The 115,343-nt window shown below is 62.0% G+C and carries 99 protein-coding genes, 1 tRNA gene and 1 pseudogene (1 of these 101 running past the window's edge); 50 read left to right on the top strand and 51 right to left on the bottom strand.

The features are described 5' to 3' along the window. From O3301_RS22305 to O3301_RS22290, 4 genes are all read left to right on the top strand, one after another. Window positions 1–195: the 3' portion of an integration host factor subunit alpha gene (locus O3301_RS22305; protein WP_010399205.1), read on the top strand. Its footprint begins 153 nt before the window's first position; only the last 195 of its 348 coding nucleotides appear in the window; its start codon lies beyond the left edge, outside the window; the stop codon is at window positions 193–195. Between the two features lie 10 nt (window positions 196–205). After that, a complete protein-coding gene (locus tag O3301_RS22300) occupies window positions 206–610 on the top strand; it encodes a MerR family transcriptional regulator (RefSeq protein WP_099667408.1) in 405 nt (134 codons plus the stop codon). Between the two features lie 210 nt (window positions 611–820). Next, entirely contained in the window at window positions 821–1,453 is a 633-nt protein-coding gene (locus tag O3301_RS22295; protein ID WP_034783185.1) for a response regulator transcription factor, read from the top strand. Between the two features lie 144 nt (window positions 1,454–1,597). After that, entirely contained in the window at window positions 1,598–3,013 is a 1,416-nt protein-coding gene (locus O3301_RS22290; RefSeq protein ID WP_077406205.1) for a CHASE3 domain-containing protein, read from the top strand. 96 nt (window positions 3,014–3,109) lie between these two features. Here the strand turns inward: O3301_RS22290 and O3301_RS22285 are convergent, their stop codons facing one another. Together O3301_RS22285 and O3301_RS22280 are read right to left on the bottom strand one after the other, a co-directional pair. Then, window positions 3,110–3,919, bottom strand: coding sequence for a Crp/Fnr family transcriptional regulator (locus O3301_RS22285; RefSeq protein WP_034783188.1), 810 nt, complete (start codon window positions 3,917–3,919; stop codon window positions 3,110–3,112). 226 nt (window positions 3,920–4,145) lie between these two features. Further along, window positions 4,146–6,203, bottom strand: coding sequence for a methyl-accepting chemotaxis protein (locus tag O3301_RS22280; RefSeq protein WP_305057526.1), 2,058 nt, complete (start codon window positions 6,201–6,203; stop codon window positions 4,146–4,148). Window positions 6,204–6,377: 174 nt separating this feature from the next. Here O3301_RS22280 and O3301_RS22275 point away from each other — a divergent pair, with 174 nt between their 5' ends. Continuing rightward, the gene (locus O3301_RS22275; protein ID WP_369811518.1) at window positions 6,378–8,066 is read left to right on the top strand and encodes a peptide chain release factor 3; all 1,689 of its coding nucleotides are present in this window, start codon (window positions 6,378–6,380) and stop codon (window positions 8,064–8,066) included. 48 nt (window positions 8,067–8,114) lie between these two features. Here the strand turns inward: O3301_RS22275 and O3301_RS22270 are convergent, their stop codons facing one another. Beyond that, window positions 8,115–10,007, bottom strand: coding sequence for a bifunctional diguanylate cyclase/phosphodiesterase (locus tag O3301_RS22270; RefSeq protein ID WP_289914231.1), 1,893 nt, complete (start codon window positions 10,005–10,007; stop codon window positions 8,115–8,117). A 739-nt stretch (window positions 10,008–10,746) separates the two neighbouring features. Between O3301_RS22270 and rnk the strand changes: the two genes are divergently transcribed. Beyond that, complete coding sequence (gene rnk, locus O3301_RS22265) at window positions 10,747–11,154, top strand: nucleoside diphosphate kinase regulator (RefSeq protein ID WP_162835757.1); 408 nt, start codon at window positions 10,747–10,749, stop codon at window positions 11,152–11,154. A gap of 65 nt (window positions 11,155–11,219) precedes the next feature. Here rnk and O3301_RS22260 read toward each other — a convergent pair whose 3' ends face one another. The 3 genes from O3301_RS22260 to O3301_RS22250 all read right to left on the bottom strand — a co-directional run bounded on the left by O3301_RS22260 (window position 11,220) and on the right by O3301_RS22250 (window position 13,509). Further along, complete coding sequence (locus O3301_RS22260) at window positions 11,220–12,248, bottom strand: transporter (protein ID WP_175444840.1); 1,029 nt, start codon at window positions 12,246–12,248, stop codon at window positions 11,220–11,222. 126 nt (window positions 12,249–12,374) lie between these two features. Further along, a complete protein-coding gene (locus tag O3301_RS22255; RefSeq protein WP_251348214.1) occupies window positions 12,375–13,073 on the bottom strand; it encodes a YXWGXW repeat-containing protein in 699 nt (232 codons plus the stop codon). A gap of 199 nt (window positions 13,074–13,272) precedes the next feature. Then, window positions 13,273–13,509, bottom strand: coding sequence for a hypothetical protein (locus O3301_RS22250; RefSeq protein WP_099667411.1), 237 nt, complete (start codon window positions 13,507–13,509; stop codon window positions 13,273–13,275). Between the two features lie 322 nt (window positions 13,510–13,831). On the opposite strand from O3301_RS22250, the gene O3301_RS22245 reads away from it, so the two are divergent. The 5 genes from O3301_RS22245 to O3301_RS22225 all read left to right on the top strand — a co-directional run bounded on the left by O3301_RS22245 (window position 13,832) and on the right by O3301_RS22225 (window position 20,661). Then, window positions 13,832–16,153 carry a hypothetical protein gene (locus O3301_RS22245; protein ID WP_305057525.1) on the top strand — a complete coding sequence of 774 codons (2,322 nt, stop codon included), beginning with the start codon at window positions 13,832–13,834 and terminating at the stop codon, window positions 16,151–16,153. A 19-nt stretch (window positions 16,154–16,172) separates the two neighbouring features. Further along, complete coding sequence (locus O3301_RS22240) at window positions 16,173–18,500, top strand: SUMF1/EgtB/PvdO family nonheme iron enzyme (protein WP_305057524.1); 2,328 nt, start codon at window positions 16,173–16,175, stop codon at window positions 18,498–18,500. Window positions 18,501–18,565: 65 nt separating this feature from the next. After that, window positions 18,566–19,285, top strand: a complete 720-nt coding sequence (locus O3301_RS22235; protein ID WP_289910575.1) for an SIMPL domain-containing protein — start codon at window positions 18,566–18,568, stop codon at window positions 19,283–19,285. A 78-nt stretch (window positions 19,286–19,363) separates the two neighbouring features. Further along, window positions 19,364–19,762 (top strand): OsmC family protein, encoded by a 399-nt coding sequence (locus tag O3301_RS22230; RefSeq protein ID WP_034783198.1) that lies wholly within the window; start codon window positions 19,364–19,366, stop codon window positions 19,760–19,762. Continuing rightward, window positions 19,759–20,661 (top strand): pirin family protein, encoded by a 903-nt coding sequence (locus O3301_RS22225; protein WP_305057523.1) that lies wholly within the window; start codon window positions 19,759–19,761, stop codon window positions 20,659–20,661. The genes O3301_RS22230 and O3301_RS22225 overlap by 4 nt, the downstream gene beginning before the upstream one ends. A gap of 7 nt (window positions 20,662–20,668) precedes the next feature. Here the strand turns inward: O3301_RS22225 and O3301_RS22220 are convergent, their stop codons facing one another. The 5 genes from O3301_RS22220 to O3301_RS22200 all read right to left on the bottom strand — a co-directional run bounded on the left by O3301_RS22220 (window position 20,669) and on the right by O3301_RS22200 (window position 27,537). After that, window positions 20,669–23,146, bottom strand: a complete 2,478-nt coding sequence (locus O3301_RS22220) for a TonB-dependent receptor (RefSeq protein WP_305057522.1) — start codon at window positions 23,144–23,146, stop codon at window positions 20,669–20,671. A gap of 115 nt (window positions 23,147–23,261) precedes the next feature. Further along, on the bottom strand, window positions 23,262–24,230 hold the full coding sequence (locus tag O3301_RS22215) for a FecR domain-containing protein (RefSeq protein ID WP_305057521.1): 969 nt from the start codon (window positions 24,228–24,230) through the stop codon (window positions 23,262–23,264). Next, window positions 24,230–24,748, bottom strand: a complete 519-nt coding sequence (locus tag O3301_RS22210) for a sigma-70 family RNA polymerase sigma factor (RefSeq protein WP_305057520.1) — start codon at window positions 24,746–24,748, stop codon at window positions 24,230–24,232. The genes O3301_RS22215 and O3301_RS22210 overlap by 1 nt, the downstream gene beginning before the upstream one ends. A 105-nt stretch (window positions 24,749–24,853) precedes the next feature. Next, a complete protein-coding gene (locus O3301_RS22205) occupies window positions 24,854–25,456 on the bottom strand; it encodes a metal-dependent hydrolase (protein ID WP_305057519.1) in 603 nt (200 codons plus the stop codon). Window positions 25,457–25,941: 485 nt separating this feature from the next. Beyond that, a complete protein-coding gene (locus O3301_RS22200; RefSeq protein WP_305057518.1) occupies window positions 25,942–27,537 on the bottom strand; it encodes an FHA domain-containing protein in 1,596 nt (531 codons plus the stop codon). A gap of 345 nt (window positions 27,538–27,882) precedes the next feature. On the opposite strand from O3301_RS22200, the gene O3301_RS22195 reads away from it, so the two are divergent. Beyond that, window positions 27,883–28,302 (top strand): DUF2177 family protein, encoded by a 420-nt coding sequence (locus O3301_RS22195; RefSeq protein ID WP_305057517.1) that lies wholly within the window; start codon window positions 27,883–27,885, stop codon window positions 28,300–28,302. Here O3301_RS22195 and O3301_RS22190 read toward each other — a convergent pair. From O3301_RS22190 to O3301_RS22180, 3 genes are all read right to left on the bottom strand, one after another. Next, entirely contained in the window at window positions 28,283–29,233 is a 951-nt protein-coding gene (locus O3301_RS22190; RefSeq protein WP_305057516.1) for a PP2C family serine/threonine-protein phosphatase, read from the bottom strand. The genes O3301_RS22195 and O3301_RS22190 overlap by 20 nt on opposite strands. Window positions 29,234–29,383: 150 nt before the next feature. Further along, on the bottom strand, window positions 29,384–29,836 hold the full coding sequence (locus O3301_RS22185; protein ID WP_099667421.1) for a glycine zipper domain-containing protein: 453 nt from the start codon (window positions 29,834–29,836) through the stop codon (window positions 29,384–29,386). A gap of 120 nt (window positions 29,837–29,956) precedes the next feature. Further along, entirely contained in the window at window positions 29,957–30,487 is a 531-nt protein-coding gene (locus O3301_RS22180) for a GNAT family N-acetyltransferase (RefSeq protein ID WP_305057515.1), read from the bottom strand. 173 nt (window positions 30,488–30,660) lie between these two features. Between O3301_RS22180 and O3301_RS22175 the strand changes: the two genes are divergently transcribed. Both O3301_RS22175 and O3301_RS22170 read left to right on the top strand, forming a co-directional pair. Next, window positions 30,661–32,109 (top strand): M20/M25/M40 family metallo-hydrolase, encoded by a 1,449-nt coding sequence (locus O3301_RS22175; protein WP_305057514.1) that lies wholly within the window; start codon window positions 30,661–30,663, stop codon window positions 32,107–32,109. Between the two features lie 58 nt (window positions 32,110–32,167). Then, window positions 32,168–33,073 (top strand): LysR family transcriptional regulator, encoded by a 906-nt coding sequence (locus O3301_RS22170; RefSeq protein ID WP_305057513.1) that lies wholly within the window; start codon window positions 32,168–32,170, stop codon window positions 33,071–33,073. A gap of 110 nt (window positions 33,074–33,183) precedes the next feature. Here the strand turns inward: O3301_RS22170 and O3301_RS22165 are convergent, their stop codons facing one another. The 4 genes from O3301_RS22165 to O3301_RS22150 form a co-directional block, all read right to left on the bottom strand. Continuing rightward, window positions 33,184–34,629, bottom strand: coding sequence for an MFS transporter (locus O3301_RS22165; protein WP_305057512.1), 1,446 nt, complete (start codon window positions 34,627–34,629; stop codon window positions 33,184–33,186). A 160-nt stretch (window positions 34,630–34,789) separates the two neighbouring features. Beyond that, a complete protein-coding gene (locus O3301_RS22160; RefSeq protein ID WP_305057511.1) occupies window positions 34,790–36,118 on the bottom strand; it encodes a virulence factor in 1,329 nt (442 codons plus the stop codon). Window positions 36,119–36,248: 130 nt separating this feature from the next. Beyond that, on the bottom strand, window positions 36,249–38,378 hold the full coding sequence (locus O3301_RS22155) for a DUF3274 domain-containing protein (protein WP_305057510.1): 2,130 nt from the start codon (window positions 38,376–38,378) through the stop codon (window positions 36,249–36,251). 139 nt (window positions 38,379–38,517) lie between these two features. Further along, window positions 38,518–39,375: an MBL fold metallo-hydrolase gene (locus O3301_RS22150; RefSeq protein WP_305057509.1), complete on the bottom strand. Its 858-nt coding sequence runs from the start codon at window positions 39,373–39,375 to the stop codon at window positions 38,518–38,520. Between the two features lie 177 nt (window positions 39,376–39,552). Between O3301_RS22150 and O3301_RS22145 the strand changes: the two genes are divergently transcribed. The 7 genes from O3301_RS22145 to O3301_RS22115 all read left to right on the top strand — a co-directional run bounded on the left by O3301_RS22145 (window position 39,553) and on the right by O3301_RS22115 (window position 48,551). After that, complete coding sequence (locus O3301_RS22145) at window positions 39,553–39,789, top strand: hypothetical protein (protein ID WP_099667425.1); 237 nt, start codon at window positions 39,553–39,555, stop codon at window positions 39,787–39,789. A gap of 122 nt (window positions 39,790–39,911) precedes the next feature. Then, window positions 39,912–40,160, top strand: coding sequence for a hypothetical protein (locus tag O3301_RS22140; RefSeq protein ID WP_034783948.1), 249 nt, complete (start codon window positions 39,912–39,914; stop codon window positions 40,158–40,160). Between the two features lie 365 nt (window positions 40,161–40,525). Next, on the top strand, window positions 40,526–41,413 hold the full coding sequence (gene prpB, locus O3301_RS22135; RefSeq protein WP_034783951.1) for a methylisocitrate lyase: 888 nt from the start codon (window positions 40,526–40,528) through the stop codon (window positions 41,411–41,413). Between the two features lie 81 nt (window positions 41,414–41,494). Continuing rightward, a complete protein-coding gene (gene prpC, locus O3301_RS22130) occupies window positions 41,495–42,649 on the top strand; it encodes a 2-methylcitrate synthase (RefSeq protein WP_289914249.1) in 1,155 nt (384 codons plus the stop codon). Window positions 42,650–42,660: 11 nt separating this feature from the next. Further along, window positions 42,661–45,255 carry a Fe/S-dependent 2-methylisocitrate dehydratase AcnD gene (gene acnD, locus O3301_RS22125; RefSeq protein WP_305057606.1) on the top strand — a complete coding sequence of 865 codons (2,595 nt, stop codon included), beginning with the start codon at window positions 42,661–42,663 and terminating at the stop codon, window positions 45,253–45,255. Between the two features lie 61 nt (window positions 45,256–45,316). Beyond that, on the top strand, window positions 45,317–46,522 hold the full coding sequence (gene prpF, locus O3301_RS22120; protein ID WP_305057508.1) for a 2-methylaconitate cis-trans isomerase PrpF: 1,206 nt from the start codon (window positions 45,317–45,319) through the stop codon (window positions 46,520–46,522). A 142-nt stretch (window positions 46,523–46,664) separates the two neighbouring features. Beyond that, the gene (locus tag O3301_RS22115) at window positions 46,665–48,551 is read left to right on the top strand and encodes a propionate--CoA ligase (protein WP_305057507.1); all 1,887 of its coding nucleotides are present in this window, start codon (window positions 46,665–46,667) and stop codon (window positions 48,549–48,551) included. A 44-nt stretch (window positions 48,552–48,595) separates the two neighbouring features. Here O3301_RS22115 and O3301_RS22110 read toward each other — a convergent pair whose 3' ends face one another. Next, window positions 48,596–49,309, bottom strand: a complete 714-nt coding sequence (locus O3301_RS22110) for a S24 family peptidase (RefSeq protein ID WP_289910559.1) — start codon at window positions 49,307–49,309, stop codon at window positions 48,596–48,598. A 149-nt stretch (window positions 49,310–49,458) separates the two neighbouring features. Here O3301_RS22110 and O3301_RS22105 point away from each other — a divergent pair, with 149 nt between their 5' ends. The 17 genes from O3301_RS22105 (at window position 49,459) to O3301_RS22025 (ending at window position 66,107) form a co-directional block, all read left to right on the top strand. After that, window positions 49,459–49,869, top strand: a complete 411-nt coding sequence (locus O3301_RS22105; RefSeq protein WP_305057506.1) for a hypothetical protein — start codon at window positions 49,459–49,461, stop codon at window positions 49,867–49,869. Window positions 49,870–49,893: 24 nt separating this feature from the next. Continuing rightward, window positions 49,894–50,436 (top strand): hypothetical protein, encoded by a 543-nt coding sequence (locus O3301_RS22100; protein ID WP_305057505.1) that lies wholly within the window; start codon window positions 49,894–49,896, stop codon window positions 50,434–50,436. 333 nt (window positions 50,437–50,769) lie between these two features. Then, a complete protein-coding gene (locus O3301_RS22095) occupies window positions 50,770–51,975 on the top strand; it encodes a phage tail tube protein (RefSeq protein ID WP_099667434.1) in 1,206 nt (401 codons plus the stop codon). Window positions 51,976–52,050: 75 nt separating this feature from the next. After that, window positions 52,051–52,494, top strand: a complete 444-nt coding sequence (locus tag O3301_RS22090) for a hypothetical protein (RefSeq protein ID WP_070289666.1) — start codon at window positions 52,051–52,053, stop codon at window positions 52,492–52,494. Between the two features lie 140 nt (window positions 52,495–52,634). Next, on the top strand, window positions 52,635–52,838 hold the full coding sequence (locus tag O3301_RS22085) for a hypothetical protein (RefSeq protein WP_289904549.1): 204 nt from the start codon (window positions 52,635–52,637) through the stop codon (window positions 52,836–52,838). Window positions 52,839–52,889: 51 nt separating this feature from the next. Further along, complete coding sequence (locus O3301_RS22080; RefSeq protein ID WP_305057504.1) at window positions 52,890–56,177, top strand: hypothetical protein; 3,288 nt, start codon at window positions 52,890–52,892, stop codon at window positions 56,175–56,177. Further along, complete coding sequence (locus tag O3301_RS22075; protein ID WP_305057503.1) at window positions 56,174–57,643, top strand: hypothetical protein; 1,470 nt, start codon at window positions 56,174–56,176, stop codon at window positions 57,641–57,643. Before O3301_RS22080 ends, O3301_RS22075 begins: the two co-directional genes overlap by 4 nt. Beyond that, window positions 57,640–58,671 (top strand): hypothetical protein, encoded by a 1,032-nt coding sequence (locus O3301_RS22070; RefSeq protein WP_305057502.1) that lies wholly within the window; start codon window positions 57,640–57,642, stop codon window positions 58,669–58,671. Before O3301_RS22075 ends, O3301_RS22070 begins: the two co-directional genes overlap by 4 nt. Beyond that, on the top strand, window positions 58,659–58,949 hold the full coding sequence (locus O3301_RS22065) for a hypothetical protein (protein ID WP_289910553.1): 291 nt from the start codon (window positions 58,659–58,661) through the stop codon (window positions 58,947–58,949). Before O3301_RS22070 ends, O3301_RS22065 begins: the two co-directional genes overlap by 13 nt. After that, window positions 58,946–59,707, top strand: coding sequence for a hypothetical protein (locus tag O3301_RS22060; protein ID WP_289910552.1), 762 nt, complete (start codon window positions 58,946–58,948; stop codon window positions 59,705–59,707). The genes O3301_RS22065 and O3301_RS22060 overlap by 4 nt, the downstream gene beginning before the upstream one ends. Window positions 59,708–59,714: 7 nt before the next feature. After that, a complete protein-coding gene (locus O3301_RS22055) occupies window positions 59,715–60,545 on the top strand; it encodes a hypothetical protein (RefSeq protein ID WP_305057501.1) in 831 nt (276 codons plus the stop codon). Beyond that, complete coding sequence (locus O3301_RS22050; RefSeq protein WP_305057500.1) at window positions 60,545–62,395, top strand: hypothetical protein; 1,851 nt, start codon at window positions 60,545–60,547, stop codon at window positions 62,393–62,395. The genes O3301_RS22055 and O3301_RS22050 overlap by 1 nt, the downstream gene beginning before the upstream one ends. Window positions 62,396–62,462: 67 nt before the next feature. After that, window positions 62,463–62,891, top strand: coding sequence for a hypothetical protein (locus O3301_RS22045; protein WP_034785835.1), 429 nt, complete (start codon window positions 62,463–62,465; stop codon window positions 62,889–62,891). A gap of 14 nt (window positions 62,892–62,905) precedes the next feature. After that, window positions 62,906–63,403: a glycoside hydrolase family 19 protein gene (locus O3301_RS22040; protein WP_305057499.1), complete on the top strand. Its 498-nt coding sequence runs from the start codon at window positions 62,906–62,908 to the stop codon at window positions 63,401–63,403. Further along, window positions 63,400–63,726 (top strand): hypothetical protein, encoded by a 327-nt coding sequence (locus O3301_RS22035; protein ID WP_305057498.1) that lies wholly within the window; start codon window positions 63,400–63,402, stop codon window positions 63,724–63,726. Before O3301_RS22040 ends, O3301_RS22035 begins: the two co-directional genes overlap by 4 nt. A gap of 83 nt (window positions 63,727–63,809) precedes the next feature. Continuing rightward, window positions 63,810–64,034 carry a hypothetical protein gene (locus O3301_RS22030; RefSeq protein ID WP_289914262.1) on the top strand — a complete coding sequence of 75 codons (225 nt, stop codon included), beginning with the start codon at window positions 63,810–63,812 and terminating at the stop codon, window positions 64,032–64,034. A gap of 573 nt (window positions 64,035–64,607) precedes the next feature. Continuing rightward, on the top strand, window positions 64,608–66,107 hold the full coding sequence (locus O3301_RS22025) for a nucleobase:cation symporter-2 family protein (RefSeq protein WP_305057497.1): 1,500 nt from the start codon (window positions 64,608–64,610) through the stop codon (window positions 66,105–66,107). 42 nt (window positions 66,108–66,149) lie between these two features. On the opposite strand, the gene O3301_RS22020 is transcribed toward O3301_RS22025, so the two are convergent. The 6 genes from O3301_RS22020 to O3301_RS21995 all read right to left on the bottom strand — a co-directional run bounded on the left by O3301_RS22020 (window position 66,150) and on the right by O3301_RS21995 (window position 73,373). Next, window positions 66,150–71,192 (bottom strand): diguanylate cyclase domain-containing protein, encoded by a 5,043-nt coding sequence (locus O3301_RS22020; protein ID WP_305057496.1) that lies wholly within the window; start codon window positions 71,190–71,192, stop codon window positions 66,150–66,152. 326 nt (window positions 71,193–71,518) lie between these two features. Further along, on the bottom strand, window positions 71,519–72,130 hold the full coding sequence (locus O3301_RS22015; RefSeq protein ID WP_305057495.1) for a hypothetical protein: 612 nt from the start codon (window positions 72,128–72,130) through the stop codon (window positions 71,519–71,521). Window positions 72,131–72,526: 396 nt separating this feature from the next. Then, window positions 72,527–72,733, bottom strand: coding sequence for an ogr/Delta-like zinc finger family protein (locus O3301_RS22010; protein ID WP_305057494.1), 207 nt, complete (start codon window positions 72,731–72,733; stop codon window positions 72,527–72,529). Next, complete coding sequence (locus O3301_RS22005; RefSeq protein WP_035825591.1) at window positions 72,730–72,918, bottom strand: hypothetical protein; 189 nt, start codon at window positions 72,916–72,918, stop codon at window positions 72,730–72,732. Before O3301_RS22005 ends, O3301_RS22010 begins: the two co-directional genes overlap by 4 nt. Before the next feature lie 37 nt (window positions 72,919–72,955). Beyond that, window positions 72,956–73,159: a hypothetical protein gene (locus O3301_RS22000; RefSeq protein ID WP_305057493.1), complete on the bottom strand. Its 204-nt coding sequence runs from the start codon at window positions 73,157–73,159 to the stop codon at window positions 72,956–72,958. A gap of 10 nt (window positions 73,160–73,169) precedes the next feature. Then, window positions 73,170–73,373 (bottom strand): hypothetical protein, encoded by a 204-nt coding sequence (locus O3301_RS21995; RefSeq protein ID WP_305057492.1) that lies wholly within the window; start codon window positions 73,371–73,373, stop codon window positions 73,170–73,172. Window positions 73,374–73,452: 79 nt separating this feature from the next. Between O3301_RS21995 and O3301_RS21990 the strand changes: the two genes are divergently transcribed. From O3301_RS21990 to O3301_RS21980, 3 genes are all read left to right on the top strand, one after another. Then, window positions 73,453–73,896, top strand: coding sequence for a helix-turn-helix domain-containing protein (locus tag O3301_RS21990; RefSeq protein ID WP_305057491.1), 444 nt, complete (start codon window positions 73,453–73,455; stop codon window positions 73,894–73,896). A gap of 7 nt (window positions 73,897–73,903) precedes the next feature. Then, complete coding sequence (locus O3301_RS21985; protein WP_305057490.1) at window positions 73,904–74,776, top strand: hypothetical protein; 873 nt, start codon at window positions 73,904–73,906, stop codon at window positions 74,774–74,776. A gap of 107 nt (window positions 74,777–74,883) precedes the next feature. Then, the gene (locus O3301_RS21980) at window positions 74,884–76,491 is read left to right on the top strand and encodes an AAA family ATPase (RefSeq protein ID WP_305057489.1); all 1,608 of its coding nucleotides are present in this window, start codon (window positions 74,884–74,886) and stop codon (window positions 76,489–76,491) included. A 146-nt stretch (window positions 76,492–76,637) separates the two neighbouring features. On the opposite strand, the gene O3301_RS21975 is transcribed toward O3301_RS21980, so the two are convergent. Further along, window positions 76,638–77,624, bottom strand: a complete 987-nt coding sequence (locus O3301_RS21975) for a contractile injection system protein, VgrG/Pvc8 family (RefSeq protein ID WP_305057488.1) — start codon at window positions 77,622–77,624, stop codon at window positions 76,638–76,640. Between the two features lie 780 nt (window positions 77,625–78,404). Beyond that, window positions 78,405–78,668, bottom strand: coding sequence for a hypothetical protein (locus O3301_RS21970; RefSeq protein WP_305052492.1), 264 nt, complete (start codon window positions 78,666–78,668; stop codon window positions 78,405–78,407). Between the two features lie 299 nt (window positions 78,669–78,967). Here O3301_RS21970 and O3301_RS21965 point away from each other — a divergent pair, with 299 nt between their 5' ends. Further along, the gene (locus tag O3301_RS21965) at window positions 78,968–79,549 is read left to right on the top strand and encodes a recombinase family protein (protein WP_305052491.1); all 582 of its coding nucleotides are present in this window, start codon (window positions 78,968–78,970) and stop codon (window positions 79,547–79,549) included. A gap of 239 nt (window positions 79,550–79,788) precedes the next feature. Here O3301_RS21965 and O3301_RS21960 read toward each other — a convergent pair whose 3' ends face one another. The 17 genes from O3301_RS21960 to O3301_RS21885 form a co-directional block, all read right to left on the bottom strand. Then, window positions 79,789–82,110 carry a hypothetical protein gene (locus O3301_RS21960; protein ID WP_305052490.1) on the bottom strand — a complete coding sequence of 774 codons (2,322 nt, stop codon included), beginning with the start codon at window positions 82,108–82,110 and terminating at the stop codon, window positions 79,789–79,791. Window positions 82,111–82,119: 9 nt separating this feature from the next. Beyond that, window positions 82,120–82,503, bottom strand: coding sequence for a hypothetical protein (locus O3301_RS21955; RefSeq protein ID WP_305052489.1), 384 nt, complete (start codon window positions 82,501–82,503; stop codon window positions 82,120–82,122). Between the two features lie 71 nt (window positions 82,504–82,574). Next, on the bottom strand, window positions 82,575–82,838 hold the full coding sequence (locus O3301_RS21950) for a hypothetical protein (protein WP_305052488.1): 264 nt from the start codon (window positions 82,836–82,838) through the stop codon (window positions 82,575–82,577). Between the two features lie 570 nt (window positions 82,839–83,408). After that, window positions 83,409–84,479 (bottom strand): tyrosine-type recombinase/integrase, encoded by a 1,071-nt coding sequence (locus O3301_RS21945; protein WP_131689423.1) that lies wholly within the window; start codon window positions 84,477–84,479, stop codon window positions 83,409–83,411. A gap of 170 nt (window positions 84,480–84,649) precedes the next feature. Then, entirely contained in the window at window positions 84,650–85,159 is a 510-nt protein-coding gene (locus tag O3301_RS21940; RefSeq protein WP_305052487.1) for a hypothetical protein, read from the bottom strand. Then, on the bottom strand, window positions 85,156–87,342 hold the full coding sequence (locus tag O3301_RS21935; protein ID WP_305052486.1) for an AAA family ATPase: 2,187 nt from the start codon (window positions 87,340–87,342) through the stop codon (window positions 85,156–85,158). Before O3301_RS21935 ends, O3301_RS21940 begins: the two co-directional genes overlap by 4 nt. Continuing rightward, on the bottom strand, window positions 87,339–87,521 hold the full coding sequence (locus O3301_RS21930; RefSeq protein WP_305052485.1) for a hypothetical protein: 183 nt from the start codon (window positions 87,519–87,521) through the stop codon (window positions 87,339–87,341). Before O3301_RS21930 ends, O3301_RS21935 begins: the two co-directional genes overlap by 4 nt. Continuing rightward, window positions 87,521–87,874 (bottom strand): hypothetical protein, encoded by a 354-nt coding sequence (locus O3301_RS21925; RefSeq protein ID WP_305052484.1) that lies wholly within the window; start codon window positions 87,872–87,874, stop codon window positions 87,521–87,523. The genes O3301_RS21930 and O3301_RS21925 overlap by 1 nt, the downstream gene beginning before the upstream one ends. Continuing rightward, window positions 87,871–88,110 carry a hypothetical protein gene (locus tag O3301_RS21920; protein WP_305052483.1) on the bottom strand — a complete coding sequence of 80 codons (240 nt, stop codon included), beginning with the start codon at window positions 88,108–88,110 and terminating at the stop codon, window positions 87,871–87,873. Before O3301_RS21920 ends, O3301_RS21925 begins: the two co-directional genes overlap by 4 nt. Then, window positions 88,107–88,682: a hypothetical protein gene (locus tag O3301_RS21915; protein WP_305052482.1), complete on the bottom strand. Its 576-nt coding sequence runs from the start codon at window positions 88,680–88,682 to the stop codon at window positions 88,107–88,109. The genes O3301_RS21920 and O3301_RS21915 overlap by 4 nt, the downstream gene beginning before the upstream one ends. Beyond that, window positions 88,679–88,882, bottom strand: coding sequence for a helix-turn-helix transcriptional regulator (locus O3301_RS28615; RefSeq protein WP_369812226.1), 204 nt, complete (start codon window positions 88,880–88,882; stop codon window positions 88,679–88,681). The genes O3301_RS21915 and O3301_RS28615 overlap by 4 nt, the downstream gene beginning before the upstream one ends. 49 nt (window positions 88,883–88,931) lie before the next feature. Continuing rightward, the gene (locus tag O3301_RS21910; protein WP_305052481.1) at window positions 88,932–89,582 is read right to left on the bottom strand and encodes a hypothetical protein; all 651 of its coding nucleotides are present in this window, start codon (window positions 89,580–89,582) and stop codon (window positions 88,932–88,934) included. 76 nt (window positions 89,583–89,658) lie between these two features. Then, a complete protein-coding gene (locus O3301_RS21905) occupies window positions 89,659–90,879 on the bottom strand; it encodes an integrase arm-type DNA-binding domain-containing protein (protein ID WP_305052480.1) in 1,221 nt (406 codons plus the stop codon). A 174-nt stretch (window positions 90,880–91,053) separates the two neighbouring features. Then, window positions 91,054–91,140: transfer RNA gene (locus O3301_RS21900), tRNA-Leu, on the bottom strand. A gap of 102 nt (window positions 91,141–91,242) precedes the next feature. Further along, window positions 91,243–93,540: a TonB-dependent receptor gene (locus tag O3301_RS21895; protein ID WP_305057605.1), complete on the bottom strand. Its 2,298-nt coding sequence runs from the start codon at window positions 93,538–93,540 to the stop codon at window positions 91,243–91,245. 400 nt (window positions 93,541–93,940) lie between these two features. Continuing rightward, on the bottom strand, window positions 93,941–94,336 hold the full coding sequence (locus tag O3301_RS21890) for a nuclear transport factor 2 family protein (protein WP_305057487.1): 396 nt from the start codon (window positions 94,334–94,336) through the stop codon (window positions 93,941–93,943). Window positions 94,337–94,347: 11 nt separating this feature from the next. Beyond that, a complete protein-coding gene (locus O3301_RS21885; RefSeq protein WP_010399127.1) occupies window positions 94,348–94,560 on the bottom strand; it encodes a hypothetical protein in 213 nt (70 codons plus the stop codon). 267 nt (window positions 94,561–94,827) lie between these two features. On the opposite strand from O3301_RS21885, the gene O3301_RS21880 reads away from it, so the two are divergent. Then, entirely contained in the window at window positions 94,828–96,165 is a 1,338-nt protein-coding gene (locus O3301_RS21880; RefSeq protein WP_251348255.1) for a polysaccharide deacetylase family protein, read from the top strand. A 30-nt stretch (window positions 96,166–96,195) separates the two neighbouring features. On the opposite strand, the gene O3301_RS21875 is transcribed toward O3301_RS21880, so the two are convergent. The 3 genes from O3301_RS21875 to O3301_RS21865 form a co-directional block, all read right to left on the bottom strand. Beyond that, a complete protein-coding gene (locus O3301_RS21875) occupies window positions 96,196–96,699 on the bottom strand; it encodes a DUF2939 domain-containing protein (protein WP_180278753.1) in 504 nt (167 codons plus the stop codon). Between the two features lie 125 nt (window positions 96,700–96,824). Continuing rightward, on the bottom strand, window positions 96,825–97,271 hold the full coding sequence (locus tag O3301_RS21870; protein WP_305057486.1) for a DUF2939 domain-containing protein: 447 nt from the start codon (window positions 97,269–97,271) through the stop codon (window positions 96,825–96,827). 36 nt (window positions 97,272–97,307) lie between these two features. After that, window positions 97,308–98,000 (bottom strand): hypothetical protein, encoded by a 693-nt coding sequence (locus O3301_RS21865; RefSeq protein WP_305057485.1) that lies wholly within the window; start codon window positions 97,998–98,000, stop codon window positions 97,308–97,310. Window positions 98,001–98,227: 227 nt separating this feature from the next. Here O3301_RS21865 and O3301_RS21860 point away from each other — a divergent pair, with 227 nt between their 5' ends. Both O3301_RS21860 and O3301_RS21855 read left to right on the top strand, forming a co-directional pair. Beyond that, on the top strand, window positions 98,228–99,064 hold the full coding sequence (locus tag O3301_RS21860) for a hypothetical protein (RefSeq protein WP_251348259.1): 837 nt from the start codon (window positions 98,228–98,230) through the stop codon (window positions 99,062–99,064). 14 nt (window positions 99,065–99,078) lie between these two features. Continuing rightward, complete coding sequence (locus O3301_RS21855) at window positions 99,079–101,277, top strand: acylase (RefSeq protein ID WP_305057484.1); 2,199 nt, start codon at window positions 99,079–99,081, stop codon at window positions 101,275–101,277. Window positions 101,278–101,289: 12 nt separating this feature from the next. On the opposite strand, the gene O3301_RS21850 is transcribed toward O3301_RS21855, so the two are convergent. Then, window positions 101,290–102,471: a PLP-dependent aspartate aminotransferase family protein gene (locus tag O3301_RS21850; protein WP_289914279.1), complete on the bottom strand. Its 1,182-nt coding sequence runs from the start codon at window positions 102,469–102,471 to the stop codon at window positions 101,290–101,292. Continuing rightward, window positions 102,468–103,859, bottom strand: a complete 1,392-nt coding sequence (locus O3301_RS21845; protein ID WP_369812225.1) for a pyridoxal-phosphate dependent enzyme — start codon at window positions 103,857–103,859, stop codon at window positions 102,468–102,470. The genes O3301_RS21850 and O3301_RS21845 overlap by 4 nt, the downstream gene beginning before the upstream one ends. 293 nt (window positions 103,860–104,152) lie before the next feature. Here O3301_RS21845 and O3301_RS21840 point away from each other — a divergent pair, with 293 nt between their 5' ends. The 3 genes from O3301_RS21840 (at window position 104,153) to O3301_RS21830 (ending at window position 109,413) form a co-directional block, all read left to right on the top strand. Then, complete coding sequence (locus tag O3301_RS21840) at window positions 104,153–104,701, top strand: thymidine kinase (RefSeq protein ID WP_070313504.1); 549 nt, start codon at window positions 104,153–104,155, stop codon at window positions 104,699–104,701. A gap of 750 nt (window positions 104,702–105,451) precedes the next feature. Then, window positions 105,452–106,474, top strand: coding sequence for an alpha/beta hydrolase (locus tag O3301_RS21835; protein WP_305057483.1), 1,023 nt, complete (start codon window positions 105,452–105,454; stop codon window positions 106,472–106,474). 17 nt (window positions 106,475–106,491) lie between these two features. Further along, window positions 106,492–109,413 carry a CHAT domain-containing tetratricopeptide repeat protein gene (locus O3301_RS21830; RefSeq protein WP_305057482.1) on the top strand — a complete coding sequence of 974 codons (2,922 nt, stop codon included), beginning with the start codon at window positions 106,492–106,494 and terminating at the stop codon, window positions 109,411–109,413. Window positions 109,414–109,536: 123 nt separating this feature from the next. Here the strand turns inward: O3301_RS21830 and O3301_RS21825 are convergent, their stop codons facing one another. Further along, window positions 109,537–109,809, bottom strand: a complete 273-nt coding sequence (locus O3301_RS21825) for a putative signal transducing protein (protein ID WP_305057481.1) — start codon at window positions 109,807–109,809, stop codon at window positions 109,537–109,539. A gap of 51 nt (window positions 109,810–109,860) precedes the next feature. Further along, window positions 109,861–111,831 (bottom strand): methyl-accepting chemotaxis protein, encoded by a 1,971-nt coding sequence (locus O3301_RS21820; protein ID WP_305057480.1) that lies wholly within the window; start codon window positions 111,829–111,831, stop codon window positions 109,861–109,863. A gap of 520 nt (window positions 111,832–112,351) precedes the next feature. Between O3301_RS21820 and O3301_RS21815 the strand changes: the two genes are divergently transcribed. Continuing rightward, window positions 112,352–114,619, top strand: coding sequence for a carboxy terminal-processing peptidase (locus tag O3301_RS21815; protein WP_099667474.1), 2,268 nt, complete (start codon window positions 112,352–112,354; stop codon window positions 114,617–114,619). 523 nt (window positions 114,620–115,142) lie between these two features. Next, window positions 115,143–115,343 (top strand): annotated as a pseudogene (locus O3301_RS21810) (hypothetical protein); the annotation flags it as partial.

Genomic DNA, 115,343 nt, shown 5'->3' with positions numbered 1-115,343 from the left:
CTCGAGCGGGGCGAGGCCGTCAAGCTGTCCGGTTTCGGCAACTTCCAGTTGCGCGACAAGCCGCAGCGGCCGGGCCGCAATCCGAAGACGGGCGAAGAGATTCCCATCACGGCGCGCCGCGTCGTGACCTTCCATGCGAGCCAGAAGCTGAAAAGCATGGTCGAAGAGACCAGTCCGCTGGCACGTGCTGCCTGAGTGAGTGGCGATGAACGAGCGCATCAGTAAAACCGAGTTGATCGCCTTGCCGCCCATTCCGGCGAAACGCTATTTCACGATCGGCGAGGTGAGCGAGTTGTGCGGCGTCAAACCGCATGTATTGCGCTACTGGGAGCAGGAGTTTTCCCAGCTCAAGCCGGTCAAACGACGTGGCAACCGCCGTTATTATCAGCACCATGAGGTGCTGTTGATACGCCGCATCCGCGAATTGCTGTACGAGCAGGGCTTTACCATCAGCGGTGCCCGCAACAAGCTCGATAGTCGTGGTGCTTCGCATGCCATCGCCGACGAGCTGCCAGTGCTGCCGGCCGTGCCCGTCGCGCCGCAGGAAGCGCCGCTGGACCGCGTGTGGATACGCAATGAATTAATTGCGATTTTAAACTTGCTAAAATAAGATTTGTACCAATATAGGTGGGGTTGTCCGGTAGCAGTTGACTAAGTTGACTATACTGCATGGGCGCTCGGCCTTGGCGCTGACGCTACCGTACTGCGCGCCATATTTTGAATATAATGTTAATGTTGCGTTTTTGTTAGTGACGCTAAGCCGGAGCAGCGTTCAGGTTCCGGTAGTCTTTCCCAGGCCAGGAAAATTTAAGGGGAAACAATGATACGCGTTGCCATTTGTGATGATCACCAAATAGTACGAGCTGGATTCAAACAGATTTTTTCGTCGTCGAGCGATTTCAGTGTGGTGGCGGAAGCCGGTACGGGGCGCGAAGCGCTCGATATCGCCCGCCGCGAAATTTGCGATGTATTGCTGCTCGATATAGCCATGCCCGATCAGAGCGGCATCGATACCTTGCGCACGATACGCCAGGGCCAGCCGGAATTGCCCGTGCTGATACTCAGCGGCTATCCCGCGCAGCAATACGCGTTGAACCTGTTCAAGATGGGCGCGAATGGCTATCTGAACAAGGAATGCGAAGCCGACGAGCTGATGACGGCCGTGCGCACCGTGTTCCAGGGGCGCCGCTATGTCAGCTCCACCGTCGGCGAGTTGCTGGCGCAATCGTTCGACCGCGATACGAATGCCGCTTTGCACACGGAATTGTCGGACCGCGAATTCCAGGTCTTCCTGCGCCTGGCGCGCGGCGCCACCGTGTCCGATATCGGTGTCGCCTTGTCGCTGAGCATCAAGACGGTGAGTACTTACCGTACGCGCATCATGGAAAAAATGGGCTTGCAATCCAACAGCGACTTGACCTATTACGCAATGAAAAACAATTTGCTTGACTAGCGCTGCGGTGCGATCATGGAAACATGATCGCTCAGCCAGCCAGCCGGCACGACTTGTGCAGTGCAGCAGTTTGTGGCGAGGACTATAATTGGCCGGCGCCGGCGCTTTTTCCCGCGCCGAACCTTGCTAAGGATGCACATCAGGATGTATTTCACCGCTGAACCGGCCCCGAATCACCGCCTGCCCCTCTACAAGACGATCCTGTGCGTGACTTGCGCCTTGCTGCTTGTACTCAATGGTTTCAGTCTCTATCATAATCTGCAATCGCTGAAGGGCACGAACGCCTTGCTCAGCCAGAGCGCCCGCGTGGCTGACCGCCTGCAGTATTTGAATGTGCTCGTGCTCGATGCCGAAAGCAGCTTGCGCGGCTACTTCATTTCCGGCTCCGAAACCTATCTGGGGCCGTCGAAGACGGCGACCACGGAAATCGAAAACGAATTCAACGAGCTGCAAACCTTGCTCGCGGGCAGTCCTACCCAGTTGAAAAACCTGGGCCAGCTGAAAAGCTTGATCCGTCGCAAGATGTCGATGCTGCAACAGTCGATCGATGTCTACAAGCAGGGCGGGCTGGCCGAGATCGTCAACATTTCCCGCGTGACCGATGACCGCGCCACCATGGACGAGATCCGCCTGCAAGTGGTGATCATGACGCGCGAGCAGAATGAAGCGTTGTCTTCCGGCAGCGCCGCCTTTTACCATGAGTACCAGAAAGCCGTGCTGCTCGGCATCGGCATCAATGCCTTGGCCATCCTCGTGCTGATCATGTTTTACCAGCTGGTGCGGCGCAGTTTCCAGAATCGCGCGGCCGTCGAGTATGCACTGCAAAATGCCAACGACACCTTGGAGTCGACGGTCAGCAAGCGTACGGAGCAGTTATCCGTGCTGTCGCGTCATTTGATCAGCGTCAATGAAGTGGAAAAGGCGCGCTTGGCGCGCGAATTGCACGATGAACTGGGCGCCAACCTGACGTCGATCAGCATGGACCTGGGCGCCGTCACGCAGCAACTGGCGCACACGCAGCCGGAACTGGCCGCGCAATTGCGCCGCGCCAAGGCTACCTTGCTGGAAACGGTGGAACTGAAGCGCCGCATCGTCGAAGACCTGCGCCCCAGCCTGCTGGACAATCTGGGCCTGTGCGCCGCCATCGAAAGCTATTGCGAGGATTTTGCGCGCATGAGTTCCGTGCGCTGCGAAACGGACGTGGCCATCAATATCGACAACCGCGAAGCCACCCTGACGATTGCCCTGTTCCGTATCGTGCAGGAATCGCTGACCAACATCCTGAAATATGCGCGCGCCGGTATGGTCAGCGTGACCTTGAAGCGCAATGAGCACGGCCTGGTGCTGCGCGTGATCGACGACGGTATCGGCATCACGGAAGATGCGCTGCAAAAACCCATGTCGCACGGCTTGCTGGGCATGCGCGAGCGGGCCTTGTTGCTGGGCGGCACTCTCACCGTGCGCCAGGGGCCGGAAGGCAAGGGCACGTGCGTGGAAGCCGTGATTCCCCTGCCGCTGACGCCGGAGCCGGAAGACATCGATGCGGATGCCGAAGCGTAATTGAGGTTGCAGCTGAGGTTGCGGCAAAAAAATGGCCGGGCATGCAGCCCGGCCATTTTTTTTTATGTTGCCTGGCTTTCGCGCATCAGCAGCGGATCAGCAGCGTGATACGTCGCGCAGCAAGCGGTCGTATTCCGTCTTGGCCACCTTGTAGCACTCGCCCGCATAGCATTCCAGGCCGGCGCGGTCCAGCACCGTGATATTACCGCGGCGATAGTGGATCAAGCCTTCTTCCTGCAGCTTGCCGGCGGCGGCCGTGATGCTTTCGCGGCGCACGCCCAGCATGATCGAGATCAACTCTTGCGTCACTTTCAATTCGTTCGATGGCGAACGGTCCAGGCGGTCCAGCAGCCAGCGGCACAGCTTTTGCTCGATCGAGCTGTGACGGCCGCCGACGGCGTTCTGCGCCATTTGCGCAAACAGGGCGTTGGTGTAGCGCATCAGCAACTGGGGCAGGGCGCCGCCCTGGTTGAAGGCGTCGCGCAAGCTTTGCGTCTTCAGGCGGTAGCCGTAGCCGGCGCTTTGCACGACGGCCGTGCACATGGCGCGCTCGCCTGCCAGCAGCGAGGCACCGGCCACGCCTTCATGGCCGACGACGGCGATTTCCGTCGTGGCGCCGTCTTCCATGACATACAGCAAGGAAATGATGGCGGTGGTGGGGAAGTAGCTGTATTCCAGGTTGTTACCGTAGGCATACAATTCCTTGCCGAAAGGCAGTTCGACCAGTTCCAGGTCTTCGAACAGCGATTCGAGCGCGGCGCGCGGCAGGGCGGCCAGCAATTCATTCTGTTGGGCACTGCTGAGGCTAACCCGCGACGCAAGCTTGATTTCCCGACCGGCCGCAGGCATGGCGCGCGGCAGCAACTGGTTCTTCTGGACCGGGGCGATAAGTTGAGTATGGCTCATAGTATTCCTCACAGGCTTTTTACATCGGAGTGCGACTGCCGCGTTGCTGGTCAAAAAAGTTGCCGCATCCATCTGGAAACAGCGTTTTTTTTCGACCGCGCGGTGCAGATCGCGATGTAGCTACTTTAAAAGCTTATGTAAGTGGCGAACATAAGATTAGCAGTCGCCACTTTGTAGTCTCTTTTGAGGCGAAATTGTAGTCCTTGTCCTACGTGCACACTTTTGACTAGCTAGCCTTGCGCCGTTCTGCGCGATTTTGTGATATGACGCGCGGCTTGTTGGCGCTCCACAGGCCGGCCGGACGCACGCTGGGCAAGCCGTCGCGCATGGTTGCGGCGGGTGTCTGGCGCACGTTTGGCGCCTCGTGCTCCCCCAGGCGGAAGCGGCTGACGGCCTGCGTCAGCGCTTCGCCTTCCTGGTGCAGGCGCTGCGAACCGGCGCGCGCCTCGTCGACCAGGCTCGCATTCTGGCGCGTCATGTCGTCGATTTGCGCCAGCGCGCCATTGATGCGGGCGATTTCGCCATTCTGCTCGGCGCCGGCGCTGCTGATGCGCCCGATGACGACGGACACCTGCTGCACCGCGTCGACGACTTGCCGCATGGTGCTGCCGGCCGCGTTGACCAGGTCGCCGCCCGCGTCCACGGTGGCCACGGAGTCGCCGATCAGGCGCTTGATCTGCTGCGCCGCTTCGCTGGAGCGCTGCGCCAGGCTGCGCACTTCGGACGCGACGACGGCAAAGCCGCGTCCCTGTTCGCCCGCGCGCGCCGCTTCCACGGCCGCGTTCAGGGCGAGGATATTCGTCTGGAAGGCGATGCCGTTGATCACGCCGATGATGTCGACGATCTTGTGCGAGCTGGCCTTGATCGAGGCCATGGTCTCGACCACGGCGCTGACGGTCTCGCCGCCGCGCAGGGCCACTTCGGCGGCCGACGCCACCAGGGTGCGCCCCTGTCCTACGTGGGCTTCGTTGCGGCCCACGGTGGCCGTCAGCTCGCGCATCGAGTCCACGGTGGCGCCCAGCGCGTCCGCTTGCGTGGCCGTGTGGCCGGACAGGGCGGCGTTGCCTTGGGCGATATCGGCGCCGGCGGCGGCGATGACGGCCGCGCCGCCGCGGATTTCCTGCACCAGGGTGGCCAGGCCATGCGTCATGGCGCCGAAGTCGCGTACCAGGTCGCCGATTTCGTCGTGCGCCTGCGAAGTGATGCGCTGCGACAGGTCGCCCGCCGCCGCGGCGCCCACGGCCACGCGCAATTGCTGCACGTCGCGCGCGAACGCGGCATAAAAGCCCGCGCACAGGTAGGCGGCGGCCAGCAGCACCAGCAGCATGGCCGCCAGGATCAGGGCGCGGCGCGCCTCGTCGCGCGCGATGCGCTGCGCCAGCAAGCCGTCCAGCGCGGTGGCGGAGGCGCCGGACAGCGCGTGCAGGGCGTCGATGGCCTGCATGCCGGCCGCGTGGAATTGCGCGCCCGACGTCTGGTCGTAGGAATTCGTCACTTCATTCTTCGTGCGTTCGAGGAAGGCCAGCGCGGCCGGCACGGCTTTCAGGGCCGGCTGCAGGCTGGCGCGCAATTCCGGCTTGGCCGCGATGATTTCGTCGAAGCGGGCCGGCAGGCGTTCCAGTTCATGGCGCGCGATCAGGGCGTTGGCATTGACGAGTTGATCTTCATTCGCCTCGAACAGGCCCGTGTCGATGTAGGCGGCGCCGCGCCCGCCGATGTCGGACAGGCTCTCGGCCAGGTCGGGCAGGGTGGCGGTGAAGGCGGCGCTCAGGTGGTTGGCGCCCGCGTCCGGGTCCAGGCTCAGGTGCGAGCGGTCGGCCACCAGCTGGCCCAGCTTGGCCGCCTGGCGCAGCAGCGCCGTGTGCGCCGCGTAGCTGTCGCGCGCCGCGAGGCCCGCCTGGCGGCCCAGCAGGGCTTGCCACTGTTTCGTCAGTTCGGCCGCCTGGGGCAGGCCGGCGCCCGCCGGCAAGCGCGCCAGGGCGGCCAGCGCGGCCGTGATGCGCGCATTCAGGGCCGTGTTGTCCATGCCCGCCTTGCCGCTCAGGCGCAAGTGCTCGAGGCCGCGCCGCTGCTGCAGCAGCCGCGTGCCTTCCTGCAACTGGCGCACATAGGCCACGCCCCGCTGCGCATCCTGCGCCTGGGCCAGCGACTTGCCCAGTTCCGAGATCAGCAGGGTGGTCGCCAGCGCCAGCGGCAGCAGGAAGACCAGGCAGACAAGCATGAATTTGGGCAGCAGGCGCAAGCGCTGCATGAGGCGGATGGCGGGGGTGAGGAGCATTTTCATCGGGTTTCCAGGGTAGGGTGACAACATTTCTGCAGTGCAATGTTGCCTGCGGATTGTGACCCCTTGATGAAGTGCGCCGCGATGCGGTCAGTTTTGCCGTTCGCCAGAGTGAAGCAGTTCACACGGAAGGCCGATCCTTCTGTAAAATCGAGGGTTTTTTGCGAGGGCCATATTATGGTCACCAATATGGCCAACGAGAACGACATCAACACCCCCGATTCCAGCGACAGCGCGGACAACGCCGCAGCGCCGGTGAGCAGCAAGGCGCCGGCCGTGATCGCGCGCGAAGTGCAGCGCCGCCGCACCTTCGGCATCATTTCCCACCCGGATGCCGGTAAAACCACCCTGACGGAAAAACTGCTGCTGTTCTCGGGCGCGATCCAGATGGCCGGTACCGTCAAGGCGCGTAAATCGGGCCGCCACGCGACGTCGGACTGGATGGAGATCGAGAAGCAGCGCGGCATTTCCGTCGCTTCCTCGGTGATGCAGTTCGAATTCCGCGACCACGTCGTCAACCTGCTCGACACCCCGGGCCACCAGGACTTCTCGGAAGATACCTACCGCGTGCTGACGGCGGTCGACTCGGCGCTGATGGTGATCGATGCGGCCAAGGGCGTGGAAGCGCAGACGATCAAGCTGCTGGCCGTGTGCCGCATGCGCAATACGCCGATCGTCACCTTCATGAACAAGATGGACCGCGAGACGCGCGATCCGCTGGACCTGCTCGACGAACTGGAATCGGTGCTGAAGATCCAGTGCGCGCCCGTCACCTGGCCTATCGGCATGGGCAAGAACTTCCGCGGCGTGTACCACCTGCTGAACGACGAGATCATGCTGTTCAAGGCAGGTGAAGAGAAGGCCGACGGCGCCTTCGAAATCATCAAGGGCATCGACAATCCGCGCCTGCAGGAGATGTTCCCGCTTGAGATGGATCAATTGCGCATGGAAGTGGAACTGGTGCATGGCGCGTCGAACCCGTTCAACCTGGAAGAATTCCTCTCCGGCGTGCAGACGCCCGTGTTCTTCGGTTCGGCCATCAACAACTTCGGCGTGCGCGAGATCCTGTCCGCGCTGGTCGACTGGGCGCCGGCGCCGCGCGAGCGCGACGCCACCGTGCGTTCGGTGGCGCCGTCCGAGCAGCCATTTACCGGTTTCGTCTTCAAGATCCAGGCCAACATGGACCCGGCCCACCGCGACCGCATCGCCTTCCTGCGCGTGTGCTCGGGACGTTTCGAGCGCGGCATGAAGGTCAAGCACTTGCGCCTGGGGCGCGAGATCAAGGTGTCGAACGTGGTGACCTTCATGGCTTCCTCGCGCGAACAGGTGGAAGAGGCGTACGCGGGCGACATCATCGGCTTGCCGAACCATGGCAACATGCAGATCGGCGACAGTTTTTCCGAAGGCGAGATGCTGACCTTTACGGGCATCCCGTACTTCGCGCCGGACTTCTTCCGCTCGGTGCGCATCCGTAATCCCTTGAAAATCAAGCAGTTGCACAAGGGCTTGCAGCAGCTGGGCGAAGAGGGCGCGGTGCAGGTCTTCAAGCCGGTGCAGGGCGGCGAGCTGGTACTGGGCGCCGTCGGCGTGCTGCAGTTCGAAGTGGTGGCCAGCCGTTTGCTCAACGAGTATGGCGTGGACGCCGTGTTCGAAGGCACCAGCATCAGCAGCGCCCGCTGGGTCAGCTGCGACGACAAGCGCATCCTGCAGGATTTCGAAAATGCGCTGGGCCACAACGTGGCCTACGATGCGGCCGGCAACATGGCCTACCTGGCGACATCCGGCGTGAACCTGCGCCTGACGGAAGAGCGCTGGCCGAAGCTGACATTCCACGCCACGCGCGAGCATTCGGCCAAGCTGGCCTGATGACTCTGAGGTAGCGACGAGGGGCAGAACCACTGGTTCTGCCTTTTTTTACGCCGGCAGGATCGTGCGCGTACTCCAGTCGCGCCGTTCCAGCAGCAATGCCGTCAACTGCGCCGCCGTCATCGGACGCGCGAAGAAGAAGCCCTGCACATTGTCGCAGCCCGCTTTGCGCAAGAACTCCACCTGCTGCAGCGTTTCCACCCCTTCGGCCACCACTTTCAGGTGCAGGCTGTGCGCCATGGCGATGATGGCCGTGACGATCGCTTCGCCCTCGCCGGGCAGGTCGTGCACGAAGCTGCGGTCGATCTTCAGCTGGTCGATGGGCAGGCGTTTCAAGTACGACATCGAGGAATAGCCGGTGCCGAAATCGTCGATCGACAGGTGGATGCCCGTTTCCTGCAGGCGCCGCATCAGTTCCACGTTGGCGTGGACATTGTCCATCAGGACGCCTTCCGTGATTTCCAGCTCCAGCAAGCCATGCGGCAGCTGCGTTTCGTCCAGGATGGCGCGGATATCGTCCATCAGGCCCGGATCGCGCGCCTGGCAAGCCGACAGGTTGACGGCCACGTGTTCCAGTGAGTCGAGCAGACCCGCCTTGCACCAGGCAGCTGCCTGGCGGCAGGCGCTTTGCAGCACCCAGCGTCCCAGGTCGACGATGATGCCGCTTTCCTCGGCCACGGGGATGAATTCGGCGGGGCTCAGCTGGCCCATGTCGCGGCAATGCCAGCGTATCAGCGCTTCCACGCCGACGATGCGCCCGCTGCGCAAGTCGATCTGCGGCTGGTAGTGCAAATACAGTTCCTCGTTCTGCAGGGCGCGGCGCAGGTTCGCTTCCATGCGCAGGCGGCGCTGCGCGCGTAACTCCATTTCGGCCTTGAACACGGCGTAGCGGTTCTTGCCCTGGTGCTTGGCGTGGTACATGGCCGTATCGGCATTACGCGTCAGGGTGGCCACGTCCTGCGCGTCGAACGGATACAGGCTCACGCCGATGCTGGCGCTGACGTACAGCTGGTGGCCTTCGAGGGCGAACGGCGCGGCCAGCACGGCGAGGATCTTGCGCGCCACGCTGGCCATCTCCGAGGCGTCGTCGGCCGGTTCCACGATGACGACGAATTCGTCGCCGCCGATGCGGCAGATGATGTCGGTGCCGCGCAGGATGGCCACCAGGCGCTCGGACACGAGCTTGAGCAGCTGGTCGCCGCAGTGGTGGCCCAGCGTATCGTTGACGATCTTGAAGTTGTCCAGGTCCAGCAGCAGCAGGCCCACGCTGCTGTCCTGGCGGTCGGCGCGCGCCAGCGCATAGGCCAGCGCATCGTTGAATTCATGGCGGTTCGGCAGCTGCGTGACCGGGTCGACGTGGGCCAGGTAGTGCAGATGGCGCTCCGCATGCAGGGCGGCGGTGCGCGTGCGGCGCACCATCAGGAAGGTCAGGCCGAACGCGCACAGGCAGACCAGCAGGGTGAAGGCGGCAAATTGCGCCAGGCTGGCGTACAGCGGCGCCAGGCTGGCGCGCAGGTATAGCGCGCCGCCGCCGGGCAAGGCCGTCAGGATGGCAGCGCTGCCGTCCAGGTAATCGATCTGCAGGCCGTTGCGCGGCGCCGTGGGAGCGGTATCGCTGCCGCTGCGCGCGTAGCGGGCAAACGGCGTGCCATAGGGGCTGTAAAGCAGTGCTTGCCGGATATGCGGGGCGGCGGCGAGGGGAGCGAGGAGTTGTTGCGCTGCAAGACGATTATCCTGGCGCATGGCCTGCGTGGCGGCAGGCGCCAGCATGTCGGCCTGGATGCGCAGCGTGCGCTGGAAGGATGCCTGGAGGGAAAACAACTGGAAGAGGATCAACAGCAGGCTGGCCATGGCCAGCATGGCCGCGGCGGCCAGCAAGTTCAGCCTGGCTATGCGGTCGCCGCGCAATTGCGCCGACGGCAGCATCAATGGCGCCATCATGACGCTTTCTCCTGCCGGCCCCGCTTGCCGCCGCCCCGTGTGATCCCGCCTCGCCCTGCCATACTTTACGTTCCAGTCTGATGAAAACCGAAGTGAGCCGGAACTCTCGACGTGTTGTTAAGGCCGACATATTGTCATTTTGCAGCGTGAAAGTACAGGGCGCGCGGCAATTTTGTCTGCATGCCACAGGCCAGTGGCAGCAGGCTAAGTAGGTCGTAATAAATTATTGTGATTTCTGACTTCCATAACCGGCGCTCTGCGGCGTTACCCGCTGCTGGCAGTGCCTGCACTGCGTCGCAACGGGCGCCTTGCAGCGCATCCGGTTCTGTTCGTCATAACTTCACAATAATTTCCCACGACCTCCTTGGGCGACAAGTCAGGCGGAAAAGGTGGGGCGTGTCTTTCTAATAATAATCCAAGCTGAATTTTAATCCTTTTTTTGCCGGCTGTTTTTTTCCTTTAAAAACATGCTGACAATAAACAAAATGCCATCAAGAATAACTTCAATGGCCCCGGCATCGCGGCGCCGATTAACTTTTTGTCCGCATGGGCCATTGCAAGTCATTGATTTTAATAAATTTTAATGAAGAATGCGAGAACGCTATGGCCTTGCTCCGCGAGTTCGTCCATAATCCGCAGATGATGGACGTCCTGATGCTGTTTGTTTTGTCTGCCGCGGCCAGGCAAGCTGCCGCCAGCAAAACCGGACGTCGCCCTAATGATCAATAGTGAGGATATCTTGGAAAAAAAACCAAAAATTATTTTGTCGTCACAAGACCTGGAACGACTGGAAGCGTTGTTGTATGCCTTGGGTAATAATCTGTCGCCGGACAAGGCTGCCTTGCTCGACGAACTGGGCCGCGCCGAGGTGCTCGAACCGCAAGAGATTCCCCCGACCGTCGTGACGATGAATTCCACCGTGCGCTTCACGGTGGAAAACAAGGAGGAATTCTGCCTGACGCTCGTGTATCCGAAGGATGTGGAAGGCCAGGCCGACCGCATTTCCGTGCTGGCGCCCGTCGGCAGCGCGCTGCTGGGCCTATCCGTGGGCGACAGCATCGCCTGGCCCATGCCGGGCGGCGTGGTGAAGGTCAAGATCGAGGAAATCGTTTACCAGCCTGAACGGGCTGGCGAATACCACCGCTAAGCGTAGCCAGCAGTAATGGCGGACGGCGCCCGCCGTTCGCTTGCCAGGCCGTGCCGGGAGCGGATCTAGCTGTTCCTCTGCACGCGCACCACCAGCCATCCCGCCACCACCGTGAACGTGACGATGATGGCGACGATGATCCAGAAGCCCTGCGGATGCTGGGCCAGCGGAATTCCCCCTACATTCATGCCCAGCATGCCGGCGATGATATTGATCGGCAAGGCCAGCACGGTGACGATGGTCAGCACGAACAGGCTGCGGCTGTTTTCCTCGTTGACGCTGGCGGCGATCTCTTCCTGCAGCAGCTTGATGCGTTCTTGTAGCGAAGACATATCGCTGAGGACCACCGAAAACTCCTCCGTCGACTGGCGCAATTCCAGGCTGTCCAGCTCCGACACCCACGCGGGCGGGCGTTGCAGCAGGCGGAACAGGGCGGCCGGTTCCGGCGCCAGCAGGCGCTGCAGCCGCACCAGCACGCGCCGCATGGCGCCCAGATCTTCGCGTTTCGGCACCAGGCGCCCGGCCAGCAAGTGGTCTTCGATATCGTCGACCCGCGCCACGGCGTCGCGCACGATGTTGACCAGCACGTCCGCCTGATCGCGAAGCAGGTGGATCAGCAGCTCCACCGACGAGCGGATCGGCTCGTGGTTCTTGATGACGGCCTGGCGCAGGCGCTCGATCGACTGCAGCGGCGCGCGGCGCGCCGTGATGACGAGGTTTTGCGCCACGCTGGCCCACATGGTGGAAATGTCGGACGCCTCGAACGAAAAATTGTGCACCACATCGTTGACCACGGCGATCAGGGTGTTTTCCGCCTGTTCGATGCGCGTCGAGCGTGAGCCCTGGTGCAGGGTTTCATAGAATTCGTCGGCCAGCTGCGTGTGCGTCATCAGCCATTTTTCGCTGGCCGCATGCGACAGGTTGAAATGCAGCCAGACGAATTCCTGCGCCGGGCGCGCCGCGCCATCGGCCAGCCAGGCCAGGGCGGCCGTCGAGTCGAGCGCCAGCGGCTGCGCCTCGCGGCCAAACAGGAAGCCCCAGACCAGGCCCGAGGTGTCCGAGCCGTAGGTAAAACCGGCAGTTTCCATCGCCATCGTGAATCTTTCTCGCGCAGTGTAATTGATCGTCGCGCGATTTTAATACACGGATGTGTCGGGAAAATGACAAGGCCACCGCGAGGGGTGGCCTTGGTGCTACTTGGTGCTGACTACAGCCGAGTATTAGCTGCGGTTCGGGTTGTCCGGACGCCGGTCGTCGCGGTTCGGCACGCCGTCATGGTCGCGGTCGTGGCGGTTGCCATTGTCGCGGTCATAGCGGTTGGGGATGCCGTCGCGGTCGCGGTCGCCGTTCGGGCCGCGTGGCGACCAGCGGCCTTGCTCCATCTGCCAGCGGCCGTCGCGCTGGTTCCAGGCGGGCGGCGCATACGCATAGCCGGGACGTTCGGCGATCCATACGCCTGGCGTCCAGGCGTAGCGCTGGCTGCGCCATTCCCAGTGGCCGGGCGCCCAGATGTAGCCGTGGCGGGCGCGCGGGATGGCTTCGCGGCGCGGCGGCGGCGGGGCGATGCGGATCTCGTCGTAGCGCACGGGCTGCACTTGCGCGGCGACCCAGCCGCCACGGTCCAGGCGCCAGCGGTTGTTTTCCTGTATCCAGGCGGCGCGGCGGTACTGATTGCCGCCCCGTTCGCGCAGCCATTCGCCATTGTTCCAGACGTGGCGCTGGCCATCCCAGTTCCAGTAGCCGGGCGCCCACACATAGCCGGCGCGCGGTGCTGGCACGCTTTCAAACCGTGGCGGAGGCGGGGCGTTGCCGACGACAATGCTGACGCCGAGCTGATTCTGGGCCATGGCCTGCGCGGGCAGGAAAGCCGCGGCGCTGATGGCAAGCATGGCTGCTGCGTAGAGTGTGATGGGTTTCATGGGTTGCTCCATTTCGGTGATTGCGTGAAATGGACTATAGGCGCTTGCCGGCGATTTTTCGCCTTTGATTCAACTTATTACAATTGACACAATGCTGTGTGTCCGTGTATCCGCGGCGGATACAAATCAGATGCCTATGGCGGCCTGGCGCGGCGACTATCCGCAGTGCGCCAGGCGGCGTGGGGTCAGCATCGGCGGCTCACAGGGTGCTGGCGCTGGCGTTGCCCAGCAAGGCTTGCCGCTCCTCGATCAGCGAGATTTTCTTTTCCTGTTCCGTCAGGCGCTTGGCGCTGACCACCACGACGGGGATGGCGCCCGCTTGCGCCACATCGGCGGCCTTGGCGGCCGATGGCTGCATGAAGCTGGCATAGCTGGCACCGCAGGCGATGGCGACGGCGACGGTGAAGATGGCTTCCATGTTTTTCAAGGCTTTCATGATGTTTCCTTTCGGGTGGCGGGTGGGTATGCATGCACTGTAGCCAGGCGCGGGCCGCTGCGCCATGCGGATGCGACCAGCCGTGGTTTTGGCGGGATGGCCTGCAAAAAAACGGCGCTGAAATGCCTGCGCACGGGGCCGGCAAGCCGACCGCTTGAATTGAGGCCTAAATTGCCCTGTATCCGGGCATATGAATGTAATTGCCGCGTGGCATTATTTGACGCTGCACACTGCCGCGCGCGGCAAGTGCAGGGCCATCTGTCCTGCTAGAATCGGCATGGCGGCCCCGTCGCGTGGATAAAAATATCATCAGGAGTCACACATGTTCCAATTGTTTGGTTTTGGCGGCGCCCGCTGCCCGCGCTGCGAGCACAAGAACGGCGCTGCCGCCGGCTATTGCGCGCAATGCGGCTTGTCGCTGGGGGCACCCGACAGCGACGCGGTGCTGCATGCCAATCAATGGCATCTTGCTGATGGGCAACTGGCCCTGTTCTTCGGCGTGCGCGAACTGTCCTCGCTGTTCGGCAGCGCGGCGCGCCGCCTGCAGGTACCGGCCGAGTCGCGCGCCTGGATCGTGCAATCGGACGCTTTCATCTTGATACCGGCCGGCGACTACGACAGCGCCGCCTTCTTCGCGCGCCTGCCCGTGCTGCTGCCGGCGCGTCCGGCCGAAGTGCTGATCGCGCGCGCCGACGCCGTCAGCCTGGAATTCGACTTGCCCGGCCTGGCCAGCACGGAGTTGCTGAACGTCGCCGCGTCCCTGCGCGTGGATATCGCCCTGGGCCAGCCCGACGCGTTCGCGCGCCAGTTCATGCGCGCGCCGGGCGCCGTCACGCGCGCCCACCTGCACGCCTTGCTGCTGCCATCCGTGCGCCAGATCGCGCTGGAATTCATCGGCAGCCGCGCGCTGGGCGAGATGGACGCGAATGCGGACCTGCGCCCGGAACTGAACGAGCGCCTGCAATCGGCCCTGACGCAGCGCCTGGCGCCCAGCGGCCTGGCCGTGGCGCGCGTGGAAACCCTGGCGCTGCGCCACGACAAGCGCGAAGGCGACGCTGGCGCCAGCATCGGCACCCTGTGGCTGGGCGGCTTGCCGGCGCAGGAACTCGAGCAGCACAGCCTGGAACGCATGAAGCAGCTCGACCAGCTGTATGACGAGGAAGAGTGGCAGCGCATCCGCCGCGAGGAACTGGCGGCGCGCCATGCGCACCGCCGCGCCGAACTGACGCAGGATGCGACGGTGGAAAAGGCGGAGCTGAGCCACCAGGAAGCGGAGCGCCTGCAAGCGCTGCGCGGGCGCCAGATCGACCTGTATGGCCGCATCCTGGAAGCGAAATCGCGCCGCCAGGCGCTCGACCATGGCGCCGCGCTGGCGCTGGGCGAGCTGGAACAGGAACTGGCGCAGAAGGGCGCGCAGCGCGCCGACGAAACGGCCAACTGGGAACACGTGCGGGCGCTGGCCGCCATCAAGATGCGCAGCGAGCTGGAATTGTCGCAGCTGCATGGGCGCGAACAGATCCAGCTGGCGCAGCAGCGCTTTACGCATCAGGTGCATTTGCAGTCGATCGCGCAGCAAGTGGAAAGCGCGCTGCTGATCGATGACGAGACGGGCCGCCGCACCCAGCTGGCGCGCCTGCGCCAGGCGGAAGCGGATGCGGCCCAGCGCGAGGCGCAGCTGGAGGCGGAGCAGCACCAGGCCGCCTGGCAGGGCCTGATGCTGGCGAATGTGGCGCGCAAGCGCGAGGCGGAGCGGGTACAGGAGTGGGAAGAGCAGATGCAGCTGGCGCGCCAGCGCGAATTGCTGCGCGCCGAGGCGCACAAGGATGAAGCGGCCCAGGTGCAGGCGGCGGAAATCGCGGAAAAAGTGGCAGCGCTGCGGCGCGGCGGCGCGCGCGAAGACGCCATCGCGCAGCAGGAAAAGCTGCTGCGCACCATCGAGGCAGACGGCGTGCACGCGCGCCAGCTGCAGCAGCAAGCGCAGCTGGCACAGCTCGACGCGCTGGCCATCGAGGAACAGCGCCAGCAACTGCGCCAGCTGGAACAGGAAGCGCAATGGCAGCGCGACTTGCTGGCCATGGCGCAGCAGCGCGAAAGCGATTACGCGCGCTGGAAGGGCGAGTACGAGGCCCTGCTGGCGCAGCAGGCGCATGCGGCCGAACTGGCGCGCATCGACATCGACCGCATCGAAAAAATCGGCTCCCTGAGCGACACGGGCAAGGTGGCCATGGCCGCCGGGCAGAACGCGGCCGCGCTGGCGCAAGTGCTGAAAGTGCAGCTGCAGGCGGGCATGAGCGCCGAACAGATCCACGCGCTGGCGGCGCTGGCGGCGGCCGAGAACAGCGTTTCGCCCGCCGAGGCGCTGCGCATGGCGCAGGACAGCGCGGCGCAGGAGCGCAGCTACCAGGAAGGCCAGGCGGAACGCGAACGGCGCCAGCAGCTGGACTTGCTCAACCTGCAGAACGCGGCGCACGCGCATGGCCTGTCGGCGCAGGCGCAGCTGGGCGTGGCCGTGGCGCAGGCGCTGCAGCCAAGTGGCGGACCGGGCGCCGCTGCGCCGGCCCGCTGCAAGAACGGCCATGCGCAGCGCGCGGGCCATCCGGAAGATAAATTCTGCGCCGCCTGCGGCGTCGCCCTGCAGCCTTGATGGAAGCGTTTCACCCCAGATGATGCAAAAAGCACGAGACAAACTGCGGGAACTGCGCGCCCTCCACGACGACGGGCTGCTCAGCGAGCAGGAATTTGAACGCCGCAAGAACGCCATCCTCGACGCCGAGTACGCGCCGCCCGGCGCCGCACCCGTGGCCGCGCCGCTGCCCGTGCGCCAGGGGACGGAGCTGGGCTTCATGACGGGCCAGGAAATCGGCCCGCAAAACCGCCGCTACCGGCTCGAACGCCTGATCGGCACGGGCGGCATGGGGCAGGTGTGGCAAGCCACCGACCTGGCCACGCACGCGGAGCTGGGCAGCAGCGAAATGGTGGCGCTGAAGATCTTGCCGCCGCAGCTGACGCAAAGCGCCACGCACGCGAAACTGCTGATCGAGGAAGCGACCCAGGCGAGAAAACTCGCGCATGAAAACATCGTGCGCGTCTACGAGTGGGCGCAGGACCCGGCCACGGCCAGCTATTTCATCATCATGGAATGCCTCGATGGCGAAGACCTCGAACACTATCTGGGCCGCCAGGGCGCGCTGCCGCTGGCCGCCGTGCAGCAGCTGCTGCACCCGGTGGCCGAAGCCCTGGCGTATGCGTGGGAGAAGCACAAGCTGGTGCACCGCGATATCAAGCCGGGCAATGTCTTCCTGACGGCGAAGGGCGATGTCAAATTGCTCGACTACGGCATCGCGTCGCGCGTGCGCAATGCGGACAGCAGCCTGGCGCTGGAGATGCCGAATGCGGGCACGCACGGCTACCGGGCGCCCGAGGCCGGCGCCAACCAGCGCCAGCCCAGCCCGCGCCTGGACGTGTATGCCGTGGCCGTGATGATCTACCAGATGCTGGAAGGGCGCATGCCGTTCGACGACATGCGCAGCGCCAGCCACCTGCCGTCCGCGCCGCAGGCGCTCAACGCGCAGCAGTGGCAAGTGCTGCAGAACGGTTTTTCGCTGACGGCGGAATTGCGGCCGCTATCCGTGCAAGCCTTGCTCGAAGGGCTGGAGCGGGCTGCCGGGCCGTCGCCCGAAGAACTGGCGGAACAGGCGCGCCAGCAGCAGGCGCGCCTGGCAGAGCAACAGCAGCAGGCGGCGCTGGCGGCGGAACAGGCCCGCGAAGCGGCGCTCAAGGAGGCGCGTGCGCGCCAGGAAGAACTGGACCAGCGCCGCAAGGCGGAAATCCAGGCGGCCGCGCTGGAAAAGCAGCGGCAGGATAAACTGCGCCGCGAGCAGGAGGCGCAGCGCCATTTCGAAGCGGAAGAGGCGCGCAAGCTGCGCAAGGAAGCGCTGCGCGGCCAGCTGCGCGCGCGCCGCGAAGCCGATGCCGCCACGGCCTTGCAGGAACACCAGGAATTGCAGCGCAAGGCCATCGTCGCCAAGGCGGAGGCGGCGTATCGGGCCGAGCAGGAACGCGCGCGCCGCGAAGAGGCCAGCCGCGCCGCGACCGCCGCCGTCCCTGCGCCGGCATCCGCGCCGGCGCCGGAACTGGAGCCGGAACACGCGGAACCGGTGGCCAATGCCGAAGGCATCTTGCGCGATGATTGGCTCGATGGCTCGGGACAGGGGCCGGAACTGGTGCTCATTCCCAGCGGCCGCTTCCAGATGGGCGCGCACGAGACGGAGCACAAGGCGGCCATCCAGGCCGGTTCGCAGCAGTCATGGCTGGACCGCGAAACGCCGCAGCACTGGGTCGGCATCGAGCGCCCGTTCGCGCTGGCCCGGCACCCCGTCAGCGTGGGCGAATGGCGCGCCTTCGTCAAGGCGACGGGATGGGCGGGCGGGTCGGAAACGGACTGGGATAATCCCGGCTTCGTGCAGAACGACCAGCACCCGGTGGTCGGCGTGAGCTGGAATGACGCGCAGTTGTACCTGGCGTGGCTGTGCGAGCGCACGGGCCGGCAGTACCGCCTGCCCAGCGAAGCGGAATGGGAATACGCGTGCCGCGCCGGCACGCGCACGGCGTTCAACGTGGGCGACACCATCAGCACCGAGCAAGCCAATTACGACGGCTTGTACGTGTACAACGGCGGCCCGCGCGGGGTGTACCGGGGCGGCACCACGCCCCTGGGTACCTTCGCGCCGAATTCCTGGGGCCTGTTCGACATGCACGGCAATGTGTGGGAATGGGTGCAGGACGTGGTGCACGACAATTACGAGGGCGCGCCCGTCGACGGCAGCGCGTGGGAAGAGGGCAGCGACAGCAGCCGGCGCATCCTGCGCGGCGGCTCCTGGCTGTATCACCCGCGCTATCTGCGCTCGGCCCTGCGCAACGGCTTTTCCACCGTGCTGTCGAACGACATCGTGGGCTTCCGGGTGGCGCGCACGCTGGACCAGGCCGGGTAGGCCGGGATTGCCATATTGATTATCTTGACGGATACTTCATGCACCTTAACCGTGCCGGAGTGTCCGTGTTCAAACGCCGCCTGCTGTCCATCGTGTTCGCCTGCCTGCCCATCGCCGCCCTGGCCGGCGATTTTCCCTCCTATCCCTTCATCCATGCGACGGGCACGGCGTACAGCTTGGTCATGCCGGATCTGGGCGAGATCGACTTCGACGTCAGCGTCTTCGACCCGGCGCCGGACGTGGCCACCGCGCTGGTCCAGACGCGCATCGCGGAAATCAGGGCGCTGCTGGTGGAGCAGGGCTTGCCCGAGGCGGCCGCCGGCATCGAGGTGCGCGACGTGCGCAAGGAAATCCGCAAGGGCGCGGAACAGGACCCGGCCAATCCGCAATACCTGATCAAGGCGAGCGTGCATGTCAACGTGGCGGATTTGTCGAAATGGCCCGCCGTCATGCGTCCGCTGCTGGCCATGCCCAACCTCGATGCGTTTGCCGTCACCTTCGGCGCCACGGAGCGCATCCGCCTGGAAGAGGAACTGGTGGGCGAAGCCGTCAAGGACGCGCAGCGCAAGGCCGATGCCATGGCGCGCGGCTTCGGCAAGCGCGCGGGCGCCGTGGCCGGCATCTCGTCTGACCAGCTGAAAAACCTGGGCAATGCCGTGGGCCTGGTGCCGTCCGACCGCTACAACCGCGCGAATAGCCGCCAGCGGCAAAATCCCGACGACATGCTGATGGTCACCAGCCTCAAAATGGCGCAGACGGTCGACGCCCTGTTCCGTATCAAATGACCAGGTAGCAGGGGCGCAGGCTGCGCAAAGCGGGCAAACGGTGTAAATTGTGGCTTTCCAAACGCACCAAGGAACGCCATGACCATCAAAGCCATCCGCGACCAGTCGCAACCCATGCGCCACATCGTGCACGTGCGCGACCACATCATTTCCGCCGACGCTTCGGTGGCGGAAGGGGGCGGCGATGCCGGCCCGTCGCCGCACGACCTGTATGACGCGGCCCTGTCGGCCTGCAAGGCGCTCACCGTCGTCTGGTACGCCAAACACAAGGGCATCCCGCTGGAACACGTGGAAGTGAGCACGGAGCGCGATGCCAGCGAAGAGCGCAAGGGCGTGTACCGCCTGGCCGCCACCCTGCACCTGACGGGCGAGCTGACGGATGCGCAGCGCGAGGAATTGCTGGCCGCGGCCGGCAAATGCCCGTTGCATAAATTGATGACGGCGGTCACTACCGAAGTGACGACGGTGCTGGCATGAGCGCGGCCATCCTGAAAAGCCACGAAAAAGACCTGGGCGGCGGCTTTGTCGTGCGGCGCTTGCTGCCTTCGGCAGTAAAACAGGCCGTCGGCCCCTTCATTTTCTTTGACCATTTCGGCCCCATCGACGTGGCGCCAGACGCCAACCACGACGTGCGTCCCCACCCGCACATCGGCCTGGCCACCGTCACTTACCTGTTCGAGGGCGCGATCGACCACCGCGACAGCATCGGTTCGTACCAGCGCATCGAACCGGGCGCCATCAACTGGATGACGGCCGGGCGCGGCATCGTGCATTCGGAACGCACGCCGCACGACCTGGCGGGCCAGCCGCACCGCACGCACGGCTTGCAACTGTGGGCGGCGCTGCCGAAGGCGCACGAGGAAGACGAACCGAGTTTCACGCACACGCCGCAGGCCGACATTCCCGTCGTGCCGCTCGATGGCGCCGTCGTGAAAGTGTTGATCGGCACGGCGTTTGGCCGGACTTCGCCCGTGCGCACCTACATGCAGACGCTGTACCTGGACGTGGCGCTGGAGGCAGGCAAGGAGCTGCGGCTGGATGGCTTGCCGGCGGAAGCGGCGATTTACCCGATCAGCGGGGAAGTGCTGCTCGATGGCGTGGCGCTGGTGCCGCACACCATGGCCTTGCTGGAAGCGGGCGCCGTGCGAGCGGGCGCCGTGCCGGTCGTGACGGCGGGCAGCGGCCCGGTGCAGTTCGTCGTCATCGGCGGCGAGCCGCTGGACGGCCACCGCTTCCTGTTCTGGAATTTCGTCTCGTCGAGCAAGGAACGCCTGTCGCAGGCGGCCGACGACTGGAGCGCCCAGCGCATGGGGCAGGTGCCGGGCGAGACGGAATTCATCCCGTTGCCGAAGGCGCCCCTGCGCCCGGCGACCTGAGTCCCCCTTAGAAACGCGCGCGCAAGGTCAGTTGCGCCTTGCGCGGCTCGCCGTAGAAATTGCCCCACGCAGGTGCGCTCACCGTCTGGTAGTAGCGCTTGTCGAGCAAGTTCGTCACGGACAGCGACGCCGTCCAGTTGCGGTCGATCTGGTAGGCGGCGCGCGCGCTCCACAAGGCGTACGCGCCTTGCGCCACCTTCACGTCGCGCGTGGTGCGCGAGCTCTCCGTCTGGAAGTTCACGCCGCCGCCCACGCTCCACTTCTGCAGGGCGCCGGACAGGCGGTAGTCGCTCCACGCGCGCAGCATGTGGCGCGGCGAGTAGGTGCTGGCGAACATCACGCCCGCATTCGACGTCTGCTCCAGGTATTTGAAGTTGTTCAGCGTGTAGCCGGCGAACAGTTGCCAGTCTGGCGCCACCTCGCCGCTGATTTCCGCATCGACGCCTTCGCTGCGCACCTTGCCCGCCGAGAAATAGCACTCCGTGCCGGACGAGCAGGTATTCACCAGGTCGAGTTCCGCGCGGTTGCGCTGCTCGATGCGGAACAGCGCCAGCGAGGTATTCACCTTGCCGTCGAACAGTTCACCTTTCACGCCCACTTCCAGGTTGCGGCCTTTCAGCGGGTCGAGCAGGGCACCGTCGGCCGTGCGCTGGTTTTGCGGCTGGAAGATGTCGGAGATGCTGGCATAGCCTGACCAGCGCTTGTCGAACGCGTAAATGACGCCGCCATACGGCGTGACGACGCCGTTTTCGCGATACGGGTCGATATACACCTCGCCCGTGTCGCGGTACACGCTGCTCGATTTGTAGTTCGACACGCGGGCACCCGCCACCACGGTGAGCGGGTCGCTGACGCTGAAGCGGGCCACGCCATACGCGCCCGTCTGCGTCATGCTCGTCAGGCTGTGGGCGCCGCCATACTTTTCCTTGCGTATCCAGGCATCGCTCGGTTCCGACACGCCGTGATTGGGTTGCAGCGCGCTATTGGGCAGCTTCATCATGGCCAGGCTGTAATCGCTGTCGCTTTCCAGCCGGTTCGTGCTGATGCCGGCGCTGAAGCCGTGGCGGCGGCCGAAGGCGTTGAATTTGCCATCGAGCGACAGGTCGACACCCTTGTTGGTGGTGCCGTAGTCGAACACGCCGGTATACATCATCATGCCGGCCAGGGTGGCGGGATGGAGCGCACCCAGGTTGAACATGTATTTCACGTCATGCTGTTCGCGCGTGTAGTTGGCACTGGCCTTGAGCGACCAGTCGGCATCGAAGCGGTGTTCGAATTCGGCGAAGGCGGCCGTCTGGCGGCTGTCCCAGCGATTCCAGTCCGCGCCCAGGAAGGTCGAGCGGGGTAGCTTCGGGTCGCTGCCATCGAGGTAGCGGGGCATGCCGGAGAAAAACGGCGTCGACTTCAGTTTTTCGTAGCTGGCGCCCGTCGTCAGCTTGCTGCCCGGCGCCAGGTCGAATTCCAGCACGCCGTACAGCACGTCCGTGCGGCTGTCGGCCACGTCATAAAAATAATCGCGCTGGTCATGCGCGGCCACGGCGCGGCCGCGGATGCTGCCCGACTCGTTCAAGGGGCCGGTGACATCGACTTCGCCGCGCACGTCATTCCAGCGTCCCGCGCTGAGCGCCAGCTGCACCTGCTTTTCCGCCAGCGGGCGCTTGCGCACCATGTTGATGGCGGCGCCCGGCGAACCCGTGCCCTGCAGCAGTCCCGTGGCGCCGCGCACGATTTCCACCCGGTCCAGCATGGCCGTATTGCTGGTAAAGCTGTTCGCCTGGGGGTAAAACATGGCGCGGTTGACGCCGTCGAACTGGTACGTTTCGACCATGAAGCCGCGCGAATACACATAGCGCCCGCCCATGGGGCTGTCGTACATGGTGATGCCGGTGGTATTGGCCAGCACGGCGTCAATGGTGTTGAGGTTCTGGTCGTCCATCTTCTGGCGCGTGACGACGCTGACGGATTGCGGAATCTCGCGCAGGGTTTGCACGCCCTTGCCGACGGTGACGGCGCGCGCCGCGTACGAGTTGCTGTGTTCACTGACGGGGTCGCGCTCCATGCTGGCGCTGACCGTCACGGGCGCCATGGTCTTTTCCGCGCCGCTCGCCGAGGCGGAAGGCACGGCCGCCAGGCGCAGCACATAGGCGCCGTTCGGCAGCTGCACGGCTTCCATGCCGCTGCCGGCCAGCACCTGGGCAAACCCCTGCGTGACGTTGAAGCTGCCGCGCACGCCGGGCGAGCGCAGTCCCCGCGTCTGCGCGGGATCGGTCGACAGGCTGACGCCTGCGGCGACGGCGAAGTCGTTCAGGGCAGTGGCCAGCGGGCCGGCCGGCACGGCGTAGGCTTGCGGCGCCGTGGCGGCGGCCTGGCCTTGCGCCAGGGCGGGCGCGGCGATGAAGGCGGCGGGGGCGGCGCAAGCCATGGCGAGGACGGCCAGGCGGATGGCGCGCGCGGCGGGATGGAGGACGGGGGTGGTCAGCTGCATGCTCGGTCTTTCTGCTCAGAGGGATAAGAAAATGGCCAATGAATCGGCTTCTTACCTGTCAAGCCGAAGCAGCGCATCGAAACACCAACCCCAAACGCAAAAAAACTGAAAATAGTTATGCCGGCCGGGCCGATACCGTGGCCCAGTAGCGCGTGAAGTACGTCACTTGCAGCCCGTGCGAGGCGCACAGGCTTTCCAGTACGGCGTCGATATCGTCGAGGCGGTAGGTGCCCGTGACGGGCCGCCGCGCCACGGCGGCGTCGCAGGCGAGACGCCCGCGCCGGTAGCGCGCCAGCTCCGCCACCAGCTGTTGCAGCGGCCAGTCGGCGGCCACCAGCATGCTGCGCAGCCAGCTGTCCTGGTGCGCGGGCGTGCTCAATACCTCATCCGCGCCGGTGGCGCCGAAGCGCAGCTGCTGCCCCGCTTCCAGGCGGCGCACGGCGTCCGGGCGCGCCGCGCAGCGCACTTCCACGGCGTGTTCGAAGACGCTGACGGTGCTGTCATCGTCGTCGCAGCGTATACCGAAGCGCGTGCCCAGCGCGCGGATCACGCCGTGCGGCGTGTCGACGAGGAAGGGGCGCGGGTCGGGCGCCGTCGTGATCATGATTTCGCCACGGTGCAGGCGGATGCGGCGGTGCGTGGCGCTGTAAGCGACATCCAGGGCGCTGGCCGTATTCATCTCCAGGCGCCCGCCATCGGCCAGCGTCACGTGGCGGCGCTGGCCCGGCGCCGTGCGCAGGGACGCCGTCAGGGCTTGCCATGGGCCGGATTGCAAGCCCGCCTGGCCCAGCGCGATGCCGCCGCCGGCCGCCACCAGCAGGGCGAGTATCTTGGCGGCCGCGCGCCGGCGCTGCTGCGCCGCCTGCAGCGCCGGCATCGCCAGCGCTGCCGGTATCGCGCCCAGCTGGCCGTCCATGCGCCGCAGCAGATCCCAGGCCCGTTCATGCTCGGCGCTGGCGTCGCGCCATGCCTGCACGTCGGCCGGGTCGGCGCTGCCGCACTGGAGCTCCACATGCCAGTGGGCGGCGGCGGCCAGCACCTTGCGGGCGATGGGGGCGGAAGGTGAGGTCGCGGGGCCGAACATCAGGCGGCCGCCAGCATCAGGCATTCCGTGTAGGCGCGCACCAGGTGTTTTTTCACGGTTGGCAGCGAGATGCCGAGGCGCCGGCTGATGTCCACATAGCTGAGTTCTTCGATTTGCGCCAGCAGGAAGATGGTCCGCGTGCGTGCTCCCAGGCCGTCGAGCAGGCGGTCGACGGCGAGCAGGGTTTCGATGATGATGGCGTGCGTTTCGGCGCACATCGATGCTGGCTCGGCTTGCTGCGCCAGCGCTTCCAGGTAGGCCTGCTCCAGCGCCTGGCGGCGGTAGCGGTCGATCAGCAAGCCGCGCGCGATCGTCGCCAGGTAGCCGCGCGGCTCGCGCAGGGGCGCCAGCGGTGCCACCTCGCGCTTGCCCAGCAGGCGCAAAAAGGTGTCCTGCGCCAGGTCGGCCGCCTCGGCGCGGTTGCCCAGCTTACCGCGCAGCCAGCCATACAGCCAGCCGTGGTGCTCGCTGTACAGGGTGCTCAGGTGGCAGGTATGGACGGGACTGACGGTGCTCACTGCGTTCTCCAGGCAAGGGAAGGGCTGGGCTGACGGAACGCGGGGTGCCGGCTGGCTGGGCTGTTTGAGAATGATACTCATTATCACATTGCCACACCGCCCGCGTCAATTGGCGTGGGCTCCCAGGCGCCAGCGCTCCTGCCACTGTTGCAGATCCGCCCAGGCTTGCTGCAACGCGGTGGCGGACCAGTGCAGCAAGCCGTCCAACGCCAGCAGGGTGCGGCGCAGGTGGATGCCGTCAAAAAACACATGGTCGGCCACGACGGTGGCGGCCAGCCAGGCGGCGATGATGACGATGATGTCGTGGCGGCCGCTTTTCCACCAGCGCAGCGAGTGGCGGCGGAAGATCCACGGCACGCCCAGCGGATTGGGCCAGTCGGCCAGCAAATGCATGATGCCGCCAGCCGCAAAGCCGAACAGGGGCGGCGCCCACAGGTGGTGCGGCAATTGCATCCAGGTATAGACGAGCAGGGCGATCCACGCCAGTCCCCAGTGCGTCCACGTGCGGTGCGTGATCCACAGCCGGTGCGTGCGCGCCCACCAGGCCACTTCCAGCCAGTCCGGCGCCGTGCCGCCCAGCGCGCCCATGACAAAGGCGAGCATGCTCAGCACTTGATAGGGGCCGCCGGCGCCAGCGTGCGCGACCAGGGCCGCGGCGATCACGCCGGCAGCCCAACCGGTCGCGTGATGCGCTTTGTTGGAAGCCATAGGAAATGTAAAACGCCGTGCGGGCGCTGTGTGAAGTGCAGGGAAATATTAACTGGATGAATATACAGTATGTAAGGGCGGGAATGGGGGCTATTTGCAGAATATCTGCGATTGAATTGTTAAATTGTGTGTCGGAATAACCTGGCCAGCGAACTCGGCAACTCATGCCGGCCGGTCAAGTGTGTTGTGTAGATGGCAATGCAATCGGCGCAGGGCGCGCTATGCTGAAAGCAGTCCTGCGTTTTGAAGAGGTTTCGCCATGAAAATCCCACGCGAATTACAGATTCCCGCCATCGTGTTCACGCTGGAAGCGGTGTTTATACTCGGCCTGTCGATGATTTTTCTCGTGCTGGTGCCGCGCTAGCGTCCGAAAAAAGGCCATAGCTGCGTTGCACTGCCTTGCTGTACTTTGTACTGTCTTCGGCAGCGCGCCTTGCTCTGACCATTTTTCAGACGCTAGCGGTCAGGTGGCGGGAGGCGTTGTATCAGGCCGTTTGCATGGTGCTATCGCACAGGGCCGCGCCTTCGGTGCGGATGATCCAGCATTCCGGATACGGTTCGCTGGCGAAGCGGTTGTGCCGCGCGAAGCCGCTGAGCTTGTCGAGCGCGGTGGCGGGCGCCAGCGCGGTTTCCTTGCCGCTGGCCGTGTCCAGGTGCCAGAAACCGCCATTGCGGTGGAATAGCACGGGCAGGCAGCTGGCTTGCGGCGTGGCAAGGTGGCTGGCCGGCGCAGGCTGGGCTTCCGGCAGCAGCAGGTAAAAACACTCGGCACGGGCGCCGTGGTCGATGCGGTGCAGGATCACGCCGTGCGCGAGCAGGGCCGTGACGCTGAGTACGACGATGCCCTTGATGCTGGCAGATAATTCGATGCGCATGCCCAGGCGCAGGGCGACGGGCTTGTGCTTGCCGGGCCACACGCCATCGAGCAGCACGCCGTAACGCGACACATCCTCGATTTCAAAGCCTTGCTGGCCACGCCGGATGATGGCGTGGCGGCCCGACAGGCGGCGCGTCAAGCCATTGTTGTCCTGGCCGTCGGGGCTGAAATGGCTGAGCAGCACATCGGCTTCCGGGTCCACCAGCTCAAAACGCCCCAGCATGCATTCTTCCAGCGCGAACAGGCGGATCTGGCGCTGTTCGCCCGCTTCCGGCGCCGCATTGACGAGGCAGGCGGCCTGGCTCGGGTGCGGATGGCAGTGGCTGGCGGCGGGCAGGTCGACTTCGATCAATTCCTCGTCCCAGGCGATGGTGGTAAAACCCATGTCGATCTTGCCCTGCGGCGCAGACAGATCCACGTGGGCGATGCCGGCATTGCGCGCCGTCACGTCGAGGTTGCAGCCGTCGCCACCCGTCACGCGGGCGATCGAGGCGTCGTCGGCCATCACGCGCACATTCTTGTGCGTGCTGAGGAAGATTTGGTGGATTTCCGTCAGGGTGGCGTCGCGGCGCGGCACGAGGATGACGAAGGTGCACACCCATTTCTGCGCCACGGCGCCATCGACGTGGCTGTGCACTTCGACTTCGATCTGGTATTGCCCGTGTTCCTTGTTGCGTGAGGAAAACTCGACAAACACGGGACGCCAGTCGCCGCGCGTGGCGCGCACGAAATCATGCTGGACGGCACCGCGCGGGATCAGGTCCGAGCGCAGGCGCAAGGTCAGCTGCGGCGCGCAGGCGGCGCTCATGCCGCGCAATTCCATCTTCAGGGTTTGCCGTCCGCCTGCCGCGCGGGGATCGAAGCCGCTGATGTGCAGGTGGGCTTGTACGGGCTGGTAGGCGGGGTGGGCGGCAGCGGTGGCAGCAGGCGAGGCTGCTGGCGTGGAGGCCGGCATCGCCGGGGAAATGCGGGTGGGCTGCGCTGGCGCGGTTGTGCCCGTCAGCGGTGCGGTAACAGCGTCAGCAGCAGGGGCGTGCGGAAGCGCCGTTGCCGATGGCTCGGAACGGGCGCTGCGCAGTGCGGTCAACAGGTCGTAGCTGCTGGGGGCAGTCGTCGCTTGCGGGTGGTTGCCCGCGCAGACTGTTTCCCCAGGCAAGACCCAGAACGTACAGTGCGGGTGCTCCGGGTTGCTGCATTTTTTCATGACATTCTGACTCGAATCGAGCGGGGACATTTTGCCCTCTGTTATACATGAGAGCTTACGCGCTTTTGCGCTTGCTTGGCAACTTTCACGGCAGCGGAATGCGCTCTTTTTGTCCAAATTCATGTCCCTGGTCACACCTCGCAATACATGTCATGGAAACTATTGCTCAAAAACACATTTTATATCTTTCTGGATATGTTATTTTGATATTGTATGGACAGGTTTTCCAGCCATGCGCGTGGACGCCGGTCGCGCATGGTGATGCCTGCGGCAAGAGCTGGAAGGCGTTTTGTATTATGCTGGCACAGCCGTTCCCCCGATGCCGCCTGACTTCGAAAGACGACCATGCCTGCCCAACGCCCGCTCCAGCTTGCCATAGCCTATGGCGTCACCTTGTGCGTATTCCTGGCCATCGATGCCCTATGGCTGGCGGTGCTGATGAAGCCGGTGTACGCCGCAGCGCTGGGGCCGCTGCTGGCGGAGTCTCCCCGCTGGGCGCCGGCGACGCTGTTTTATCTGCTGTACGTTGCGGGATTGCTGGTTTTCGCCATTTTGCCGGGCTTGCGTGCGCGCCGCGGGCGCACGGCGGCAGTGCTGGGCGCGCTGCTGGGCCTGCTGGCCTACGGCACCTATGATTTGAGCAACTATGCGACCTTGCGCGACTGGCCTCTGGCCTTGACGGCGATCGACATGGCCTGGGGCGCCGTGCTGTCGTCCGTGTCGGCGACGGCCGGCTACCTGGCAGCTAGCCGGCTGGGGCGGTGAATTCCGCATCGAAGCGCAGCGCCAGCACGGTAATGTTGTCGCTATGCAAGCCTTTGGGAGGATGCGAGAGGAAGTCGTCGAACAGGGCGCTGACGGCTTGTGCCGCAGTCTTGCCGGCGCACAAGGCGGGCCAGCGGGCCGTAAGGGCCAACGGGTCCTCGCAGGCCCAGAAGCCGTCGCTGGCCAGCAGATAGTGGGCGCCGGGGCGCACGCGCAGCACGCGGCGGTCGCCCAGGTGCGCGAGGAAGGGCGGCAAGATGGCCGCATCGAGGCCGCGCAAGGGCTTGTCGAGCTGCAAGCTGTCGCCGATGGCGTTGCCTAAAATGAATGCCTGCGAGATTTGCGGGTGGTGTTCGCCGTGCACGGCGGCCCGCCAGCGCGCCTCGTCGAGCGCGCCGCGCATGGCGTACACGGTGGCCGGCACGTGGTCCACGGTGAGGATATTGGCAGCCCCGTCGGCAATTTCATACAGGCGCGAATCGCCTACGTGATACAGCAGCGGCGCTTCGCCGGGCGGCACTTCCAGCAGGGTCAGGGTAGTGCCGGGCGGACGCGCCTGGGCCGGCGCGGCCTGGGCGAAACTGTCCTGCAGCCGCGTGTGCAGCGCGTCGAGCCTGGCCGCCAGGCTGGCCGTGTCAAGGCAGGCGGGCATGGCCAGCAAGCCTTGCACGGCCGCTTCCGCCGCTTCGCGCCCGTGGCCGTGGCCGCCCATGCCGTCGAGCACGGCTGCGCGCACATGGCCGCGCGGCCAGCCCGGCACCTGGCAGTGGAACGGCGTCTGCCGCGACAGGCAGACGGCGTGGCCGCTGGCATCGATCAGCAGGAAGTTGTCCTGGTTTTCGCGGCGCGGCAGGGGGCCGGCGCCCACGCTGGTGCCGGCGGCGGCGTCGAGCCAGGGGCCGAAATCAAGTCCGTCTTTGATTAAATGCATCGGTTGGTGCGGTCCAGGCGGCCAGCAATGTTGATCATAGGACACAGCTTAGCCGATATTGTGCAGGGGCGATACCTTGCCTTTCACGCAAAAAAAACCTGCGGCAGCAGGCTGGCGCAGGTTTTTCATGGGGCAAGTGCAGGGCGCTGCTTAACGGCGATGGCCCCAGCCACGGCCATGGTCATGGTAGTCTCCGCGGTCATAGTAGTCGCGGCGGCCATGGTCGCGGTAGTAGCCGCGGCCCGGTTGCACGTAGACGACAGCCGGCGGGCCGTAGTAGCGCGGTGGCGGTGCGTAATACACGGGCTGCGGGGCAGGGGCGTAGTACACGGGCTGCGGCGCCGGCGCATAATAGGTTTCGCGGTAACCGCCGCGATAGCCGCCACGGTCGTAATAACGGTCATTCGTGCTGATGCTGTTGCCGACGGCCGCGCCCAGCACGCCACCGACGATCGCGCCATTGCGGCCGCCGGTGCTGTTGCCAATGGCCGCTCCGACAACGGCGCCTGCAACGGTATTGAAGTCGCGGTCACCGGCGACTGCGGCCGAAGACACAGCCACTGCCGCTACCATTACCGCACCCAGGAGTTTCTTGTTCAACATGGCATTTCCTTCCATTCCGGCGAGATCACAATGATCTGCATGGACTGGACTATATCTGCTGTCGCAACCGTGTTCCATGTCTAATACAACTTATTACAATCCTGCCCCGGCCGTAACAAGTCAGCGCAGGCGCGCCTGCCATTCGGGACGCAGCAGGCTGTACATTTTGACATCGCGCATCACGCCGTTGATAAAGAAGGCCTGGCGCAGCAAGCCTTCCTGGGTAAAGCCGTTCTTTTGCGCAATGCGCTCGGAACCGATGTTCAGCGGGTCCATCAGCAGCTCCAGCCGGTGATACGGATAGGCGTTGAACAGGTAGTCAACCAGCAGGCGCGTCGCTTCGCTGATGTAACCGCGTCCGTCCCGTTGCCGGTCGAACAGGCGGTAGCCGATCTCGCGCGAGGCTGGCGTGCGGCTCTTGAAGTGCGTGATCGTGCCGATGATATGCTGGGAATGGTCTTCGATGAGGAACAATTCGCTGTCCTCGGTCACGAAGCCCGATTGCAGGAAGTCGCGCCGCATGGCCTCGGGCGACTTGAATTGCATCGAGAAAAACTCGCCGCGCGAGGGCAGGTCGTTGACGAGGGAAATATAGGTATTCAGGTCGGCGGCCTGCAAATGCCGGACGGTACAGAGTGTTCCCTTGAGCATGGCGGTTTCCGGTAGCGATCACGATTCTGATGGTAATCGACTATGGGGGGCGAGGCAATCGATCCCGTAAAAGTTGCTGCAATGACAGAATAAATACGCTATCGTAGAAAAAGTCGCGCCTTGCCCATGGCCACGGCGTACCCGCTTCGACCTCGTTGACTGGATTTGAACACATGCATAGCATCTTGACTGGCGCGCCACTGCGCCGTTCCGCCGTATCCCTTGCCCTCGGCTGCATCGTCAGCGCTGGCGCCTTTGCCGCCGCGCCGGGCAATGCGCCGCAAGCGCTGGCGCAGGTGCGCGACACCGCGCTGCAGAGCGACTGGGCGTACGCCCGCCTGGCCGACATGACGGATCTGATCGGCCCGCGCCTGTCCGGGTCCGCCGGCGCGGCCGCCGCCGTGCAGCAGGTGGCCGACACCATGCGCCGGCTGGGCGCCACCGTCACCTTGCAGCCCGTGAAAGTGCCGCACTGGGTGCGCGGCGTGGAAACGGCGGAAATCGTCGATTACGCGGGGCGTCCGCAAGGCGTGTCGCAGCGCGTGGTGCTCACGGCCCTGGGCGGCTCCGGCGCCACGCCGGCCGCCGGCCTGACGGCGCCCGTGATCATCGTCAGGAGCCTGGATGAACTCAAGGCGCGCGCGTCGGAAGTGAAGGGCGCCATCGTCCTGATCGACACGCCGTTCGACCAGGAGATGGCCGAGCGCGGCCTGGCCGGCGTCACCTATGGCCAGGGTTCGCGCGCGCGCTTCCTCGGGCCGAAGGCGGCGGCCGACCTGGGCGCGGCTGCCGCGCTGGTGCGCTCGGTGGGCGGCGCCGATTTCCGCATCCCGCACGCGGGCGCCACGGGACTCGATGACAACAAGCGCATTCCCGCCGCCGCCGTCACCGTGGAAGACGCCTTGCTGATGGGCCGCCTGGCCGCGCGCGGCCCCCTGAAAATGCACCTGACCCTGACGCCGCAAAACCTGCCGGAAGCGGACAGCTACAACGTCATCGCCGATTGGCCGGGCACGGACAAGGCCGACGAAGTGGTGGTGGTTTCGGGCCACCTCGATTCCTGGGACCTGGCGACGGGCGCGCACGACGACGGCGCCGGCGTGGTGGCAGCCATGGGCGTGGTGGAAACCCTGAAAAAGCTCGACTACCGTCCGCGCCGCACCATCCGCGTAATCGCCTGGATGAACGAGGAAAATGGCGGGCGCGGCGGCCAGGCCTACTTCGAGGCCCACAAGCAGGCGCTCGGCAAGCAGTACGCGGCCATCGAGATGGATAGCGGCGCCGGCCGCCCGTTCGGCATCCTCGCCAGCGTGGGGCCGAAGTCGGAAAAACTGTTCGCGCCCCTGCGCGCGGCCCTGTTGCCGATGGGCGCGCACGCCTTCACGCGCCGCGACGCGCTGGGCACGGGCGACTTGCACCGCCTGGAAACGGGCGGCGTACCGAGTTTCGAGCCGCTGGTGGACAGCCACAGTTACTTCCACTACCACCACACGGCGGCCGACACGCTGGACAAGGTCGACCCGGAAAACCTGAAGCGCAACGTGGCGCTGATGTCGTCGCTGGCCTGGTTCCTGGCCAATATCGACGGCGAGATCGGCCGCGCGCCGGAGCAGGCCGAGTAAGCGCCAGTGCTGGCGCCGGCAACTTGGCGCCACCAATGCATGCCAAGGTATAAACACCATGTCGCTACCCGATCTGAACCTGTTGATCACCCTCGATGTCCTGCTGGCCGAAGGCAGCGTCACGCGCGCGGCGCGGCGCTTGCGTTTGAGTCCATCGGCCATGAGCCGCGCCCTGGCGCGCCTGCGCGAGACGACGGGCGATCCGCTGCTGGTGCGCGCCGGGCGTGAACTGGTGCCCACGCCGCGCGCGCTGGAGCTGCGCGCAAAAGTGGGCCCCCTGCTGGGCGAAGTGCTGGCCGTGCTGGGACCGGCGCAGCAGCTGGATCCGCGCCAGCTGGCGCAAACGTTTACGCTGCGTTCGAGCGACGGTTTCGTGGAAAATTTCGGCCCGGCGCTGCTCGCGCATATCGGCGCGCAAGCGCCAGGCGTGCGTCTGCGTTTCGTGCAAAAGCTCGACCGCGAAAGCGTGCAGTTGCGCGAGGGCAGCATCGACCTGGAAACGGGCGTGATCGGCAGCCTCACCAGCCCGGAAGTGCGCACGCGCAGGCTGTTCGGCGACCGTTTCGTGGGCGTGGTGCGCAGCGGCCATCCGCTGGCGCAGGGCGACATCAGCGCCGAGCGCTATGCGGCCGGCCGGCATGTGCTGGTGGCGCGGCGCGACCAGGAGACGGGACCGATGGACGACGCGCTGGCCGCGCTGGGATTGCAGCGCACGATCGCCAGCATCGTCGGCGGCTTCACGGCGGCGCTGGCGCTGGCCGCCGGCTCCGACCTGATCGCCACCGTGCCGGAACGGCATACGGGCAATCTGCGCGCCGGCATGTTCAGCTTTGCGCTGCCGCTGCGCATGCCCGACCTGACCGTGTCGCTGATGTGGCATCCGCGCATGGATGCCGACCCTGCCCACCGCTGGCTGCGCGGCTGCGTGGTCGACGCTTGCGCGGCCCGGATCAACGCCGGCTGACGCCGCCGGCGCGCCAGCTCAGGGCCAGCAGCAGCCGGACAGGGTGGCGCTGCAGGCCAGGGCCAGCAGCAACAGAGGGACAGGCAGGGATGGGATTGCACGGGTGCGTATCATGCGGGGTCTCCAGTTTTGCTCAGGGTGTGGCCAAGCACGAAAATGACCAGCGCGGCGAGTATCAGCGCGCTGGCCACGCCAAAGGTGGCGTGCATGCCGCCGATCATGGCGGCTGGCCGGGCGCTGGCGATATCGCCGGCGCCGGCCGCGAAGACGGCGCCCATCACGGAGGCGCCCGTGACGAGTCCCAGATTGCGCGACAGATTGAGCATGCCGGAAATGACGCCGCGCTGCTCGGCAACGATATCGCCCATGACGGCCGTATTGTTGGCTGCCTGGAACAGCGCATAGCTGGCCGTGAGCAGCATGATGGGCGCGACGTAGCCGGGAATGCCCAGGCTGGCGGGCAGCAGGGCCAGCGCCAGGCAGGCGGCCGCCGCGCCGCACAGGCCCGCGCCGCCCATGCGCTGCGCGCCGTAGCGGTCCACCAGCCAGCCGGACGGCACGCCGCAGAACGCCGCCACCAGCGGCCCCGCCGCCAGCACCATGCCGGTAACGGCCGTGCCTAAACCCAGGCCGCGTGCCAGGTAGAAGGGGCCGACTACCAGGGTGGACATCATCACCGTCGCGACCAGCATGCTGGTCGCCAGGCCGGCGCTGAGCATGGGCGCGCGCAGCATGGCCAGGCGTATCAGCGGCGCCGGCGCCTTCAGCTCGACCCGGACGAACAGGATGGCGCCGACGCAGGCGGCCAGCAGCAGCGCCGCGTTGCGTACGCCGAACTGGCCGCGGCCCAGGGTCATGGCCAGCGCATAGGCGGCCAGGGTCAGCGCCAGCAGCACGGTGCCGCGGTGGTCGAAGACGGGCCGTTTGGCGTGCGCGTCGCGCTGGTCCGCCGGCAGGCAGCGCCAGGCCAGCAGCAGCGCCAGGCCGGCCAATGGCACGTTGACGAGGAAAATGGCTTGCCAGCCGAAGCGCGCGATCAGCAGGCCGCCCAGCGCGGGGCCTAGCGTGGTACCGACGGCGGACATGGTGCCGAGCAGGCCCATGGCGCTGCCCGTCCTGGCCTTGGGGACGGTGCTGCCGACCATGGCCATGGTCAGCGCCATCATGACGGACGCGCCCAGGCCTTGCAGGGCGCGCGCGGCAACCAGCAGCCACAAGGTGGGCGCCAGCGCGCACAGGATGGAAGCTAGGGCAAACAGCGCGATGCCGGCCAGCAGCAGGCGGCGCCGGCCGACCATGTCGCCGAGGCGCCCCACGCTGACGATCAGGGCGGTGATGGCCAGCAGATAGGCGAGCACGATCCATTGCACATCCTGGAACGGTGCCTGCAGGGCCCTGGCCATGTCGGGCAGGCCGACGTTGGCGATGCTGGTGCCCAGCGCGGGCAGCAGCATCGCCAGGGACAGGCTGGCCAGCGCGCCGCGCACGGGCATCGTGGCGTTGCCGGCCTGGGCCGCCTGCTGGCTGGGTGGAGCGGGTTTTGACGGTGCATGCATGGCGTGGCTGATCCTCGAATGGGGTCATTACATGGTATCGAGGGATATGGCATGGCGGAAGGCGCATCATTTGCATTATGTTGTTGCGTTTGACGCCATGTATGCGGCGCGGCCGGGCCGCCGGGAAGGTCGCTGCGCGCCGGCGGCCAGTACTTGGACTTTATTTCGAGTAACCCTGCAAACTGTCCGCCGTGTCATGCCGGATGCCCCACCACGGCAAATACGCATTGTTTTCGCCGCGCGCGCGGAACCACGGCTTGTCGTGGGCGATGGGCCGCACTGTCGCTGGCGGCCAGACCAGCACGCCCGTGACGCCGTCAGGATCGCTGGTGCCCGCCACCAGCACGGGCTTGCCGACGTGGTTCGCATGGGCGATACCCAGGGCGACATTGGTCAGTGCCGTACCGGCGCCCATTTCGCCCAGCAGGGCCGGCGTATTGAAGGTCTGCGGCAGGAAGTCGAATCCCGGTACTTCCAGGGTCAGCGCTTGCGCCAGCTGGCCCAGACGGTCGGATGACGAGGGCAGGTTCTTGCTGGCGTCGTGGATGACGTAGCCGATGTCTTCTTCCGTCTTGCCGCCATGGCGCGCCGCCTCGGCAAACACGGCCTGCCACGCTTGCACGGCGCGCGGCGGCTTGTCCTTGCCCGCTTCAAAATCGGCCACCTTGCGCGTGGCCGGATAGCCTATCCACGCCAGCGCCGCGCGCTCCGTCTTGTAATCGGGGCCGGCCAGCACCAGCAGCACCAGGTTTTCATTGATCTGCATGGTCTTCGGCCGGCTCGGCGCATCCCAGTTCATCACCCACACGGTTTCCTTCGGATGCGCTTCCAGGTAGGCCAGCGCGGCTTTCAGTGAGGTAAAACCCGCGTTGTTGCCGCCCAGGGTGATGCGCACGTCGGGTGGGGTGGCGCGGGTCCAGAGGGTGGGAAAATTGACAGTGCCGATGCTGAAGGTGTCGATAATACGTTCGCGTGTAGTGTTTCTTGCCTCTTCTGGGTCCAACTTGCCCGCAGGCAGGGCATATTCGACGCGGATGCCTGCCAGTTCGCGCCAGTTCTGTTTTTGATCTTTGGGATAGACTCGATAAAAGTAGGTGGGGCTGGAGTAGTAAATATCATGAAATAGGCTGGTTAATTTCCGCACATATTTATAGTGATAGCCCTTGAACGTTTCCGTGCTATCGAGATCGTGGGCAATGGGGGCGACGGCCTGCAAGGTGCTGAAGCCCCTGGGATCCGTCCTGACCATATCGTCATTCTTGTTGGGTTTGGCCAGGCCAAGCGTCCAGAGCAGTTGCCACTCGGTGGGATAGTCGCGTCGTTGCAGAGGGTTGAGCCACTGCAGGCCCACGACCTGTGCCCGGAAGGGAGCTTGGACAGTGGTTTTTGGGAGGCCGTCTTCTTTCTGCGCCGGCTTCATGGCGCAGGCCGTCAATAGCGCAAACATGGAGAAGGCGGCGAGCGTGGGCAGCGCGAGGAACTGTTTCATGAAGTCTCCAGGTGAATGGACATGCTGGTGATCGGCATAGCCCGACCAGATGGACCAACATGTCAGGAAAATGACGCAGAGAAACGTGGCGAAGGCCCGGGCCAGTCGCTGGCGCGGCGTGGCAATGAACTTATGCACCGTCAGTCCTCAGCGCAAAGTTGCTGGAAGTGCTGGCGGGCTTGGCGTTCTGGCGCTCGTCTATGATGCCTCTCGGCTTTCTGGCAGGGCTGTCTTTGTCATTTGCCCACGTAAATAGAGGGACAGTTTTAAATGTGCCATTGTCGTAGTATTCAAAGAATTCTCCAGACTCGAAAGAGGCGCCTTTCAATAGGCTCCAATCCGCCGCAACCCTTAATTCGCGCAAATCCTCCTGCCTGATCGTGCACACCCCCACCGCCACGTCATACGCCAGCGCTTTTTCCGCATGCTCGGGATTGGTCATGATGGTCGAGTGATCGGTGGCGTGGGTGTCGATATTGGCGGCCAGGTAGTTCTGGATTTCCTGCTTGCGCCAGGCATTGAATTCCGTGGAAGCCTCTTCCGGCTGGTCCACCGCCGTCACAGGCTTGCCATTTTCGGCCCAGCCGTCGCGCCTGGCCTGCATGCGCAGCATGCCGTTCTGTTCGTAGCGCAGCGCTGCCTCGGTGTGCACATCGCCCTTGCCCTGGGAACGGTAAGGCGCATACGCGTCATCGGCGTCGGCGGCGCGTTCCTTGTGCAGGGAGTCAGCCGGGGCATCGCAGTCTTCGTCAAATGCTTCGCCGATGTCGGCAAAACGCTTTGAATGCGGCAGGAAGGGCACGGGCAGCTTGGGCGCCTTCATCGGCAGCCGCCAGACCTTGGGCGGCAGGGCGTTGATGCGCGTGCCGGCCGTCTTGGCGAGAATGATGACGATGGGCGCGAACAAGAAGGTCAGTATCTTGCGGCCGATGCCTTTGCTGGCCCGCATGCCCTTTTCGATCGAGTACTCGGCGACCAGTGAGCGCGGGTGCCAGAAATCGAGGCTGTCCGGCGTCAAGGGCTGGCCATTGCGTTGCCAGATATCGTAATCCTGTTCATTTTCCTGGCCGACGAGGTGGTTTTGCGCAAACACGCGCTGGGTGAAGACGCCGTCGCCGCTCGTATCGGCAATTTCCTGCGCCGACATGCCGCGCCAGCCTATGCCTTGCACCGGTGTGGCGGAAATCACCTGGTCGTGCGGATTGAAATACAAGGTGACCCTGCCATAGGTGGAGCCATGCAAGCCGTGGTCTGCGCGGTCGAACGCGGCCGTATAGCTGTCCTTGCGTTCAGGCTTGCGATTGGCGCTGCACTCGTCGACCAAGGCGGCATCCTGCTGCATTGCCGAGCGAGTGCGCAGGATGTTGAAAAACGCTTTCAAGGTTTGCGTGCGCGCCGCGTATTTTTGCCGGCCCGTGTTGCCATGTTCGTCCGTCAAATGGCCGCTGACCCAGTTTTCCGTGAAGTTGCTGTCGAGCAAACTGTAGGGCGGATTGCACAGCACATAGCTGTCGGCTACGGCGGACGGCCCCAGGGTTTCGCCGAGAAAGGCGGCCGCCATGGCCACCATATTGCCCTGGCTATGGCAAACGATGGTGACGGGCGCGTCGTGCTGGCATGCCCTGATCGATTGCACGAGACGCGCCAGGCGCCAGGCGGCAAACACGAAATACGGGCGTGGCGGGCAGGCATACACTTGCCGGTCATTCGTCGGGTTCATGTGCTGGATATGCATCCACAGGAACAGTTCCTCGGACAAGCCCTGGCCCCACAGATCGGGTAGGGCACTGCAGCCGTTGGCGAACGGTCCGCCGCCCCAGTAATTCTTTTCGTTGAGATAGATGCCATCGCCAAACGCCTGCAACTCCTTGCCATTGGCCTTGTAGCCCCAGCGGAAGCGGATCACGGGCGAATTGGCATCGTCCGCCTGCAGGAAGGTGGTGGCGTTGCGCTTGGGATTGAGGAAGCCGTCATCCGTCAATTCGCGCGCGTAGGTGGCGGCTTGCATCTGTCCGGCCGCCGGGCCCGGGATCGCCAGATCCTCGTCGCGGCGCTTCAGACGCGCATTCAGGCCGGCGCACAGCCCTTGTTCGGCTTGCTCATACCATTCGCCATCGGAATTGACGCCATGCACGAAGATGACGATGCCGGGACGGGGCAGGCGCGTGACGGCCTGGAGCAGCGCATGGCTGAACAAGGTCGTGCCTTCGGCTTCGGCGAGCAGGATGCAATTGCCAGCTAGCGTAGGGTCGGGCGACATGCGGGCGCTCCGTCAACGTGAAAGATGAAAAGCGGCGCCCAAGCGAACTCAGGCAATCTGCACTGTATGCGGATTGCCTGAGGTGGGACTTGCGTGGTGTCAAGAAAGGAAGCGCGGCGGGCGGGGAATGTCGGGGGAATCAGATCGCGTTCAGCGGTATTTTGAGGTAGCGCACGCCATTGTCTTCCGGCTCGGGCAGCTTGCCCGCGTTGATGTTGACCTGGATGGCGGGCAAGATCAATGTCGGCATGTCCAGGGTGGCGTCGCGGCTCGTGCGCATGGCCACGAATTGTTCTTCCGTGATGCCGTCGCGCAAGTGGATGTTGCCGGCGCGCTGTTCGGCCACCGTCACTTCCCAGCGCGGCGCGCGGCCGTTGGGCGGGTAGTCGTGGCACATGAACAGCCGGGTCTGCGGCGGCAGCGACAGCAGGCGCTGCGCGGAGCGGTACAGCAGCGCAGCGGAGCCGCCGGGAAAGTCGCAGCGGGCCGAGCCCACATCCGGCATGAACAGGGTGTCGCCGACAAACACGGCGTCGCCGATCTGGTACGCCAGGTCGGCCGGCGTGTGGCCGGGCACGTGCAGCGCGCGCACTTCCAATGCGCCGATATGGAATACCTGGTCGGGCGCGAACAGCTGGTCGAACTGCGAGCCGTCGGCCTTGGCCGCATCCTGGTGGTAGACGGCGGCGAAGGCTTGCTGCACCGTCTGGATGGCGGCGCCGATGGCCACGTCGCCGCCCAGCTGCTGCTGCAGGTAGGGCGCGGCGGACAGGTGATCCGCATGCGCATGGGTTTCCAGCAGCCAGCGGCACTGCAAGCCGTGTTCGCGCACGAAGGCGATCACCTTGTCGGCCGAAGCGGTGGAGGTGCGGCCCGCCTTGGGATCGTAGTCGAGCACGGAATCGATGATGGCGCAGTCCCGCCCGTCGGCCTCATACACGATATAGGTGACGGTGGCGGTGGCGGGGTCGAAGAAAGCTTGGATTTGTGGAGTCATCACGGCGGCAAGGGACGGACAGGGAATGGCATTATATCGCCAGAGTTCGCTAAAAAAATGCTGTAAATTCACATTTAACATGCGGAAAACAGATAAGGGGGCAGGCATGCGGCCGTCACAGCCGTGCGCACCCCGGCGCTTGCAGCATGGTAACCTCATTCTTCCAAGGAGGAATTCATGAACGATATCACTGCACGCAGCGAACAGTACCGCGGTTTTACGATTTCCGTGACCCCGCAAAAGGATAACGACGATTTATGGGATTTTACCTACCGCCTGCAGCGCGAAGGCGAGCCGGAAGCGCAGGCGATCACGCGCAGCCGCACCCTGGGCGGCTACGCGGCCCCCGAAACGGCTTGCACGGCGGGCTTGCAAGTGGCCAGGACGGAAGTCGATAATCTGCTGCGCCCTTGAGCCAGCGTAAATCGTTTAGCCCGAAAGTGAGCCTGACTACGGCTGGCGCGTGAAACACGTCGCTGCCAGCCGCGCTTCATGCTACGATTTCCACTATTGAGTCAGTCACGAAGGAGGCACCCATGGATAGCAGTTCTAAAATTCACTATAAAGGCTGGGAAATCGTTCCCTTGGCCGTGCCCACCACCGACGGCAAATGGTCGGCCAGTTGCGACATCGAGCGCGCCACGGCCGAAGGCCTGGAAGTATTCGAAGGCTCGACCATGCAATTCGTGCGCGACGACGAGGAGGGCGCCATTGCCGCCGCCTGCGAAGAAGCCGTGCGCCAGATCGACAACATCATCGCCAACCCGCTGGTGCGGCTGGCCTAGTTCTCTACTCTTTCAGTCATCGTGTTCCCGCAGCCGGCATCCGCCGGCTGTTTTTTTTGCGCGCTACCGGCGGCGCGTGTGCCTGCCCCCATCTTTTCAGCCAGCGCTGTTGCATGTTTCAATGTTATGTTTCAAAATGAAATTTTGAAACAATAATGAAACATCGTACGGGGCAAACGTGACATCGTTGTTCCCTGGCGTGACAGCCCCGGAGCAGCGCTGGCTGGCCCCTTGTCGCCTGTTTTCACTCTGCCGTCACGTGTTTTTCGCCAGGCCGCGCCGGCCTGGCACGGCATTTGCAATACTGATGTTCATAGCCACTCCGTGAAACATTCGGGACCATCCGAAACCCATAAGGTGAACACATGACTCAATACTCCGCAGGTGCCGCATTCCGCAAGGCCGTCCAGGAAGAATCCCCGTTGCAAGTCGTCGGCGCCATCAACGCCAACCACGCCTTGCTGGCCAAGCGCGCCGGCTATAAAGCCATCTACCTGTCCGGCGGCGGCGTCGCGGCAGGCTCGCTGGGCTTGCCCGACCTGGGTATTTCCAGCCTGGACGACGTGCTGACCGACATCCGCCGCATCACCGACGTGTGCGACCTGCCGCTGCTGGTCGACGCCGACACGGGCTTCGGTTCTTCCGCCTTCAACGTGGCGCGCACGGTGAAATCGATGATCAAGTTCGGCGCGGCCGGCCTGCACATCGAAGACCAGGTGGGCGCCAAGCGCTGCGGTCACCGTCCGGGCAAGGAAATCGTGAGCAAGGAAGAAATGGTCGACCGCATCAAGGCGGCCGTCGATGCGCGCACGGACCCGAACTTCGTCATCATGGCGCGCACCGATGCGCTGGCGGTCGATGGCCTGGAAGCGGCGCTGGAACGCGCCGTCGCCTGCGTCGAAGCGGGTGCCGACATGATCTTCCCGGAAGCCATCACGGACCTGGACATGTACGCTACGTTCGCCAAGGCCGTCAACGTGCCGATCCTGGCCAACATCACGGAATTCGGTTCCACGCCGCTGTTCACCCTGGACGAACTGCGCAGCGCCCACGTGGGCCTGGCGCTATATCCGCTGTCGGCCTTCCGCGCCATGAACAAGGCGGCGGAAAACGTCTATCAGGCGCTGCGCCGCGACGGCACGCAAAAGAACGTCGTCGACACCATGCAGACGCGCATGGAGCTGTATGAATCGATCAATTACCACGATTTCGAGCAAAAGCTCGATGCACTGTTCGCCGCGCAAAAGAAATAAGTAAAGAAAAGTAAAGAAGCAGGGGCCGCATGCAGGCCCCGCAGTGATGCAACCGAGACTAGTCAATTTTTGGAGAAATCAATGAACGCACCGCAAGCCGCCACTTTCAAGCCTAAAAAATCCGTCGCCTTGTCCGGCGTCACCGCCGGCAACACGGCGCTGTGCTCGGTCGGCAAGACCGGCAACGATTTGCACTACCGCGGCTATGACATCCTGGACGTGGCCGACAGCTGCGAGTTCGAGGAAATCGCCTACCTGCTGGTGCACGGCAAGCTGCCGACAGCCGCCGAACTGAAAGGCTACAAGGCCAAGTTGAAATCCCTGCGCGGCTTGCCGTCGGCAGTGAAACTGGCGCTGGAAGCGCTGCCGGCCGCCGCCCACCCGATGGACGTGATGCGCACGGGCGTGTCCGTGCTGGGCTGCACCCTGCCGGAAAAGGACGACCATAACGCGCCGGGCGCGCGCGACATCGCCGACCGCCTGATGGCGTCGTTCGGCTCCATGCTGCTGTACTGGTACCACTACAGCCATAACGGCAAGCGCATCGAAGTGGAAACGGACGACGACTCGATCGGCGGCCACTTCCTGCACCTGTTGCATGGCGAAAAACCGTCGGCGTCGTGGGAAAAAGCCATGCACACGTCGCTGATCCTGTACGCGGAACACGAATTCAATGCATCGACCTTCACCAGCCGGGTGATCGCCGGCACGGGTTCGGACATCCATTCCGCCATCACTGGCGCCATCGGCGCGCTGCGCGGCCCGAAACATGGCGGTGCGAACGAAGTGGCGCTGGATATCCAGAAACGCTACGACAACGCCGATGAAGCGGAAGCGGACATCCGCGAACGCGTGGCCAACAAGGAAGTGGTGATCGGCTTCGGCCACCCCGTCTACACGATTTCGGACCCGCGCAATAAAGTCATCAAGGAAGTGGCCCGTTCGCTGTCGCAGGAAGCCGGTTCCACGAAAATGTTCGACATCGCCGAGCGCCTGGAATCGGTCATGTGGGAAATCAAGAACATGTTCCCGAACCTGGACTGGTTCTCGGCCGTGTCGTACCACATGATGGGCGTGCCGACGGCGATGTTTACGCCGCTGTTCGTCATCTCGCGTACCTCGGGTTGGGCTGCCCACATCATCGAGCAGCGTATCGACAACAAGATCATCCGCCCGAGCGCCAACTACGTGGGTCCGGAAGACCTGGAATTCGTCCCGATCAAGGACCGCAAATAATGAGCACCAACATGAACACCTTGCACCGCAAATCCTTGCCGGGCACCCAGCTAGACTACTTCGACACGCGTGCCGCCGTCGATGCGATCCAGCCAGGCGCCTACGCCACCTTGCCCTACACCTCGCGCGTGCTGGCCGAAAACCTGGTGCGCCGCTGCGACCCGGCCACCTTGAACGCTTCGCTGAGCCAATTCATCGAACGCCGCCGCGACCTCGACTTCCCGTGGTTCCCCGCGCGCGTGGTCTGCCATGACATCCTGGGCCAGACGGCCCTGGTCGACCTGGCCGGCTTGCGCGACGCCATCGCGGCCCAGGGCGGCGACCCGGCCCTCGTCAACCCGGTGGTGCCCACGCAGCTGGTGGTCGACCACTCGCTGGCCGTCGAATGCGGCGGCTTCGATCCCGACGCCTTCGCCAAGAACCGCGCCATCGAAGACCGCCGCAACGAAGACCGTTTCGACTTCATCGACTGGACCAAGAAAGCGTTCAAGAACGTTGACGTGATTCCTCCAGGCAATGGCATCTTGCACCAGATCAATCTTGAGCGCATGTCGCCCGTGATCCAGGTGCAGGATGGCGTAGCCTATCCGGACACCCTGGTGGGCACGGATTCGCACACACCGATGGTCGATGCGCTGGGCGTGATCGCCATCGGCGTGGGCGGCCTGGAAGCGGAAAGCGTGATGCTGGGCCGCGCCTCGTGGATGCGTTTGCCCGACATCATCGGCGTCAAGCTGACGGGCAAGCCGCAGCCGGGCATCACGGCCACGGATACCGTGCTGGCGCTGACGGAGTTCCTGCGCAAGCAGAAGGTCGTTTCGTCCTACCTGGAATTCTATGGCGAGGGCGCGTCGCACCTGACCCTGGGCGACCGCGCCACGATTTCCAACATGGCGCCGGAATTCGGCGCCACGGCCGCCATGTTCTATATCGACGAGCAAACCATCAAGTATCTGAAATTGACGGGCCGCGACGACGAACTGGTGAAGCTGGTGGAGCTGTACGCGAAAGAGACGGGCCTGTGGGCCGACAGCCTGAAGGATGCGCAGTACGAGCGCGTCCTGAGCTTCGACCTGTCGTCCGTCGTGCGCAATATCGCCGGGCCGTCGAACCCGCACAACCGCGTGCCGACGTCGGAACTGGCCGCGCGCGGGATTTCCGGCGTGGTGGAAAACGAGCCGGGCAAGATGCCGGACGGCGCCGTCATCATCGCCGCCATCACCAGTTGCACCAACACGAACAACCCGCGCAACATGATCGCCGCCGGTTTGATCGCGCGCAATGCCAACCGCCTGGGGCTGACCCGCAAGCCGTGGGTGAAATCGTCGCTGGCGCCCGGCTCGAAGACGGTGGAACTGTACCTGCAGGAAGCGGGCTTGATGCCGGAACTCGAACAGCTGGGCTTTGGCGTGGTGGCTTTCGCCTGCACCTCGTGCAACGGCATGTCGGGCGCGCTCGATCCCGTGATCCAGGACGAAGTGGTGTCGCGCGACCTGTACGCGACCGCCGTTTTGTCGGGCAACCGCAATTTCGACGGCCGCATCCACCCGTACGCGAAGCAGGCTTTCCTCGCCTCGCCGCCGCTGGTGGTGGCCTATGCCATCGCCGGCACCATCCGTTTCGACATTGAAAAGGATGTGCTGGGCCATGACGCGGATGGCAAGCCGATTTTGCTGAAGGATATCTGGCCATCGGACGAGGAAATCGACGCCATCGTCGCCGCCAGCGTCAAGCCGGAGCAGTTCCGCAAGGTGTACATTCCAATGTTTGCCGCGCAGGCCGACGATGGCCAGAAAGTCAGCCCCCTGTACGACTGGCGTCCGCAGACGACGTATATCCGCCGTCCGCCGTACTGGGAAGGCGCGCTGGCCGGCGCACGCCCCTTGAAAGGCATGCGTCCGCTGGCCGTCCTGGGCGACAACATCACCACCGACCACCTGTCGCCATCGAACGCCATCATGCTCGACAGCGCGGCCGGCGAGTACCTGGCGAAAATGGGCTTGCCCGAGGAAGACTTCAATTCCTACGCCACGCACCGGGGCGACCATCTGACGGCGCAGCGCGCCACGTTCGCCAATCCGACCCTGAAGAACGAAATGGTCATCGAGGACGGCAAGGTGAAGGCCGGTTCGCTCACGCGCATCGAGCCGGAAGGAAAAATCTCGCGCATGTGGGAAGCCATCGAGGTGTATATGGAGCGCAAGCAGCCATTGATCATCATCGCCGGTGCCGACTATGGCCAGGGCTCCTCGCGCGACTGGGCCGCCAAGGGCGTGCGCCTGGCCGGCGTGGAAGCCATCGTGGCCGAAGGTTTCGAGCGCATCCACCGCACCAACCTGGTGGGCATGGGCGTCCTGCCGCTGGAGTTCCTGCCTGGCGTGAACCGCAAGACCCTGGGCATCGATGGCAGCGAAACCTACGACGTCGTGGGCGAGCGCACGCCGCGCTCCACCCTGACTTTGTTGATCCACCGCAAGAACGGCGAGACGCTGCAAGTGCCCGTCACCTGCCGCCTCGACACGGCGGAAGAGGTGTCGATCTACGAGGCGGGCGGCGTTCTTCAGCGCTTCGCGCAGGATTTCCTCGAGTCGACCAAGGCAGCGTAAGCAGTTCGTCATTCACCGGGTGGCGCGCAGGCGCGCGCTGCCCGGCTTTTCAGGAAACCCTATGACCCACGTACCCCAAATCAAAATCCCCGCCACCTACATGCGCGGCGGCACCAGCAAGGGCGTGTTCTTCCGCCTGCAGGATTTGCCCGCCAGCGCGCAAGTGCCGGGCGCCGCGCGCGATGCGCTGCTGCTGCGCGTGATCGGCAGCCCCGACCCCTACGGCAAGCAGATCGACGGCATGGGCGGCGCCACGTCCAGCACCAGCAAGACGGTGATCCTGGCAAAAAGCGCCAAGCTTGACCATGACGTCGACTACCTGTTCGGCCAGGTCTCCATCGACAAGCCATTCGTCGACTGGAGCGGCAATTGCGGCAACCTGTCGGCCGCCGTCGGCTCGTTTGCCATCGCCAGCGGCCTGGTGGACCCCGCCCGCGTGCCTGCAAACGGCATCGCCACGGTGCGCATCTGGCAAGCCAATATCGGCAAGACCATCATCGCCCACGTGCCCATGACGCATGGCGAAGTGCAGGAAACGGGCGACTTCGAACTCGATGGCGTGACTTTCCCGGCCGCCGAAGTGAAACTGGAATTCCTCGATCCGGCGGCAGACGAGGAGGGCGGCGATGGGGCCAGCTCGGCTATGTTTCCTACCGGCAACCTTGTCGATGACCTGGACGTACCCGGCATCGGTGTTTTAAAGGTCACGATGATCAACGCCGGCATCCCGACGATTTTTATCGATGCGGACGCCATCGGCTACACGGGCACGGAACTGCAGGACGCCATCAATGGCGATCCGGTGGCCCTGGCCCGCTTCGAAACCATCCGCGCGCATGGCGCCTTGCGCATGGGACTCATCGCGCATCTCGATGAAGCGGCGAAACGCCAGCACACGCCGAAAGTGGCATTTGTCGCCAGGCCTGCCGGCTATGTCTCGTCCAGCGGCAAGCAGGTGGCAGCGGGCGAGATCGACTTGCTGGTGCGCGCCATGTCGATGGGTAAATTACATCATGCCATGATGGGCACGGCCGCTGTCGCCATCGGCACGGCGGCAGCCATTCCCGGCACCCTGGTCAACCTGGCGGCCGGTGGCGGTCTCCGTAACTCGGTGCGCTTCGGCCACCCGTCCGGCACCCTGATGGTGGGCGCGGAAGCGGCGCTCGTCGATGGCGTGTGGAGCGTCACCAAGGCCATCATGAGCCGCAGCGCGCGCGTGCTGATGGAAGGGGCTGTGCGCATTCCCGGCGACGCCTTTAGCGCATAACCCGCCCAGGCCGGACCGCAACTGGTCCGGCCGATACCTGCCCTGCAAGTGGCGGCACGGAGCGGAGGGCGCTTGCGCGAACAGATCACCAGAACAGGAACGAGCAGCAACTACAACAGATTGCAAGCCTACCGGAGGAGACATGAATTTCGCAGCATTTTATCAACGCTCGATCGACACGCCTGACGCTTTCTGGCGCGAGGAAGCGGACAAGATAGCCTGGCATACCCCGTTTTCGCAAGTGCTCGATTATTCCCGCCCGCCGTTCGCCAAGTGGTTTGTCGGCGGCACCACCAATTTGTGTCATAACGCCGTCGACCGCTGGGTGGAAAGCCAGGGCGATGCCGCTGCGCTGATCGCTATTTCCACGGAAACGAATACCGAGCGCAGCTACAGCTTTCGCGAACTGCAGCGCGAAGTGGAACGCTGCGCCGCGATCCTGCTGTCGCTGGGCGTGGTCAAGGGCGACCGCGTCCTGATCTACATGCCGATGATCGCCGAGGCGGCGTTCGCCATGCTCGCTTGCGCGCGCATCGGCGCCGTGCATTCCGTGGTGTTCGGCGGCTTTGCCGCCAACAGCCTGGCCAGCCGCATCGACGATGCGCAGCCAAAATTGGTGTTTTCCGCCGATGCCGGTTCGCGCAATGGCAAGGCGATTGCCTACAAGCCGCTGCTCGACGAAGCCATCCGCATCGCCGCGCACAAGCCGCAGCGGGTGCTGCTGGTCGACCGCCAACTGGTGCCGATGGAACTGACGCCGGGCCGGGACGTCGATTACGCTGCCCTGCGCGAGCAGCACCTGGATGCGCAGGTGCCGGTCACCTGGCTCGAGTCGAACGAACCGTCGTATGTGCTGTACACCTCGGGCACGACGGGCAAGCCGAAGGGCGTGCAGCGCGACGTGGGCGGCTATGCGGTGGCGCTGGCGTCGTCGATGCGGTACACATTTTGCGGCAAGCCCGGCGAAACCTTCTTTGCCACTTCGGATATCGGCTGGGTGGTGGGCCATTCCTACATCGTGTATGGCCCGCTGATCGCCGGCATGGCCACCATCCTGTACGAAGGCTTGCCCATCTGTCCCGATGCGGGCATCTGGTGGAGCATCGTTGAAAAATACAAGGTCACGCGCATGTTTTCGGCGCCGACGGCCATCCGCGTGCTGCGCAAGCACCCGGTGGAACTGATGCGTAAATACGACCTGTCGTCATTGAAGGCGCTGTACCTGGCGGGCGAGCCGCTCGATGAAACCACGTCGCAATGGATCGCCGATGAACTGAAGGTGGACATCATCGACAACTACTGGCAGACGGAGACGGGCTGGCCTATCCTCTCGGTGGCCAAGGGTGTTGCCAACACGCCGACGCGCCTGGGCAGCCCCGGTCTGGCCATGTACGGTTACCAGGTCAAACTGCTCAACGAGGCGACGGGCGAAGAGTGCGGCGCCAACGAGAAGGGCGTGCTGGTGCTGGAAGGCCCGATGCCGCCCGGCTGCATGCAGACGGTCTACGGCGACGACGCGCGCTTCGTCGACACCTACTGGTCCACCTTCAGCGAACGGCAAGTGTATTCCACCTTCGACTGGGGCGTGCGCGACGCGGATGGCTATTACTTTATTCTGGGCCGCACCGACGACGTGATCAACGTGGCCGGCCACCGCCTGGGTACGCGCGAAATCGAGGAAAGCATCACCAGCCATCCGAACGTGTCGGAAGTGGCGGTGGTCGGCGTGGAAGACAAGCTCAAAGGCCAGGTGGCGATGGCTTTCGTGATCCTGAAGGACCCGCGGGGCTTCGACAGCGTCGAGGCGAAAGCGGTGCTGGAGCGCGAAGTGATGGCCGTCGTTGACCGCCAGCTGGGCGCCGTGGCGCGGCCGGCACGCGTGTTGTTCGTGCCGCAACTGCCGAAGACGCGCTCGGGCAAATTGCTGCGCCGCTCGATCCAGGCCATCTGCGAAGGCCGCAGCCCGGGCGACCTGACGTCGATGGACGATCCGGCATCGCTGCAGCAGATCCAGGCGGCGCTGGCGTAAGCGCCCTGCCGCGAGCAAAGTTTATCGTTTGATAAACTTTGCTTTCAAATCCGGTCGCTTTCCTTGCGCACGACCCTGCCGACGATCAGGCATTCATTGCCGCGGCAGAGTTTACGGTGGTATTTGCGCTGGTCCGGGTTGTCCGACGTCAGCCACCATTCGCCGATATCGCGCGCCATGCGCTTGACCACCGGTTCGCCTTCGTAATTGATGGCAAACACGATGCCATCGGCCGGCCGGTTATCGGCCGTATTGATGATCACCACGTCGTCCTCGTACAGGGCCGGTTCCATGCTCTCGCCCTTGACCTTGATCGCCACCAGTTTTTCCGGGTGGTAGCCATTGCGCTCGACCCAGCTGCGCGGCACGCTGATGGTGCTGCCGTCGTGCGTTTCCGGTTCGATGGCAAAGCCCGTGATGCCGGCCGACAGGCGCAGTTTCACCTTGCGGATCGGGTAAAAGCGTTCATCTTCGCCATCTTCCACGACCACCGGCTGCACGCCGGCCAGCGCGCGTGCCGTCAGCGCCGCCTGATCGGGCGCCGCGCCCTGGTCGAAATACATGCTGTCCAGTTGCAGGTCCGCTTCCAGTTTGCGCGCGATCTTTTCGCTGAAGGCGCGTCCCTCGCGGTAGGTGGGCGAGAGGATTTGCGAGATGCGCGCCTCGCTCCAGCCGCTGACGTCGGAAATCTTCTTGCGCGTGTTGTCGTAGTGCTCGCGGATCAGGGCCAGCAGGCGGTCGCGTCTGTATTGATACATATTCATCTCCACATTAAACCTGAAATTTACCGTTTGATAAATTACCAAATGCTTGACTTTAACATTAGCGATTGATAAAGTCCACTCGTTGCCTGTCGCAAACGCACTACAGCGTTTGCCGGCGGGCAGCACCACGGGAGGTCAGGCAGATGTTGAACAGCAGTCAGTTGGTTGAAAGCAGGGCGGCGCCACGGCAGGGGCGCCAGTTACAGGGGCGCAGCAAGAAGTCGCAGCTGCATATCGCCCGCATCGCGCAGTACATCCGCGAGCAGGGCCAGGCCAGCGCGGCGCAATTGTCCGCCTTGCTGGGACTTGATGCGGGCACCATGAGCCGCTATTTGCGCCACATGTGCGGCCTGGGACAGATCCACCTGGCGCAGCGCCATTGCACGGAGCCGGGGCGCCAGCGGCCCGCCCTGTACGCGCTGGGGGAACAGGACGACGACGTCGATGGCTGGGCCGAATTGCCGCCGCAAGTGCGCCGCACGGCCAACTGGGCGCGCGGCGCGGCGCGCCGCGATCCGCTGGTGGCGGCCCTGTTTGGCCCGGCGGGTAACTGAAACAAGAATCAACGAGGAGAAATCATGGGGTTTGCAGAAAAATTCATCGCATCGCTGTCATCGCAGAACCTGCGCGACGATGCCGTCCACCACGACCTGGACGTGATCGCGGCGGCCGCGCTGGCCGGCGACATGGGCGCCTTGCTGTGCCGCGTCAAATACGCGGACGGCACCGTCAGCCGCCTGTTCGAAGGCAATGCGGGCAACCTGGCCCAATTGCTGCGCGCCTGGACGGCGGTCGTGACGCAGAAGGGCCGCGCGCGGCGCTGGGTCAAGGCGCAGACGGCCTGGGATGCGCAGGCGGCCAACACCTTGTATCGTCGCGTGGCCGAAGCGTCGCTCGCGCATTGGCTCGACAGCAAATGCAAGGTCTGCCACGGTACGGGTGTCGTCGCTGCCATGCAGGCCGGCGCGCCGCTCGTCTGCCAGGCTTGCCGCGGCGCCGGCGAAGCGGCCATCAGCTGCTCCGGCGGCTTTGAGCTCGAACGCATCAAGGACATGGTCAGCGAACTGGAAGCCATCTTCCAGTCGCACGGCGCCCGCGCTATGCGCCGCCTCGGCCACTGAAATTTTTTTGCAATATGCCTGGCGCTGAAAAAAACGCCCCTACAATAGAGTCTCGATCACGCAGCAACGGCAACACAGCTAGCACCCGCAGTACATCACATGCTTCTCCACTCGTAATAGACGCGCTTTCGGCGCGACACCGATAGGGGAAATCAGCGCAGCGAACGGCCTTCATGGCCCCTTCGCCCACCTTCCGTCCGGCATGGCCCCGCGCCATCCGGACGCCAGCCCGCCGCCTCACCGCGTGCGGGCTTTTTCGTTTCACCTTCCATTTTTCAGTTTCTTCCACAAGGCCGCCCCGGCGGTTTTCATCCCACGAAAGGTTTTATAACTATGGCATCGACAGCAAACGGTATCGACAGCTTGATCGTTATCAGCAAACAAAGCGCCGAAGGCAGCAAGGCTGCCGCTGGCGGCGGCCAGATTTATCCCCGCGTCACGGCCACTTTCGACACGGAAGCGGACAAATACGCAAGCGCCGAAATCGACGCCAGCCAGCAGCAGGGCGATACCCGCCTCGGTAACTTCCGCACCACGGGCGCCATCAAGGCCGAAGCGGCGTGCGGCACGTATGCGCCGCTGATGGCTGCGCTGCTGCGCCGCGACTTTACGGCAGGCGGCGTGGCTGCCGCGCAAACCACGATCGCCGCTGCCGCCACGGGCCTGACGCGCAGCGCCGGTTCCTGGCTGGCGGAAGGTTTCCGCGCCGGCAGCGTCGTGCGCATCACCGGCATGACGGCGCCGGCGGCCGCCAACAACGCGAAGAATTTCTTCGTCACGTCGGTGACGGCCACCAACCTGAATGGCCAGTTCATGGATGGCTCGGCGATGATCGTCAAGGCGGCCGGGGACTCGGTCGGCGTGGCGGCGGTCGGCAAGCGCAGTTTCACCCCGTTGACGGGCCACACCACCGACTGGTTCACGGCTGAAGTGCAGGACCCGAAGATCGGCGTGCACCGCAGCTTTGTCGACCAGCTGGTCAGCAAGATGGACATCGCCGTGCAGCCGAACGGGATCACCAGCCTGGACTTCACCCTGATGGGCAAGGCGGAAGGCCCGACCACGGCCGTGCCGTACTTCCCCACGCCGCTGGCCGCGCCGGGCACCGGTAAATTCTCGGGCGCCACGGCGATGCTGTCGGTGAACGGCATCCCGTCGCAGATCTGCACCGGCATGTCCGTCTCGCTGGACGGCCAGGTCAAGGTCGACCCGGTGATTGGCTCGAAGTACGCCACGGCTGCCTCGCGCGGCAAGGTAATGGGTTCGGGCCAGTTCACGGTGCTGCTGCAGGATGCCACCTACCTCGACTACTTCAAGTCCGAGACGGAAATCCCGCTGGCCTACGCCATGGCGTCGGGCACGGCGCCGACGGCCGACGTGCTGGCGCTGGCCATGGGCCGCATCAAGATCACCTCGGCCAAGATCGACGACGGCGAGAAGAACAAGATCGTCACCTGCGCCTTCGACGTCCTGCGCTACAAGGGCGCCGACGCGCAGCACGAGGCGACCACCTTGAGCATCCAGGACAGCGCGCTGTAAGCGGCTGACGCTTGCACCGGGGCCGTCGTGATGGCGGCCTTTTTACTTTTCACCTTGATCAAGAAAGCAGCACACATGAACAACGCACAAAAAATCCAGGCAGGTTTCGACATCGGCAATATCCACGCGGCTGCCACTCCCGTCACCTTCGACGTGCCCGTCATCTTCGACGCGGATGGCGAAGCGGTGGCCGGCCTGACCATCGTCGGCAAGAACAGCGAGCAATATCGCCTGGCCAACAACGCCGTGCGCGCCGAAGGCTATAAAAAATCGGCGCGTCGCAAGACGGCCATCGACGCCTCCACCGACGAAGGCGCGGAATTGCTGGTGCAAGCCATCGACGGCAACCAGAAGCGCCTGGCGCTGGCCGTGGTCACGGGCTGGTACGGTTTCACAAGCAACGGTGCGCCCGTGCCGCTCGATGCTGCACTGCTGGAAGCGGCCTTTGAAAAATACCCGACCTGGCAGGAAAAGGTCACCACGGCGCTGGAAAACGAGTCGAATTTTTTGAAACTCTGACGGCCAGCCTGCTGCGCTACGCCGGGCACCAGTTCGAGCGCGGCGCGAGGGCGGCCGATGGGCATGCCAAGGGCGAGCATATCGACGCGGCCCGGCGCCATCCGCTGTACCGCGCGCCGCCCGAGGAGGCGGTGCCACCCATGCCGTTCGAACTGACCCACGTGTGGGAGTGGTTCGCGCAATTGAACCGCAAGCGCCAGAACGGCATGGCCGTCAACCCCATCGCCAGCACGGAAATCCTCGCCTGGCAGGCGCGCCACGGCATCGCCATCGAACCGTTCGAGCACCAGTTGCTGGACCAGCTCGACGCGCTGTTCCTATCGCACCAGCATGCGGCGGGCTGACCCGAATTTTTCAACCCGGCCGCCATGCGCGGCTTTTTTTATGGGCCAATCATGCCAGAGATAACAGAATTAAAACTTGTCATTGACTTGACGAAGGCGACCGACACCGCGCAGGTACTGAAAGCAATCAGCGAGGCCAGCCTGGCTGCGGCCGAGGGCATGAAGGCGAGCAATACGGAGGCGGAATCGTCGGCGCTGTTGCTGCGCGCCCTGGCGGAGCAGGCACGCGATGCCACCGCCGCCTCGAAGGCCCTGGGGACATGGAATGCCGGCGAGGCGAAGTCGCTGGCCGATGCCTTCAAGGTGGTCAATGGCCTGGGCAATGCCTATACGCGGCTGGCGGCTTTCCGTGCCGCGGGGAGCGCCGCCACCGCAGGCGCAGGCGCCAAATATGGCGCTTTTGCGATTGAAGAGCAGCGCCAGGACAAGCTGGATACGGCAGGCAAAGAGGCCGCCGATGCCAAGGCAAAGGCAGCACCGGCAACTCCGGCAGCCCCTGCACGCAAGTATAGCGAGGCGGAATGGAAGGAGGCGGGTGAATTTGCCAAGACGTTCGGTGAAAAGCTGGAGCGCGCGTTTGGCAAGGTCGGCGGCACCATCGGAAAAATGACCACTGCCTTGCTGGGCTTCAGGAAGGCGCAGGACGATATCGATTTTAACTTCGCCAAGGAAGTGAAGGAAGATCCGTCCGAAAAAGGGCAGGAAAAGGCGCAGGAAAACAAGAAAAGGGCCACGGTCAAGCAGTATCACGACATGGCGACTGCCGCGAAAGGCTTTTTCAAAGAGAAGTCGGCCGGCTATGAACTCATGGAAAAGGTGGAAAAAGGCTTCCGTGCCTATGAATTTGCCATGAATGCCAAGTCGCTGTTTGAAAAGCTGACGAATATCACCCTGGTGACGACGGCGAAAACAGCAGCGACGACTGCGGAAGTTACAAGTACTGCTGCATCTGTCGCTCCGGTGGCTGCCGCGGAAGCTGCCAAGTCCAGCGCCTACGGAACGTCGGCCCTTGCCGCTTCGCTGGCTGCGCCATTTCCAGCCAATATCGGCGCATTCGCCATGGTGGCCGGCATGCTGATGGCCATCGGCGTCGCCGTTTCCGGCGGCGGTGGTGGCGATACCACTGCCAAGGACAGGCAGGCGGCAACCGGCACGGGCACGGTATTGGGAGACAGCAGCGCAAAGAGTAATTCGATCGCGAATTCGCTGGAAATCATGGAGAAAAACTCCGGACTCGGGCTCGCGTACTCCGCCTCGATGGCTTACTCGCTGCGCCAGGTGGTGGCGGGCATAGGTGGCTTGGGGGGACTGTTGGTGCGCAATTCCGGCGTGACGGGCGCCATGGCGCCGGATACCAAGGGCAGTGCGGCGACGTTTGGCTCTTCCGCACTTGGCGTTGCCATCACGGGCGGCGTCATTGGCCTGACACTCGATAAGCTGACAGGTGGGCTGGTAGGAAAAATCACGGGCGGCATCCTTGGCTCTATCTTCGGAGGTAAAACGACGACGATCGACACGGGCCTGATGTTGAACAAGGCTACGCTGGACGGCATTCAGGCGGGAGGCGTATCGGCCAGTCAGTACACGGATACGAAGACGTCGGGTGGCTGGTTTTCCCGTGACAAGAAACGTACGGCATTGAATGGTCTCGACCGCGAAGCGAACGATCAATTCAGCAAAGTCATTCTCGGCCTGTCCGACACCGTCAAGGCGGCGGCCGGCATGCTGGGAATGGGCGGTGATGCATTCAACGTACGGTTGAAGTCCTTCGTGGTCGATCTGGGCAAGATCTCGCTGAAAGACCTGAAGGGTGACGAGATTCAGAAAGCGCTGGAAGCCGCATTCTCCAAGCTGGGCGACGATATGGCCAAGTTTGGTGTGGGTGGCCTGGAACAGTACCAGAAGGTTGGCGAGGGTTATCTGGAAACCTTGGCGCGCGTTGCGAATGACTACATGCAAGTGACGGATGTGCTGGCCGTACTGGGCAAGTCGTTCAATACGACAGGCCTGGGCGCCGTGAAGTTGAGCGAACATCTGATCGACGCGGCTGGTGGAATCGACAAACTGACAAGTGGTACGGGTTTTTTCGTGGAAAACTTCCTGACCGAGGCGGAACGTCTGGCGCCGATTACCAGGTCGGTCAATGAAGCCATGGGCAAACTGGGCCTGGCTGGAGTGACGACGATGGATGGCTTCAAGGCTGCCGTCCTGTCGGCTGCCGATGGCGTGGCAACGGGCCAGGATGGAGCTGCGGAGCTGTACGCATCCCTGTTGGCCCTTGCCGAGCCGTTCAAGACCGCTGCCGACTATGCCGCCGACCTTAGTGCCGCCACGGGCGAGCTGGCCGCAGTGAGCAAGACGGCCAGCGACATCGCCAGCGAACGGCGCGACTTGCAACAGCAGTTGAACCAGCTGACGCAAAGCGAAGCGCAGTTGCTGGCTGCCCAGCGCACCAGCGTCGCTGAAACGAATCGGGGGCTGTTCGACCAGATCCAGGCCGTGAAGGCGGTGACCAGCGCGAAGGATGCGCTGGCCAAGGCCTATGAGACGGAATCGGCGGCGGCCAAGTCGGCACTGGAGAAGTCGAAATCGTGGGTGACGACCTTGAACGGGCTCAATGCCAGCATGGCGTTGGGCGCCCAGTCGACGCTGACCCCGGAGCAGAAGTATGCGGAAGCACGGGCCCAGTTCGAGAAAACCCTGGCGGCTGCGAATGCGGGCGATTCGACGGCGCAATCGGGTTTGTCCGCCGCCGAACAGGCGTTTTTGACGGCATCGCAGGTGGTCAACGCCTCCGACGCCCGCTATGCGGCGGATTATGCCCGCGTGGTGGAAGCGAACAAGGAAGCGTTGAAATGGGCTGCCGAACAGGTCGATGTGCAGCAGGCCAGCCTCGATGCGCTCAATGCTCAGGTATCGGGATTGATCAAGATCAATGACAGCGTGCTGACGGTGGCGCAAGCCATTGCCGGCTTGCGGGCAGCGATGGGCGGTGCGGCAGATCTTGGCGTCCAGTTCAGCAATCCACCCGTGATCGCTGCACTGGCGGCGATGACAACCCCGGTCGCGGCGGCAGTCTTCGACCCCGTGCGCTACTCGTCGGCCGCGAACGTCGGTTCCGACGTACTGGTGGCCGAAATCCGCGGCCTGCGCGAGGACAACCAGGCCATGCGAGCCGAATTGGAAGGCTTGCGCGCCGACCAGCGGGCGCAGACGGGCGCCACCATCCAGGCCACCTTTGAATCGAACGCCAACGCCGCCAGGACGGTGGTCGATGGCGTGGACAAATCGTCCCGGGCATCCGCCTGGGCCAATGCAGTGAAAGGAGAATACGCATGACCGATGCGCAATTTCAGGAATGGCTGCAAAGCTCGTCGGCCATCCGCATGGTGCTGATCGAGGCGCAGGTGAATGTGGACGGCCGCGAGGTGACGCGGTATATCTCCTCCCGGCCCTACGTCACCGGGCCGGTTGAGGTGCCGGCGAATACCGCGTACCAGCCGCTGGCCAAGGGCGGCCTGGCCTTCACGGAACAGGTCAGCCTGTCCGGCGAGGCGGGGCTGTCGGGCGGCGATATCGAACTCGATAACGCCGATGGCGCGCTCGATGGCTGGCTGGACGACGTCTGGATGAACCGGCCGATCAAGGCCTGGGCCGGCGATGCATCGTGGCCGCGCGCCGACTTCCAGCTGGTCTTCGACGGCATCATCGCCGACGTGGCCAGTGCGGGGCGCGAGTCGGTCAACCTGGTACTGCGCGACAAGCTGCAGCGCCTGAATACGCCGATCACCGAGGCGAAGCTGGGCGGCACGACGCCCAACAAGGACGCCATCCTGCCGATGCCGTTTGGCGAGTGCCATAACGTGGCGCCCTTGCTGACCAATCCGGCCACCCTGGAGTACGGTTTTCTTGGCGCGGTCGAATCGACGTTCGAGGTGCGCACCAATGGCAAGCCGATCGCCGTGGCCTTGAATGACCAGGCGGGACGCTTCAACCTGACCACGGATCCGTTTTCCACCACGATCACGGCCAGCGTGCAGGGCGACAAGGGCGGTGGCTATGCGCCGCGCATCGCGCCGCTGGTGCAGCGCATCGCCACCGCCTACGGCAAGGCGGCCGACCGTTTTACCCCGGACGACCTGGATTTGGTCAACCTGGCCGCTTTCGATGCGGCCCACCCGCAGCTGGTGGGCCTGTATGTTGCGGACCGCACGAACCAGGCGCAAGCCATCCAGCAACTGGCGGCCAGCGTGGGCGCCCAGGCGATCATGTCGCGCACCGGCCAGCTGCGCCTGGTGCAGATCGCGCTGCCGGCCGCCGGCGTGCCGGTGGAAATCGGGCCGGAACAGATGCGCGAGCGTTCCTTGCGTCCCGCGCAACGTGTGCCCGTGACGGCCGCCGTGAAGATCGGCTTCGATCGCAACTACACGCTGCAGGCGGGTCTGACGACCAGCATTCCGCCCGCGCATGCGGATTTGTACGCCACGGAATGGCTGACGGAGACGGCCGTCGACGCGGCGGTGCGCACCCGTTACCGACTGAGCGACGATCCGGTGCAGATCGATACGTGCCTGAAGACGCGGGCCGACGCCCGTGCGGAAGCGCAGCGGCGCCTGGCCTTGAACAAGGTGCCGCGCACCATTTACGAATTCGATGGAGAACCCGAGATGATGATGCTGGAACTGGGACAGCCCGTACAACTGCGCGCTGAACGCTTTGGCTTGCAGGATGGCGTACCGGGCGTGGTGGTGCTGCTGTCGCGCTTCTGGCTGACGGGCAGAGTGACGGTGGGGGTGCTGGCATGAGCGCGATTGTGGGGGAACGCGACAGACTGATTATGAATACCGTGCCGCGCTTCGCGCCGGCCAACGACCGCGTGCTGCTGCTGGCTGCTACGGCACAGGCGTTCAAGGTGGCGGCCACGACAATTGCCGCGCCTGCCAGCATCGATTTCACGGCGGGCCTGGTGAACATGCAGGGTCAGGTGACATTCACCGCCAGCAACGCCAGCGTGCTGACGCGCGTCGGTAATGTTGCCAGCATGGCGTATGCCGGTATGGTGGGCGACAGCGTGACGGTCACGGGCAGCATCGTGGTCGACGGCCTGACCTACACGGCCAGCCAGACGGTGAGCAAGATCTTCGACGGCGTGACGGGCAATTCGGCGCGCGTCTGCTACAGCAAAACCAGTCTGCTGTCCCTGGGAAGCACGCCGGCGACGCTCAGCACGGAGGGGGCAACATCCTATCCGCCAATTGATACCTGGGGCGCCGGCACCGTGTGGGAGGGTTCGCCGCCGCTGTTTGGCGCCGGCGAATCGCTGTACCGTTCGGATGGCATTTTTAATCCGGCCAGCGGCACCACCAAGTGGGCAGCACCGTACCTGAACGCACTTAAAGTAGGTCAGTTGAGTGCAATCAGTGCCGACCTTGGCAAGGTCACGGCGGGCGATATCTACAGCGCGACGCTGCATGGAGGCGCCGGGTATCCGAGCAATAACTACGGATGGCCCAGCAACGGCCGCAGCGGCTTTCATTTGAGCGACAAAGGATTGCTTATTGGCAATATTAATGTGCCAGGTGGTTTTTTTCAGCTGTCGAGTACGGGCTATTTTGAGATGCCAGGACTTACCGTGACGCCTGGATCTGCGGTAGCTCCCCCGGTTGCAAAGTTCTCCGGCGTACTGTCGGGCGTTGTCGGCTCCTTTCAGTTGATCCAGAGTCCCAATCGCGTTGCCGGTAACAATGAAGGGTACGACCAGACAGGAACTGGGCTGTATTTTTACAACTCCGATGGCAGCATCGCCATGGCTTGTGGGAAGTGGCCGCGATGATCGGCCTTTGGACCTTTAAAACCGACGGCACGCCGGTCATCACACCCACTGTTGCTGGCGGTGTCTTCCTGGGCATGCACGAGCAAAAGGTCGGCGATCCGCTGGTACGGACCTTCTACGGCGCTGCAGGCCTGGCGCTGCGTATCTACCAAGTACACGGCGGCAGCTTTACCTGGGTTGTTGGTCAGGACGGCGCTGGTAACCCCCAGCTTATTTTTACCGTTCAACCCGCAACTTTTAACGGCGGTCCCATTCTTTTATTGGTATTTGCCGTATGAGCCTCTTTTTCAACACGGATGCTGGCCATCGCTTGATCGACAACGTCAATCTGGTGCCCGAGTTTATTGGCAAGGTGACACTTAATCCGACGCCCATTATTTCGAATGACGGTGGCGAATCCGGCTTTCTTTCGCATGGGTATAGCGGTGTCTTACCGGCAACGAACGGTCGGGGATTCATGGTCTTCTGGACGCTGCCAGTCTCCGACGAAAATATCTGGTGGTGGCCGCAGAATCAGTATGGCTTTGCGGGAGTTACCTATGTCCACACGGGAGTTCATGCATTCTTTCCCCCCTCCGTTGCGTTGCCGCCCGTTCTTCCCGAGGCGTATGTATTCTCATTGAGCCCAGTCGAGATATCAACTGCCCGGATGGCTACTCGCCTGTGGGATACCTCCGGGCGCTTGCTATTCGACAGCGGAAAGGTGCATTTGGCGATACAGCAAATTGCGGCAGGAATCAACGTCAGCAGCACAGAATCAAGCCTGGCACTGCCATCGTTGCCGAGGAAGCCCGCTTTTCTAGTGCCGTCAATTATGCGTAACAGGGAGTCCTACAGTACTAGAGGCTCGTCTGCGCGCTTCACCGAGTGGCTTGCCTGTTATCGGCGAACTGACGGGAACGTCAAAGCGAGAATGGTCGAGACGAGTAATTCCAATGTTCCACCTAGAAACACCCATGGTTATTTTGAAGACCAGACCTACGGCAATACCAGCGGCCTGGTGTTGCCGGTCATAGATGCTTCACTTTACGAATAGGATTGACATGACCAACCTCCGCATCATCTACGACAACGCCGGCGACCGGGCTGTGCTGACCGCATCGAGCCAGGCCGACGCGCTGGGGCCGGCCAATCTGCAGCGCGAAGGCAAGTTTTCCGTGCTGCGCTCGCTCGGCCTGGCCCTAACCATCACCGCTACCTGGCCCACGCCCGAGATTATTGGGTGCGTGGCCCTGCCATTTTGCAACCTGACGCCGACGGCGACGATCCGTGTACGCGGCTACGTCGAGCCAGGTGACGCCGTGCCTGATTTCGATACGGGCATCGTATCGGCATGCGAATACGCTGTGCTGGGTATGTGGGATTGGGGCGCGCTGCCGCTCGGTGTGAACGCCTTCAGCTACGGCGGCGGCACGTATGCGCGCTGCTGGCTGCCGATGGTCAGCGTCAAGAAACTGGTGATCGAGCTTGCTGATCCGGACAATCCGGCAGGCTATATCGAGGCGGCGCGCTTGGTGGCCGGCCCCTACTGGAGCCCGGAGCAGAACGCGTCATATGGTGCCGGTGTCATGTCGGTCGACACCAGCACCCAGAACCGGGACGGCGCTGGCGGCCAGACTGTGGCGCGCGGCGCACTGTACCGCAAGTTGTCTTTGGCGCTCGACCATATGACGCCATTGGACCGGGCCGAGGTGTGGCGCATCGTGCGCGGTAACGGCTTGTCGCGCCCGCTGCTGGTCAGTCTCTATCCAGAGAGCGACGACGGCGAGCTCGAGCAGGCGCATCAGGTGTATGGTCGCATTGCCAGCAATTCCGCCATCACCACACCGTATTACCTGGCATATGCCACTAACATCGAAATCGAGGAAATGTAATGGGTGACTTTTTCTACTATGGCCAGAAGGATACGATCCAGCGCCTGAATGAGCTGGCCGGGCGCGGCGCCGTGGTGGCGTCGTATGCTGCAGCAGTGGGGCGGTCGCCACTGGGCGGGCCGAATGGCTATATGAGTCCGGCGTGGCTTGATCCGGGCATCCCAATTGCAACGGCCTTTCCTGTGGCGGTGGGCATAACCAATAAGTACGGTTATAGCTACGTTGGCCAAAATCCCCCGACGGGTATCTGGTATCGGATCGCTACATTTGCAGCTGACGGCGGCAGCAATGCACAGCACCTGCGAATTGATGGTGTAGTCAACAGCGATTGGGCTGCAAGCGCCAGTACCCCGTTCGTCCTCATGCTGGGTGTGCGGAACGGCTTTTATTACGATGCGACGTTTAATGGCGCCGTTTCGATAAACGCGCGAATACAGGTTTTTCAGCAAGTGAACGGAACTTTTGAGGTGTACTTGCATTTCCGAGCCGGGACGTTTGGTTCGGCATCATTTAGTCTGCTGGGCTATACCACTACGACATACGCACAGCCAGTATCAGTGACAGCAACTCCTGCTGGAGCAGTTGTCTATGACTCAGGAAATGCTGCTGTATATCCACCGCGCATGCGCGGTATATCCAATTCAGGCACGTACGCAGGCCTGCACAGTGCAGTACAGGTCAACAACGGGTTATTCTTCGGGGATTGGACTACGGGGGGCGGGTATATTAGACCCTGCTCTGCAGGGGCGGCAGCGGGCGTAGTAAATGACGTACTTTCACTGGGTGTAGGCGGGCTTGCCGGCAGCTACTCGACTGGACAGTTTGTCTGGTATGTTTCAGGCGGTGCAAACTCCCTGGCTGGGAAGGAGGGGTTCCGTCTTATTCTCCGGGCATACGACAAAAATTCCAATACAACTTCCGCAGATTTGGCGAGATTTCAGGGCAATGGCCAAGTGTATGTGCCCTTGCTGAAAGCAGGCAGCACCAATACTGGCCTTCAGCATAGCATCAGTCGCGGCGCTGCCGAGGGCGATCCGATTTTGTACGTTGGCACCGATGCCGCCGCCTATCCCTCTGTATGGGTGGTTGCGTCGAATGGCCAGGCGGGATGGTCGTTTTCGCCCGCAGTATTGACTGTTGGAAAGAACAGTACGACAAGCCGTAGTATTAATGTCACCGGCACGGTGAACACAAATGGCAATGATTATGCCGAGTATATTTTCAAAAGCTCGATGTGCGGCATCGTAGCTCCTGGCCAGATTGTCGGTATCACCGCGGAGAATAAGGTCACCGACATGTGGGCCGACGCCGTGATGTTTTCGATCAAATCAACGGCCCCGTCGTTCGTGGGCGGTGATACCTGGAGCCATGGGGTTGGGCCGCGCCCGTCGGCCCAGGCCGGGGTAGCGCCGACCCGGCCCGTGCGCCGTGCAGATGTAGTCACGTCGCAGGCAGTTCCAGGTATTGAGCCACCGGAATTCGAGGACGTCATAGCCGAACCCGGCGACACTGATGACGAGTGGGCAGCAAAGCAGGCCATCTACGCCGCCGCACTGGCCGCCCACAACACCGCCGTGCTGCAGGATGCCGAAGCCATGGCCGCCTTCGACGCGGCGCTGGAAGTCGAGCGCCAGAAGGTCGACCGCATCGCCATCGCCGGCCGCGTGCCGGTCAACGTGCTGGGTACCCAGCCTGGTGATTACATCGTGCCGGTGCAGGACGGCGCCGGCATCAAGGGCATCGCCGTGCATGAGGACGATCTCAGCATGAAGCAGTACCTCCATGCAGTCGGCCGCGTGATCTCGGCCGAGCCCGATGGCCGGGCTTATGTGATGGTCAAGGCCGTGTAGCAAATCAGTTGTCCACCTTAAACCCGCTTCGGCGGGTTTTTTCATTTCCACCACCTGAAAGGCAATCATGGCCCTCGAAACCACCGCCGCTGGCGGCGCATTGATCAAACTGTTTGGCGTGCCCGTGCTGGCCGGCGCCGCCGCCACGTCGCTGGGCTTCATGTTCATGTGGCCCCAGTCCACCAAGGAGGCATTCATTCGTTTTTGTTCCAGCATCATCATTTCCACCTTTCTCGGCCCCGTGCTCGTGGCCGCCGTGCTGTCGTGGTGGCCCAGCCTGTTTGACAGCGCGAAGACCGTGGCGGGGCTGTATGGCGGCGATCCGGCAACGGGTTTTTTGTTCATCGCCGCGCCGTTGATGGTGGCGGCCGGCTTGCCAGCCTGGTGGGTGCTGGGCGCCTGCGTGCGCTGGTTCGACAAGCGGCGTGGCAAGGATATCGGCGAACTGGCGGCCGATGCGGCCGCTGCCGTCAAGGATGTGCGGGGCATGTTGTGACAGGCGCCCAATTGATGCAGATCATGCCGTTGGCCGGCCGCCGCGCTATGCTGTTCCTGGCGCCCTTGAATGCGGCGATGGCCGAATTCGGTATTGATACGCCGCTGCGCCAGGCAGCGTTCCTGGCGCAGGTAGGCCACGAATCGGGACAGCTGCGCTATGTGCGTGAGCTGGCTAGTGGCGCGGCTTATGAGGGGAGGGCGGATCTGGGCAATGTGATTGCCGGCGACGGCGTGCGCTTCAAGGGGCGCGGCTTGCTGCAGGTGACGGGGCGCGCCAATTATGCGGCATGCGGCGTGTCGCTGGGCCTGGACTTGCTGGCGGCGCCGCAGTTGCTGGAGCAAACGATGTTCGCGTGTCGCTCGGCGGGCTGGTTCTGGCAATCGCGCGGCTTGAACCGCCTAGCCGACGCGGGCGACCAGGAAAGGGTGACGCGCCGCATCAACGGCGGCGTGAACGGCCTGGCCGAACGCCTGGCCTTGTATGCAGCAGCGCGCAAGGTGCTGGAATGAAGCCGTCGTTGAGCATTATGGCCATGCTGCTGTTGTTGGGGGCAGCCGTGTTTTGCGCCCAGCGCTGGGGCCGCGAAGCTGGCCGTGCCGCGTGCGCGGCGCAAGTGCAGGAGGTGCAGGGCCTGTTGGGGCACCAGACCCAGGCGCTGAATGCGATGCGGGAAGAGGGCGCACGCCGGTCGGCACGGGTGCGGCAGGCGCTAGCCACGGCGCAGGCCGGGCAGGCAGACGCCCAAGCTGCAGCGGCGCGCATCCTGGCGCTGCAGCCCGAAGGTGACGCCTGCCGTGCCGCCGAGGCGCTGATCGCCAGCGAAATGCCATGAGGCCGTCGCGTGCGAGTGCGGGGTGGCGGGCCAGGAGGACGGCAGGGGGGCGGTGTGCCAGGTGCGCCGCCGCGCTGTTGCTGATGAGTATATTAACCGGCTGTGCGGCATGGGTGCCGGCATCAAAGCTGGAAACTTGGCCGGTCAGCGCGCCATGCATTGCCACGCGTCCCGCCGCTCCCGCCTTGCCGACGGTGCCATCCCACGGCATCTTCGAGCAAGTGCAAGCCTTGCTGGCGCGCGAGCAATTGCGTGCCGCCCATGTGCGCCAGCTGGAAACGCTGCTTGATGCCTGCTCCGGTGGCTAAGCGCCTATCCCGGCAGGGAGCGTCTTCTGCTGGCAGCGCATCAGGAGCGCGGACAAGGCTGAGGGGGACGCGTGGCGAGCCACGCCACGACGATCAATGTAGTCTTCACTTCCGAGAGGCACCAGCAGGGGATGTATGCCTCTACTGGGATAGGCTCTCAGCACCAATCGCCAGGTTCCAGTTTCAGACTCCAGTTCCCAACGCCAACGCCAACTCCAACTCCAACTCCAACTCCAACTCCAACTCCAACTCCAGCCATCCGCCATCCGCCATCCCCAATCCGCGGCCTGCCAGCCCCGCCGCCTTGTGCCGCCTTGTGGTGCAGGCGGGTGGCGGCATGCGAGAAAACGGTGCATCCATCGTCAAATTGCCTGATCTCTGGCGATTTTCGGCACGATTCTTGTATACAATCCACCTGGCACGATGCGTGCATGGCATACCTTGGTCGTCCCATCCAAGGAGCTTCGTATGCCTCGTCCGCCGCCAGTGTCTTCCTGTCGTCCCGTTTCTCTCTTGCTTTTCCCTTTCACCTGCGTCCATCCGGGCCGCGGTAACCCAGGAAATGGAGCGTAAATGGCCACTCCCCGTCTGAAATCCATCCACCGCAGCGTGCCCGGCACCGTGCCTGCCGCGCCATCGCCCGTCGATGAAATCCTGCCTGCCGGCAAACTGTTTACGCTGGGCTTGCAGCACGTGCTCGTCATGTATGCCGGCGCCATCGCCGTGCCGCTGATCGTCGGCCGCGCCCTCAAGCTGCCGCCCGAGCAGGTGGCGGCATTGATCAGTGCCGACCTGTTCTGCTGCGGCCTCGTCACCCTGATCCAGTCCCTGGGCATCGGCAAGTACTTCGGCATCCGCCTGCCCGTCATGATGGGCGTGACCTTTGCCGCCGTCAGTCCCATGCTGGCCATGGCGAACAATCCCGCCCTGGGCATCACGGGCATCTTTGGCGCCGTGATCGGCGCCGGCGTCGTTTCCATGCTGATCGCTCCCTTCATCAGCCGCCTGCTAGCCCTGTTTCCACCCGTGGTCACCGGCAGCATCATCGCCGTGATCGGCGTGTCGCTGATGCGCGTGGGCGTCAACTGGACCATGGGCGGGCCGCCCGCCATGGCGCAAATCGCCGATCCCGCCTTCCTCAAGATGGCCGCTGCCGCCACGGCGGCCGGCTTGCCCGCGCCAGCCGGTCCCGTGCCCCTGATCGCCAATCCCGGCTATGGGGCGCTGGATAACATGGGCATCGCCTTCTTCGTGCTGGCCGTCATCTTGCTGGTGGCCAAGTATGGCCGCGGTTTCCTGTCGAATATCGCGGTATTGATCGGCATCATTGCCGGCACGGCCCTGTCGTTTGCGCTGGGCAAGGCCGATTTCGCCAAAGTGGCCGGCGCCAAGGCCTTTGCCATCGTCACGCCGTTCCAGTTCGGCATGCCGACCTTCGACGTGGTCGCCATCGTCACCATGAGCCTGGTGATGATCGTCGTCATGATTGAGTCCTTGGGCATGTTTCTGGCGCTGGGAGAGATGACGGACAAGCGCATCACGCAGGACGATATCAGCCGCGGCTTGCGCGTCGATGGCCTGGGCACCCTGATCGGCGGTATCTTCAATACCTTTCCCTACACCTCGTTTTCGCAAAACGTGGGCCTGGTGGGGGTGACGGGCGTGCGCAGCCGCTGGGTCTGCGTGGCGGCCGGCCTTATCCTGCTCGTCATGGGGGTGATTCCGAAGATCGCGCAGACGGCCGAAGCCGTGCCGGCGTTCGTGCTGGGCGGGGCAGGGCTGGTGATGTTCGGCATGGTCGCCGCCACCGGCATCCGCATCCTAGCCGGCGTCGATTACAAGAGCAACCGCAACAACCTGTTCATCGTGGCCCTGGCTATCGGCTTCGGCATGCTGCCGCTGGTGGCGGAACAGTACGCGCAGCACATGCCGAAGGCCCTGTCACCGCTGCTGCACAGCGGCATCCTGCTGGCCGCCATCGTCGCCGTGCTGCTCAATCTGTTCTTCAACGGCTTGGCATCGCAGGAAAAGGCACGGGAGCAGGCGCGCGAGCACACCCATGGCAGCGAGTGAGGCGCCGCCCCGCGTCGTGAAAAAGGGCGTGGGGCGCATGCGTCAGCCAGGCGGCAGAATCCTCAGCACCACGCAATTGCGCCCCGCATCCTTGGCCTGGTACAGCGCGGCATCGGCCAGCCGCAACAGGGCGTCAGGATCGGCGGCGCCCGGCGCCGACTGGACCGCGATGCCGACGCTGATCGTCACCTGCTGCGCTTCTGTGCTCGCGTGGACGATGCCCAGGTCTTCGATGGCGCGCCGCAGCGCTTCGCCGATCTGGCGCGCTTCGTCCGCGCCCGTGTTCGGCAACACGATCGAAAACTCTTCGCCGCCGTAGCGCGCCGTCAGGTCGCCTGCGCGCCGCATGCCGGCCGCCAGCGCCTGCGCGACCCGGATCAGGCATGCGTCACCGGCCTGGTGGCCGTGACGGTCGTTAAAGAGCTTGAAGTAGTCGACATCGAGCATGACGACGGCAAGCGGCTGGCCGACGCGCGTGGCTCGCGCGCATTCGGTGCGCAGCACGTCGTCGAAATGGCGCCGGTTCGACAGGCCCGTCAGGCCGTCGGTGATGGACAGGGTCGCCAGCTTGCGGTTGGCCTCTTCCAGTTGCCCGGTGCGCTCGGCAACGCGCCGTTCCAGGCTGTCATGCAGCCTGGCGCTGGAGATCGAGATCATCGCCTGCGCGCCGAGCATGCGCAGGAATGCGACGCGTTCTTCCGTAAACGAGGCGTCGGCCAGCCGGTTCTCGAAGTACAGGATGCCGTCGATCCGGCCGCCGTGCCGGATCGGCAGGCACATGACGGCGCGCGGCAGGTTCAGCTGCACGTACGGGTCGGCGGCAAAGCGAGAACCGCCCGTGATGCAGTCTTCGATCACCTCCGCGCCAGTGCGGATGACGTAGCGCAGCAGCGATAGCGGGAATTGCGGGTCGCTGGCGGCGTTCAGGTTGAGCTGGCGCGCTTGCAGGACGGTGACGCCATCGCCATCGATATTGGCCTCCAGCTGGTAGCTGCCTTCGGACAGCAGCAGCAGGCGCGCTACCTGCCCGCCGGCGTTTTCGCACACGATGGCAATGAGGCGTGTCAGCACGTTGCGCAGGCCGACTTCGTTCGACAGGATTTGTGCCGCCTTCAGCAGCGACACCAGGTCGAGCGCGGAACTACCGTGCGTGTGGGAGACAGAATGCCGCTGCGTGCCGCGGCCATCCATCCTTGACAGCAGCGCGGCATGGCGCTCCCGCAGCTGCGCCACCTTGCCCTCCGCGCCCCACTGGCCGTAATGCGCGATGGCGTCCCCGATGAAGACGGCTGCCACGCGCGGCTGCCCCTGGTCGCACCAGCATTCGCCGCACAGTTCATTGCCCAGCGCTTGCATGTTGACGTAGCCTGCCAGGCCAGCCGCGTCGATCGCCTGCTGGTAAAGGCGCGTGGCCAGCTGCAGATCGTCCCGGTAGCGTGCCATCTCGGCCATCACCAGCAGGTGCTTGGCCGCGCTATTGTCCGAGCCTTGCCTGGCCCACTCGGCGAGACTCGCTTGCAGCGTGCCGATCACGGCCCGCAGATCGCCCGCATCGGCGCGCGCGGGAGCGCGCCGCAAGGCGCGGATCAGGATCAGCGCGGCGTAGAAGCTGCACTCGGCCACCTTGGCCTGGCCGCGCATGATCTGCGTGACGATGCCGAGCTGGCCGGCCAGCGGTTCGGCGTCGGCGTTGTCGAACAGGTAGGCGTTGCGGATCTTCCCTTGCAAGAAGTAGGCGCGGTACAGGTGCGAGTCGCCATACCGTGCGAGGAAGCCTGCCTCGCTGAAGGCCGCATCGTCGTAGCTGTCTTGGCGCGGCAAGAGGCCCGTCAGGCACTTGATCGGCTGGACCGCGGCGGCGACGCAGCAATCAGCCATCGCCAGCTGGCCGTTGGCGCGCATCAGCGCCAGGTCGTGCTCGATGTCGTGCATCAGGTGCGGCAGGTAGTCGCCGAGGATGATCCGGTCGGTGGCGCGCACGGCGGCCACCACGCCGACCTGCACGAAATCGGCGATTTCCAGCGCCCAGCCAAACGCTTCCTCGTACAGGGCGTCGGAGCTGCGCAGCGGCTGCGTCCAGTGGTTGCTGAGCGCGCCGAACATCAGGCCCGTAAGCGTGCGCGTCTGCAGGTTGGCGCGGCGCCTGGCCAGCGCCATCGCCATCGCGCCGAAGTGGTAGCCGCGCGCGATGTCGCCGCTGTACAGCGCCAGCATCATCGCGTAGCCGACATACGCGACAGCGCTGAAATCGCTGGTCCCCCGCTGCATGGACAGGCGCGTCATCGACACCACCATCAGCGCGCTGAGATCCTGCTGGCCGGCGTAGTAGCTGGCCATCCACAGGCCCTGCATCATCTGCATCGCGGCCACCGCGTCCGGCTCGCACATGTCGGCCGCCGCCAGCAAGGTCTCGGGCGCATGCGCGCCGGGCTGCCGTCCAATGTCGGCGAGAATGTCGGCGAAGCGCGTCTTCATGCGCGCCACATCGTGCGGAATGTCGATGTCCAGCTGCGCCAGGCCGTCGCGCTGCACGGCGATGGCGTCGAGCAGGCGGCCCTGCAACTGATACTGGTGCGCCTGGATGGCGATGCAGCGTACCTGCTGCAAGGGGCTCAAGGTACGGGCGCGCACCAGTGGGTAGATCGCCTCGGCGGCATCGAACTGGCCGCACAGGTAGGTCGCTTCGGCGGCGCCCAGCTGCAGCTCGAGCCAGAGGCCGGCGTGGACGTTCCATGCGTCCGCCGGCAACAGCTCGAGACCGATGCGCATGTGCTCCAGGGTGGACTGGAACGCGGCGGAGCGCCGTGCCTTGACGCCGGCCTGGAGATTGAGCGTCGCCAGATGCACGCGCTCGCCTGCCTCGTCGATCAGCGCGCGGCCGGCGTTGAGCTGCTCGACGATGTCGAACAGTGTCTCGTCCTGGCGCTCCGGCGGCGTATGCCGCAGGAGCAGGCGGCCGATGAGAAGATGGTTGGCCGCGCGCGCGCCGGCATCGGCGACCAGGTAGGCTGCCTGCTGCACCCGGTCGTGCAGGAAGCGGTAACTGACGCCGCTGTTGCCCGCGGCGGTGTCGCCATTGACGTATTTATAGCGTTCGTCGAGCGGCTGGATCAAGCCTGCCCTGAGCACCGGCCACAGGTCTTGCTGCGTTTGCCGGGGAGCGCGGTCCACTGCCAGGGTGAGCGTGTCGAGCGTGAAGCGGTTGCCGCTGGAGGCGGCCAGTTGCAGCAGGTGCTGCGTCACGCCGGGCAGGCGGCGGATTTTCTCCAGCAGCACCTCGACCACGTTGTCGGCGTATCCGGCCTGTTCTATCGCGGGCAGGTCCCAGTCCCAGCAATCGTCGGCGGGCCGGTAGCGCAGGTGGCCCGCCTCGTTGAGCGCGGCGAGGAACTGGTTGAGGAAGAAGGGATTGCCGGCCGTCTTGCGGTAGCAAATGCTGGTCAGGGGCGCGCAGTAAGGCGCCGCCACGCGCACGGTGGCCGACACCATTTGCGCCACCTGCGGCTCGGTCAGTGCGCTCAGTAACAGCGTCGACAGGCGCACGTCACGGGCGAGCAGCTTGTCGCGCAGCGCGCTGAGCGGATGCGCGGGGCCCACTTCATTATCGCGGTACGCGCCGATGAACAGCATGCAGCTCTTGTCGCAGGAGACCATCAGCAGCTCGATCATCCGCAGCGTGGCCGCATCGGCCCATTGCAGGTCGTCGAGGAACAGCACCAGCGGATGCCCGGCGCAGGCGAAGACTTCGACGAAGCGGGGGAAGAGGCGGTCCAGGCGCAGCTGGGCCTGTGCCGGCGGCGCCGCGGGCAGCGGGTCGGTGGGGCCGACGATCAAGGCCAGTTGGGGAATCAGCTCGACGATCACGCCCACGCCGCTGCCCAGGGCTTCGTGCAGTTTTTCGGACCATTGCCGCAGGGTTTCTTCTGGCTGGTCCAGCAACTGGCGCACCAGCCCCTGGAAGGCCTGGATCAGCGAGGCATACGGCACGTCGCGCTGGAGCTGGTCAAATTTGCCGGACAGGAAGCGGCCGCGCCGGGCGATGATGGGCTTTTGCACTTCGTTGACGACCGCCGACTTGCCGATACCCGAATGGCCGGCCACCAGCAGCATCTCGCAGGTGCCGGCGGCACTGCGCTCAAACGCCGCCAGCAGCGTGGCGATGGCATCTTCGCGCCCGTGCAGCGTTTGCGGCACGAGGAAGCGGCCGTCGTGGTCGGACAGCTTGAGCGCCTGCGCTGGCTTGTTCGCGCGGCAGGCTGCGAGGTCGCTGCGCAAGCCTTGCAGGCTCTGGTAGCGCTGATCGGCATTTTTTTCCAGCAGCCGCTGGATGATCGGCAGCAGCTGGCCAGGCAAGCTGGCCAGCGCCGGGTGCGACCAGTCCGGGCTGCGCGCAATGTGGCAATGCACGAGTTCCATCTCGTCGCCCGTCTCGAACGGCGCCTGGCAGGTCAGCATTTCGTACAAGGTGGCGCCGAGCGCATAGAAATCGGCGCGCCAATCGACCCGCCGGTTCATGCGCCCCGTCTGCTCCGGCGCCATGTAGCGCAGCGTGCCTTCCAGGGTCTGGAGATTGACGATGCCATGGCTTTCGTAGGGCAGTTCACAGGCGATGCCGAAATCGATCAGCTGCAGCAGGCGCCGTTCGGCATTCCACACCAGATTGGAGGGATTGATGTCCTTGTGGATTATGCCCTGACGATGGACCTCGTCCAGCGCCGCGCACAATTGCAGGGCGATGTCGAAAAAATCGTCCAGCGTCAATGCGGGCTGCGACGGAGTACTGCGCCCCGCCACCTGCGCGCGCAACACTTGGTCGAGCGCCAGGCCGCCGGTATCTTCCAGGATCATCGTCCAGCGCCCGCCGTGCAGCTGCAGCGCCAGCGGATGCGCCACGCCCGGATGGCGGCAGCGGCGCGCAATCGCAAATTCCCGCTTGAATTGTCCCAGCTGCTGAAAGGAGGGGAACGGCTGATTCGGCATCTTGACGATCAGCGCAGTGCCATCGGCGGCCCGGGCGCGGTAAACCCGCGAGCGGGCGCCGCTGTGGAGCTGTTTGATGATCTCGTGGTCGAAAAGGGAGCGCATGGGCTGGGCTTAGCGGTACACAGACGGTTGCGGGAGCCTTGAGGCGCACATTTCGGAGTACTAGTTGATTGTTAGTATTATATCAGTAGGGAGTCGAGGGGGAGAGCGCGGGGCGATGGGGGCTGTTGTAAAAACGTCAGCGGCGGCAGGCACTGAGGGGGAGCGATGAGGGGATGCGGCACCAGCGCAACGTGGAAACTGGATAACGAGCATGATGGCGCACTTTGTACGCCATCGGAAAAAGAATGTGCAGGCTAATTCGTACAAGCAAATGGTTCGGTTTCCTTTTTTCATGCGTGTTCTGACTCAGCGTGCTCGCGCCCCGCTTACCGGTAAATAGTCAGGTATTTCGCGGGAATGTCGAGCGGGTGGAGCATGCCTGCCAACGCCAGGTTGATCAGCAGGGCGACCACCAGGCCGACTCCTGTCGGAACGCCGATGGCGAGCCTGCGCACCATCGGCGAGCGCGCTTCGACTTGCCAATATGCGGCACAGCCCAGGTGCGTGAATAGGGCATACACTGCGAAGAAATAATACGGTGCAAAGAACAATTCATATGGCATCAGCACAAAACCGGCTGCGGCATAGTAAAAATTGGTGTCGAGCTTGAGCGCGGCGCGGCCAAACAGGACCGCAGCGACATGAAAAAGCAGGAACAGGGCCAGATAAATTCCTGAGCCGGCCTGCAGCCACGCTACGAACCCGCAGCGTTTTTTCCATCCCCGCAGCACCATCCATATTCCGCTGCCACATTGAAACAGCACGCACGCCAACAGCACCGGCTCGACGACGGCATTTCGATAGAGTGGCCGTGTCGCCTCCATGAAGGCGATGTGCGCATGGGCGCCGGCAATGGCCATCAGGTGATTGACAATATGCAGCAATATATAGGCCGCCAGGGCACATGCCGACAGGCGGTGAAATTTACGAATTGACATATGAATCCATGAGTGAGTGTGATTTTCTCTGTATTGCGCTGGAGCTCCATACCTCATCGAGGGCTACAGATACTGCACCGAAAATTTCATTTATTAATAAATCGTCAATTTCGCGCAAGGCGGACATGGCAGCGGTATTCATGAGACTCCCTCGGTTGGCATCAGATGGAGGTAGTATCGTTTGGTTGCTTAAGCAGGTCTTGAACGTTTGCGACACGCAACAATATTTTTATGACGCTATCGGATGTCGTCCGCCTCGTTGCCTGCGCGTGGCGCTAGCCTCTTGTGTCCGAGCCTCGTTGGTGCGCAGCACCGTTTACTTTCCGCCGTTGCCGCCAGCCACCGGTGAAAAGGCGGGGCCTTTGACGCGCACTATTTGACAAAAGGACTTGCCGTTCAAGACGGTATCTGACGGATATCCGGCTTGGGCATGGCGGACAGCGAGAGGGTGCGCAGCACTTCCAGGCCTGCCACGAAGGAGTGCCCGCAGTCGGGGTTCTGGCACACGCAGGTGATTTCCTTGAACATGGCGGACATCGTGCGGCTCTTGACGGCGCGGACGGTGTTTTCGCAATGCGGGCAGGGCAGGCCGATGACTCTCATTTCAGCTTTCTTTCCACTTGGTACAGGGCGCGACCGCGACCTGTCATGTTTTTCGACTGTATGCGTAAGCGCGACTTGACGAGCCATTCAGCCGCCTGATCGATACTTGCCAGCCCCTGGCGCTGGCGCACGAGTTCCAGCACCGCGCGCTCTTCGTCATTGAGGTGAATTTGATGGTCTGGCATTTTCTGTAACTTTAGAGTTGCTCAAAAGTGACTCGGTTTAAACGCTGCGACGCTGTACGCTGTCGATAGTGGCGTCATCCAAGGCGATCACGGCCAAGGCTTCACGCATCACGATCTGGCGCACCAGCACCGCAAGCTCTTCGCCCTGGTAGTTGGCGATCGAGGAAACGAGCTGGTGCTCGTAGTCGTCGAGGCGCAGTATGACGCGGTGGCTGCGGATACGTTTTGCATCGGGGTACATGACGTGGTCCTTAGTGGGTGGGTTTGGATGCTAGTTCGCGCTTGTAGTCGGCGAGGCCGCGCAGGATCAGGAAGCGGAGGAACCAGGCGCGGGACCGGTCAAGTTTCTCTGCGTAGCCCTCGACTTCGGCTACTTCATCAGACGTCAGGCGGACGCCAAGGGGCTTAGTAGTGACGCCCTTGGCCGTACGCCTGGCATTGGATACGTTTTTCATAATGTTATGATGTGTAATCGCTACAGGATGGCGTAACTACAGTGTCCAAAAGCGCACTAGCAAACAAAAAGATGTGAGTATGAGTATGTTTGGTGAAAGATTAAAGCAAGAGCGTCAACGTCTGGGCATGAACCAAGACGACTTCGCAGCGGTTGGCGGGGTCAAAAAACGCGCTCAAATTTCGTATGAAAAAGATGAGCGATCCCCGGATGCTGTCTACCTATGTGCGCTATTAGAGATTGGCGTAGACGTTTGGTATGTAATGACTGGCAGCGTTTCAGCTGCGGCGCTCAGTCCGGATGAAAGTGAATTAGTTTCGGGTTTCCGGAACCTAGATGCACGCGGACGAGCTGGTGTTCTTGGAATGATTGGCGGCATGCGCCTGCCAATGCCCCAGGCATCTCTTGCAGGGAATGCCCCACACGTTGAAACCCACGGCAAGATTGGGCAAAATTTCGTGGGGAATATCATTGGGCCGCAGACTTTTAATGTGGCCGGCAGCGGACGAAAAAAGGAAAAATAGTCTGCAAATGATTGATCTTCTTATGCTTATTGTAGTTGCTGCTTGTTTTGTCTGCATAATTTTCAGCAGCTGGAATCCTCGGAAGCGAGCGATTGACGCTGGCGAGTCGGGCCCCTCCCTTTGGCGACATATTCAACTATGCATATCAACCGCAAAGGTCAGACAGCCTGCATGCCTAATCGAGCGGATTGCGGCTCCGCAAAAAGTTCCTTCGGCTAGTGAGAATATTCCACAACTCAAGCAAGTCGCAGTTGAGGTGCAACCTGCTCAAGTTTCATCACGCGCAAAGAAAAAGTCGAAGAGAGGGGCACGAGGCGAAGCAGGAGATGTCGACGAAATTCAGTTTTCGTATCCGAGGCGAGACGGTTTGGGCTATTTAACTCGGAAAGTCTCAGTGTGGGCAGTTGATGCGGATTATTTGGAAGGTTATTGCCATACGAGGCAGGGAAAACGAACTTTTTCTTTGAGGCGTATTTGTGGCAAGGTGACTTCGCTAAGGACAGGAGAAATTCAACATATCGGAAGGTGGGCGAGTGCAATGCGCCTCCTTCCCAATAACAGAATCGTTACTGATGGTGCTTCCCATTGCCCACTTGGCATCAAAGACTATTCAATGGGTAAGTCCGATCGAAAGCAACGGCAGACAGCAGCATATTTTGTAGGATTTCGAGATGCCAAACGCTGCGAATTGGAGTCAATGGCTAGGGCGGCAGGTTGGCAGGTACGCACTAGGTTTAGCACTTCGCTGGATATTTTGATCGTTGGCCCGCTGGTTGGGCGTCTACAAATGAGCAAGGCGGATTCGATGGGGATTGGTTCTATTTCGGAATTCGACTTTAAAGCAGAATTGCAGAAGACTGAAAGTGGTATGAACAGGTAGCCACATGCGTTGGTGCTTGTCACAGGTTGGATATCATGCTTTTTTTTATCGCAATGATCTTGATTCACAGTAGAATTAGAATTTCTAAATTATAGGAAAAGTAAAAAATGACAATTTCTTTCGCTGTCAAGACTCCTAGTGATAATAAAAGCATAACGGTAGAATTTGGCACAACTGCATATTTCATTGGTGCCAATGGTGGTGGGAAGACTCGACTTGCCGCACAAATCGAAGATCAGCTGGGTGCAATGTGCCATCGTATATCTGCTCACCGCGCGCTGAATATGAATCCGGCAGTCGCAAAGATAAGCGAGGGGGCCGCATTAAATGGATTGAGATTTGGAGCTCCTAGTCTTGACTCTGGTTTACCTTATCGCCTCGGAGCCCGGTGGGCACAAAGATCAGCCACAAATTTATTAAATGATTACGACTACCTAATCCAGGTGCTTTTTGCCGAACAATCAAATACCGCACTCAAAAGCCATAAGAATTTAAGCGCTAAGAATGGTGTGCCGGCGCAAAAAACAAATTTCGAGAAACTGGTTGAGATTTGGGATAAATTGCTTCCTCATCGGAAACTTGAGATTAGCGGAGATAATATTGAGGTGAGATTGGCAGATTCGACTGATAGTTATTCTGCGGCGGATATGAGCGACGGGGAACGTGCCATTTTTTATCTTATTGGGCAGACTTTAGTGGCTGCGAAGAATACGTTAATTATTTTTGATGAACCCGAATTGCACATCCATCGCGCCATTGTTGCAAGTCTTTGGGATGAAATCGAGGCCGCTCGACCAGATTGTAGTATGGTAATTATTTCACATGACCTTGACTTCGTAGCATCCAGGAAAGGTCAAAAGTTTGTGTTGCGTGCCTTCAAACCATCGACCGGATGGATAATCGAAGAAGTTCCGGAAGAGAGTGGATTTTCGGAAGAAATCACTACGCTCATTCTTGGTAGCCGTCGACCTGTACTATTTGTCGAAGGCGGCAGCCGAAGCATTGATAAAGCTGTGTTTCGAGCTTGTTATCCTGAATGGACGATTATTCCAAGAGGGTCATGCGAAGAGGTACTACATGCGGTCGTCACTATGCGCGCCAACGCTGCACTTACCCGAGTGAGCTGTGCCGGCATTGTTGACGCTGATGCATACACTGAAGACGAGGCCGCAGCATTGCATTCCAAAGGAGTAGAAATACTGTCAGTCTCGGAAATTGAGAATCTTTTTCTATTTCCAGAAGTAGTGAAAGCCATCGCCAAGTGGGATGGTCATGACAAAAATTATGCTGATATGAGAGCGGCGCAAGTCTTTGACGAATTGCTTACGCACGCTTCTTTGGAAAAGAATCAGCTCGATGTGGTATTGCGATATTGCCGTCGCAGAATTGATAGAATGTTGAAAAAAATTGACCTCAGCGCAGCCTCAGATGTGGAAGCGCTAGCAGAAACTTACAAAGTGAAAACTGAAGCACTGGATGTGACTGCTCTCGCAACACTCGCTCGTGAGGCGATACAGAATGCCGTTGGCAATCAAGATATCGCCGCACTGCTTCGATGGTATGACAACAAAGGAGTTCTTTCTTTTGTAGCAAAGGTAAAAGGGGTAAACAAAGACAAGTTCGAGCAATGGGTTCTTCGTGTAATGCGTAACGGTACTGTTCCGGAAATGACTGCTGCGCTAAAGGCCAAACTGCCAATCCCTGTCGCAACTTGAGCCGGACGCTGGGCAAGACATGATGGGAGACACTACTCTTTTTGCATGAACTCCACTTGAACTTCAGCGCATCTGATTAGTTGATAAATAGTCATTTCCAATTTTGCTGCAAATGAAGTCGCTGAGTGGAAGTGGTCTGCGCAGATTTATGCGGTTTCTGCGCTAGTTACTGCTTGCCTAGGCCCCAGCGGCTCCTCCCTGTTTTCGCGAATGATTTCTCGCATTTCCTTGATATGCCGCCACGCATGCAGCGCCGCCCTTTTTGCGGCCTGCTTGCTCTTGTAAACATGTTCCAGCGTCTTGAGCGTGCCCATGGCGCCGGCCTGCTCCTGCCCCGATTTTTTCTTCTTCGCCGCCACGTCCTTCCATTTGGCCACCACGCCCGTGATGCCTTCGTCCGGGTCTTTCTCGTCCTCGCGTTCTGCCTCCACCGCTTCCGTTTTCGTTTCAAATTCCACCCGAGTGGTAAAGCCGTTGCCGCCCAGGCTGTGCGTGACCTTGACCGATAGCCATTCGGTGGCGTCGATCTCGGGCTTGAAGCCTGTCACGGTCACGGGCGATTGCGGGAATACGGCAGGATTGCCCAGGGCTAGGCTCATTTCAAAGGTGGCCAGGCCTCGCAGGATGCGCTGCCATTCGGCCACGGCCGCCGCGCGCGCGTCGGTTTCGTTGGCAAAGGTGGTGCGCAGGCGCTTGCTGTTGCCGGGCACGCCGGCCACGACGCTGCGGCGGCGCGCGTAGCGCTCGTCATGCCAGAAGGCGCGCACGCCCGTGTACGCGTCGCTTTCGGCGCTGTGGTAGCGGTGCCCGTCGCCCAGGGCGCGCGTGATGGGGATGACGGGCAACGCCTTGCCGCTGGCGGTGCGGCTCTGGTTGATGGGGAGGAACAGCAAAGTATCGTTCTTGACGGTGGCCACGGCATCGTATTTCCTGCCCAGCCGGCGCGGGAAGGCCGCATCGCTTTCGTGGGTCTGGTCGATGTGCTCGATAGCGGTATCGCGCAGGCGCGCCGACACGCCCGACGCCAGCTCGTTGCGAAAGGCAATCGCCTCGATGATGGCGCCCAGGGTTGTCTTGTGAAAGCTGTGTTCTTGCTGCTGTTTAAACGTGTCGGCTGGTCGGACTGATCGCAAGCCATTTCCATTCCCCGCGCGCAGTCGTAAAAACGTGGGAAAGCAAGTTCAGCTCGCGATTCACGGTGGCGCCACTGACCTTGCTTTCCCCGGTCATGCGCTGATCGCGCCAGGCGCCGAGCAGTTCAGGTGTCACGTTGGCCAGCTTGATATCTTGATTTTCACGCCGCCAATGAGCACTTCGCCGATGGCATTGAGGCGCAGCGTTTCCCGGCGCTCGTCGCGCTTGTGGATGGAGACTTCTTCCAGGTATCGGTCGAATGCGTCGCCGCAGCTTTTCCCGACGACAATGCCACTGTCGGCGCCGCGCCGGATTTCGGTTTTGCGTTCCGACGCCCAGGCCGCAGCTTCGGCCTAGGTGCTGAATGTCTTAGATTCCCGTGTGCCGAGGATGGCGATCTCCGCCCGCCAGCCGCCAACCCGTTTCCTGAGTGAAGCCATGCATCCCTCTCGTTGAGGCGCGATCAAGGCGTAAATCTGGCGTAATCGCTACCGGTTTTTGTCGGGTTTAATCTGTATCAAGGGAAATGTCGGGACGTAAAAAAAGCCACTAACCCGTTGATTGTATTGGGTTTGATGGCTTTTTTGATGTTTCTGAATTCTGTGCGCTGGTGCCGGAGCCGGAATCGAATTAACCCCGGAAGCCAGCCTATCATCAAGGGTCTTTGCCGACCTTGAGCTTAGATACCGTCAAAAGTACCGTCAAAAGAAATGGGGGGCCGTTTGAGTGCTACCGGGATTCCCGTAGTTGCACTCACCGCGCTTGGCCGCGCCGGTGATTTATGCGGTGTGCTTTTCGGCCCAGGCGATGACTTCCCGCGCCTTGTACAGCGCCTGGGAGCGTCCCTCCACCGGCAATCGAACCGGCCGGGGAAAACTCGGAAGGCAGACAATATCACTGCGCACGCGGTTTGTTGATCGCTTGAAATACGCGGCGAGGCAGCTGGTGTCCCAGAGGTCGACTGATAGCGGTATCGGTGGCCGCTGCATCTTTTCTATCGCTTCGGCCAGTCTGGTCAGAACATCGATTTCGGTGGGTGTCATACTTGTGGTCCTTTCTCGTCGTGTGGTAACGCCAGGCTCCACCATAGCAGGCAGGTCATCTTGACGTCATTCTCAAGCAGCGTGCGCCTGGCCAATCGCGGTGGCCTGATGGCTCGATCAGGATTGCCAACCAAAATTAAGGCAGCAGTATTCAAGCAACATGTTCAAAAACGACCGTTTATGAACAGGCGATAAAACCCCTTCATAGAACTGTTCATAAAATACCCCTTTGATTTATGAACATGTTCATATATATTGAACACGTTATTGAACATGCTTGCTAACCCTTGGAGATAGAAATGGCAACTTTCGCATACGGCCGAGTCAGCACGGCAGACCAGACCGCCGAGAACCAGCGCCAGGAGATTGAACGCGCCGGGATCGTGATCGATTACTGGTTCGCAGACGAAGGCGTATCGGGAAAGGTACCAGCGGCGCAGCGGCCACAGTTTGCGCAGCTACAGCAGCAGATACGAGCGGGCGAAACGCTGGTTGTCTCCAAGCTTGACCGCCTGGGCCGTGATGCGCAGGACGTGGGTGCCACCATCAAGGTGCTAGCAGCCCGTCGGATCGAGGTGATCGTGCTGCAGCTCGGCAAGCTGGACCTGACCTCGCCGGCAGGAAAGCTCATGCTGACCATGCTGGGCGCTGTCGCGGAAATGGAGCGGGATCTTTTGGTCGAGCGTACCCAGGCAGGACTGGCGCGCGCCAAGCAGCAAGGAACGGAGTTAGGCCGCCCGACCAAAACAAATGACAGCCAGCGGCTGGCCATCGTTGCGCAGCATGCAAAGGGCTCGTCGATCAGCGAATTGGCCCGCACCTACGAAATATCACGCGCCAGCATTGGCCGTATCCTCAAGGCCCAGCCCGATGCGGCATAGCTAGGTGGGGAGTGCACGCACCAGTTGCTTCGCTGGTGCGATGTGGCTGCTGTGATACCTGCACCATAGGAGCATGGCGCCGGTACTGTGCAAGGCCATCATCAACACGATGGGTGGAGCGTCTATAATTGCCAGATCGACAGGCTTGCCGGGAAAAACCATGCACTACGATCCGATCATGCTGGGCGCTTTTATCGCCATGCTCATTAACGCCTGGCTTGAATCCAGGAAGTAGCCCATCACTTTTCCTCCTGCTGCTGCATGAGCACGGCCGGCGACATTGCCAATCCCACCGGGCGGCCTGCTGCGCGTTGCAAAGGGTTACCCGCCAGCGCCTTCGGTACATTCATCGCCGCACTTGATTTGAGTCCGACTGAGATGTTCTGGATCGGCTCCTGTAACGATTTTCCAAATGGCACCTTACTTAGCAGCGAGCTGCCTGCAATACGGTCAAAAATATTGCCGATTGCTGCTGCGGAGTTGGAGTTGTTGACCGCGCTTCCTCTTGGTTGCACTTGTTCATAGCTGGCCACCCGCCCGATCGCCCGCAGTTGGTCGACTTCCGGCCTAGTGAAGAACAACGCTAGCTTCTCGTCGCCGATGGCGTTCAGGGATTTGTTGTAGGCCGATTGGCTTAGGTTGCCCACTTCGTCAGCGGCGCCGTTAAGCGCCTTGGCCTTCAGGTGTGCTGCAATCTGCTCCCGGACGGCCTGAAGCGCATCAGGGCTTGATCGCACTGCTTGGCGCAGCGCTGCCACGTCGGCTACATTCGACTTCGAACCGCCCCCAACGACGAACTGCTGCACGAATTTATCGGGTTCGATACCGTCACGCACGGCCTGTAAAGCGGGCGTCTTTTCGACAATGCCCATGTATTGTCGATGCGTGCTGCGCGCACGATCAAACGCGGCCTGTGAACCTGCTGCAAGCGGCTGCCCTGGCAGCAATGGCGTTTCCTCTAATGCTGTACGTACTTGGCTGATCGCATCGCGTACGCCTCCGTCAGACGATGTCCGCTGAACCTTTGCCATAATCGTCTTGAATTGCTCCGCAGTTTCGATGGTCAGTGGCACGGCTCCTGATGCGAAGTCGTTGAGCTTCTTGCGGATATCTGCGGGCAGTTCAGCATTGCGCAGGTTGTATGTCAAAAGCTCGTCCGCACGCGTTGCAAATGCTTGCGGGTCAAGCGCGGCACTGCGCCCACTTGAATCTCGAGCACGGTCGTACAGTCGACCAATGATGCCAGTGGCGCGGTCGTTGTAACCTTCCACGCCAGCCATTACCCGGCGGCCACCGGCAATCGCCGTATCGGGCGTGCTTGCACCTGCCTCGTTCAAACCGCTAATAAGTTGCCTATTATTGGCATTCTCATTCTGCCCAAGAGTCTGAGCCGAAATGTCCTTACTGTTAATGCCCAGTTTGGCCAGGTTACGTTGTTGCGTAATAACAGCCGGATTGTCCGTCAAGCCTGCGGCTGTTGGTGTTGTACCGGTCATTCGATAGTCGGCCAGGCGTCTGACAGCCATCGGGGTGACAGAATCGCTAATTTTGAAAGCATCGGCCACATCCTTTCGAATGCCCGCTTGTACGCCAGCCGGCAAGTCGGCCAGCGTCATGCCGCTCGGTCCCAATGCACTGTTGATATGTGTATCGATCTGCGCTGGTGATGGCACCTGAGGGCGCGCCATACGGCCAATTGCACCAGCAGCCTGAGCGAGTTTGTTCATCGTCAGCGGTGCGGCAACGCCAGCTGCCACGCTTGCCAACATCTGCGATGTATTGGTGCCGCCAGTTTCGCGCGCGTAACCGCCGGCGGCGCCAGCTGCACCGGCAGAGACCAGCTGTTGCAGAGGGTTGGTCGCAAGTGTCTGTGCAACGCTTTTCGTCACGCCTGATGCGCCCTGGGCGACCCGCCCTGCTGCTGCGACCGGTACCATGCCCCCGGCCACAGTACGCGTCATATCGCCAACCACCCGCTCGATTGCATTGCGAGGCTCTGGAAGTCCGACAGCATCCGCTAAGCCTCTGAAGTTGACGGGCTGGAAAACATCGCGGGGTGTTGCACCGGCTACCAGTCCGGGTAGCGTCTGCTTCTTTGGGGCCAGCATATTGAGGCCCGCCCGAAACGGCGTCGCCAGAAGATTAAACGCTTCGCCGGTACCCTCTATGCCGTAACGCGCAGCGAGGCCGAACTGGCGCGGAATGTCGGCGATACTATCGTTCAGCTGCTGACCGAATGGTTTTGAGGGTGCGGAGGTCTGCGCCCCTGCGCCAAGCTGTGACTGCAGTATTTGGAATGCCTCCTGCTCGGTGGCGCCATCTGGCCCCTCAACGGAATATTTTTTGCCTTCTGGACTGGTGAATTTAAAAGTGCGCTTGTTGGCAGGTGCCGCCTTCGTATTCGCTAAGTGGCCAATAATGTCTTCTGGCTTGTAGCCGGCAGTCGTCGCGGTCTTGATCTTATCGGCGTAGTCGGGAGATGAGGCGAGGTGATCGGTAATCTGTGCATCGCTGTAGCCGGCGGCTTTCGCCTCGGCGATCTTTTCTTGAATTGGGCGCATGATTTACTTTCAGGAGATATCGGACAAGGGCAACTTGGTATCGACAACAGGCTCTAGCTGAGCTGGGCGCGAATCGCACGGTGGTTCTGTCACGTCAGCGGCAAAAGCGGACGTAACCATTGCTACAACGCTGTCGATAGCCGCGGCGTTAGGGTCAAGCAGGCCACCAACCCGCCTTGCCAGCTCCAATTCTATTTCGTAAAGAATCACAACTGCCTCCGCACGCTCGACCTCAGTTTCGGTGGCCTGGCGAATTTCCACATCCGCGCCAGTCGCAAGCACCTCATCGATGTCTTGCAGGGTGAGCCATTGCCCGTTGGGATCCATACAGAAAACACCGAGAAGGTCAGGCGCTCGGGTGCTCAACTCCGGGTTGAAGTAGACGATTTTCATTCAGTTTCCTTTCATGTCGATGGCGCATTAAATCCCGCTTGCGTCCGATTCTCAGGGGGGAAACCGGACAGTTACAGCGCTTCGGCAATGACCAGATAGGCTTGTGAGCGACCGATTCCATACTTCGCCTGCAGGCGCAGGCAGATCGTCGCGCGGCTTTCCCTCTGGTCGAGCAGGTGGCGCGCGAACTTCACGCGCTCCTGCCGGTCGATTGAAGAAATGCCGTCCAGGGCTGCGCTCTTGCGTATCAGCTCTTCAAACTGACGCTTTGCGGGCTCAGGCACCGAGAGAGCCGCCAGCCCATCGAGCATTTTTTGATATGCCCCTTTACGCACCAGTCCACCTGCAGCGTTGCACTATCCGATAAAGTCGTCGCGCCCCCTCACTAAAACCATCACCAATGGGGAGCTTTGGTGCGCACTTAAAGGCACGTCGCGCTTCGCTCAAATAAATTGGTCGGCTGCCAAGGGTTGCTGAACGCCACTCATCAGGACAAGGCGCCGAAAGGCCAGGTAAGTAGCGCCGAACATTCGGTAAAACGTTGCGATAGAAAGCCCTGCGGCGCGTTTGTCCATATCGATATTCCCCTATGAAGGAGCGCTGATTTCTCTCCCCATGTGATTGAGATTTGCTCGGCTTTATTTTGCACCGAATTGCCATGCCGGGAACCGATTTCGCCTCCAATTTCCACTGCGTCGGATCGAAGTATTTCAGCGTAGCAGCACGAAAACCCGTTTTCAATTTGCGCGTTTTCAGTGCGAACTTTGCCGCGAACCAACCCAGTGCGAACCATCTAAACGGCCTTGCCTTTCTTGCATGAAAATGCCTATGGGAATTGCTGCCGCATGGCCGAAAACCACGAAAATGGCCCGAAAATCCCCGATGATTCCCGATAAACATGGTGGTTACTTTTTCGCAGGAGGGAGCAGAGCGGCCGTTTCACTTCCTCGCCGCCCAAAACCCATCTTCTCCGCCATCCTTTCCTGCGCAGCTTTCACGCAATCCATATCCTTTTCGAGGTAGGCCATCGTCGTGATGGGGCTCTTGTGGCGCATGACGGCCTGTATCGTCTGGATGTTCGCGCCGGCCTCCGACAGCAGCGTCGCATAGCTGCCGCGCAGGCGGTGCGGCGTGAGCCCCTTGATCTGGCTCTTCGCATTGGCGGTTTTCATCGCCGTACGGGCATAGCCGGATTGCAGCTGCGTGCCGTCGGCGCGCGGCGCGATCAGGCCTTCGCCTTTGCGCAAGGGTGCCAGATAGTCGACAAGCCATGGCTGGATAGGGCAAGGCTCGGCCTCGCGGCCCTTGGTGATGCCCGGCGTGTAGGTCTTGCGTTCCCAGTCGATCCACTCCCAGCGCGCAGTGGCTGCCTCTCCCTCGCGCAGGCCCAGGCCGAACAGCAACCGTATGGCCACGGCAACTTCGGGCGTGTCTACCGTCGCGGCATCGACCTGGGCGAGCCAATCGCCAGCCGAAGCGAGCGACAAGATGGCACGCGGGACTTTCTGGACCTTCAACATGGTTACTCGCCATGGCAACCGAAGCAGGATCTCGCGCTTGACGGCCCAATTGACCATCAGCTTGATTACCCGCAACCAGGCATTGGCGGACGCTGGCTTGTGGTCGACCAGGTGCAGGTTGCGCGCTTTCTCGATGTGCAGGGTGGTGATGTCGCTCACCGGCAGATCGCCCAGGTCGTAAAGATGCAGGCGCCGGATCACATCCACCGAACGGCGATGCGCAACACTGGCGACGGGTGCGCGTACCAGCTGCCACTCGGCGAACAGTTCGGCCAGCGTTGGTACCGGCTTGCCGCCGTTCGCTCGGGTAACAGCGTCGGCGTAGGCCCGTGCGGCCACAATCTCGGCTTCATGCTTCACCGTCAGGCGCGTGGTGCGCTGGACGCGCTGGCCGGCCACCTGGTACCGGTAATGCCAAATCTTGCTTTCTCCAACTCGAAATAAAGTTGCGCTCATGTTTTTTCCTATCGTAGCTATTTTTTGTGGCAATGTTGAGTAATATGCAGCGGCTGGCGCGGCACCATGGCCGCGCATCCGCACGCGCCGCTGGCTTGGCAGTAGCGAAGTAACGCAGTCACCGTTACAGCGGCGTTACCGGAGCGTTTCCGGGCTTGCGGGCCGCGCCGTCATGGTGATGCTTCGCTATCCCGGAGCACCCGGATCGCAAAGCCGTGGCAGCGCTGCAGTACGTCCACCAGGTCGGCGGGCATGGCCGGGCCCTTCATCCGGTTTTGTCGCCATTGCCCGCAGCGCCTGGCGTTGGCGGTGCCGGCCATGTGCGCGCATTCCAGGCATACCCGCCGTTCATCGTGCTGCTGGTCGCGCACCGTCAGCCGCTGCGCCAGCGCCATTGCGGCCGCCTGACTCAAACCCCGGCCACGAAACAGTGCCGCCCGTGCGCGGGTGGTATCGTCGGGAGGCGTCGTGCTCGATGCCTGGCAAGGCGGCTCCACTTGGAAAAGTGGTTCGGCGATGGGTTGATCGAGGTAACGCACCAGATCTTCCTTGAAAGGGCGCAGCATGCCTGCAGCGAAATGCACCGCATCGGGCTGGCCTTTCAGTTTGAGAGCGCCACTTGCCAGCTCGACAATTACGCCTGCCTTTTGGCATTCCGCCAGCAGGCTTGCGGGGGTCATATCGTCACCTCAACCGAGGAAATTGGTATGACATTGGATGCAACCTTTTGGGAAGGGAGCGCCGAAGGGAGCGAAGGGGGCGCTGTTTTTTCTGTGCTCCCTTCACTCCCTTCGTGCTCCCTTCGTGGAATTGCGCCCGGCAAACACCACATCCATGGACCGCCCATGCTGGCCTTCACCGCCTCAATTCCCAGCGATTTTTTGATGCGTTTGGCCGCATCCCATGAATGTCCAGCATCCCGGATTTCGGCTTGCAAAGCTTTGGTGGCCATGCGACCGCCAGCATCGGTGAGGGTGTCAATCAGCATGCGCTCCAGGTCGTCACGCTGCCCACCATCTCCACCTTCGCTCTCATCGTGCTCAACCTCGCCCAGGATTTCCCGTGCAGTTCCGTCAATGGTGCCTTCCCATACCGCGTGCGTGGCTTCGATGCCGCCATTGATCGTCTTCATGCCTAGGCTGTAAGACACGCCGCCGTCATCCGGTGCGATGTTGGACTTGGCGCGCGCCAGCACACGGCGGGCGCCGTCTTCTTCCTTCGCCGTCACCAGCACCATGCGCGCCAGGGCGCCGAACGCCTGGGAGCCGATAACCCGGTCCTGTGGCGCTTTGCCTGCGCCGCCCTTGGCAAAGTGGGTGATGCCGATCACCGCGCACTGGTGGGCCTCGGCGAAGTCCACCACGGCTTGCAAGCTGCGGCGCACATCATTGGCCCGGTGCATGTCGCCGGCCACGGCGGACACGATAGGATCGATCAGCAGCAGGCTCACGCCACCGATGGCGGCCACCGCGCGGTGCAGCTCCGGAATGTCCTGGGCCGGATCGAATGGCACGCTCTCGCCGTTTTCCGTGATGCCCTCAATAAAGTGGCAGCGGCTCAGGTCGGCGCCGGAGGCGATCAGGCGCGGCACCAGGGTATCGTCGGCCACGTCCTCGCTCGACCACACCAGCACGTTACCCTTGCGCTTGCAGGCGCTGCCATCAGGCCATGGACCGCCTGCCGTCAGCACAGAGGCCAGGCCGAGCGCCAGCGTGGTCTTGCCTGTGCCGGCGGCACCGGCCAGGATGGTCAACTTACCGGCCGGCACCCAACCAGGCCACAGCCAGGTAATCGGTAGCGGCTTGATATCGGTGGCGCAGCGGATTTTCACGGTGCGCGTGTCAGTCGCCGGGATCATCGAACGATCGTTGGTCAGGCTCGTTGCTGGCTCGGCCGGCGGCGCCGCCAGCGCAACAGGCGCAGCATGGCTACGGTCCTGCGACGCGGCCGCGCTGATTGCCGCCATGACAGCCTGGCTTCCCTCGCGGGCATGCAGGTCGTTAAAGTCGGTAGGCTGTCCATCGTCAGACTGAAACACAGGCACCGCCAGCAAGCCGCCAACAGCAGCGGCCGCAGCCTTCGCCTTTATCAGGCCGGTATTGCTACTCTCCTTAAACCTGTCGTCATCGGCGCACACGATGATCCGGATGCCCGGCAGTTTCCCGCGCAATACCCTGGCCACCGCCTCCAAGTTGCCGGCATTGAAGGCCACGGCCACCGGGTAGCCAGTGGCTGCATACAGGCTGGCGCCAGTAGCGAAGCCTTCGCAGACCAGCAGCGTATCGGCAGGCTTGCCGCCAAAGCTGTAGTAGCAGCCCTTGACCTTGCCGTTCGACTTGAGGAGCTTGCTGCCATCCTCGTAGATGAATTGCACGCTGGTGATGGCGCCGGTGGCGTCGCGTATTGGCACGATCAGGGTGCGCTTGTCCTTGAACTCTTTCAGGCCATACGGCTTGATGCCCTTGCGGACGCAGTACGGATTGTCGTCGGTGGCATCGCGCGCGCCGGCCAGTATGCGCACGCACACGGTCGCTGCTTCGCCTTCCAGCTGCAGGCGCGTGAACTCGGCTTCCTGTCTGGCCTTGTCGATGCGCGCGCGGTACTCGGCGCGTTCGGCCGGCGTCAGCACCTGGTCTGACTTGCCGCACCACTTTTCGGACAGGTCGGTTTTCCAGTTGCCGAAGGCGCCGGCCGGCACGCCGTCGCTGTGGAGGATGTACCAGGCCGACTTCTTGCCTTTCTTGTCATCCGGGGCGTCGAAGCGGTGGCGCAGGCCATCGGCGACGATATCGGGCGGGGCCAGGTCGTAGCCGGCCATGGCGATGGCAAACTGTGCCTCAATGTTTGAAAGCGATGCGTTCAATGGATAGCCTCCTTCGGCACAGGAATGCGGATAATGACGGCCTTGAAGGTGCCACCGCGGCGATCTGCCACATCCTGGTGATTGATGCGGATGAAGCGCTTGGCTTCTGCGCGCGTAGAGAAGGAAATGGTTGCGCCAGCAAAGGTGACTCCCCAGGGCTTGTGTGGTGCGGTGGCCATTATTTCGCCTCCTTTACGCGGTATTCGTTCAGCCATGTGATGCGGTCATTAGCGTGCTCGGCCAGCAATCTCGCTGCCGAAATGGCAAAGCGCGTAAGGATGTAGGTATCTACCGGGTCAAGCACAGGCAAGTCTTCGTCGGCCGGATCGGCATCGGTGTTCGTTTCCCTGGCCAGATCGCTATTGCTGGCCATTTCAAGGCACACGCCAATGCCACGGGCGATATCCATCGTGGCGGCGGCGAATTGCGCATCTTGGTCATGCTTCAGGTGGAGGTGCAAGTGCGAGAAGGGCACATGAAACGCGGTGGCTTTTGGCAGCTTGGCCGGTGCAGGTGTGTGACGGGTGTTCATGGTGCACCTCCGTCGATGCCAGCCAACGTGCCCGCGACTTCATCTGCCATTTGCTGTGCCAGCCAAAGCAGATCACCAGGGCCGTCTTCTGGCTGCATTGCCAGCAGAAGCGCGGCCAACTGGCGCGCGCGCATGCGGGCATGCTCGGGAGCGACAGCGTAGGCGAGGTGAATATCAGCAAAGGGCGCATCCAGCACGATGGCCGCATCAATTTGGCTACGAGTGCTCGTTTTCATGCAGCACCGCCGATCTTGGCAACGGCCGTACGCCAGATCGTTTTGCCTTCTTCAATACCGGCAAAGAAAGCGTCAGCGGCGGCCGTGCCGGCTTGGTACGGCAGGTCGAAGTCCTTGCGCTCGATGCGGTGCTCAAGCGCCATGCGGGCGCCGGCCTTGTATTCCTGGCTGCGTGGTGCGCGGCCGTTGTAGAACGCGGTTTGAAAAAGCTGGTCGACGGAGAGGGTGCCGACGAATGAGGGGGAATGTAGGGATGTGGTGGAGCCTGGCATGATTGCCTCCGTGTGTAGTTTTGAAACCGCACAACCCGTCGCCAAACGGGGTGAGCAGCAAATGGTGGGGTTGGCGAACCGGTACACACGGAAACCGGCATACCCGAAGGTATCCCCACCACTGCCGCTCATAGGAGACGCAATGGCTCGGACGAAAAAAAGCCGCCTGGAAGCGGTTGTCCGCCATGTGTAAGTCAGGTCGCCAAACCCGGTCGCTTCTTTTTTTGCGACGTTTTCAGGATAGGTGGAGAATGGCCGCGCGTCAACAGGATTTTTTCTGACATGGTGAGAGAGCATCATGTAGCTCCCTTAGCGCGCTTCGTAATGAAGGCTTCGACCTGGTCCAGATCCCATACAGTGACGGACTCGCCAAGCTTGAAAGGCTTGGGAAACTTTCCTTCTCGAACCCAGCGCCAGACGGTGGCCGGGCTGACTGGCAGCTTGCCGGGCCGCCCCTTGGTAGTCGCCAATTCGGCAATTCTGATAACTTTCTGTGACACGATACACCCCTTGTTTGTACGCCGTAGCGCAATGGGTGCAATGTCCTATTTATTTCCCTTGGCGTGAAGCCGCTGTGCCGGCACGCCGGTTTTTTCGGCCCTCCGAAATCCATTCTCGAACGGTTTTAAGGGTAACTGGAACTAGCTTCCCTGCGGCTGCTTCCGCTGCGGAATTTATGGATTTATACTCATTCTGTTTTTCATCCCAGTCCCAAACTTCGAGCTTCATCTCCCGATTTTCCTTGTGTCTAGCAGCCGCGCCCTTTTTTGCCTGCATCGACAGGCCGTTATTTTTTGGGCCGCGCTCTATCGATAATCCCCTCACTGCACCAAGCCACATGTTGGCCTCACAAGAAAATGCCCATGCCATTTTGCTATTTTTATTTGCTTTCATGGCTTGAACTGCATAGGAGCAACATACCTCTAGCATGGCCATATGCACCAATCCTGCTTTGAAGGCAGGCTTTATGGTTTTTCCCTCCCACTCGGATAATTGTTCAGTTTTTAGAAAATTTTCCAGTTGCGCATCACCATTTGTATTCGGGCTTAGCCAAAAATCCTCGAAAAAAAATGTGAAAAAAGGAAATTCTCTTTCAAGTCCCCATAGATCCCATGTGGCCGCGAGACCGTCGACCACATAAACGGCTTCGGTAAATGATGTGCGCTCTGATCGAGGTAGGCGCAGTTCGTTGTCGCTCATTCCATTCCTTAAAAAAACTGAATAAGTTGTGATTCCAATCATCAGCAAAGTGGGTTTGCAGACATAATCTGTGAATTTATGCGGCACTACCCTGTAGCCGAATAACTTCGGCGCCTGCTCGCAGGTTGTCCAGGTAGTCAGCCCATCGCTGCATCATTTCCCGGCGCGCCGGCAGATGACTGGTGCGGTTGTAGGCCCTGCCGTTCACGTCCCTGACCGCGTGCGCCAGTTGGTGCTCGATCAGGTCGACACGCTCACCCAGCACCTCGTCCATGATGGTCCTGGCCATGGCGCGGAAGCCGTGGCCGGTCATTGCCTCCTTCGGGTAGCCCATGGCGCGCAGTGCCGCATTGACGGTGTTGTCGCTCATGCAGCGCTCTTGCGTGCGAATGCTTGGAAAGACGTACCGGCCGGTGCCGCTCATCGCGTGCACGCCGCGTAGCAGTGCTATGGCTTGGCTCGACAGCGGCACCAGGTGATCGAGGCTCATCTTCATCTTGATGGCGGGGATGCGCCAGAGTGCATCGTCGAAATCGATTTCCGCCCACTCAGCTGCGCGCAGCTCCCCAGGTCGCACAAACAGCAGGGGCGCCAGCTTGAGCGCCGCCACGGCGTAGGGATGGCCGTTGTAGTCGAAGATGGCGCGCAGGAGGCCGCCTGCCTGCTTGGGTTCGGTGATGGCGGCATAGTGCGTGCTAGGCACGGCGGATAGCGCGTCGCGCAGATCGGCGGTAACGTCACGCTCAGCCAGATCTGATGCAACCGCAAACCGGAACACCTGGCCGCACAGCTGTTTGATCTTGTGGGCCGACTCGATGGCGCCGCGCGCTTCAATCTTGCGCAGGGCAGCCAACACGTCGCGGGGTTTGATGGACGAGATCTGCATCGCCCCAATCTCAGGGAAGATATTCCTTTCCAGCCAGGACGTGTTCTTTTGCTGGGTGCTCTCGGCGCGTTCGGCTTGCGTTTTTCGCAGCCACTGCCGCGCGACGGCCTCAAAGGTATGCGATGCGGCCGCCGTCTTGGCATGCTGGTCATCGCGCTTGGCCTGGCTGGGGTCGATGCCGCCGGCCAGCAACTCGCGTGCTTCGTCGCGCCGCTTTCGGGCGGTGGCCAGCGATACGGCGGGGTAGACGCCTAAGGCCAGTGTCTTGCGCTTGTCCAGGAAGCGGTAATCCAGGCGCCAATACTTGCCGGCTTCCTTCACTAACAGGTACATTCCGCCGCCGTCCGTGTGCTTGTCGCCGGCGGGCCTGGTGGGCCTCACCTGTCTTACAAATGTGTCTGTCAGCGCCATGTCTTCCTCCGTGACGGTACTTTTTTTGCGGTATCCGGAAGTACCGCCATAAGTACCGACAAAACTGTACGCTGTCATGCTACGACGTAAGACGATACAAGACAACAAAAAACCCGCGCCTCCTATGAGAAGGGCGGGTTTCGATGCTTCTTAATACGATATGACATGATCATTTGGTGCCCGGAGCCGGAATCGAACCGGCACGCCCTTACAGGCGGGAGATTTTAAGTCTCCAGTGTCTACCAGTTTCACCATCCGGGCAGCGCGGCGAGATTCTAGCACAGGTGATGCCCATAATGCCATCTTGTGCCTGAGCCAGGCTGTCCGGTTTGCGCCGGACAGCCTGGTTTTATCTGCCTGCCGTCAGAACGTCGCCTTGAACTGCACCCCGTACGTGCGCGGTTCGTTGATGATGCCCGTCAGGTTGTCAAAATCGATGGCGCCCAGCGACTGGATCTGGTTGGTGATGTTGCGGCCATAGGCGGAGATTTCGTATTTGTCCCATTTGTAGCCGACACGCAAGCCGCCTTCCAGCAGTTCCTTGGCCTTGTATTCCTTCGCTTCATACAGGAAGAAGTTGTAGCTGGTGCGATAGGCCCAGTCCGTGTAGGCGTAGAACTCGCCATTGGCGACAGGGATGCTGTATTTCAGGGTGAAGTTGGTCTGCCACTCTGGCGCGCGGGGCAGTGGGTTGCCGTCGATGTAGGCCGTGCCCTTGAACGGACCGACGGGGTCGGTGACGGTACAGCCGCTGGCCGGGTTGTTTTGCGCATTGCCGCAACTGAGGACGAACAGTTTCTTGTCCTGGATTTCCGTGTGGTTGTAGCTGCCGCCCAGGGTCATGCTGAGCGAATCGCTGAGATTCGCCTGGAAATCGAGTTCCACGCCGCGGCCGGTGGCCTTGTCGGCATTGATCAGCTGGTTCATGTTGACGGCGCCGCTGCCGGCCGTCAGCTGCTTGTCCTTGACGCGGTACTGGAACACGGCCACGCTCAGGCGCGCGCGCTTGTCGAACAGGTCTTGCTTGATGCCCGCCTCGACGGACAGCGCTTTCTCGGCGCCGGCAAACGAGGGGCGGTCGGCCAGGCCGTTCAGGCGGCCCTGCATCGACGGCGCGCGGTAGCCGGTGGCGATGCGCGCGTAGGCATTGGTTTCCGGCGTGAGCACATAGGTGCCGCTCAAGTCCCAGCTGACGTTGTGCGAGGTGTCGTGCAAGTTGAAGGGGCCGGCCGTGGTCGCTTCCACGCGCTTGGCCGAGAAATCCTTCTTGTCGCTCGTGTAGCGCAGGCCGGCGCGCAGTTTCAGGGCGTCCGAGACCGTGTAGTTGAGCGAGCCGAAGGCCGCATACGACTTCGAGCTCTGGTTTTGCGTGGCGTAGGCGCTGTTTTGCGGATTGCCGGGCGCCAGGCTGTCAAAGCTGATGCTGTCGATCTGGATATCTTCCTTGAAGTAGAACAGGCCGCCTATCCATTGCAGCGGGCCGCGGGCAGACGATTCGGCGCGGAATTCCTGCGAAATCTGCTTGTGGTTGGGAATCACGTCGGCCGTTTCCACGACGAAGGGGATGAAGCCGGGGCCCATCGGCGGGGCGTACACGGCGCCATAGCCGCCGTCGACGTCGGCGCGGCTGAAGAAATCGAGTTTTTCGTAGCCCGTGATCGAATGCAGGGTGATGCCGGGCAAGTCCCATTTCAGGCGCATGCTGCCGCCCTTGGTTTTCAGGTGCTGGCGGTTGATGCCGTCGGTCGGGTAGGAGCCGTAATCGAAATTGTCGACCAGGTCATTCGTGCCCTGTTTCAGGATGTTGGCGCGGAACAAAGTGGCCGTGCCGTCGAGGTTACGCGCATGCACGTTGAACAGGGCCGTGAAATCGCGCGTGGGCTTGACCAGTACCTGCAGGCGTGCGGCGCTGTCTTCATAGCCTTCGAAGTCGCGCGTGCCGGTGGGGCGCGGGTTGTGCACGCGGTCGTCGCGGCGCTGCGTCTGGCCGGAAAAGCGCAGGGCCACCGTGTCGCTGACGGGCACGTTGAAGGCGCCTTCCAAGTTCTTCATGCCATCCTTGCCGAAACCGCCGCTCAGGTAGCCTTCCGTCTTGAAGACGGGTTTGGCGGAGTCGAACTTGATCACGCCGGCTGGCGAGTTGCGGCCGAACAAGGTGCCTTGCGGGCCGCGCAGCACCTCGACCTGATCCACGTCAAACACGGGAAAACCCTTCAGCATGGCGTTTTCCTGCACCACGTCGTCCATCACCAGGCCCACCGGTTGCGAGGCGTTCAGGTCAAAGTCGGTATTGCCCAGGCCGCGAATGTAGAAACGGGGAAAGGTGCGACCGTAATCCGATTCGACGGAGACGCTGGGCGAACGGCTGTTGAGGAAGCGGATGTCGGCGCCGCCGGCCGTCAGGGTGTCGAGCTTGTCGCCCTTCAGGGTGGCGATGGACATGGGCACGTCCTTGATGTTTTCCGCGCGCCGCTGCGCCGTCACGATCACCGTTTCCAGCTGGCCAGGACCGGCCTGCGTCACCGGGGCGGCAGGCGCGTCGGTGGCTGGCGGCGGGACGCTGTCTTGCGCCATCGCCTGCAGGGGGAAGGCGGCAGTGATTGCCAGGGCAATCAGGGTGTGGCGTATTGTGCTGGCGCGTGTGCTGGCATGCGGTGTCATCATGAAACGGCTCCTGTCGGTGAAGGTTGTTGGGGCGCTGCAAGCTGGCGCTGGCCAGTTGGACGAAAAATCATGCTAGCACGGAAAGTTTTGGTATTCATGCCATTTTTCAGGCCTGCTCATTCATATGTTTTTCGACTGAATACGCGAATAAAATCGTATTTGTCGTCAATATTGGGCGGGTGCATAGTGGAGTGCCGGTAGGCTTGCGCGAGCGCAAAGTGGCCTGGCGTGGCGATGGTGGTTTCCTGCGGAAACGCAAACAGAGGGAGGGCTATTGCCGCGCGGCCCGCGCCCGGACACTGGAAATACAACAGCTGCCGCGGATTTTTTTCGGCAGGGGCGTGTTGTTGCTGCGCGACAGGGGATAGTGGCGGTGGGGGCCATCCCCGTGTGCGGATCAGCCGGGAATGGGCGTGCCCTGGTGAAAAATCATTTGCCAGCGGCCATCGCGCCACTTCCACAGCGAACTGCGCAAGCTGGCGCTGGCAGGCAGGGCGCCGCTGGCGTGGCGTTGCGAGCGGTAGGTCACCGAGGCCACATCGTCGGCCAGCAGGCGGGCTTGAAAATCGCTGATGCTGCGCGGACAAAAATCTTCTGCCGGCAAGTCCGCCAGGGTCGCGGCGCGTGTCCAGAGCTTGCCCGAGCTGCCGAATTCGACGAACTCGTCGGCTAGCAGCGCTGCCAGCCTGGCGCTGTCGGCGCGCACGGCCCGGCTTTGCAGCGCCGCTTCCAGCGCCTGCAACTGCGCCGCCAGGCGTGCGCCGTCCTGCGTCTGCTCCTGCGCGTGGTCCATTGCCAAGGTCTTCAGATGGGAAACGCGCCCGCGCCCGACACATTCAGGCAGGCGACCTTATCGCTGGAAAAATACTTGATTTGCCCCAGGCCGATGGCGTAGCAGCCGTCGCTGAGCGGGGAAATGGGGCCGGTGAGTTTTTCACCGCTGATCAGGGTCACCACCCAGGGCGTTGTGGCCGGTTTGCCCGCGTGGGCCAGTGCGTGTTGTACCAGGTCTGACATGGAGCCTCCGATGGAAATCAAAGCTTGATGATAGCAGTGCCGCGCGGGCTTGGGCGATGCCGTGCCGGCCTGGCGCGCGGGCTGCGCCATGGCCGCCGCGGCAGGCATGACCGGGCGTCATTATTTATTTGCATAATGGCAATTAAGTGATATAGTTGACAAGCACTCCTGGCGAAAAAGCTTGGCAAGGCAATGTTGATTGATCCTTTTCTGCCGTGCAGCGTTTGTTCCGCCGGCGCCGCGCGCACTACTTTTGAAAGCCGCACCATGTCCAGCCAGTACCCTGACGCCCCGCCCCGCTTTTCCATGCCCCCGCCGCCGGTCACCAATACGCCGCTGGAATTCATGCCCACGCACGATCTGTCCTTTTGGGACAGCGATGTGACGTCGGGCTGCATGGTGTCGCTCGATGCCGCCGTGTCGTTCAAGGATGGCTACCCCTCCTTGCGCATCGACCTGCCAGCCGGCTTGCCTGCCGGTACCGTCGTGAAAGTGGGCACGACAGGCGCTGCCGGCAAGGGCCAGCCGCGCATCCCGTTCAACTGGGATTTGCAACGCTTTTCCTTCGCGCTGCGCTCGACGAATGCCGCCATCATGCAGACGGGGGGCATGATTTACCTGGGCAACAGCGATTACAGCAGTTTCTGGTCCGGCTTCCTGAATGCCTTGCATTACGGCGGTTCCGCCGCCGCCGACACCTTGATGTTCGTCAACAATGAGTGGTGGGTGCCCAAGCTGGCCACGCCGCTTGATAGCGAGGGCACGCCCACGGCACAAAACCTGTCGCGCGGGAAATTTACCGTGCAGCTGACCGCCGCCACGACGCAGCCGGAAACCATCTGGCTGGGCATGGTTGCGGCGTTGCCGAAGCGTAAATTGCCCACCGTCATCTTGTCCTTTGACGATGGTTATGCCTCCTGGGATACGTATCTGATGGAGCGGCTGAAATACTATGATTTGCCGGCCTCGTTTGCCATCGTCACGTCCCTGCTGGGGCAGCCCGATTACATGTCGGCTGAGCGCATGAAGGCGCGCTTCGACGATCCGTCGCGCCTGTTCGACTTTACCCTGCACCAGAGCGTGCACGACAATGTGGCGGTCCAGGGTTCGGCCCAGTACGTCACTGCGCTGCAGGTGGGGCGGGACAAGATGCGCGCCGCCGGTATCGGCGGCGACGGGCCATCGCACCATGCGTGGGTCGAATCGCTGTGGACGAATACGGCCATCAACGCCATGCGCGCCGCCGGTTTCCTGTCGGCGCGCGGCGCCGGCTATACGGCCGAGCGCGGCTTTGACCAGATGTTTTTCACTGGCAACGACAAGGATGCCTACATCCTCAACACTTCCACGGTCAACCTGACAAACGACGCCAGCTTTGCGCAAGTCCAGGCGGCGATCCAGACGGCGGTGGGCGACGACAGCTTTGTGTTTGTCAACGGCCACGATATCGTCAGGACGCCAACGTCCGACTACCAGACCTCGTATGCGGTCATCGATGAATTGCTGGCATGGCTGGCGGGGCAAGTGGCTGCCGGCGCGCTGCAAGTGGTGTCGCATAGCCGCTGGTTTGCCGATACGACGGGCAGGGTGACGGACCGGCGCTGATCGCCTCGGGAGCAGAATTGCGCCGGCGCCTCAGGCGTCGGCCAGCAAGTTCTTCGGCAGGGCCACCGACACCAGCTTCCAGTGCCACAGGCCGTCGCGCGCCAGGGTCAGTTCGCCGATATGGCTTTTGCTGTGGGCGCGCTGCACCACGACGCTGTCCCAGGAGGTGTAGCGCAGTTTGTAGTCGGGCTTGGTATTGCGCTTGCGGCCGCTGATGTCGCTGACCTTGGCGAGCGGTTTTTCGTAGCGGTCATTGAGCTTCATCAAGGCGACGATGCCTTCGGGCATCAGCATGGTATCGAGCAAGGGGTCGATGACGTCGGGACTGATGTCGTCGGCCACTTCGGGCGCCGAAAACAGGGTGTGCAGTTGTTGCCCGAGGCTGCCGCGCAGCTGGGGCAGGTCGATATGCGCAGCGAGGGCCTGGGTATCCTCGTCCATCGTTGCCGTGCGAATCTTATTCATGGTGAAATACGGGCTGCCATAGAAGACGCCGGCCAGCGCGACCAGTGCCACTACAGCGAGAAGCATCATTCTTTTCATCGTGCGATCTCTCGGATGCCTGGCGACCCGGTGCGCCTGAAGTGTTGGCATTCTACATAATATTTCCCAAAATCAATATAGAGGTTTAAGTAAGTGTTGTTTTAGATCAAGTTTCTTTAAAGTAATTCCGGCGGCAAGGTGATGTCCGTCAGTTTCCAGTCCCAGATGCCATGGCGGCGCAGCAAAAACTGGCTGGCGGCGGGCCCGGCGCCGCTGCGCCGCAGCACCACTTCGTTCCACGAACGGTACGCCATGCCGAAGTCGTGGCGCTTGCCGTCCGCTCCGTGCTTGCCATGCAGGATCAATACCGTGATGCCGGGCGGCGAGACGATGGCGTCGAGCATTTCCTTGAAATCGTCCTCATTGGCTGTTTCGCCGGCTGCCCGCAGCTGGCGCGCCACGCTGGCGCGCACGGCGGGCAGGTCGGCCTGCTGCGCCAGGTTTTCCAGGCGCACGGATTTCGCCGCCATGCTGATGCGGTACATGGCGATATAGGGGCTGACCCAGGTGAAGCCGATGGCAGCGACGGCAAAAATGAGTGCGGTGGCGTACTTTCTTTTCATGCTATGGCTCGTTGGGTCGCAGCTTGCACGCGGGGGTCAATAGCCGCCAAGGATCTGGTATTCCAAACCTTGATTTCCTGCGCTGCGTATCTGGATCCGGATTTTCCGGAAGGTGACTTCCGCGGGAAAACTGGTGATCTCAAACGACAAGTCTTGCGAAAACGACGGCCGTGCCAGGTCGCCTGCATATTCTCTGTAGGCAATGCGCAAGGTGTGATTGCTGTAGCCCTGGTATAGCAACTGCGAATTGATGGACCTGTCGATAGGCGCGGTTTCCACTCCCGGGCCGAATTTGATGCCGGGGTTGACATCTTCGTGCCACCACATCAGATCGCTGGCGACCATCACCTGGTCCAGCAGGCCATCATTGTTGCGGTCGGCAAAACAGGCATTCTTGGTCATTCCGAGCAGCAGCATGTTGAAGACCTGGCGTTCGGTGCAGTAAGCAGGTTTCCCCTCGATGTCGGCGCGGTACAAGAAGTCGCCCTCGATGACGGCAACACGTCCTCCGCCGATTGACACGGCGCGCCCGTCGTAAATCTGATACCCCGTTTTGCTTGTGTACTGGAAGGTGGACAAGAGTGCTTCACCAGCAGTGACCTTTGAAACGATGTTCAGTTGCGGATCATGGCCGATGCGCTCCATCGTGCGGGTCGTCTCGCGGACTTCCATGGTGGCACATCCGCTGAGTAGCAGCGCAGCGATGGCGACGCGGTATAACTTTTTCATTGATTTCCTTGTTTGTCTTGGGCGCGCTCATGCACAAGCCGGCGCGATTAAGGGGAAGGGTCGCTAAATATTGCCAAATGATAAGTTCAGTTGCCTATGAAAGAAAGGGAAAATGCGCTTTTTTCCATTGTGACGGACGATGGCGGACCTCGATCAGCTGGATGGGCGGCGGATGGTGTAGCATTCGTGCCGGCGCGGACCATCGCGCCGCAATATTGAGGACAACCATGAATATCACTATCAATCAGGTGCTGCAGTCGTATATCGACCCGCTCACCGCCAGCGAGTACGCGGCGCTCGAGCGCAGCCTGCTGGCCGAAGGCTGCCGCGATGCGCTGGTGCTGTGGAACGACGTGCTGATCGACGGGCATAACCGCTACGCCATCTGCCGCCAGCACGGCATCGAATTCAAGACCATCCAGAACACCAGCTTTACCTCGCTCGACGATGTCATGCTGTGGATGATCGACAATCACCTGGCGCGCCGCAGTGTATCGGACTTCCAGCGCGGCGTGCTGGCCCTGCGCAAGAAGGAAATCGTCGCCGCGCGCAGCCCGGCACCCGTCAGCGCCCAGGATGCGCCGGAAGGCGAAAACGCGCCGAAGGCACCCATGAGCACGCGCGAAGAGGTGGCCAAGGCGGCGAGATTGAGCAGCAACCAGATCAGCCAGATCGAGAAGATCCAGAAGGCGGCGTCGCCGGAACTGGTGGAAGCCGTCCGTTCGGGCACGATCTCGATCAATGCGGCGGCCACCGTGGCATCCCTGCCGCCGGAAGAGCAGGTGGCGGCCGTCGCCGGCGGCAAAAAACTGCTGCGCCAGGCGGCCAAGGAAATCCGCGAACAGCGCGCCGCCACGCGTACGCCGCGCGAGCCGAAGGTGCATGTATCGCAGGATACGCCGGAAACGGGCAACGAGCCGTGGGCCGAGAACGCGGCGCAGGCGCCGTCCGAAACGGAACGCTTGCGCGGCGAGATCGCCAGCCTGAAACAGAAGGTGGCGCAGTTGCAGGCGGAAAATGTGGAGTTGAACCAGCGCATCGCGGCCCTGATTGACGCATCCTGATCTGGAGTTTTGGCATGTTACATAGCAGTGCCCTGTTTGCCTCAGTTGCTGTCGCCAGTATTCCCGTGTTGGCCGCACCCGCTGTTTCTGTCAAGGACATGGCCCGCTGGCAGGCGCAGGCGGCCAATGTCAGCATCGCGCGCGACACGTGGGGCATTCCCCACGTGACGGGCAAGACGGATGCGGATGCCGTGTTTGGCCTGATGTATGCGCAGGCCGAAGACGATTTCCCCCGCGTGGAACTCAATTACATCAACGCCATGGGGCGCCTGGCGGAAGTGGAGGGCGAACGGGAGCTGTACCGCGACCTGCGCATGAAGCTCTTCATTGACCCGCTTGAGCTGCAGGCGCAGTACCGCGCCAGCCCGGCCTGGCTGCGCAAGTTGATGGACGCCTTTGCCGATGGCCTGAACTTTTACCTGGCCACGCATCCGCGCGTCAAACCGCGGCTGATCGCGCATTTCGAGCCGTGGATGGCCTTGAGTTTCAGCGAGGGCAGCATCGGCGGCGATATCGAATCGATCAACCTGGCGCAGCTCGAAGCGTTTTACGGCCAGCAGGCCAGTCCTGCCGCCGTGGCGCTGGCCAGCATCGAGACCGGGTTGGATCCCGAGCCCAGCGGCTCGAACGGTTTCGCCATCGCGCCCGCCATCACCAAAAATGGCCATGCGCTGCTGATGATCAACCCGCACACCTCGTTCTACTTCCGTCCCGAAGTGCAGGTCACCAGCGGCGAAGGCTTGAACGCGTATGGCGCCGTCACCTGGGGCCAGTTCTTCGTCTACCAGGGTTTTAACGAGCGCCTGGGCTGGATGCATACCTCGGGCGGCGGCGACGTCATCGACGAATACCTGGAAAGCATCGTCGACAAGGACGGCGCCTGGTTCTACCGCTATGACGGCGGCCTGCGCCCCTTGAAAACCGTGCCCATCACCTTGCCCTACAAACTGGCCGATGGCGGCATGGCATCGAAGACCATCACCGTCCACTACAGCCACCACGGCCCCATCGTGCGCGCGCAGGACGGTAAATGGGTGGCCGTGCGCCTGATGCAGGAACCGTTGAAGGCTTTGATGCAGTCGTACACGCGCACCAAGGCGCGCGATTATGCTGCGTTTTATCAAACGATGGAATTGCGCACGAATTCGTCGAACAACACGGTGTATGCGGATGCGGATGGCAATATCGCCTACTTTCACGGCAATTTCATCCCCGTGCGCGACCCGCGCTTCAACTGGAAGCAGCCTGTCGACGGCAGCGACCCGGCCACGGAATGGCAAGGGCTGCACACGGTGGCGCAAACCATCACCCTGTTCAATCCGAAGAATGGCTGGATACAGAACACGAACAACTGGCCGTATTCGGCGGCCGGCGCCCACAGCCCGCGCCAGAGCGACTATCCCGCCTACATGTCCGTGTACGGCGAAAACGCGCGCGGCCTGCATGCCGTCAAGGTTTTCCAGAACCAGAAGGATTTCACGCTCGACAAGCTGATCGCCGCCTCGTACGACAGCGAACTGACGGCGTTCGAAGCGCTGCTGCCGCCCCTGTTCGCGGCATACGATGCGCTGCCGGCGGGCGACGCGCACAAGCTGGCGCTGGCCGACAAGGTGGCCTTGCTGCGGGCCTGGGACTGGCGCTATGCGCTGGACTCCACCGCCACTTCGCTGGCCGTGTTCTGGGGCCAGGAGCTGGCCGAACTGGCGGGGAAACAGGCGCGCGAGCAGGGCGTGCCCGTTGTCGATTTTCTGGCGACGGACAAGGTCACGGCGGCGCAGCGGCTGGCTGCGCTGGCGACGGCGGCCGATAAACTGCAGCGCGATTTCGGCAACTGGCAAACGCCGTGGGGCGAGATCAACCGCTTCCAGCGCCTGACGGGCGACATCGTGCAGCCGTTTGACGATGCGCAAGCCAGCCTGCCCGTGCCTTACGCGTCGGGCAACTGGGGTGCGCTGGCCGCGTATGGACAGAGCAGCAAGAGCACCACGCGCAGGATTTACGGCGAGCGTGGCAACAGCTTTGTGGCGGCCGTGGAATTCGGCCCCCGCATCAAGGCGAAAAGCATCCTCGCCGGGGGCCAGAGCGGCGACCCGGCATCGCCGCACTTCCGGGACCAGGCGGCCATGTATGCGCGCGGCGAATTCAAGGATGTGCTGTTTTATCCCGAGGACGTGGCGAAGCACCTGGAGCGCAGGTACCACCCCGGAAAATAGCCGCCGGGCGTATCAAATCGCGTCGAGCGCCGTGCGCAGGTCATGGCGCAAATCCTCGATATCCTCGATCCCCACCGACAGGCGGATCAAGCCATCGCCGATGCCCAGCCTGGCCCGCTGCCCGGCCGGGATGCTGGCATGCGTCATCAGGGCAGGGTGCTCGATCAGGCTTTCCACACCGCCCAGGCTTTCGGCCAGGGCGAATACCTCGCAGCGTTCGAGGAAGCGCCGCGCGCCCGCCAGATCCGTATCGAGGTCGATCGAGATGATGCCGCCGAAGCCATCCATCTGGCGCTGCGCCAGCGCATGCTGCGGGTGCGAGGCCAGGCCCGGATAAAACACCTTGCGCACTTCCTTTTGCTGTTCCAGCCACTGCGCCAGGGCCAGGGCGCTTTCGCAATGGCGCTGCATGCGGATGGCCAGGGTTTTCACGCCGCGCAGGGCCAAAAAGCTGTCGAACGGCCCGGCAATCGCGCCCACCGAGTTTTGCAAAAAGCCCAGTTGCTCGCGCCATTCCGCCTGACGTTCTTCCGCGCCGACGATGGCGATGCCGCCGATGATGTCCGAGTGGCCGTTCAAATACTTGGTGGTCGAATGCACGACGATGTCGAAGCCGTGTTCCAGCGGGCGTTGCACCAGCGGGCTGGCAAACGTGTTGTCGGCCACGGCGATGATGCCCCTTTCGCGGCAGATGTCGGCAATGGCCCGCAAATCCGCCAGTTTCAGCATGGGGTTGGTGGGCGTTTCCACCCATACCATCTTCGTTTCCGGGCGCAGCGCGGCCAGCAGGTTTTCCGGATTCGTCAGGTCGACATACGTGAATTCATGACCGGCCGAGCGGCGGCGCACGCGCTCGAATAAACGGTAGGTGCCGCCGTACATGTCGTCGCCGGCGACGATATGACTGCCCGCATCCAGCAATTCCAGCACGGACGAGATGGCGGCCAGGCCCGAGGCGAAGGCGAAGGCCGCGCTGCCGCCTTCCAGGTCGGCCACGCAGCGCTCCAGCGCCCAGCGCGTGGGGTTGTGCGAGCGGCCGTAGTCCAGGCCTTTATGTACGCCGGGGCTGTCCTGCACGAAGGTGGAGGTGGCGTAAATGGGTGGCATGATGGCGCCCGTCGACGGGTCGGGCGACTGGCCGGCGTGGATGACGCGGGTGGCGAGGCGGCTCTTGCGGGGCGTTTGTTGGCTCAAGATAGTGTCCTGCGTAAGTGGTTGAGAAGGTCGAAGCGGGTGATCAGGCCATAGAAGGCGCTGTCGTCGGCGACGACGGCCGTCAAGCCCCGGTCCAGGGTGGCGCGCAGGGCGGGCAAGCCGCTGGACGGCGCCAGGGTTTCGATCTGCGTCGTCATGGTGGCGCCCACCAGACCCGCGAAATGCGCGGCGTCGCCGGAGACGTGCAGCAGCAGGTCCGATTCGTCGAGGATGCCGACCAATTGGCCGCCGTCGATGACGGGCAGCTGCGCCAGGTCGCTGGCGCGCATGCGGTTGAAGGCCGTGAGCAGGGTGTCGCCGGGCGCCACGCTGACGACGTCGCCCTCGTCGTAGCGGCGTCCGATCAGGTCGCGCAAGTCGCCGGACACGGCCCGCTGCAACAGGCCCTGGTCGCGCATCCAGCCGTCGTTGTAGACCTTCGACAGATAGCGCGTCCCCGTGTCGCACACGAAGGTGACGACGCGTTTGGGCGTGGTCTGTTCGCGGCAGTACTTGAGCGCGGCGGCCAGCAGGGTGCCCGTTGACGAGCCCCCTAAAATGCCTTCGGCCAGCAGCAGGGCGCGCGCGGAATCAAAGCTTTCCTGGTCGCTGATGGTGTAGGCCTTGGTGACGCTGTCCATGTCGGCAATCGAGGGAATGAAGTCTTCGCCGATGCCTTCGACGGCCCACGAGCCGCTCGTGTCCGACACCTTGCCCGTGTCGATGTATTCGGTGAGGATGGAGCCTTGCGGGTCGGCCAGCACGAATTCCAGCTTCGGCTGCGCCTTGCGGAAGTAGCGCGTCAGGCCCGTCAGGGTGCCGGAGGAGCCGACGCCGACGACGATGGCGTCCACGTCATGGCCGCTTTGCTCCCAGATTTCGGGCGCCGTCGTCGTTTCGTGGGCCAGCGGATTGGCGGGATTGTTGAACTGGTCGGCAAAGAAGGCGCCCGGCAGTTCGCGCGCCAGGCGCGCCGCGTAATCCTGGTAATACTCGGGATGGCCCTTGCCCACGTCCGAGCGCGTGGTGTGCACTTCGGCGCCCAGGGCTTTCAGGTGCAGCACTTTTTCCGTCGACATCTTGTCGGGCACGACAAGGATCACGCGGTAGCCCTTGATGCGGCCCACCAGCGCCAGGCCGATGCCGGTATTGCCGGCCGTCGCCTCGACGATGGTGCCGCCCGGCTGCAGGAGGCCGTCGGCTTCGGCCGCTTCGATGATGGACAGGCCGATGCGGTCCTTGATGGAACCGCCGGGATTTTGCGATTCCAGTTTCAGGAACAGCTGGCACAGGCCCGTGTCGAGCCTGGTCACTTCGACCAGTGGGGTGTTGCCGATCAGCTTGTATAGCGCTGGCGGCTGGGATGGGGATGGCATTCGATCATTCATGGTGGCTCCTGTCAGAGAAACAGCCGCTCCGGATTGTGTCCCGAGCCGCCTTCCGTGCCGCGCAGTGTAGGCGGGTGCACGGGTGCGGCGAACGAATGTTTGCATGCTTGCATATGCGGCTTTCGCATATCGCTTGTGGCGTGCGCGCTTCGAGTATGCGCCGTTTTTAGCCCGCTTGCCGCGCCAACGGCACGACTATTAAGCTGCCGCAAGCCCGCCATTGCGATTTATAATCACGCCTCGAAAAGGAACTAAACAGTATCCTGAAAACCAGACGAACAGGGCAGGCGGCAGTGGCAAAACTTTATTTCCGGTATTCCGCGATGAACGCGGGCAAGTCGACGGCCTTGTTGCAGGTCGCGCACAACTATGAAGAGCAGGGCCAGCAGGTGCGCCTGTACACGGCCGCCATCGACAGCCGCTACGGCGTGGGAAGGGTCACTTCGCGCCTGGGCCCGCAGCGCCAGGTCGATATCTTCCATGCCGACACGAATTTCCTCGACGCAATTCCCCAGGTCGCTTGCCTGCTGGTTGACGAAGCGCAATTTCTCAGCACGGCACAAGTGCAACAATTGCACCAGCTGGCGCAAGTGAAGGGCGTGCCCGTCATCTGCTACGGCTTGCGCACGGATTTCAAGGGCGAACCGTTCCCCGGCTCGGCCTATCTGCTGGCGCTGGCCGACGATATCGAGGAATTGAAGAATATCTGTACTTGCGGCAAGAAGGCCACGATGAACATCCGCGTGGATGAGCAGGGCCGCCGCATCAAGGAAGGCGAGCAGATCAGTATTGGCGGCAACGAAAGTTACCGCCAGGCTTGCGGGCGCTGTTTTTACTCCTGATGAGTTGGTGTTTGACCGCAGCGCTCCTGTATCAGGAGCGCTGCCTCTGGCGCATCTGACGACAGTAGTCTCAGCGCATCAGATACCTGTGTGTGGGGATGTCCTGGAAGTCGCTTGGGCGAGCCGCGCGCTGTCCTAGCGCAGGAGTACGTGTTCGTGTACTGCTGCCGATATCCTTAGTCCCATAGCCCCATACCCCCCCTTGGCCCCTCGCGACGCTGGTGTTTCACGCTGTTTAGCGGGGTTTAGCTTGTCAGTGCAAGACCCATTCACGTCAATGTGCAGCGCGGCGCCATGTCAATTTTAAATACATGGAAATGCGGAATTTTCGATGTATATCAACAGTTCCTTCTAATCGCTAAAACAGCGTCAGTTACTGCGCTAAGCTTTACGGACACATTGTTATTTTCTATCCGCTCACTTCGATTCCTATTGCGATAAATTCTGACAAGAGGTAGAGCCATGCCTACACGCCTTTACTGGAAATGGTGCCACGTAGTCCTGTCGTTATGCTCCCTTTTAGGATGTCAAATGACGGGAACGGCCCCTACGGAACAGGCGGTGATGACAGGCAGGGGCAGCGAGTACGTCACTATCCGGGGCAATGATGCTGCGACGGCCTCTCGATCCGAAGATGGCTTGACACTCGTATGTGCGAGTACACCTGGTAATTGTTATACACAACATCCAGTTCACAATGGTGCACCATGCGAATGTGCTACTGCCGATGGCGTGCGTCCAGGGCGAGGCGTGGATGCGCCCGTCGGGGCTGTCATAAACCTGTCCAGTGTGGTTCAGGTTTATTTTGTCACCGACAGAGACAGGCTTCCCGCCAGCGGCATCATCCAGACCTTTGGCAAGCTGCGCAGCGACAGTTTCAGCTATGGAAGCGTACAAGTATCGATCCCTGCTACCCATCAGACAGGGTTTATCGAAGCACCGAGTTCTTTAGTGCACATCCGATTCCTGGAAGATCCGCTCAAGCATATCCTCTTGCTGAAGTCGACGGTTTTGACAAAAGAAAGCTTTCTGCAGCAAATACAAAATAGGGTCGGTGAATCGGAGAAGAAAGAAGCATTTCTTTTCGTGCATGGTTTTAACACGACATTTGAACAGGCCGCGCTACGTAGTGCTCAAATGTCCTTCGATCTTGGTTTTCGGGGCGCTCCGATCTTCTATAGCTGGCCATCAAAGGGCAGTCCTACTCCGCTTGGATATGTCGCAGATTCCCAGACCGTTGATTGGGCAAAGGGAAATTTAAAGATTTTTTTGGAAGAATTTCTTCTGAAAACAAATGCTGACCGCGTGTATCTGATCGCGCATAGCATGGGAACCCAGGCCTTGACGGACACGGTGACAACGCTTTTAAGCGCCAGACCTGAGCTGCGTTCAAAAGTGAAGGAGGTGATTCTTGCGGCACCCGATATCGATGCAGGCATATTCAGGCGCGATATCGCACCGGCAATGGTAAGGATTGGCAGTCCTGTGACGATATACGCTTCGTCTAAAGATGTGGCGCTACAGCTATCCCATCTGGCAAGCGACTATCCTAGGGTTGGGGACTCGGGCAGCGGGTTGGTATTAATTGATGGTATAGAGACCATTGATGCGTCCAACGTCAGTTTGGGCTTTCTTGGGCACTCGGTTTTTGCCGAGTCGCGGGATGTGCTGTCAGATTGGCGCTATATTATTGAACAAGGCTTGCGAGCGCGTGAGAGAGCGGGCTTGATGCAGGTGAATATGCCGCGACCCTATTGGACATTCAGAAAATAAAGTGATGGTTTATACAAATGCACATCTATAGACATTTCGTTGCAGGTATCGTTATGTTTTTTGGTGTCGCCATGTTATTGCATGCTGCCGATGAAAAAAATAGGGAAGCTGAAAAATATATCAGCGCGGTGCAGGCCGCAAACAAGGCACTCCTCTTAAAAGATGTTGATCAAGAAAGAATACAGTTTCAGATTGCAGTAGCGGCTTTTGATCAATTATTGCAGCTTCCCGCGGATGCGACGCTGCCGAAAATATTCCCATTAACTCAAGACATGCCCGGCCTGGGGCCGGGAGCATCGCGCGAATCACAGTTGTTTGCCTTGAATATCAACCGGCGGTTACTTCCGATGGCTGGCTCAGCATATGGAAAAACGAGTGAGCAGTACGGGAAGGTTTGCAGCAGAGTTGCTTATCTGACTGCGCAACTTGGTGATCCGAAGGCCGCATTGCCTTATATGCAATGCTACCTTTCTGGGGCCGAAACGAGGCTCAAGGCTCCAAGTATTGAGCTTGGACTGGCGCGCGCTGCGTACGCCGAGGCTCAGGCTGCCGCAGGAGATTTATCTGGCGCACTGACGACGTATGATCGGGCATTGAAGACGATGGCCGATGCCGGCGGCATGGCAAACCGCGCATATGGCAACGCCATGTCCATGTATGCGGAGTTACTTCGTCGTGCAGCGCGACATGATGAATATGAGGCAGTGATGCGCCAGGCGCTTGATATTTTGTATCGCGTTGCGGGCCCTGTCGATGTTGACTACTTGGGTAGGCTTGGCGCTTTGATTAATTTTTACCAAGAATGGGGCCGGACGGAGGAAGCGGAAGCGTTGGTCTGGAAGGCTTACAACGAGTTGGAAGTCAGGGCGCCATTCAGTTTCGAAATGGCCGTGGCCGTGTGGCGCGCAGGTGGCGTAGCGTTGGCGAATGGTTTGCCAGATGAAGCCATTACGCTTTTTGAGCGCTCGCTGAAACTGCATCTTGCCATCATGGGGGACTCCTATTATCACGTAGGTTCTGTGCTGGCTGATATGGGCGAAGCCTATTACTCGGCAAAAAGGCCGGAAGAAGGTCGTCGGCGTATGGAAATGGCCATTGCACATTTCAAGAAAATTGGTCAACTGGACACAACGAATGGCGCTGCAATTTACTTGAGGATGGGTATTTATGCGCAAGAAGCAGGTGAAAATGACGCAGCGCTGGATTTTTTGATCGCGGCCCATAAAATCAGCGAGAAAATTCCTGTATCTGGGCGCAACTGGGAGCAAGAGGCGGCGATAGATTATCAGTTGGCACGATGCCTGATACGAATAGGTGATGGTAAAAATGCCAATATCCTGCTTTTAGATGCGATGAAGAATGTTAGAGATGCGCTGGCGATCTCAGGCACATTGCAAGTTGAGTCAACAAAGACCCGTGCCGTATTTCGCCCCATTGTCTCTGCTTATCTGGCATTCAGTCTGAAAAAGCCAGAAACAACAGATGTCGAACGATCATTTGAAGCTTTGCAACTGGCAAATTTGAGTACAAGTGCTGCGGCTATAGCAGGAATGGCAGCACGAGAAATCAGTGCATCCCCAGATCTGACTAACTTGGTGTACGAACACCAGAAGAAAATTGAACGCGTGCGGGATCTGGATCAAAGGATCAGTGGCCTTGTAGCTTCGGCACGCGTGGAACAGGAGGCTTCACTACATGCGGAAAGAGAAACACTGAACAAGGATGTCGTGCGAATAGCCACAGAATTGAAAACGAAGTTTCCGGAGTATCGCGCACTCGTTGGTTCCGCTCCGGTGTCGACAGGGGCCGTCAGGACGGCACTAAGGGCGAATGAGGCAATGCTGGCCTATTACATCGATAAGAACTTGGTTTGCGTCTGGTTGGTACGACAAAGTGGCGTGACCGTACATGTGCTGCCGGTGGATGCTGGCTGGGTCGACGGCGCAGTCGCAAAATTGAGGCAAGGTCTCAGGCTAAGCGACAGCGAAGTTCCAAACTTTGATCTTGTTCTTGCGCACGAAATCTATGTAAAGTTGTTGAGTACTGTCACGGCGGAATTAGCGGGCATTGATCATGTATTCGTTGTTCCAGACGGCGCCCTGCAGACACTTCCGGTTGGCTTGCTACTGGCAAGTCCTCCGAAGTCTGACGAGAGCTTCGCCAAACAGGATTGGCTAGTCCGCAGATATGCACTCAGCGTTCTCCCATCGGTATCTGCGCTTGTCTCCTTGCGTAAAAGAAACTTTTTCAATGCGCGCGGCTGGCCCAGATCATTTGCTGGTGTTGGAGATCCGCGGTTAGGAGTAAAGCGCGACATTTGGAGGCTCAGTGACCTGCCTGATACTCGGTTCGAATTGCAGAGCATGTCCCGGCTCTTGCACGGCGATCCGCACGATTTGCTGCTGGCCGAGATGGCGACGAAGGCCGGCGTTTTGGCCAAGGATTTTTCAGGGTTCAGATTCGTGACATTTGCAACGCATACGCTCATTTTAAAGGGGGCGAAAGGCGATGAGCAGCCGGCGTTGGTGTTGACACCCACGGACCCGGAGGGAGGGGCGGGAGTGGACGACGGTCTTTTGTCGGCAGTCGACATTTCGCAAATGAAGATGAACGCGGACCTCGTTATCCTGTCTGCATGTAATACGGGGCAAGAAGGCGTTGAAAAGGGGCGAGATAAATTGTCGGGATTGGCGACGGCTTTTTTTCACGCGGGAGCCCGTACATTGATGGTGTCGCACTGGTATGTTTCAAGCAAGGGGGCTGCAGAACTGGCGACAAGCATGATGCAGCGACTTGCTGCAGATCCCCGGGCTGGTAAGGCGGAAGCGTTACGCCAAGCCATGCTGGAGATGATAGTCAGCCGTAGTTCGATTAGCTCGCACCCGGCCATATGGGCGCCGTTTTCGATCATCGGTGACGGAGCTGCGGTTGATCACTGAGGCGAGTTTGACGCGCCAAACCGCCCCCAGCGGTTGTGCATACTAATGTTTGCGCACAATAGATATGCCATAGCAAGGAACGCTGGTTGTGCTTTGTGCCAAGTTTGTTGGGGTTGAAGGTTGTTACTCCACCGCGGGCGCGCCCACATCGGCATCGTCCGCCAGCGCCAAGTCGCCCCGCTCGAAGGCGGCGAGGATGTCATTCGCGCGCGCCACGTCGTGTTCGCGCACCAGCACGCGGGCGCCGCCGATGGCGGCCGCCAGCAGCATGTCGGCCTGCATGTGCTGGTCATCCGTCAGCAGCACGTCGATGCCGGCGGCGGCCAGGCAGCCGCGGATGACGTGCGCATCCGTGGGGATCATCAGCCGGGCAATTAAAACGTAGTCGTCATGCATGGTGCCTCCTGGCAAGGTGGATTCATCCCCATCTTAGCACCGGGCTAGTCCTTACAGCTTGAACACGCCCACCACCTGGTTCAGTTCCTGCGCCTGCTCCTGCAGGGCGTCGGCCGCCGCGGCCGCTTCTTCCACCAGGGCCGCGTTCTGCTGGGTCACCTGGTCCATCTGGGCGATGGCCTGGTTGACTTGCTCGATGCCGCTGCGCTGCTCTTCGCTCGCCTGGGCGATTTCGGCCATGATGGTGCTCACTTGCTGCACGCTGGCCACCACCGTGTCCATGGTGGCGCTGGCCTGGCTCACTTGCGCATGGCCCAGGTCCACCGTGCTGGCGGACGCCTGGATCAAATCCTTGATGTCTTTCGCCGCTGCCGTCGAGCGCTGCGCCAGGGTGCGCACTTCCGTGGCGACGACGGCAAAGCCCCGTCCCTGTTCACCGGCGCGCGCCGCTTCCACGGCCGCGTTCAAGGCCAGGATATTCGTCTGGAAGGCGATGCCGTCGATGACGCCGATGATGTCGGCGATCTTGCCCGAGGAGCTGCGGATGGCGTCCATGGTGCTGGCCACCTGCGCCACGGCCGCGCCGCCTTCCGCTGCCAGGCTGGACGAGTCGTGCGCCAGCCGGCTTGCCTGTTGTGCGTGATCAACGTTCTGGCGCACGGTGGAGCTCAGTTCTTCCATCGAGGCGGCCGTCTCTTCCAGCGAGCTGGCTTGCTGTTCCGTGCGGCTCGACAAATCCAGGTTGCCGCTGGCGATTTCACCGGACGCCGTAGCGATTTGCCCGGCGCTGCCGCGCACATTGCTGACCACTTGCGACAGGTTGTCGCTGATGCGGTTCATGGCCAGCAGCAGGCGGCCGATTTCGTCCAGGCTGCTGGTATCGAGGTGCACAGTCAGGTCGCCGGCGGCGATTTGCGCGGCGGCCGTTTCGGCGGCGGCCAGCGGGCGCGACACGAGGGTGCGCACGAGCCAGTACAGCAGCAGGGCGAAGACGAGCAGGGCGATGAAGCCGGAAATGGCCAGCTGGTTGCGCATCTGGCGCGCTTCCAAGGTGATCTCATCCGTGAACGTGCCGCCCGCGATGATCCATTGCCAATCCTTGAATTGACGGTAAAACAGCTGCTTTTCGCGCGCGCTGGCACTCGTTTCGCCCGGCGCCGTCCACGTGTAGCGCATGGCGCCATCCTTTTGCGCCAGCATTTCCTGGATGAACAATCGGCCGTCGCTGGCCTTGAACTCGAGCGCGCTCTTGCCTTCGCTGTTCGGGTGCAGCACCAGGTGGCCGTAATTGGCGCCGGGCGCCGTGTCGACAATATAGATGTAGCCCGTCTGGCCGATCTTGACCTGGCGAATCTTCTCTTTCAGCATGGCCAGATTCTTGCTGATATCGAGGCCGATGAATAGCACGCCCACCACCTTGCCGCTCGCATCGCGCACGGGGTCGTATTGCGTGATGTATTGCTTGCCAAACAGTGTTGCCATGCCAACGAAGCGCTGGCCGGCGCGCAGCGGCGCATAGCTGGGGTGGTTGTGGTCGAGCTGGGTGCCGACGGCCCGTTCGCCATCCTGTTTTTTCAGCGAAGTGCTGATGCGCACGAATTCATCGCCGTTGGCAGCAAAAATGGTGGCGATCACGCCCGTCTGGGCCGTGTAGCGGTCGACCAGGGACGTATCGAGGTTGAGCACCCTGTTGCCGTTGGCCAGGGCCGGCGTGGCCTTGCCGGCCACGGCCACCATGGCGCCCGTGTCGACCGAGAACGGGCCGGGAAATTCGGCCGCGAACAGGCGGGCAAAGCTGGCCGCCTCGTTGACCATGGCGGTATGAAATACTTCCGTGGTCGTCATGACGCTATTGAGTTCGCTGGTGACGGCCGCTTCGGCGCGCTGTTCCAGGGCATTGGAGGTGCGGATACTGATCAGGGTCGTCAGGCTGGCGAGGATCAGGCTGACCAGCGCAAACGTGAAGACGGTGATCTTGCCGCCGACACTCCAGTGGCGGGGGGAGAAGGAAATTGTAGGCATAGTGTGAGTCTGGCAAGGGTAATCAGCTCGGCCATTCCTGGTCATGACATGACACGCGGGGAGGGGATCTGGTGGGGAATGCGCTTGAAACGGAGGCGCGCCGGCTGTCGGGCCGCGCACAGGCAAGCTGAATTTCAGGGCGCGATGATAGCATGTTGCTTGTCTTTTGTTACTAAGTGTTTCCCGCAGGAATCATTTCTTTTGCGTAAAAACATCATCTGCATCAAGGATTGCAAAGACTGGCTATTGACTTTTTTGATTTCAGTAATGAATGTTGTTGTTCGTCACTGGCGGATGATGCGATTTTTGTCACGAATGTTTCACTTTGTAATGAATGACACGCTGCCTTTAATCCGCGTTTAAGCTTCCAGGAAGAAACTGATATTCCATGGGAGACTGCCAGGCCGTATCCTGTAGAATAATATGCAGACCAGTCGTGTATTCCCCTTACTGTCTTGCTGGCTGGCGCATGCCTATCTGCGCCGCCTGGAATTGATTCAACTAATTTTCGGAGAAGCCGATGAAGAAGCAAATGATGCTGGTCACCCTGGTGCTTGCCCTGTCAGCCCACGCTGGCGCAGCCCAGACGGACAAGAGCGCCGCTCCTCCGCTACCCATGAAGCCGCTGGCCCAGCAAACGCAGGCCGCCTTGTGGGCATCGCGCGTATTGACACGCGTCCATTACAAGGCCATGCCGCTCGACGACGCCATGTCGGAGAAAATCTTCGATCGCTACTTCAAGTCCCTGGACGCGGAAAAACTGTTTTTCGTGCAAGCCGACGTCGACCGTTTCGCGCCGCTGCGCACCAAGCTCGATGACGCCATCATCAATGAAGACTTGACGGCGCCGTTTGCCATCTACAACCTGTACCAGCAGCGTTTCGACGAGCGCATGGCGTATGCGCGTGAATTGCTGAAAACCAAGTTCGACTTCACGGCCGACGAGAGCTACCAGCTCGACCGCGAAAAGGCTGCCTGGCCGAAGAATGACGAGGAAGTGCGCGACCTGTGGCGCAAGCGCGTCAAGAACGACTGGCTGCGCCTGAAACTGGCGGGCAAGGAAGACAAGGCCATCCGCGAGACCCTGGACAAGCGCTATGAAAGCTACACGACCCGTTCGCGCAAGCTCAACAGCGAAGACGTGTTCCAGATTTTCATGAATTCGTATGCCATGTCGATCGAGCCGCATACCAATTACCTGGGCCCGCGCGCCTCGGACAACTTCGACATCGCCATGCGGCTGTCGCTCGAAGGCATCGGCGCCGTGCTGCAGACGCGCGACGAATACACGGTGGTGCGCGAAGTCGTGCCGGGCAGCCCGGCCGGCCTGTCGGGCAAGCTGAAAGTGGGCGACCGCATCGTCGGTGTGGGGCAGGGCGAAAGCGGCCCCATCACCGAAGTGCTGGGCATGCGCATCGACGACGTGGTGCAGCTGATCCGCGGCGCCAAGGATTCCGTGGTGCGCCTCGACATCCTGCCGGCCGACGCCGGCCCGGACGCCAAGCACGTGGTCTTGCCGCTGGTGCGCAAGAAAATCAGCATGGAAGAGCAGGCGGCGAAGAAATCGATCATCGAAGTGCGCGACAACGGCGTCAAGCGCCGCATCGGCGTTATTTCCCTGCCGACGTTCTACCAGGACTTCGAAGCGCGCCGCCGCGGCGACAAGGACTTCAAAAGCGCCACGCGCGACGTCAGCCGCTTGCTGGCCGAGTTGAAGAAAGACAAGGTCGACAACGTCCTGATCGACTTGCGCAACAACGGCGGCGGTTCGTTGAACGAAGCCGTCGAACTGACAGGCCTGTTCATCGACAAGGGCCCTGTCGTGATGCAGCGCAATGCCGAAGGCAAGGTCGAAGTGGAAAGCGATACGAATGCCGGCCTGGCCTGGGATGGCCCGATGGGCGTGCTGATCAACCGCGGCTCGGCTTCCGCTTCCGAGATTTTCGCCGCCGCCGTGCAGGACTATGGCCGTGGCGTCATCATCGGCGAAGGCAGCTTCGGCAAGGGCACGGTGCAGACCTTGTTCAACCTCGACCGTTTCGGCGGCAGCGAAAAAGCCCGTTTCGGCGAGCTGAAAATGACCATCGCGCAATTCTTCCGCATCAATGGCGGCACCACGCAGTTGCGCGGCGTCACGCCAGACATCAAGCTGCCAGCCATGTCGGACGCGGAAAACTTCGGCGAGTCGAGCTATGACAATGCCCTGCCATGGGTCGCGATCAAGCCGGCGCCTTACATACCGACGGGCGACCTGAAGGAGATCGTGCCGCTGCTGGACAAGAAACATGATGCGCGCGTGGCCAAGGACAAGGATTTCCAGTACTTGCTCGATGACATAGCTCTCGTCGTCAAGCAGCGCAAGGAAAACCAGATTTCGCTCAATGAAACCGTGCGCCGCAAGGAGCGCGATGCCCAGGAAGCGCGCGCCAAGGCCCGTGAAAAACGCCTGATCGCGCAGATTTCGAACCCTGCCGACGACCTGGTGGTGATTCCGGATCCGAAAGACGTGCTGAAGGGCGCGAAAGCGGCCAACAAGACGGCCAAGCAGATCGCCGCCGTGAAGGGCGCCTTGCGCACGGACGACGGCTTGCAGGGTGACGAACGGGCGCTGAGCGCCGAACTGGACGCTGAAACGGCCGCGAAGAGCGCCAAGGACGTGCTGCTGAACGAAGCAGCGCGCATCCTGGCCGACGAAGTGGCGCTGATCAAGGCCGATAGCCGCATGGCGTCGAAGGTCTTACCATATGGCGCGGACAGCAAGGCGACGCCGGTGACGGCAGCGAAATAAGGCTTGTGGTCCCATAAGAAGCCGGTTCCTTGCGGAGCCGGCTTTTTTTTGTGCCATCAGTTATCTGTCTGGTGTATTTCTATCATTCCAACAATCAATTGGATTGATATGCCGCGACGCAGCATAATGCACTTGTCTCCTCTATTCTCCTCCAAGAAAATAGATTCAGCCCGCTCCCGCAGCGGGCTTTTTTTTGCCTTGCTTTTTGCGTGGCGCCCGCCGCGTTTCCTCAAGTCTGCCCTCCGCATGCCGCTGCAAGCGTTCAATCCCGACTGAAATTGTCGGGAATCGCTCAGATTTGCTCCGTTATAAATTTTCCATTCTTGTTATATTCCCACAAAGAAATTTTCTTTGGCTTTCTGTAATGGCAGCGCGGTCTAGCGCGGCAGCAAAGCGCGTTATCCGCCACGCAGTGCGCCGTCCCATGGCTGCCTGTGCCTGATGCATAGCGCCCGACGCCGGCACCGCATGCTTTTCCTTTATTCATTCCGTCATGCCGCCAGCGGCGACCGAGAGGCTTATCTTGCGTTGTAAACTTCTTCCCCTGACCCTGCTGCCCTTGCTGGCGCTGATACAGACCGCCTGGGCCGTCGATCCTCCTGGTGCCGGCAGCCAGCTGCAGCAGATTCCCGTAGCGCCATCGCTGCCGAAAGCGCCGCCCGCCATCCGCGTGCAGCAGGGCAATGTGCCCGCCACCACGGTGGGCGACACGACGCGCATCGCC

The sequence above is a fragment of the Janthinobacterium sp. SUN211 genome (assembly GCF_030587315.1).
Classification (GTDB): Bacteria; Pseudomonadota; Gammaproteobacteria; order Burkholderiales; family Burkholderiaceae_D; genus Janthinobacterium; species Janthinobacterium kumbetense.
Note: the sequence above shows the minus strand (reverse complement) of the source record. Positions and strands in the feature narration are given on the sequence as shown.

Excerpts from the sequence above, each read along its gene's own strand:
- O3301_RS22300 (WP_099667408.1), top strand. The coding sequence starts at position 206 with ATGAACGAGCGCATCAGTAAAACCGAGTTGATCGCCTTGCCGCCCATT.
- O3301_RS22295 (WP_034783185.1), top strand. The coding sequence starts at position 821 with ATGATACGCGTTGCCATTTGTGATGATCACCAAATAGTACGAGCTGGA.
- O3301_RS22290 (WP_077406205.1), top strand. The coding sequence starts at position 1,598 with ATGTATTTCACCGCTGAACCGGCCCCGAATCACCGCCTGCCCCTCTAC.
- O3301_RS22285 (WP_034783188.1), bottom strand. The coding sequence starts at position 3,919 with ATGAGCCATACTCAACTTATCGCCCCGGTCCAGAAGAACCAGTTGCTG.
- O3301_RS22280 (WP_305057526.1), bottom strand. The coding sequence starts at position 6,203 with ATGAAAATGCTCCTCACCCCCGCCATCCGCCTCATGCAGCGCTTGCGC.
- O3301_RS22275 (WP_369811518.1), top strand. The coding sequence starts at position 6,378 with ATGGTCACCAATATGGCCAACGAGAACGACATCAACACCCCCGATTCC.
- O3301_RS22270 (WP_289914231.1), bottom strand. The coding sequence starts at position 10,007 with ATGATGGCGCCATTGATGCTGCCGTCGGCGCAATTGCGCGGCGACCGC.
- O3301_RS22260 (WP_175444840.1), bottom strand. The coding sequence starts at position 12,248 with ATGGCGATGGAAACTGCCGGTTTTACCTACGGCTCGGACACCTCGGGC.
- O3301_RS22255 (WP_251348214.1), bottom strand. The coding sequence starts at position 13,073 with ATGAAACCCATCACACTCTACGCAGCAGCCATGCTTGCCATCAGCGCC.
- O3301_RS22250 (WP_099667411.1), bottom strand. The coding sequence starts at position 13,509 with ATGAAAGCCTTGAAAAACATGGAAGCCATCTTCACCGTCGCCGTCGCC.
- O3301_RS22245 (WP_305057525.1), top strand. The coding sequence starts at position 13,832 with ATGTTCCAATTGTTTGGTTTTGGCGGCGCCCGCTGCCCGCGCTGCGAG.
- O3301_RS22240 (WP_305057524.1), top strand. The coding sequence starts at position 16,173 with ATGATGCAAAAAGCACGAGACAAACTGCGGGAACTGCGCGCCCTCCAC.
- O3301_RS22230 (WP_034783198.1), top strand. The coding sequence starts at position 19,364 with ATGACCATCAAAGCCATCCGCGACCAGTCGCAACCCATGCGCCACATC.
- O3301_RS22225 (WP_305057523.1), top strand. The coding sequence starts at position 19,759 with ATGAGCGCGGCCATCCTGAAAAGCCACGAAAAAGACCTGGGCGGCGGC.
- O3301_RS22220 (WP_305057522.1), bottom strand. The coding sequence starts at position 23,146 with ATGCAGCTGACCACCCCCGTCCTCCATCCCGCCGCGCGCGCCATCCGC.
- O3301_RS22215 (WP_305057521.1), bottom strand. The coding sequence starts at position 24,230 with ATGTTCGGCCCCGCGACCTCACCTTCCGCCCCCATCGCCCGCAAGGTG.
- O3301_RS22205 (WP_305057519.1), bottom strand. The coding sequence starts at position 25,456 with ATGGCTTCCAACAAAGCGCATCACGCGACCGGTTGGGCTGCCGGCGTG.
- O3301_RS22200 (WP_305057518.1), bottom strand. The coding sequence starts at position 27,537 with ATGAAAAAATGCAGCAACCCGGAGCACCCGCACTGTACGTTCTGGGTC.
- O3301_RS22195 (WP_305057517.1), top strand. The coding sequence starts at position 27,883 with ATGCCTGCCCAACGCCCGCTCCAGCTTGCCATAGCCTATGGCGTCACC.
- O3301_RS22190 (WP_305057516.1), bottom strand. The coding sequence starts at position 29,233 with ATGCATTTAATCAAAGACGGACTTGATTTCGGCCCCTGGCTCGACGCC.
- O3301_RS22185 (WP_099667421.1), bottom strand. The coding sequence starts at position 29,836 with ATGTTGAACAAGAAACTCCTGGGTGCGGTAATGGTAGCGGCAGTGGCT.
- O3301_RS22180 (WP_305057515.1), bottom strand. The coding sequence starts at position 30,487 with ATGCTCAAGGGAACACTCTGTACCGTCCGGCATTTGCAGGCCGCCGAC.
- O3301_RS22175 (WP_305057514.1), top strand. The coding sequence starts at position 30,661 with ATGCATAGCATCTTGACTGGCGCGCCACTGCGCCGTTCCGCCGTATCC.
- O3301_RS22170 (WP_305057513.1), top strand. The coding sequence starts at position 32,168 with ATGTCGCTACCCGATCTGAACCTGTTGATCACCCTCGATGTCCTGCTG.
- O3301_RS22165 (WP_305057512.1), bottom strand. The coding sequence starts at position 34,629 with ATGCATGCACCGTCAAAACCCGCTCCACCCAGCCAGCAGGCGGCCCAG.
- O3301_RS22160 (WP_305057511.1), bottom strand. The coding sequence starts at position 36,118 with ATGAAACAGTTCCTCGCGCTGCCCACGCTCGCCGCCTTCTCCATGTTT.
- O3301_RS22155 (WP_305057510.1), bottom strand. The coding sequence starts at position 38,378 with ATGTCGCCCGACCCTACGCTAGCTGGCAATTGCATCCTGCTCGCCGAA.
- O3301_RS22150 (WP_305057509.1), bottom strand. The coding sequence starts at position 39,375 with ATGACTCCACAAATCCAAGCTTTCTTCGACCCCGCCACCGCCACCGTC.
- O3301_RS22145 (WP_099667425.1), top strand. The coding sequence starts at position 39,553 with ATGAACGATATCACTGCACGCAGCGAACAGTACCGCGGTTTTACGATT.
- O3301_RS22140 (WP_034783948.1), top strand. The coding sequence starts at position 39,912 with ATGGATAGCAGTTCTAAAATTCACTATAAAGGCTGGGAAATCGTTCCC.
- prpB (WP_034783951.1), top strand. The coding sequence starts at position 40,526 with ATGACTCAATACTCCGCAGGTGCCGCATTCCGCAAGGCCGTCCAGGAA.
- prpC (WP_289914249.1), top strand. The coding sequence starts at position 41,495 with ATGAACGCACCGCAAGCCGCCACTTTCAAGCCTAAAAAATCCGTCGCC.
- acnD (WP_305057606.1), top strand. The coding sequence starts at position 42,661 with ATGAACACCTTGCACCGCAAATCCTTGCCGGGCACCCAGCTAGACTAC.
- prpF (WP_305057508.1), top strand. The coding sequence starts at position 45,317 with ATGACCCACGTACCCCAAATCAAAATCCCCGCCACCTACATGCGCGGC.
- O3301_RS22115 (WP_305057507.1), top strand. The coding sequence starts at position 46,665 with ATGAATTTCGCAGCATTTTATCAACGCTCGATCGACACGCCTGACGCT.
- O3301_RS22110 (WP_289910559.1), bottom strand. The coding sequence starts at position 49,309 with ATGTATCAATACAGACGCGACCGCCTGCTGGCCCTGATCCGCGAGCAC.
- O3301_RS22105 (WP_305057506.1), top strand. The coding sequence starts at position 49,459 with ATGTTGAACAGCAGTCAGTTGGTTGAAAGCAGGGCGGCGCCACGGCAG.
- O3301_RS22100 (WP_305057505.1), top strand. The coding sequence starts at position 49,894 with ATGGGGTTTGCAGAAAAATTCATCGCATCGCTGTCATCGCAGAACCTG.
- O3301_RS22095 (WP_099667434.1), top strand. The coding sequence starts at position 50,770 with ATGGCATCGACAGCAAACGGTATCGACAGCTTGATCGTTATCAGCAAA.
- O3301_RS22090 (WP_070289666.1), top strand. The coding sequence starts at position 52,051 with ATGAACAACGCACAAAAAATCCAGGCAGGTTTCGACATCGGCAATATC.
- O3301_RS22085 (WP_289904549.1), top strand. The coding sequence starts at position 52,635 with ATGCCGTTCGAACTGACCCACGTGTGGGAGTGGTTCGCGCAATTGAAC.
- O3301_RS22080 (WP_305057504.1), top strand. The coding sequence starts at position 52,890 with ATGCCAGAGATAACAGAATTAAAACTTGTCATTGACTTGACGAAGGCG.
- O3301_RS22075 (WP_305057503.1), top strand. The coding sequence starts at position 56,174 with ATGACCGATGCGCAATTTCAGGAATGGCTGCAAAGCTCGTCGGCCATC.
- O3301_RS22070 (WP_305057502.1), top strand. The coding sequence starts at position 57,640 with ATGAGCGCGATTGTGGGGGAACGCGACAGACTGATTATGAATACCGTG.
- O3301_RS22060 (WP_289910552.1), top strand. The coding sequence starts at position 58,946 with ATGAGCCTCTTTTTCAACACGGATGCTGGCCATCGCTTGATCGACAAC.
- O3301_RS22055 (WP_305057501.1), top strand. The coding sequence starts at position 59,715 with ATGACCAACCTCCGCATCATCTACGACAACGCCGGCGACCGGGCTGTG.
- O3301_RS22050 (WP_305057500.1), top strand. The coding sequence starts at position 60,545 with ATGGGTGACTTTTTCTACTATGGCCAGAAGGATACGATCCAGCGCCTG.
- O3301_RS22045 (WP_034785835.1), top strand. The coding sequence starts at position 62,463 with ATGGCCCTCGAAACCACCGCCGCTGGCGGCGCATTGATCAAACTGTTT.
- O3301_RS22040 (WP_305057499.1), top strand. The coding sequence starts at position 62,906 with ATGCAGATCATGCCGTTGGCCGGCCGCCGCGCTATGCTGTTCCTGGCG.
- O3301_RS22035 (WP_305057498.1), top strand. The coding sequence starts at position 63,400 with ATGAAGCCGTCGTTGAGCATTATGGCCATGCTGCTGTTGTTGGGGGCA.
- O3301_RS22030 (WP_289914262.1), top strand. The coding sequence starts at position 63,810 with ATGAGTATATTAACCGGCTGTGCGGCATGGGTGCCGGCATCAAAGCTG.
- O3301_RS22025 (WP_305057497.1), top strand. The coding sequence starts at position 64,608 with ATGGCCACTCCCCGTCTGAAATCCATCCACCGCAGCGTGCCCGGCACC.
- O3301_RS22020 (WP_305057496.1), bottom strand. The coding sequence starts at position 71,192 with ATGCGCTCCCTTTTCGACCACGAGATCATCAAACAGCTCCACAGCGGC.
- O3301_RS22015 (WP_305057495.1), bottom strand. The coding sequence starts at position 72,130 with ATGTCAATTCGTAAATTTCACCGCCTGTCGGCATGTGCCCTGGCGGCC.
- O3301_RS22010 (WP_305057494.1), bottom strand. The coding sequence starts at position 72,733 with ATGAGAGTCATCGGCCTGCCCTGCCCGCATTGCGAAAACACCGTCCGC.
- O3301_RS22005 (WP_035825591.1), bottom strand. The coding sequence starts at position 72,918 with ATGCCAGACCATCAAATTCACCTCAATGACGAAGAGCGCGCGGTGCTG.
- O3301_RS22000 (WP_305057493.1), bottom strand. The coding sequence starts at position 73,159 with ATGTACCCCGATGCAAAACGTATCCGCAGCCACCGCGTCATACTGCGC.
- O3301_RS21995 (WP_305057492.1), bottom strand. The coding sequence starts at position 73,373 with ATGAAAAACGTATCCAATGCCAGGCGTACGGCCAAGGGCGTCACTACT.
- O3301_RS21990 (WP_305057491.1), top strand. The coding sequence starts at position 73,453 with ATGAGTATGTTTGGTGAAAGATTAAAGCAAGAGCGTCAACGTCTGGGC.
- O3301_RS21985 (WP_305057490.1), top strand. The coding sequence starts at position 73,904 with ATGATTGATCTTCTTATGCTTATTGTAGTTGCTGCTTGTTTTGTCTGC.
- O3301_RS21980 (WP_305057489.1), top strand. The coding sequence starts at position 74,884 with ATGACAATTTCTTTCGCTGTCAAGACTCCTAGTGATAATAAAAGCATA.
- O3301_RS21970 (WP_305052492.1), bottom strand. The coding sequence starts at position 78,668 with ATGACACCCACCGAAATCGATGTTCTGACCAGACTGGCCGAAGCGATA.
- O3301_RS21965 (WP_305052491.1), top strand. The coding sequence starts at position 78,968 with ATGGCAACTTTCGCATACGGCCGAGTCAGCACGGCAGACCAGACCGCC.
- O3301_RS21960 (WP_305052490.1), bottom strand. The coding sequence starts at position 82,110 with ATGCGCCCAATTCAAGAAAAGATCGCCGAGGCGAAAGCCGCCGGCTAC.
- O3301_RS21955 (WP_305052489.1), bottom strand. The coding sequence starts at position 82,503 with ATGAAAATCGTCTACTTCAACCCGGAGTTGAGCACCCGAGCGCCTGAC.
- O3301_RS21945 (WP_131689423.1), bottom strand. The coding sequence starts at position 84,479 with ATGAGCGCAACTTTATTTCGAGTTGGAGAAAGCAAGATTTGGCATTAC.
- O3301_RS21940 (WP_305052487.1), bottom strand. The coding sequence starts at position 85,159 with ATGACCCCCGCAAGCCTGCTGGCGGAATGCCAAAAGGCAGGCGTAATT.
- O3301_RS21930 (WP_305052485.1), bottom strand. The coding sequence starts at position 87,521 with ATGGCCACCGCACCACACAAGCCCTGGGGAGTCACCTTTGCTGGCGCA.
- O3301_RS21925 (WP_305052484.1), bottom strand. The coding sequence starts at position 87,874 with ATGAACACCCGTCACACACCTGCACCGGCCAAGCTGCCAAAAGCCACC.
- O3301_RS21920 (WP_305052483.1), bottom strand. The coding sequence starts at position 88,110 with ATGAAAACGAGCACTCGTAGCCAAATTGATGCGGCCATCGTGCTGGAT.
- O3301_RS21915 (WP_305052482.1), bottom strand. The coding sequence starts at position 88,682 with ATGATGCTCTCTCACCATGTCAGAAAAAATCCTGTTGACGCGCGGCCA.
- O3301_RS21910 (WP_305052481.1), bottom strand. The coding sequence starts at position 89,582 with ATGAGCGACAACGAACTGCGCCTACCTCGATCAGAGCGCACATCATTT.
- O3301_RS21905 (WP_305052480.1), bottom strand. The coding sequence starts at position 90,879 with ATGGCGCTGACAGACACATTTGTAAGACAGGTGAGGCCCACCAGGCCC.
- O3301_RS21895 (WP_305057605.1), bottom strand. The coding sequence starts at position 93,540 with ATGACACCGCATGCCAGCACACGCGCCAGCACAATACGCCACACCCTG.
- O3301_RS21890 (WP_305057487.1), bottom strand. The coding sequence starts at position 94,336 with ATGGACCACGCGCAGGAGCAGACGCAGGACGGCGCACGCCTGGCGGCG.
- O3301_RS21885 (WP_010399127.1), bottom strand. The coding sequence starts at position 94,560 with ATGTCAGACCTGGTACAACACGCACTGGCCCACGCGGGCAAACCGGCC.
- O3301_RS21880 (WP_251348255.1), top strand. The coding sequence starts at position 94,828 with ATGTCCAGCCAGTACCCTGACGCCCCGCCCCGCTTTTCCATGCCCCCG.
- O3301_RS21875 (WP_180278753.1), bottom strand. The coding sequence starts at position 96,699 with ATGATGCTTCTCGCTGTAGTGGCACTGGTCGCGCTGGCCGGCGTCTTC.
- O3301_RS21870 (WP_305057486.1), bottom strand. The coding sequence starts at position 97,271 with ATGAAAAGAAAGTACGCCACCGCACTCATTTTTGCCGTCGCTGCCATC.
- O3301_RS21865 (WP_305057485.1), bottom strand. The coding sequence starts at position 98,000 with ATGAAAAAGTTATACCGCGTCGCCATCGCTGCGCTGCTACTCAGCGGA.
- O3301_RS21860 (WP_251348259.1), top strand. The coding sequence starts at position 98,228 with ATGAATATCACTATCAATCAGGTGCTGCAGTCGTATATCGACCCGCTC.
- O3301_RS21855 (WP_305057484.1), top strand. The coding sequence starts at position 99,079 with ATGTTACATAGCAGTGCCCTGTTTGCCTCAGTTGCTGTCGCCAGTATT.
- O3301_RS21845 (WP_369812225.1), bottom strand. The coding sequence starts at position 103,859 with ATGAATGATCGAATGCCATCCCCATCCCAGCCGCCAGCGCTATACAAG.
- O3301_RS21830 (WP_305057482.1), top strand. The coding sequence starts at position 106,492 with ATGCACATCTATAGACATTTCGTTGCAGGTATCGTTATGTTTTTTGGT.
- O3301_RS21825 (WP_305057481.1), bottom strand. The coding sequence starts at position 109,809 with ATGCATGACGACTACGTTTTAATTGCCCGGCTGATGATCCCCACGGAT.
- O3301_RS21820 (WP_305057480.1), bottom strand. The coding sequence starts at position 111,831 with ATGCCTACAATTTCCTTCTCCCCCCGCCACTGGAGTGTCGGCGGCAAG.
- O3301_RS21815 (WP_099667474.1), top strand. The coding sequence starts at position 112,352 with ATGAAGAAGCAAATGATGCTGGTCACCCTGGTGCTTGCCCTGTCAGCC.